The organism is uncultured Cyclobacterium sp., assembly GCF_963977555.1.
Taxonomy (GTDB): Bacteria; Bacteroidota; Bacteroidia; order Cytophagales; family Cyclobacteriaceae; genus Cyclobacterium.
On record NZ_CAXBPD010000011.1, the window covers coordinates 1 to 115,343 of the forward strand.

Consider the following 115,343-nt stretch of genomic DNA (forward strand, 5'->3'; position numbering starts at 1 on the left):
GACTGTCAAAAATTTATGCTTGAAATAAATCCCCCAGATATTCAGCCTGATCCATCTTATGGGAGGTTTTAAATAGGAATCATTTTTTGGCCAAAAAAAAAACCTGATCGATTGATCAGGTTTTTTTATTCACTTTAACCACTAACAACCACAAATAAAATTTGCCTGCCAGGTGGCAAACAAAAAAAATTTGTTGTAGTCCGTACGGGAATCGAACCCGTGTTTCATCCGTGAAAGGGATACGTCCTAACCCCTAGACGAACGGACCAGAAAAGAAAAAGAGCATCATATGAAGTAGTCCGTACGGGAATCGAACCCGTGTTTCATCCGTGAAAGGGATACGTCCTAACCCCTAGACGAACGGACCATTTAATGACTGATGTGCTCTTTTCCTAAATGGTGATGCAAATATAGGGCCTTTCAAGAACAAACCAAAACACACCAAAAAAATAATCCAAAACTAATCACAAACCTTTGAAAATTAGGGGTAAAATTTATAGAAAGAAAATATTTTACTATGTGTAAACTTTATTTTTGCCAATTCTGTTTCTCTAATGAACCCAATGAATAATAAATTAATTTAAAAAAGTAAAATTATGGCATTAAGATTAGGAGATTTTGCACCGGATTTTACGGCTGACTCTTCAGCTGGACAAATAAACCTTTATGAATACCTTGGAGACAGTTGGGGGATTTTGTTTTCTCACCCTGCCGATTACACACCAGTATGTACTACAGAATTAGGAGCGGCTTCCAAGTTAAAGGGAGAATTTGACAAAAGAAATGTCAAAATGCTTGCCTTAAGTGTGGATGGAGCAGAAAGTCACAGGTCTTGGATTAAGGATATCAACGAAACTCAAAATACAAGCGTAGGTTTTCCTATAATTGCGGATGAGGACAAGAAGGTTTCCGAGCTTTATGACATGATTCACCCAAATTCTAGTGAAAGTTTTACTGTTCGTTCCGTTTTTATTATTGGAAATGACAAAAAAGTAAAACTTATCATTACTTATCCCGCGAGTACAGGTAGAAACTTTGTTGAACTTTTGAGGGTAATTGATTCTCTGCAGTTGACTGCTAATTATTCTGTAGCTACTCCAGCGGATTGGAAAAATGGTGAAGATGTAGTGGTTTCTCCTGCCATTAAAACGGAAGACATTCCTTCTAAATTCCCTAAAGGATTTAAGGAAATAAAACCATATTTAAGAATGACACCGCAGCCTGATTTGAAATAAATCAGAAAATGCAATGGGGCTGATTAATTTCAGCCCCTTTTTTTTATGGCCAATTTTAAAACAGATCTTCTAAACAGGACAAAACCATTTTTTTCTATGGTTAATGAGGTTAATGTCTTCAATAAAAAGTAGTCATTTGCACATTTGTGGCGTATTATAGAAGCGAAAGTATTTTTAATGACCTTATTTTAATTGGCAGGCTAGAATTTGTGGGCTTTATGTACTTGATTGGGCATTGTGAAGTTGGCCTGATTGGTACTTTTAAAATACTATTAGTAAAAGAAATCGTTTGATTGTTTATTTGTTGGTTAAATACAGTAAACTAAAAACGGATAAAGATTATTGCAAATTAAATGATTGTTGGGTTTAATAATTCGAGTCATTCTGGAGATTTCGTCACAAATAGTGCTAATAATACGTATTTTGGGATTGTGAAATTTTAGTTAGAAAAATAATTAATGGATAAGAAAATAATAAGTAGCATAATTGTTGGTTCAGGGAAATACTTGCCTAAAGAAGTTATCCCAAATGATTATTTTTTAACCAATGAATTTTATGACGCAAGTGGCAACAGGTTGGTTAAACCAAATGCCGATATTGTGGCCACACTTCAAAAAATCACTGAAATACGAGAGAGAAGGTATCTAGAAGAAAATTTAATGACTTCAGATATGGGCTATTTTGCGGCAAAGGATGCCTTGAGCTCAGCGGATATAGATGGAGAAACGCTGGATTACATTATTGTTGCACATAATTTTGGAGACATATTAAAGGACAATATTCGAATTGATACCTGTCCAACTCTGGCTGCCAGGGTTAAACACAAGCTTGGCATAAAAAATCCCTATACTGTTGCCTATGATTTGCCATTTGGCTGCCCAGGTTGGATTCAAGGGATGATTCAGGCCAATTATTACCTTCAATCAGGAGATGCCAAAAGAGTAATGGTAATTGGTGCAGAAAATTTGTCAAGAATTTCTGATCCTCATGACATCGACAGCATGATTTTTTCTGATGGGGCAGGAGCGGTCATCCTTGAGGCCAAAGAAGGAGATAGGAAAGAGGGTATTCTGGCCCATATTACACGGTCAGACACTTTAGATCACGCTTATTTATTGAGCATGGGTCCTTCATACAATCCCAATCACCCCGACAATACCCGGTTTTTGAAAATGAATGGTAGGAAATTGTATGAATATGCAATTAAAACTGTTGCGCCAACCCTCAAGGATTGTATCGAACGAGCTGCTATTGATATCGAAGATCTCAAACATGTGCTAATCCACCAAGCAAATGCTAAAATGGATCACAATATATTAGAGCGTCTTTTTCTGCTTTATAACAAAACCGATATTCCAAAGGACCTTATGCCGATGAGTATTCAGGAATTGGGTAATAACTCAGTGGCTACTGTACCAATTCTGTACGATTTGGTTGCTAAAGGGGACAAAGAAAACCATCAAATCAACTCAGGTGATTATTCTTTGTTTGCCTCGGTCGGAGCAGGAATGAATATAAATGCATTTGTTTATTTACATCCATAATATTTAATTATTCATTTGTTATGACCAAAAAAATAGATGCTCATCAGCACTTTTGGCGCTATGACCGGATTGAATATTCATGGATTAATGAGGAAATGCGTTGTTTGAAGAGGGACTTCCTCCCGGTTGATTTATTTTCAATACTAGCGGCAAACGGAGTTGAAGGAACAGTTGCTGTCCAAGCATTACAGGATGAGAAGGAAAACCATTTCCTTCTAAAGTTGGCAGAAAATCATCCTTTTATTTTAGGCGTGGTGGGATGGATCGACTTGAAGTCCCCGAACCTAGCTGCCCGATTAAGTATTTATGAGGCTTTTAAAAAGCTTAAAGGTTTTAGGCATGTGCTTCAGGATGAAGCCGACTCTGAATTCATTTTAAATGAAGCTTTTCAACGAGGACTACATGCGATATTTGATATTGGCTACAGCTATGATCTTTTGGTGCTTCCACATCAATTGAAAGGTGCTATTAAGTCGGTGGCCAATTTCGAACGGGGAAACTTCGTTCTGGATCATTTGGCAAAACCGGACATAAAGAATGGTCAGAATAAAAAATGGAAGGAAAATATCAAAGCATTGGCTGAATTCCCTAATGTACATTGTAAGCTATCTGGAATGATTACAGAAGCCGCTTGGCATCATTGGGAAGACAAAGAATTTTATCCTTATATGGATATTGTAATGGAAGCTTTTGGGGAGGACAGGGTCATGTTTGGCTCTGACTGGCCAGTCTGCAAATTGGCAGGTAGTTATGAACAAGTAGTAGGACTGGTAGAAGGGTATTTTCAAGGGCATTCTAAAGCTACGCGGCAAAAAATATGGCATTCGAACGCGGTAAACTTTTATCGACTTTAAAAAATAAATTAATATGAAGAGATATTGTCTTGCATTGGATTTAAAAGATGACCCTATAATTATTGAGAAGTACATTGATCATCATAAAAGGGTTTCTGAAGTCATAATTTCAAGCATAAAGGATGCAGACGTTGAAGTAATGGATATTTACCTTACAGGTAACCGTCTATTCATGATCATGGAAGTTGGTCATACCTTTTCTTTTGATGAAAAAGCCAAGATGGATGAAAGCAATGAAAAGGTGATGGAATGGGAAAAGTTGATGAGTACCTTGCAACAAGCACTTCCTTGGGCCAAACCAGGTGAGAAATGGGTAATCATGGAAAAGATTTTTTCACTTTAAAAAAAATATAATTACAGCTATTTATGATTGAATCCATTTGATTTTTTAAGGCTAATTCTAAATGATTTTGATTGAATATTAAGCGCCTTTGCCGGGGAATAAGTTTTTATAGTTGTTCCAAATCAGACCAGAAATTTTTTAGGTTTATTTACCCCTAAAGGGTAAAGTTAAATTGGTGAATTCACTATCCTCAGTTCAAAAAAAATAGTGTGATCGAGCAATAATTTTTCGCTATTTTATTTTAGATTATCATGAAAATATAAGTAGTTTTAAACTATTATGTGATTAGTTTTATGGAATATGGATTTAAGTATTTCATACTAATATAAATGTTTTTTAATGAATTGGTAAAAAAAGTTTAACCAGTATAGAATTTTTATAATTATGAAAATCAGTAGAACCTTAGTATTATTTTTTGCATGTTTGATGTTTAGTTTATCAGCATTTTCTCAAAAAGATCATTTAAGCTCACAAGCAGGAGAAGCCAATATAGGAGTAGGCTTTGGACTTCCCTATGGAGGAGTAGGATTGCATGTAGGTACCAATGTAGCCAAGGGAGTAAACTTATTTGGTGGTGTTGGCTACCAGATTGCTGATATAGGTTATAACATTGGGATAATTAAGGACTTTGAAAGCAAGAGTATGGCACAATTTTATCTTTCAGGTATGGTTGGTACCAATGCAGCCATTAAAATTGATGGATTACCTCAATCAAGCAAAACTTATTTTGGCCCCTCATTGGGCGCAGGGATTAAATTAAATAGTAATCGTAAAGAAGGGAATTTTTGGGATATGGGAATAATTATTCCTGTAAGATCATCCTCCTATAAAAATGATTTGGAAAATTTAAAACAAGATGCACGTATAACTGGGCTAACCGAACCCTGGCCAGTTTTATTGGTGTTTGCGTATAATTTTAATTTGTAAAAGTTGGTTTCCTTCTCTATTTGTTTGGGAAGGATATTTATAAAATAATACCGGAAAAGAGATTTTCTTACCCGGTATTATTTTAAAACTGTTTTAATATTCTAAAACACCTTGACATTCACCATTTTTCAACTGTTCAATCGTGGGGGTGTACCCATTTTCGCTTATCACTATTACTGGAAATGTTTCTGCATCAAATAACTTGGACAAAGCGCAATAATTTGTGAGATAGGTATTCGATTGAATTTGCATCCTTCCTGCTACAGCTGTCAAGTTATCAAGCCCTTCCAAGGATTTTATGCTCCAATTATCTTGAATTGTAAGATTTTTACTTATTATTTTGAGATTGCTCAATCCACGAAGGTTTTTTAGAGATAAATTGTCTACCAAGTGTACAGCTCGAAGCTCCTCTGCCACGGTAAGGCCTTCCAATGATTTAAATCCTGTATTCATAAAGTCTAAGTCAAAGGTCACCGTACCAGAAAACCCAGTAAAGTCTTCAAGTCTACGCATGTCCCATAAAGTAAGGCTCCCTATGGTTTCCACTCCTTGAAAACCATCAAAGTTGGTAATATCAAAATATTTAAGCTCAATAGAACCGATATGTCGTACATTATTGAGCCCTTGAAAAGAGGTTTGAGCACCATTGGAAGTTACCACTAATTGGGATATTTCATAGACTTGTTCCAAGCCTTGAAAATCTATTAAACTTGAATTGGAATCTATAAATACATAACCCAACTTTTTGATGTTGTCCAATCCTTTGAGGTTTAACAATAACGGGTTGTCATTTATGGTTAAATTTAAATGTCTTGGTTCGGACAGGGATAAACCTTCAAGAGTTTCTAAATTGCTATTTTTCTCAATTGTTACCCATCCTTCTACAAGGGTCAGGTTTTCCAAACCATGTAGGTTTTTTAGATTTGCTGTGTTTTCAATTTTTAAATCGCCGTAAACATGGGTCACTAATTCTAAAGCCGACAGGTCTAGGATAGGATCTTGGTCATCACCTCCCAGAATGAAAAGGTCTCCTTGAATTCCGGTATGACAGCGTAATGCCCAATCATTTAATTCAGTTTGTGTTGTCAATACCAAATCTCCCGAATGTTCCCCTCCTAAACATTTAATTTCTGACGCTACCATTTCTACTACCATAGGCTGTTCAACAAAGGAATTAAGTTGATCTAATGTTAGCGTATCCGTGAAATTGTCAAAGTTGAAGCTTTTAAAAAGAATAGCATAACTATCAGCTATGGGAAGTGATACAGATTCATTAATTCCGGCAATTAATTCTTGGGTAAGGACTTCACCGTCCACAGTGATTTCTATAGATCCCGACAAGAAATCCATTAATCGCTGATCAGTAACCATTGCCATGTAGATTTTATTAAAAGTAGGAGTTACAATATCCAAACCAAACGACTGAAAACCAAAGTCGGAGGGACTATGTCCTTCTGCAGTTACTACTTGCATGGAAAGTTGAACTTCCGCTTCCTCCTCATTTTCCATTGGTATGGCTTTTAATTCAAAAGCCAGTGGCAATGACAAATTTTGGTCCTCACTTAGTGAGGAGTTTTTCTTAGGAGTGGCCTCTACAATGTCATTGTTATCATCCAGCACATAAAATGCAACTACCTGATAAGATCCTTCCGGAAGCATGATTTTTTCTGTCAGGTAGTGATCTCCCATGTCCTGAACCTGAATTCTCTTGTTAATGTAAGCGGTAGAATCACCATCTACTGTTTGAATAGTAATAATTGCCTTACTATAATCGGTCACTCTTAGTTGCCTAGAAGATTTATGTGAAGTTTTGGCAATCTTGATAATTACAGCGGGTAATTTTTCATGTGTTTCGGGATTTTCCTCTTTTTCTTCTCCCGGGTTCGCAATAGGATCAGGAACTATAATTGGTTTTTCGGCCTCTTCGCAAGAAACCAAGACTGATCCAATAGTAATCAAAAGCATGAAGCATACGATTCGAAATTCTTGATAGATTACATTCATAGCTTGCAATTGCCTCCTACAATTTCTAAAATACTTGGATTATACGCATTGCGTTCAATTTGAAGATGGATACCTAGAGATACCCGGGTGTTTTTCAATCCGCAAAAATTATCCAAAGATTTATTATCTGTGATTTTAATCATCTTGGGCAAAGGAATTGTGTTATCCAGTGGGTCCCTTTGAAAATCAAATGTTTTTGCATTTTCAAAACCATCTATATTTTTAAGTTGTGGATTTTCAGATATAATTATTTTGTCAAAAAAGATACTTGCTGAAGAAAAAACATTGAGATCTTCCAATTTTTCATTATTCTCTATGCGTAATTTGCCCGCAGCTTGACTAAGAAAAAGCGGTGATAAGGAGGTCAATTTCGGACTGTTGATTACGGATAATCCCCGAATTCCTTCCCCATCTTTATGTACAAGGCCACCCAAGTCTGATAAGTTTTCATTGTTTTCGAGACTAAGATTTGAAAGATTTTTAAACCTACCATTTCCACCACCGAAAGAAATTAAGGATGGATTGTTACTAACTTTAAGGCTTGAATGATGCGTTTCAGTTTGCGTAGGGAAAGTAAGATGCTTTAGATTGGGATTGGAAAGAATATCTATATAAATCAAATTTATTGCGTTTTCAAACCCTTCTCCTTCTAATCCTATAAAATGCTCCATATTTTCAATATGTAAGGATACCAACTTGGATGCAACATGGTTAAAACCATTGAAGTCTCGGATATTTGGATTGTTTATCAAGTTGAGTCCATGCAAATATTCCAAAGAAGTCAGCCCAGAAAATGAATCTAAAAGAGGGTTATCCCTAATTACCAAGTCCAGGTTAATTTTTCTAAGAAAATCGAGACCTTCTAATGATCGTAGTTCCGGATTATTTATGATGATCAAATAATTTTCTATTTGGTCTATTGTAGCCAATGCTGATAGGTCTAAAATGGGATCGGATGAACCTTCAGGTGTATGGCCTATGGTTAAACTACCCTCAATAATATCATATCCCTTTAAACCAAAAGAATCAAGGGCTGATTGAGAGGACAAATGCACATTCCCTTGGAATGTTCCTCCTATGTACCACTCATCTGCACGCTTTTTTGTCATTTCAACAATTAGTGGTCGCTGCTCAAATATTTGAAGACTATCGTAAGTTATCTTCTTTTCGATGGGTTGAAAAGGTCCATAAGTAAGTGTAAGGTCATACTTTTCGTTGGTCTTTGGCAGTACAATTTTGTTCAATTTGCCATTAAGTTGCTGGGTCAATAGATGGGCTCCCTGGCTAATAGTTAATTCTGCTGGAATAAAATCCATAAAGTCATCAACCTTTTCACGTACTACAGAAATGAAAAAGTAAAAGGTCTCTCTAAAGCCAGCCATTCCGGATTCAAAACCGAAAGACTCTGGATTCTTTCCGGCAGTAGAAATGATCTCAAGGCTTAGGCTTTGTGATTCGCTCGCTGCCACTTTAAAAGGGATTGGAAGTGGGCGCGTCAGAAACTCTCCAAATTCAGAGCCTTCCATTGGAGTGGCATATAAGATGTTCCCACTACTATCAGTCAAATGAAATGCAGAAATTTGATAGTTGCCTTGTGCGAGGTTTATTTCTTCTATCAGGATTTCATCACCAAAGCCCAATATAGGTAAGGATTGACGGTCAAAAATGGTTTGGCCCCCATCTTCGTTATCGATAGTAAGGACCACACTACTCACCCCCTGTACAGGGAGTGCTAAATTTCTATTTCTCTCATTTCCCACGAAGCTTTCATTAACCTGAAAACTTATACTTCCATCGGTGGGTAAATGATGCTCATATTCTGTAGCACATGCCCCCAAAACAATCAAACTAAAAAATTGAAAGTAGTGTATTAATTTCAATCTGTTCATAATTTTTAAAAAGATTAATAAAACTAAAAATAATTGTCAAAGCTATAAAATTATTTTGAATAAAAATAAATGCATTTTAAATATTTTTAAGTGCATTTTAAAAAAAATAACTGGTTTAGGTTCTAAGAACCTTTACGAAGATACCTTGAATTCGCTTCTTTTAAAAATAATAAAATAATTTTAGTTAGGATTGAAAGTATGGAGTTAGAGCCTGGGTTTGATTTATTCAATGAACCTAATAACGAGCGGAATAATATCGAAATAAATAGGAGGATAATTGGTTTAAATTTTATTAAATCCTTAGAATTCCGCTAATTTTAGAATATGTAGGATGTTGGAGAATTTTCATCAAAATAATTAAGGAATCTATATTGTAATGCTTAAACCCTAAGATTTTCACAAACTTAAAGGCTATGCCACTTGAAAGAACGCAATTAAAAACATTAAGGTATTTAAAGAACGAATTGCCACCTGAATTGATAAAAAGAGGAAAATTACTTCTAAATCAAGGGGAAGTTACCTTCGATTTTTATGATGAGGAATTAGAAACCTTTTATTTCTTGGTGAAGGGTAATGTGGAGCCTTATTACCAAGTTTTTATTGATTTAATGGATAATGATTGGGTTAAAGATGAGGAGTTTTTTGACGAGGAACCGTTCGATTGTAATTGCGTGTATTACATGGAAAATTTCGAATGCAAGCACGTAGCTGCAGCTTTATTGTATTTGGATACCAATAAGGATAAGGAGTATGCATCGGAATCTAATAAAGATTTTAATCCTGTCCAGGAGATTAGCAGTGAAGTAGGCCCTCCAATTCTTACAGAGAAAAAATTGAATTTTCCTTTGGTAATTCCTTGTGGTCAACATGAAATTCCCAGCTTGTCTGAAAAAATGACCATGGTGCCTGACATTTCTGTTCAAGCCTGGTTAAATAACATTATTATTTTAAAAAATGGATTCCATTATGAAGTAGAAATTCAGGGTCGGCTTCATGATTTATCGGTGGAATATTCCAGTGGAAATATTACCATAAATGGATTTAATAAACTTGAGCACCAGGTCAGATTAGGTTTACAATGGCTAAAAATGCGTTTTAAAAATCCCCAAATAAAGGAATTGACTTTTTTAAATACTGCGCAGAGGGAGCAGGCCATGAAGGAATATTTAATACGCTTTGGTCTACAAGATCAAATAAAAGATCCACTGAAAGCCTTAAGTTTTGTGTATTCTGAAGGTGAGGTCATTTTGATTCCTAAGGGGCCTATTAGAGGGTTTTATGATGTGGACCGTGTCTCCAAGAGTATGGAGCAAAATTTATTTGCACCTTTCCGTGATGCTGATGAGAAACTTACTGCTACAGGGACCTCCTCTGAGTGGGGTTTGTACAATGCTGCCTTTGCCTTAGTAAAGGATTATCGCGGAAAATTTGAAAAAATACTTCCGTTTATGGCAAAGGGGAGCAAAAATGATCCTAAGGCCTTAAAAGTTAAATTCACCCTACTGGAAGATCCTGATGATATTCGACTGGGAAATAATCCTGATTTGGAAAGTATTTTGATGGTGGCTAACAGATTAAACATGGCGCTCAAAACGAAAGATTTTCAAATCATCCATGCTCTTTTTGGGGAGTTTTTGCGACTTGCATCCGAATATAGCCTATTTGCTTTTCAAGGAAATGGACGAGATACGCTATATCCCAAGAAAAGCAATTTTAAGCAACCTATTCAAGTTTTGAATGCCAAATTGGTCCTTAAAATTCAAAAAGAAGGATTGTTGTATGATGTCCTCGTCATTTTAAAGTCAAATGAACAGGAATTTTTGCTTGAGGAAATAAGTGATCAATTGGAAAGTAATTCGACCTACGTCACCTTATTAAATCAGTCGCTTTTTTATTTACGAACCCCTATGGAAATGAAGGTACTTGAGTTTTTGAGGGATTTCCCAGTATTACAAGTTGTGGAAAGGGAATTAGATGATTTAGTAAATAAGATTTTATGGCCCATGTCTAAAAATGTTGAAATTATTGATGAATCTGGGGTGTTTAATGAATCTAATGGAAATGGAGTCCTAAATCGTGAACTATATATTTCTGAATTGACCGGACTTGTCATTTTCCGGCCTTTGGTCAAATATGGGGAAAATGCATATTCCAATCCTTTGGAAGGGAACTCCATCATGGATCCGGATACCAGAACGCTTTACCTGCGCGATGAAGAGGTAGAGGATGAATACCTCGCATTTTTGAGAGACTTGCACCCTAGCTTCCAACGGGGTGGGGGACAGGGGTTTTTTCATTTAACCCACGATGCCTTCATGAATAATTTATGGTTTATGAAGGCTTTTGAAATACTTAAAAAAAGAGGTATTCGAGTGCTTGGCTTAGATAAAATTAACATCAAAAAGTTCTCTCCATTTCCACCCAAGATCAGCATGGAGTTTGGCTCTTCTCAAGACTGGTTTGAAGTCAATGCCCAGGTGGTTTTTGGAAACAATAAGGTAAAACTAAAGGACATAAAAAAAGCCTTTGAAAAGAATAATAACTTTGTAGAGTTGGCTGATGGCACTTTAGGGATTTTACCTGAGGATTGGGTCAAAAAATTTAACCGGCTTTTTCGAACCGGTGAGACCAATAAAGAAAACATTAAAATATCCAAGGCCCATTTTAACCTCCTTGATGACCTGCCAGAATTGGTGAATTATCCAGGTATTTCGCAGGAAATCGAAGAAAAAAAAGAAAGATTTCGGAAGTTTACTGAAATCCAACAAACGACTGTTCCCAAGCAATTGAACGCTACTTTGAGGAACTATCAATTTGCAGGTTTGAATTGGTTGAATTTCCTGCTGGAATATGGATGGGGAGGCATTTTAGCAGATGATATGGGCTTAGGGAAAACCCTTCAGCTGATCGCCATGATTTGCAAACTGGTGGAAAACAATAAGAACCGTGTACTTGTTGTCGTGCCCACCACGCTGCTTTTTAACTGGAAAAATGAGCTGGAGAAATTTGCTCCTCATATAGATTACTTCATCCATCATGGTAACCGCTATGATTCGGTGAAGGAGCTCAGCAAGCATCAAGTAATACTGACTAGCTATGGGCTGGTCATTAATGACTTGGAATTGCTCAAGCAAATAGAATTCGATGCCATTATTGCGGATGAATCTCAGGCTATAAAAAACACCCATTCCCAACGCTATAAGGCCATCACAAAGTTAAAGGGGAAATTTAAAGTAGCATTGACTGGTACACCTATTGAAAATGACTTGGTTGAACTTTATGCACAGATGAACTTTGTCAATCCAGGGTTTTTTAAAAATTTCAAAGGGTTTAAAGACAATTATCTTCTTCCATTAAAAAAGGGTAATACCGAAATGTTGTCTGAACTGCAAAGAAAAATTCAACCTTTTATACTCCGCAGGACCAAAAAAGAAGTGCTCACTGAGTTACCCGAAAAGACAGAAGAATATTTGTATTGCGAGATGAATACTGAGCAACGAAAAATTTATGATGCTTATCGAAATGAGTATAGGGATTTTCTCCTTAAGAAATTTGAGGAGGAAGGGTCAGAATCTTCCAAAATGTATGTGTTGGAAGGGCTTACTAGATTGAGGCAGGTGTGTGATTCCACCGATCTTGTCCCAAATAATGAAGGGAAGAGTGCTTCTACTAAAATGGAAACACTACTCGAACACATAACGGAAAAAACTGGAAATCACAAAGTGTTGGTATTTAGCCAGTTCGTGAAAATGTTGGACATTGTTCAAGAGAAATTTAAGGAGAATCAAATCGAATATAACTATCTGGATGGAAAGACAAGCCTCAAGGAACGTGAAGCCCGTGTCAATCAATTTCAAAATGATGATACCAAGCGGGTATTTTTGATCAGTCTTAAAGCAGGTGGCACAGGATTAAACCTTACTGCTGCCGATTATGTATATATTTTGGACCCATGGTGGAATCCTGCTGTAGAGAATCAAGCCATAGACCGTTGTTATCGTATGGGGCAGGAAAAACATGTAATGGCCTATCGAATGGTTTGTACTAATACCATTGAAGAGAAAATCATGCTGCTTCAACAGGCTAAAACAAAAATGGCTAAAGAGGTAATCGCAGAAGGAGATAGTTTCCTTGGATCTCTGGACGGAGATGGAATGTTGGCATTATTTGATTAAATTTAATTGATGGAAGACATTTGGATTAAAAAATGGAATGAAAGGTATGGCAAGGAAGCTTATGCCTATGGGGAAGCACCAAACCTATTTTTTGAAGAAAAAATAAAGGAACTAGCAATTGGTACCATTCTTTTGCCTGCTGAGGGAGAAGGTAGAAATGCTGTTTTCGCGGCAAAAATCGGCTGGACTGTTTTTGCCTTTGATCAAAGCGAAGAAGGAAAGAATAAAGCCATAAAGCTGGCAGAAAAGAATAAGGTAAGCCTAGATTATCAAGCAAATGACCTTTTATCAGCGAAGTATCAAGACGAACAGTTTGATGCAATGGCTTTAATTTATGCTCATTTTCCAGCCAAAGTAAAGTCTCAATACCATAAAATATTGGATGGCTTTTTAAAAAAAGGTGGGACAATTATATTTGAAGCTTTTAGCAAGAAGAATTTACAGTACCGGGTGCAAAATGAAAAAATTGGAGGTCCAAAAGATATGGATTCCTTGTTCTCTATAGAAGAGATAAAAGCGGATTTCAGCAATTACACCATCATCCTATTGGAAGAGAAAGAAGTGGAGTTAGGTGAAGGGCTATACCACAATGGGAAAGGGTCAGTTATTAGATTTGTAGGCAAGAAAAATTAAGATACTTACCTTCGTTAACTTATATTTTAAATTGTAAAAAAGGGATAAAGAATCACAGGATTTGATTTTTAAGCATAAAAAAAGGCTGCTTTTGTAAAAGCAGCCTTTTTAGTTTACATGTTTTTAACTTCTCCCACGAGGTCATTGAGTACCTTTTTGGCATCTCCAAATAGCATTCGGGTTTTAGGATCGAAAAAGAGCGCATTCTGAATCCCGGCATAACCTGAACTCATACTTCTTTTGATCACTATCACGTTGGTCGATTTATTGACTTCTAGTATAGGCATGCCATAAATAGGACTTGAAGGATCATCATTTGCAGCAGGGTTAACTACATCATTGGCACCAATCACCATTACTACATCAGTATTAGGGAATTTCTCATTGATGTCATCCATTTCGATAAGCTTGTCATAAGAAACATCAGACTCTGCTAAGAGCACGTTCATATGACCAGGCATCCTACCTGCAACAGGGTGAATTCCATAAAGTACTTCAACACCTTTTTCTTCTAATATTTTCTCTAAATCGTGTACAGCATGTTGTGCTTGTGCAACTGCCAAACCATATCCAGGAACAATTACTACACGCTTGGCATAAGCCAATAAGATGGAGGAATCATAAGAATTGATTTCCTTGGCCACCTGATCACCCTCTTGACCTGACGCAGCTGCTCCAGCAGAAGCACCGAATGAAGTAAATAGAATATTAGATACGGACCTGTTCATGGCTTTAGCCATTAATAAGGTAAGTAGAATCCCTGCGGAACCAACCAAGATACCCCCCATAAGCATTACCTTATTGTCATAAAGTAATCCTGTGGTAGCAGCTGTAACTCCTGTCAGGGAGTTGAGTAAAGAGATAACTACTGGCATGTCTGCACCTCCAATAGGATAGACGAACATCAATCCATAAATGAGTGAAAGAACTACCAATACGTAGATTAGTGTCGGCTGTGGTGCACCAGAAGTAAGTATATAAACAGCCAATGCTACGGCTATTCCCAATACTGCAAATCCAAGCATTTTATTGATACGAATATCTTTTAAAACACCTTGTAGCTTGCCCATTGCTACTAATGAACCTGAAAACGAAACAGATCCAATGACCAAACTGGACATTAGTACTGCACCTTTACCGATGTCACCAATAGGTAGGTCACCGTATTCAACCAAACCGATCAAAGCTGCTGCAGCTCCACCCATCCCATTGAAGAAAGATACCAATTGAGGCATTGCTGTCATCTGAACTGTTTTGGCAGAGTATAAACCACCTACCGTTCCGAGGGCCATAGCAATAAGTATAAGTACTAGGTTATCTAAACCTGGGGTTAGAAAGGAGGCCAATATAGCCAATATCATTCCTGCTAAGGCGATGCTATTCCCTTTTCTAGCAGAATCTGGATGACTCATCATCTTGATACCCACGATAAAGAGTACCACTGCTATCAGGTAGCAAATATCTATTATCTGTAAAATCATAATTCTTATTTTTTACCTGGTTTTTTCTTAAACATCTCTAACATTCTGTTGGTCACAGCAAATCCACCTACCACATTTAGGGTAGCAAGCAAAACTGCCAAAAAGCCTAGGGACAAGGCCAGATAGTTGGAAGGGTCTGTTTTTCCTAATACAATAATAGACCCTACGATAACTACTCCTGAGAGGGCGTTGGACCCCGACATAAGTGGTGTATGCAGCACAGTAGGTACTTTTGAAATAACCTCAACACCTACGAATATCGCCAGAATGAAAATATAAAGTTCTTGTTGGTTAATTGATATATATTCAATAATCGCTTCCATATTATTTTAATAAGGGTTCATAAACTATCGCTCCATCATGAGTGATGCAGGTTCCTTTAATTATTGCGTCCTCAAAATTGAGGTTTAGTTGATCCTCTTTTAACATGAGTTTCAATAAATTTTGTACGTTCTTACTGTACATTTTACTTGCATCCTGTGGCATAGTGGAAGGTAAAGCAGAGTTACCAATTACCGTTATTCCATTTATAGATACCGTTTCGTTGTTTTGCGTACCTTCGCAATTCCCACCATTAGCTGCCGCAAGATCTACTACTACTGCGCCTGATTTCATTTTTTCCAACATGGATTTGGTAATCAAGATAGGCGCTTTTCTGCCTGGGATCAATGCAGTCGTTATAACTACGTCAGATTTAATGATGGATTTCTCCAACATTTCGGATTGCTTTTGCTTGTATTCGGCAGATTGCTCTACTGCATACCCTCCAGCACCTGTATCTTCTACAGCTCCTGGTACTTCTACAAACTTACCACCTAAACTCTCAACTTGTTCCTTTACTGAGGGTCTGGTATCAAATGCTTCTACCACAGCACCTAGTCTTTTAGCAGTAGCGATTGCTTGTAGCCCTGCCACACCTGCACCTATTACCAATACTTTGGCTGGTGCAATAGTGCCTGCAGCTGTCATTAGCATTGGGAAAAATCTCGGTAAGTTTGCCGCTGCCAATAAGACTGCCTTGTAACCCGAAACGGTACTCATAGAGGACAATACATCCATGCTTTGAGCTCGCGAAATCCTTGGGATTGAATCCATACTGAACAAAGAGACTCCTGTGCCAGCAAGTGTTTTCATAAGGTCTTTGGCTACTAAGGGTTGGTATACACCAAACAGATATTTCCCTTTAGTAAGTAAAGCATGCTCTGAGGCATCCATCGGTGTGATTTGAAAAATCATTTCTGCTTCCTTAAAAACAGCAACGCGTTCTTTAACCTCAGCACCAGCTTCCAAATATGTGGTATCAGAAAGGAAAGAGGATTCTCCAGCCCCTTTTTCAATCAGGACTTTATTGCCTGATGCAGTTAGGACCTTTACAGCTTCCGGATGCAAGGAAACCCTGGTTTCCGGAGAAGGTTCTTTTAAAATTCCTAAAATCATAATGGTGGTTTATATAATGTAATCCAAACATTGAATTTCCAAAATCAAATCTATTCATCCCCTCACTCAACGATAAGTATCAAATGATTTTGGCAGTGCAAAAAAAGCACTTTTTTACGGATTTTAGTGTAATGTTTGCCAAAACTTTCTCTTTTTAGATAGATGTAAGATTTTTTCACCTATTGCCTTCAACATAATGAAAATTTTTCAGCTATTTGTTCAGTTTATCTTCAAAATTAGATACTGCTTAAATTTGAATGCTATAAATCATATAAAAGAGGTTTGGTTTTAAAAGGTTACCTTTCATTTTCTGCCGATTGAAATAATGAATTAATATAAGCATTTAAAAGCCAATTTATTTCTTCGAAATAATTTCATAAATTAATTACTGATTTTTTAGCACCTAATTTATGACTTCTTGCTAATAATAAAGTTTAAGCCACTTATCACAACTTATATAGAGAAACCATTCATTTATAACTTAAATTATAACAAATTCTTTTAGATGAACATAGTAATAATAAAAACAACTAGCATTGTCCTCTTTTCCAGCCTATTCATGCTTGTTTCTTCTTGTAGCCAATCAAAGGATGAAACAACACCAAATATTGTAATCATCTATGCGGACGATATGGGTTACGGAGACCTTGCTATCCAAAACCCAGCATCTAAAATTCCCACACCTTACCTGGATCAACTTGCCTCAGAAGGAATGCGATTTACCGATGCCCACAGTTCTTCGGGCATATGCTCTCCAAGCAGGTATGCATTGTTAACAGGAAGTTACCATTGGCGACGGCAGCACGGGATTGTAGGAGCCTTCGGTAAACCTTTTTTTAATGCTTCCGACATCACGCTTCCTCAGGTATTAAAGACTAAAGGTTATGAAACAGCCTGTATAGGAAAATGGCACTTGGGTTGGGACTGGAGGTTCAATAATGAACCCTCTGGAGAAGTTATGCAATGGGGGCAAATGCGAAAAGTTTATTTACCGAAAGACATTGATTGGAGCCAACCAATTTCTGGTGGACCTCTTGATAGAGGCTTCGATTATTACTATGGTGACGGCACTATCAATTTCCCACCATATGCATGGGTGGAAAATGATCGCCTGCCCATTGTACCAAATGCCTCTATGGATATTCAAAACATTGGTTACTCTACCAAGGAAGGGGATTGGGAATTTCGACCTGGCCCAATGGTAGAAGGTTGGAATCCCTATGAGGTTTTACCCAGCCTTACTGATAAAGCGGTAGAATACATAAAAACCAGAGATCCTAAAAAACCATTTTTCCTTTATATGGCTTTGCCTTCGCCACATGCGCCCATTATTCCAAATGATGCGTTTGATGGGAAATCACAGGCTGGGGGCTATGGAGACTTCATGGTGCAAACAGATTGGGTGGCAGGACAGGTAATCCAAGCCATCAAGGACATGGGGTTAGAAGAAAACACCATAGTGATATTTAGTGCTGATAATGGACCTGAAGGCTATGCTTGGGAGAGAGCTGAAAAGTATGGGCATTTTAGCATGGGGAACTTTCGCGGCTTGAAACGTGATGTTTGGGAGGGAGGTCATCATGTACCCTTTATTGTCAAGTGGCCAGGCAAAATAAAAGCCGGGTCAGTTTCTCAGGAAACGATTTCTCAAATTGATTTAATGGCTACATTAGCTGAAATTACTAACGCGGATCTTCCTGATAATGCTGCCCCTGACAGTTACAATCTTTTACCAGTTTTTAAATCTGAACCCTATCCAGCACCATTGAGAGAGGCAACTGTTCACAATACCTATGCAACAAAGTGGGGGATAAGAAAAGGTAAATGGTTGTACATTGATGATTCTACGGGTGGTCACAGGTCTTTGCCTGAATCCTTCAAGGCACTGAAAGGGTATTCCCATTTTGAGACAGCAGGACTCCTTTTTGATTTGGAAGAAGACCCAGAGCAAAGAGTAAATTTATACCTGGAAAACCAGGAGATGGTGAAGGAAATGGAAACGCTACTTCAAAAATATCGGCAATCCGATAGGACTGTTCCTTTAAGAATTGAAAACTAACCATAACTTTACCAGTATAATAGTAGCCCTTAAACTTTTTTAAGTGGTTACACTATTTGAAGTTTAGTTGATTTCCCTTTTCGAGCTCAATAAATTGATGCTTTAACAATGAAGAAACGTTTACCCAATCTATTTACTATAAAAATCATAAAATGAAAAAGTTGCTTGCCTTATTGTGCCTGTTAGGCATTCTTATTCCTGTTTATGGTCAGAAATTTGAACCAAATTATGAAGAAGATAGGGTTCCTGAGTATCAATTACCCAGTCTTTTAACCTTGGAAAGCGGAAAAGCAGTTACCAACAAAAGGCAATGGGCGAAAAGGAGGACAGAATTAGTTAAAATATTTGAAAATGAAATATATGGTAAATCACCAGAATGGGATGGCAAAATCACCAGAGAAATCCTATTGGAAAATAAGGATTATTTGCATGGAAAGGCCACTCGTCAAGTAGTTAGGCTTACCCTTGAAAGGGAAGGAAAATCCCTTTATTTAGATCTTTTAGTGTTCTATCCCAATTCTGAAAAGAAGGTACCTGCTTTTTTGGGACTTAATTTTTACGGCAATCATACCATTTCTTCTGACGATCAAGTGGCTGTTCCTGATACTTGGGTTAGAAACAATGAAATTATGGGAAGTGCAAATAATAAGCCTTCTGAAAAGGGGCGTGGTCTAAGAATTGACAATTGGCCCTATGAGGATATTTTGTCCAGAGGTTATGGTTTGGTAACCCTTTATTATGGTCAAATAGACCCGGACTATGCAGATGGATTTAAGGATGGTGTTCATGCTTTGTATCCAAGTGAAAAAAGAGAATCCAATTCATGGGCGAGTATTGCAGCTTGGGCTTGGGGCCTTTCTCGAGTAATGGATTATCTTGAAGAGGAAGATTGGGTTGATTTCAAGAAGGTGGCCGTATTGGGTCATAGCAGGTTAGGCAAAGCAGCTTTATGGGCAGGGGCAACCGATGAACGATTTGGTATGGTAATCTCAAATAATTCAGGTTGTGGGGGAGCAGCCTTATCTCGCAGGGCCTATGGAGAAACCATCGGTCGGATGATCAATGTGATTCCTTATTGGTTTTCTGATAGTTTTACGGTTTATGATGAGAAAGAAAATGAATTACCTGTAGATCAGCATCAGCTGCTAGCATTGATGGCACCTAGACCCTTGTATGTGGCCAGTGGGGTAGAAGATCAGTGGGCAGACCCAAGAGGTGAGTTTTTATCATGTGTTGCGGCTTCTCCAGCCTATGAACTATTGGGAAAAGAAGGCGTACCAGCAGAAGTGCTACCCCCTTTAAACCAACCTGTAATGGGAACTATAGGTTATCACATTCGTTCGGGAGGCCATGGATTGTTACGCTATGATTGGAAGCAATACCTTGATTTTGCGGACAAGCATTTCTGACCCATCGAATGATTTAAGAGAAACAGACTATTATATTATCCATTTTTCCGAAACAAAAAGGAGGCCATTTAGCCTCCTTTTTGTTTCTTATTAATTTGTAGAAAAAGCCAGACTACTTGGCTTTGAAAATGCCTTCATCTATCATGACTTGAAAAGAGTCTTCCATCGTTTTTTTCAATGGTATGAATTTGATACCCAATTCCCTTTTAATTTTAGAATTATCTGACTGAAAAGGTATATTTACATTGTTCTTAATATACTTTCGTGTAAACAGTTTATTGGCCATTGGCCCAATCAGCATTAATAACCACTTAGGCATTGCTCGTTTGGGCAGAGGATACTTGTCCCCGTACTTCGGCAGAAGAACAGCACTCATTTCAAGAAGGTCTGTGTCATGTGCGGATGTAATGTATCGCCCTTTCGCTTCAGGCGTAAAACCTGCTATAAAATGTGCTTCAGCTACATCACGGACATCAACTACGCCAATTCCCATTTTAGGAGCACCCATTTTGAGTTCTCCGCCACCTATCATCTTAAGAATATTTATACTTTCTGAGGTGTTGTAAGAGGCATTTAATGCAGGTCCTAAAACCAAGGACATATTGATGGTCACTAAATCCCATTGACTTTGGGACTTTTCAATTTCCCAAGCCTTTTTTTCTGCTAATGTTTTTGAATAGGAGTAAGGTTGGTAGTCTATGGAGGCGGTGGTATTCCAAATCTGTTCAGTAATCTTGCCTCCAGGTGCATTTACGGTGTCAACTGCATCGGTATAAATGGCTGCACAACTGCTCGTCACTACTACGCGCAATACTGAGCTTACATCATTTGCTGTATTCAAAACATTTGCAGTACCATTTACTGCAGGATCTATTAATTCCGATTGCGGATCTTTTACATCCATTGTAAACGGAGAAGCGGTATGGTAAACCAAGGCACAACCTTCCATGGCTTCTTTGTAGGATCCAGGCTTTAATAAATCACCTGCAAAAAATTTGATTGTTCCTTTTGAATTGGCTGCAGCAGCTTTCAAGTGGCTTAATTTCTTATCGTCCTTTGGGTTGCGAACAGCAGCGTGAACGGTCATTCCTTCGTCCAAAAGTTTTTTCACCAACCAACTGGCCACATATCCATTGGCTCCTGTAACCAATACTGGTTTAGATTTATCTATTGTTGTCATAATTGATCTGTTATAATTCTGATATTCAAATGTGCCATAAAAGATTTGGCGGAATTAAAATCAAATTCCGAAGGAATAACACTCTTTAAAGATTTTACCTAATTTATATCATTCATAAATCGAATACGCTATAAGGATTTCTATCGGGTCTTTTGGATTTAACTACTAAAGCCCTTGATAGGTTTATTTATTTGATAATTGCTTAATTTGGTAAGGTTCTAATATTTTTTTTCCTTTAGGATTTTTGTTGATTAATAGCATGGCTTTTCCTAAATCGCTACTTCCAATTGTGCTTTTCATTATTTTAAATAACGGAAAAACAGGACGTAGTAACACATACAATGTATTGTACCAACCCGTTTTTGATTTTACTCCTTTCTCTGGTAAAATAATTCCAGGCCTAAAAGCATATGCATTCTTAAAGCCTAGATTCAGGAGGTAATTTTCCGTTTTTCCTTTAATTCGGGCCCACATGGAATTCCCCTTTTCAGAGCTATCCGTACCTACTCCAGAAACATAGATTACTGTCATTGCTGGGGTGCTTTCGAATAGTGTATCAAATAGAATTTTACTGTAGCCGAAAGTCATTTTTTCATAGGTCTTTTCTCTAAGCCCAACTGCGGATACACCCATGCAGTGAAAGCAGGCATCATATCCAGTGAATTCTTTGGCATGGGTTGGGATTAGATCAAAGTCTGCTACCAGCAATTCTTTTATTTTGGGATGTTTTAGCTTTATTGGGCTACGGTTGATGAGTAAGACTTCTTTAACTAATGGATCATCAAGACATTCTATTAATACTGCGTGGCCCACCATTCCTGAAGAACCTGTAAGAATAATTTTCATAGTGAATTAGTTTAACAAGGTCTTGTTTCTGTAATCATAGGGCGTCATTCCTGTTTTAGATTTAAACATCCGACTGAAATAGTGAGGGTAATTGAAACCTAGTTTATAGGCAATACCACTAATAGTATCTGAATCACTTAAAAGTAGCATTTTGGCCTTTTCTACAATAAAAAGATTGATATGCTCTTTGGTGCCAAGGCCTGTTTCTTTTTTTAACAAATCGCTAAGGTAATGTGTCGAAAGGTGAATGGATTCAGCAAAATAATCAGCCGATGGCGTTCCCTTTTCTATAAATAACCCTTTTTTATAATAAGCTTTTAACAATGCCTCAAATTGACTTACCACATCTATATTGTGGGCTGACCTGGTATTGAATTGTCTTTCATAATACCTCAAACTGTAGTTCAACAATAACTCCAAAGTACTTACAATTACCCTTTGGCTGTGATTATCAATTCGCTCTGCTATTTCATTTTGTATCAGGTTCACACATTCGTTAAGGGTGTTTTGTTCCCCATCAGATAAGTGAAGGGCCTCATACACTTCATAGGAGAAAAAGGCATAATTATCCATGCGCTTACCCAAGTCTGTATTTCGAATGAGATCCGGATGAAAAAAGATCATCCATCCATGAATTTCATTTAGTTGCTGCGTTTTTTGAGTGGATGTAACTTGGTTGGGTGCGGTAAAAATTAAAACTCCTTCATTGAAATCAAAGGAATTTCGACCGTAATCCATAGCACAACTGGCATCTTTTAAAGCTATAGAGTATAAGTCTGTGACACATTTTTTACCAATCCATTCATCCCTTATTTCCCATTGGCTTACATCAATGATGCTGATTAGCGGGTGAGAAGGCTTAGGAAAGCCAAAAATTTCATGTAGCTCACCAATTGATTTTATGTGGAATATTTTTTCTTGCATCATCAATTTATTTACCATCAAATTTCATCTAATATTCCTGAAATCAATAACACAAAATGCGGAAAGGCTAACACATAGAAAATTTGCTTTAAGGTTAATGTGTTACCTGATTAATTAAAATAAAAATTTTTTCCTTTTTTGATTTCTATAGTTTTAACCTGGTAGTAGTTGTTCCAATAGTTTTTCTCGTTTCACCAAGTAGGAGAATTGCTTCTCCTCATTCACTACTGCAATAAATTTATGAGCTGAAATCAGCGCCATTTTTACTTGTTTTTCAATATTTTTGGAGGTCTGATTGGTGGGGTTGATGTTTTCCGTTACCAATATTTCGTCAAGTGAGGTTTCTAAGCTTTCGGCATTCAGCCAACTTGTGTGTTCTTTTGTATAGTTTGGGTTCATGGGATCTGAAGGTAAATCTACCCATTCTATTTCTTCTTCAGGGATAGGAGGGTTTTCAGGAGGGGACTGAATTTTTTTAAGAAAATTTTCTAATAAAGTTATGCTGGATCTTGAGCTATTGGGATCGTAGCTAAATCCTAACCTTCCTTTATGATTAACAATTTTGGCACCCTGATCTAATATTATTGAATAAGCGTCCGAATAAGCCTTTTCAAACCATGGGAATTGATTGGCTAATGCCCACCTTACTTTTTGCGGTTCCGCCCAGCCAATGAATTTTTTTCTAGTATCTTTTGTCGATTCTAAAAATACAATCCCTTTTATTCCTTTCCTGTTTTCAAAAATAATGGACATAATGTACAATCGAGAAGACAACCATTCTTTTCCCCTTCCTAGGTTAATGATGACATAGTCTACCTCACCGGTAGTCTCAAGAATGGTACTAAAATTACCGGCCGTACTGTCATTTACATTTGCAGCCTCTGCTTTTTGTCTCAAGTCTAATGCTCCCTGAGCCACCCAATTAGGAGAGAATGCCTCTGCTTTTGCTAACTCTAAAGAAATTCCTGCAAATGATAGTCCGGTCAAGCGGCCTGAGAGGCTTTTGATTAATGCAGGAATTTCTTTACGAAAAAGGATAAAGACAATTAATAAAACCAAAGGGTAAAGTATGGCACTTGCCAATGCGGCAATATCTAAACTAATATTCATGATTTTAAATGTTAATTTTTTTTCCAAATAAAGAAGCTGATTTCCCGCAGCTCATTTGGCCATTGGTAATTATTTGCCAATAAGTCCTGCAATTCTCTTGAACCTATTAAATAGAGGAAAGAGAATGCAATTAAGGCTTAGATATAGTAGTTGGTTTTATTTTGATGTGCTAGGCAAGTTTGGTTTTTGCTACATCAAATTGCTATTAATAAAAATAGGTAAAAAAATCGAAATGTACTTGCTGGCAGGCTTTTATGTTGATTTAGCAGGGAAGAATTCAGGTCAATTTTACCTGAAGTTCAATTTTTTCTTATTAAAAATATTTGTCGACTACCTTTTACTTTGCTATCTCCTCCAAATGTGTATGTTTAAAACTGTCAGTAAACTTTAGCCCATAGCCAAAAATTCTATCCATGGCTGAGTGGGCAAATAAAATGATACCTGCCAAGGTTAGGAGGGAAGTATCAAAACTTATTCCTAAAGCGAAAAATACAATGCCTGTTAATTTATGGTGAAAAAAATTATACAGCCAAGCACCAATTTTTGGATTGGCCACATAACCAAGCATGGATAAATCAGGCAATAATAGTAATGCCGGGAAAATCCACCAAGCATGATCCAATTGATTGAATAAGAGTATGGCAAGTAAAAACTGGCCTATTTCTTCAAGTTTTAAAAGCGTTTTCATTTCCTTAGTATTGTTTTAATGAGTGATTTAAACCACTACAAATTTCAATAATTCTAAGTTAGTGCCACTTGACTTAAATCAAGAATTTTCACTTTTGCGTTTTCGTATCCTACTTAAGGTTTCAGCAGACATGCCCAACACTGAAGCAATGTATTGCAAGGGGACTTGGTTAAATAATTCTTGGTTCTGAATGTAATACAAGTCATAACGCTCTTCAGCAGTCATGGAAATATGCGAGAAAACCCTGTCTTCAAGCATGGCAAAGCACTTGACAATGAAACGTTTTTCTACCGTATTCCATTTAGGTAAGGATTCACATAACTTCAGATAGTTTGCTTTGTTGATGGTCAACAAACTTACATCTGACAATGCTTGGATGTTCCATCGGTTTGGTTGATGATAAAAGAAACCCATAACTTCTGTTATAAGTTGGTTTTCATGAGATATCCATTGGGTGATTTCTTTTCCATCAGCCAAGGTATAAATTCTAAAAACCCCTGATTTAATAATGCTTAAACGGTCACAGACTTTACCCGAAAGGGTGTAAAAGTCATTTCTTTTAAGTTTTTCTTCGTAAAAATAGGATTGAACTATTTCCAATTCTTCATGGGAAAGTTCTCCAAAATAAGCTTGTATGAGTTGATTAAAGGCTTTCACTAGGGGTTGGTGTAAAATTGAGATAAGGAACCATAATTCATAAGAAACCTAGGTTTGATAAATTGATCAATTTTTTTTTATAAATGGCTGAAAATTATCGTATATACTAAACTTTTCAAATTAATAATGGCATCAGGTTCTTTCTTCAATAGAGGATCTTCAATTTGTAAATATCCCAATTAACAAAAACGTAACAAGTATAATAATTCTAAAGGTAGTAAAGTAAAAAAGGTAGAAGGATTTTCCTTCTACCTTTAATCTTACGGTGTATTTTTTTAAGTCTTTAGTTTCCGCCACTTCCTATAGTAGGATTGTTTTTATCCCACCAAATCCTTTGTTCATTGAGCGCAGCTGGAGATATGTCTTGAGGATTTATAAATCCCTGTTCTGAATTTGCCCTTAACCAATTTTCTCTATTTAAATCTCCTGGTTCCGGTGTTGGGATCCTTCTGGGGAATTTAAGTTCATTATTGTCTACAGGAGTTCTGGCAAGAATTGAGGAACCGAATTTGGGATACCCTGTCCTTTTCGATAGTGCCCAGCCTTCCTCTGGTAACCTGTAGAAATTCAAAAATGCTTGTATATATACTTTTTCTAGGTCATTGGTTCCATTAAATTCCACCTTTGACTCGTTCAAATAGCCATCGGTCTCTGAATTACTAACAGGTAGGTAATTGTATGTTTTATTTCCCACGATCAGAGCGAGATTTTGCACTTCTCCTAACATATTATACGTACCAATAGAAGCCTTAATGCCATTTTCATACCATTCCTCCGCATTGCCAGTTGTGTAGCCTTTTAGTATAAATTCAGACATCATAAAACAAACCTCAGCATAAGAAATAAATACGTCAACATATTTGCCATCTAACCGGGGACCTCCATAATTTGCATCCACATTCTGAAGCAATCTTTGGTGGTATTTGGAAATCATATTGGCATTTATTCCCGCTACAAGGGAGTTATCAGCGTAATTGTAATCCATTTGACCTATAGTTGGATCCTGCCTGTACGGGGGAACTCCAATATACCTATAGCCTAAAATCTGTTCCCCTTCGCTCGTGGTATAAAGTACTTTGGTGTCGTTTTCAGTATCTACTGCAGGAGGTATTGGAGTATTTGTAGCTTCATAGATATCCAATGTCTCCTCATGGTAGCCATTCACCTGATAGAAGATTCTTAACCTTGGATCAAGGGTTTCTTTCATGAATTCAATGGTGGGTTTAGGCGCCCACATGGTGCCTTTCCATTCAAAGTCAGCTCCTCCAGTGCCTCTCCATTCCTCAATTTGAGAAATGTCATAAATAAACTGATCGCTTTCGCTAGTAAAGCTTCCTTCACCAGTCACAACTGAAGCAATTATAGATCTGGTTCTACTTTCATCCTGACTTTCGAATCGAGTGGCAATTCTCAATTTGACTGCATTGGCGCATTTTATCCATTTATCCCAATCCGCTCCATAATAGAAATCTAAGCCAGCGAAATCAAATTCTACTTCAAGATTTTCACTTAATACACTTATTGCGTTATCCAGTTCGGACAATAGTGTATTTAAAATTTGCTCCTGAGTATCATAATCAGGATTCGTCAAACCTTCAGCTCTTCCTAAACTTGCCTCTGTATAAGGAATTCTTCCATATTGGTCGGTAATCTTAAGCGCAAAATAAGCTTGCAAAATATCAGAAACTGCCACCATTTTTTTACGGATTTTCTGCTCTTCCTCAGGCATCATGCTCACTTGTCTTCTAAATTCAGAAAGATGGTTTATAATGGATCCGTAAAATGTTCCATACCTAGAGCCATCTAAGAGGTTATCAACACCACCGGCATTTGATTCCCCCTGTACAAGATATTGTGCCCAGGTCATCGTTTGATGGTTTTCATGGTACCACTCAGCACCTTTGTAAGTTCCCATCTCTTTCATTGCATAAGTAAGCAGGTATTCACTAGGTGGCACCGCTACGTTAGGATCTTGATTGATTTCCTGATAATCGTTTGTACAACTCACAAAAATCACAAATGTGAGCAGCGTTATAATTATACTTTTATATCTTTTCATCTTCTTCAAAATTAAAAGTTTGCCTTTATACCGAGTGTCATCGAAGTAATGTATGGAGCCGAATTCATTTGTAAAGGGTTGGCTGCTAAATTATTACTTATGGTAGGGTTGATATTATCGGGCATGGAGTTGTAAATAAATGGGAGATCCCTGGCAGTCAAAATGAGGGATGCATTTTGCATTCTTAATCTGTTAGACAGGTCAGAAGGCAATTGATAGGTCAGTGAGACTTCTCTTAAAGCAACCCATTTTTGTGTATACACACCGGTTATGGGGGTACCTGTACTGGCAGATGTCCATCTATAAATGTACCCAGACCAATGGGTAGGCTCGACTAAACCTTGGGCATAAGCATCTTCGTAAGTCATTCCACCCACATCTACTGATGTCCTGTTATCTGCTTGACCACTCGTGATTGTTGTTTCATCTGGAAACACTCCATGGGGTATGTACCCGTCCTCATATTCCTTACCATAAATATTCTGACCTTGCCCGTCACTGGTCCATACAATCCCACCTTGAGAGGCATCCCTGTTGGGCAATGAACTCTCAATAACGCCCTGGTGTAACCCATAGCGGGCATCAGCTGAATAAATTTCACCTCCCCAACGGACGTCAAATAGCACACCCAAACTAAGTCCCTTGTATCTAAAATTTGAGTTAACTCCTCCAAACCAATCAGATTGCATATTTCCCATGACATGAAGAGAATCAAGGTTTTGGATGCCTATGGGATAAGCTATTGACCATCCGTTTCTGGGACTCAAAATAGGAATGCCATTATTAGGATGGTCAATATTATTCCCACCTGCATCAGTGGCCTGGTAAGGTTTGTATCCTTTACGCGTAACCAAGTCTCCATAAACGCCACCTGCATAAGCATAAGAGGCAGTTGCAGCATTGGCATCCGCAGGATCTCCATACAAATTAAACTCTGTTACTCCAGGAACAAGCTCGAGGATCTTATCTTTGTTTCTGGTCCAGTTAAAACCTAGGTTCCAAGACATATCCTGTCGATCAATGATCGCAACATCTACTAGAATTTCAATACCCTGGTTTTGGATATTCCCTCCATTTAAAAGAATTGAACCGATTCCGCTTTCATTGGGTACGCTTAAAGGTATAATTTGGTCTATTGTATTGTCCTTGTAAAAATTGAAATCAAAATTGACCAGTCCATCAAACAATAAAGCATTGAAACCCAATTCTATAGATTTCTTTTTTTCAGGCCTTATATTGGGTGAAACGGCAGTTGAATTTTCAAATCTATACATGGGGATATTACTAGACCCTATTCCTGCAGGTACAAACCCAGTAGAAATTCTAAATGGATCTGTATCATTTCCTACTTCAGCATAGGATGCTCTCAACCTGAGTGAGGAGATGGCTGATGGTAAAGTTAAATCCTCACTATGTACCCATGACAAACTTTCAGAATGGTAAAAATAGGAGGGGTCACCTGATCCGTCAGGATATACCAAAGCTGAGGACCAGTCGTTTCTTGCAGTTACATTTAAAAAAACACTATTTTTGAATGATGCCGTAGCATATCCATAAAATGAGTTTATCCTTTTTTCATAACTTGTTCCGCCAGATACATTTGGGTTTAGTCTGGAATTTAGAATATTATAAAAATCCCTCACAACAAAACCGCCACTCGTTCCTACACTCGTTCCAATTGACTTTGTATTCCAAGAATTTGCCCCACCTATTATATTCAAGCTGAGGTCTGGATTTAAATCAGTATTGTACATAAGTTTAGCATCAAAAGTTGATTGAAACTTCTCCCCGTTACTTAGAGAATAGCTACCATTGAGCCGGTCAGCACTTGTAGCAATGCCTCTAGATTCTGTGGATAGGGTGAATTGGTTAATATTACCCTCTAAAGAAAAACTCAGGATATCCATTATCTTATAGTCAATATTGGCTTTTGCTACCAGTGAACCTTCCGTTCTACCGGAGTAATTATGGTTCATGCTCATCCATTTGGCACTGTAATGGGTGTAGTAGTAATTGCCATTTCCTGTAGGATAGGGCACTCCACCATCCACATCTTTATAATTATTTCTCCATTTATCTACATTGTAATTTCTAGGGAACCCGGTATGGAACCAATCCGAATTTGCACCAGGATTTACTGGGTTTTCCGCTAGTGAGCGGGTGTAATGAAACAATGCATTAACGTCAAGCGATTTTCAATTAACTCCTGAGTTCCTTTAACGCTCAATGATTTCCTATCAAAGTTGTTTCTTGGTATAACCCCTTTTTCAGTGAAATTAGAAAAGGATACCCTGAAGGAATTGTTTTCTCCAGCGCCATCTAAGGAGATGTTGGTATTGCTAATCATTCCTGTATTAAAAGTTTTTCTGTAATTATCCGGTTGTGCTACCCATTGGGCTCGACTCCCATCATAATCAATGTATTCTTGTCCTTCAAATTTGGGTCCCCAACTTGCAGCATGTTCTTCATACTGATTGTATTGTAAAGAAGGAAGGTCTGTTGTAATATCATAAAAAGGAAATTGCCTCGTATCGTGTTTGTCTTCCCGGGGGTAAGTATTAGGGCCATTTGTATTAAAGGTAAACCATCCTGCGGTTTGCCCCTGACCATATTGATCCTGAAAATCAACTTGATCTGAAATAAAACGAGTGCCTAATGTTTGATTAAAACTTACGCCAATTCCTCTCTTTTTTTTGCCTGATTTTGTTGTTATGATAACAACGCCATTAATTGCCCGTGAACCATACAGTGCAGATGCAGCAGCACCTTTCAGAATAGTGACAGATTCAAAATCATCAGGATTTAGGTTTTTCAATTGATTGCCCCAATCGGCCCCACCTGTTCCACTAACGTCATTGTCCATGATAACATTATCGACGACAAATATCGGTTGTGTATTTTGGCCAAAAGTTGAATTACCTCTTATTGTAATTCTAGATCCACCAAACGTTCCTCCAGAAGTTGTACTTATTTGTACTCCTGCAGTTTTCCCCTGTAAGGTACTGACTGGATTTACCAAGGTGGCCTGCGCCAAGTCTTCCCCTTTTATCGTAGAAACGGCATAACCTATTGTTTTGTCTTCTCTTTCGATTCCCATGGCAGTAACCACCACCCCTTCGAGAGATTTGATATCGGGTTCCATTGAAACATTGATAACGGATTTATTCAATACGGATATTTCTTGTTTTTCATAACCAAGAAATGTAAATATTAAAACACCGGCATTGTTAACAACATTAATTTTATACGACCCATTTAATTCTGTAATGGTCCCATTGGAGGTTCCTTCAATAAGGATACTTACTCCGGGTAGTCCATTTCCATTTTCATCGGTAACTACACCCGATATCATATTTACATCCTGAAAATCCATCTCGGATGCAATTCCATGATTTGATCTTGCTTCTCCCGTCAAAGGCCCCGATGACAAAATGCTTATTAAAATAAGGCATGTTGAGAATCGTGATAAAAAGGTCTTTAATTTTGTATAAAGTGTTTTCATAAAATTAAAGTTTACGTGAATATTTTTTATTAATATATAAAAAACATGCTATATTTAATATTTTAAATCATAAAAATATATACTTATTGTTTTGCTGATTAATGGCTTATAACTTTTGTTCATTAGTTAAAAATTGATTTTTTATATGCAAATGATGTCCATCCTCAAACAATATTGAATATTTGATTTTGGTTTATTTTGGGTCGTTATGGTTTAGTTCTTCTGTTTCAATGGGAAAGTGGTACCCACTTCAGGTTCAAGCTGTTCATCAGATTGGAGTGGTGGATAGATTTTCCTTTGTTCGGATTAAAGGGGGTATGATGTACCTACCAAGCCTTCACATTTAATTGGTGAGAATCTTATGTGTTTAACCCTAAAAATGCAAAAGAAAATCTATTAGGTGCTGATCCGCCCTGGCGGACAAATCAGCCACTTCGTTGCTATGCTAAAATCTCCAGAAATCTTGATTTTCCTGAGAGTAAAGCACTTTCCCTAAACACAGAAATAGGTTTTAAGAATCCTATGACATAATTCTGGTTTAAACAATTAATAGTGCTCAAAAGGAAATAAAAGCGGCCATTCATTTAATAAGAAAAGCCCTTTCTATTGATAGAAAGGGCTTCTGTAATCATTTGCATTTTGAAAAAATACATGCCCAAAGTTATCAAGTGTTTTACTTTATGATACGTTAGGGCTGCTTTTATGTATGTTTTTAATTCAGTTTCTGGTACTTTTTGATCGAGTTGAAAATGAAGGCACGTTTCCCTTCAAAGTCAAATGTGACTTCAATAACGCTCCTAAAGATAGATCCCAATCTGCTGGTACTTATAAAATACATGGCTTATTGGTTTGGAGTTTTTATTTCCAATCCATTCTTAGGGTACTGCCATTATCAGTCCGAAAATTTGATTCTCCCTACTTTGAGATTTCCTCAGATTGGATATCGTTGTCTAAATAACCAATTTCCGAAGTTAAAGCATTTTAGCTTTCACTAAACCTGGATAATTGGCGAAAACCTTATTCACTTTGGGGGCTTTTGTCAGTTTCACATTGTATTTCATTTAGCTGCCCATTGGGCTGTCATCACAATGGAGGTCGCCTACAACATACTGCATGCCATCCAGAAAAAATTGAAGCAACTCCGCGTTCATACTTTGTGGGTTGTGTGAAGGAGAACTGTAAAATACCCTGCCTTTTCCATGACGTTTGATCCAAGATACATAAATGATGTTGTTCTCGACCTCATTTTTTACCCCTTCCAACTTATCTGCTTCAATGTACAAAAGTGGTTTGAAATTATAATCAAAATAAGCGTTTTTGAAGAAATAGGGTTCATCAATATGGGTAAAACCTTCGCCATTAAAAGCCTGTACTAAAGGATGCTCAGGGTTAACCTCTTTTAAATGCATTTCTTGTTGTTTGGGGTGGTAGTCAAAACTTCCACCGACCATTTCGCTGAATTTAATAGAATTGTTTTGTACGGTGATCGCACCGTGCATTATCATTAGCCCCCCACCTTTAGCCACATATTCCATCAGATTATTTTCATACTGCGCGGCAAGTTTAGTAATGGTATTGGTATCAAGGCTAGAGTTTTGCTCCAAGAGATCAGAGAAAAGATCACGTTTTGGTCCTGATGGATTGGAATTATTTAATATTACAGCATCATATTTTTTTAAATTCTTTTTGTCGAAACTGTCGATATCTCGAGCGATGGTAATTTCAAAGGCACCCGACTTTTTTGCCAAAATCTTTAGCATTTCGTCATTGTGTGGTATAGTCCAATGGTAAAATCCTGTGTGTTGTGAAAAAACCATGATTTTTTTCACTGTGGCCTTAACTCTTGCTGAAGAGGGAGCCAAAGATTCAATTTCCTCAAGCCAGTTTTCGCTTACAGGAAATTTTTCGATGCTTTGGGCAAAAATGCTTTTTGCAAAAAGAATGATAATTAAGGTGAAAACAGATTTTTTCATTGTAAATAACTATTTAATGTATTGTTTGTCTTTTTATTAATTTGTGCCTTTAAAGTTAAGGGAATTTGTGGACTAAAACCTATGCTGTCCTTTGTTAAAAAAAGATTGTTCTTTAAATCATGTTTAATTTTTTTTGTTTAAAACATCCCTTAGCTGATCAACAGTCTTTTTCCCAAACCCTGGCAATTTCAGAAAATCTGCATCTTCCGCTGTAAACACTGCGTGAAGATTTCCAAATTTCTTTAACAATCTTTCAGCCCTGTCGGTGCCTATTCCTGGAAAACCTTCAAGTATGTGAATTCTTTGGGCAAGTAAAGGGTTACTTTTCTTTTTAAATACAGAGGTTCTTGGATTAAACATAAAATTTTTTACCCTGTATTTGGTTAGTTGTATGTAGCATTTCAACATTAGCCTAACTGTCTCATGGAAATTTTTTGTCTTAAGTATTGGAAGTCTGAAAGCTAAAGAAATAGAGAGCTGTATGCTCTGAATGGCCTGGGGTGAAAAATCAGTTTTCTTAAATTGCTGATTCTTTCCCTCCAAAATAAGGCAAGCTGGCACCTGACAATTGGTTAAGTTTTTCACCTGCTTAAATAATCGCCCGTCCTTTATGGATTGGCAAAAATCAGGAATGGTTTTCCTTTCCACCAAAAAATCCCGATCAAAAAGGTAATCGCCTGTCATCAGGCGTTGACGACTGATGATCATGTTTCCTATTTTCTGGAACTCACCTTCCAGGGTTGCTGGTTCCCTATCATCAATAGTGACTTGTAAAGGGAAATAGTAGGAAGACTTAATCAATTTTGACATGAGGAATCTAAAAATTCAACCATAATTTACAAATTATATGTGTTGGTTCTGATTAAGAGCGTGTTTTTTCTTGGTTCCTTATGTATTGATTTGGCCTGTATTTAATCATTTTGTATTGATCCATCTTCAGAGAGAGTACCATTAATGTTCAATAGGAACTCGTTTTAAGGAGACAAGCATTATTTTTTTAGTTTTATGTATAAACTAGTTGATAAGCTGAGCCTAAAAATTAAATTCCTGCAGTTGGTAATAAAACTTTTCTTTATTCCTATATTTCTGAACTATGGCAAAAAATAATATTTGAGCTATAACTTGATTAATTTTCACCACTTAAGTACCCTAATTATGAAATGGCAAGGTAGACGTCAAAGTTCAAATGTGGATGACCGTAGAGGCCAGTCTGGTCCCAGCAGAGGATTTGGTGGCTTTAGTTCTTTGCTGATGGGTCCCTTGATCAAAATACTTTTCTCAAAGGTGGGGTTGGTCATTGCAGGTCTATTTATTGTTGTTTCCTTTATTACTGGTAACAATCCCTTGACTTTACTCAGCGGTTTAATTTCTGGAAACAGTGGCCAGCAAGTTACCGCCCCTGCTTATCAAGGTACTGACAAGGAGAATGAACTGGCAGAATTCAGTGCGACAATCCTAGCGAGTACAGAAGATGTATGGAATGGAATTTTGGAAAATTACCGTGAGCCTACTCTTGTATTGTTTACAGGGTCAGTTTCTTCGGCTTGCGGTTCTGCCTCTAGTGCTACAGGTCCATTTTATTGCCCAGGAGACGAAAAACTGTACATTGACCTCAGTTTTTTCGATGACATGGAACGCAAATTAAATGCCCCAGGAGATTTTGCGCAGGCCTATGTCATTGCACATGAAGTTGGTCACCATGTTCAGAAATTAATGGGAACAACGGACAAAGTGCACAAGCTGAGAGGACAAGTTAGCGAGACGGAATACAATAAATACTCTGTAATGTTGGAATTACAGGCTGATTTTTTTGCTGGTGTTTGGGCAAATCGTTCTGAAAGTAGAATGCGTATGATGGAAGCAGGGGACCTTGAAGAAGCTTTAAATGCAGCAAATGCCATTGGGGATGACCGATTGCAAAAGCAATCCTCGGGTAGGGTAGTACCTGATTCTTTTACCCATGGAACATCAGAACAGAGGGTAAGGTGGTTTAAAAAGGGTTTTGAAACGGGAGATGTTTCATTGGGAGACACTTTTAATGCAAATTCACTTTAAGAAAAGCTACCAAGTTTTAATTTGCAGGAATTCCAGTAGATTTCGCACCAGAACCCAAATTTTTAGCTAAGCCTCCCTAAACGAAAAGTTTTTGTAAGTATAGTTGCACTCCTTTTTTGCAACTATACTTACAAAATCTAAACAAAAAAGTGTTTTGAAATAGGGGTTAAAATTTATATTCAATACTACCCTTAATAAAAAAGGGAGTCCCTGGAGTTAAGTGAATTTCTTCTACGGGAATAGGTTCATTTTGCAACCTTGATTCTGTAGCAAATTGGGTCTCATTCCATTCAGTGTTCAGTAGGTTTTGAACTTGTATTCCAAAGTTCAATTTTTTCCACTTATAGCCAATGTTCACATCTACCACTGTATATCCCTCAGCAACAATTGAGTTGTCTTCATTGGCAGGTCTGTCTTTGATATGACGCACATTCGCCCCAGCATAAATACCTGATTTATGAATGGCATTCAAGCCGCTTTCTAAAATGAAATCAGGAGCCAAAGGGATATAATTTTCCCCAGTTTCTTCTTCTATCGCCCTTGCATGTGTGTAGTTGGTGTCGAAATTCCAGAAAAGCCATTTTAATGGTTGATAGCGGAGACTTAAATCAATTCCTTGTCTTCGGGTTTTTCCACTTGGCTCCACAATGCCAGCATCTCCTACATATACAAATTCTTGTTCTAAGAATAAATACCAGTAAGCAGAATTTACAAGTAATTTGGGAACAGGTTTCCAAACAAAGCCTGCATCCAATCCATAGGCTGCAGGAAGGGTTTCCTTACCGTTTTGTGTAAGAATAACTCGGGTGTCATTGGAATGAAAACCTTTTCCCCCCTTTAAATACACTTGAAGATTTTGAGTGTAATCATACAATATATTCAACTTAGGGCTTACTATCGTTTTTGATGAAGCTTGGGTTTGGTAATTAACCTGCATAGCATCATTGTATTGAAAATCAAAATAATCAACCCGAATGGAAGGGTTGAAAGTCCATTTTTTATAATAAAAGTTAGTGTTTAAATAAGTGCCAAAATTGGTCTCATTAATATCTCCCAACTGAATGTTTGAAAGGGTCTGTCTTCTATTTAACGTATGAGACAGTTCATTGCCATTGCTCTGGTCATTTCTAAGCGTAAGACCAGCCTGAACGGTAGTTTCAACTTTATTTATGGAAAATGTGCGAAAATACTCACTATTTAATCCATAAATATCTCGGTTTTCTTTTTGTTTGATCTGATCACCATTTGCCTCGTCTTCAAGGAAAAAAGTAAAATTGGAGTAAAGTTCAAAGTCATAATGACTGTAAAACACAGTGCTTTTTATATAGGATTGTTCGTCTATAAATTTCTCGTAATTGATCAAAACATTGGTTCTGCTTGTATTGCCACCTTCTGTGTCGTCAATGGCGCCGAAGCGACTAATCAATCCCAAGTCAATTGCCCTTTGTGGAACCTGTCCAGAGGCATCCCATTTACTTGATAGTTGCGAAATGGTAATTCCTAATTTATCCATGGGGGTGATATTCCCTGTATACTTTCCAAATAAGTTAATTCTATTGAAGTTTTGAGGGCTTTCAAAAGGGCCATCTGTACTGAGGTATTCAGTGGCGATGTAGGCGTCATGCTTTTCATTGTTTGTTAAATCAAACATACCCAATAAACGGTTGGTGCTAAATTGACCCTTCTCCATTTTTATAGAACTGTTATCCAGGTTGCGTTTGGTTTTGAAATTAACATACCCTGCTGTGGCAAAATTTCCCTTGTCGGCATAGTAGGGTCCTTTGCCGAAATCAATTTTGTCTACAGTCTCTGGAATAACGAAGTGCAAGTCTGCATAGCCTTGGCCATGCGCATGTGAGACCATATTGACTGGCAAGCCATCCACTGTAATGCCAATGTCAGTTCCATGATCAATGTCAAAGCCCCTTAAAAAAATTTGCTCCGCTTTACCCCCGCCAGCATGTTGTCCAATAAAAAGTCCTGGAACCTGTCTTAGAATATCCTGGGAGGAATTTACAGGATTGGTTTGTAAGTCTATGGCCGTGATAAGGTTTAAGGCATTTGTCTTTGGTGATATAACTACCCCTTCCAGAGAGATGGATTTCTCCTCCAAAAGAATCGTTAAAGGAGAAGATAAATTATAAATGATGGTATTGTTTAATTCATATCCCAAGTGAGACAATTTAAGAGTATCCCCAGCAGTGATGTTTTGAAGATTGAATTGGCCTTTTTCATCGCTATGGGTGTGCATTTTGGTAGACAAGTTTAATACCTGAGCATCGGAAATGGGCTCTTTTTTGCTGTTTATGACGGTTCCTTGTATGACTTGTCCAAAAAGATGGGTTTGTATTAAGAGGAAAAAAAAGGCAATAAAAATTCGATTCATTTGATAGAATTTATTTTAGTTTTTGAAACAGAGAATTAAACAATGAATGGGCTTGTATTTCGATTGGTGAACTTGATTAATATAAGTACCTAATACTAAAATAAAGCGGAACGGGCCATGGCTTTTTTTCTTTATCCGTAATGATTATTTGGTGAAACAAAGATAAGCGCATTCCTTTCTTTTTCGTGATTTGTAACTAAAATTACTTTATGTTTTAAGCTGCTCTTTGCAAAATGATTTCGGAATACAGGAAATGGCATTGATTTCGAATGAAATAGGTATTAGATATCTTATTGGCTATTTCGTTGAATAACTGAATACCTCTTCGACCTGGACCTGGATTTTAAGGCTTAATAAAATAGGTGATATGTGGGGGAGTAGTTGGTAATGTAATTTGAAAATTTTGAATCAAGAGTAGGGATTCATGATTTCAGCTACCCCATATCAAATTAATGGATGGTATAAACAAAGTGGCTGGTCTTATACATGGCTATTTAAAATTAAGATTTACCATCTCTTTTTTATCCATGCTTGTTTTTCTTCCTCTGTAAGGAATGTCCATGCTACTATTCGGCTTGATTTATTATTTGTTCCTAATGGGATCATTTTTACCTGATTCGCACCAACCTGTTCTAGTAATTTGTAAATCCTTTTAAGATTTGACTCCTTAGAGACCAATGTCGAAAACCAGAAGCAGTTTTTAGAAAACTTTTTGCTTTCACTAATCATTTTCTGAATAAACCTGGCTTCTCCACCATCAAATATAAGCTCATGGCTTAAACCTGAAAAATTGAGTGTAGGTGTTTTTACATTTTTGCCCGATAGATTCTTAATCTTTCTCCGCGTTCCTTTTTGGGCTTCTTCTATCGATGAATGAAAGGGAGGGTTACTTATTGTTAAATCGATTCTATCGTTGAGATTAATGATGCCTTTAAAAATGAACTTAGGTTCTTTTTGTAAACGGCACTCAATTTTGCCTTTTAATGATGAATTTGCTTGTACAATTTGCTGGGCCGATGCAATTGATTTAGGATCAACATCAGACCCGATAAAGCGCCAACCGTAACTGGTTACCCCAATAATTGGATAAATGCAACTTGCCCCAACGCCGATATCAAGACAAGTGAATTTGTTTCCAGTGGGTATGGTGTTAGCATTGTTTTCAGCCAATATATCGGCAATATAATGGAGGTAATCTGCTCTTCCTGGTATAGGAGGGCATAAATTTTCTGTTGGAAATTCCCAGTGCTTTATACCGTAATAGTGATGGAGTATTGCTCGGTTTAAAAGTCTAACAGCAATAGGATCAGTGAAATCAATAGAAGGTTCTCCAGATTTGCTGGGTCTTATGTGATTTCCCAATGCTGGGATAGCAACTGACAAAGCACTCAAATCATATTTTTCTCGGTTTTTGTTACGTGAATGTAGCCTTTCTTTCTCTCGCTTTGGTTTATCTGAAGCCATGCCTTATTGCGTTTTTATGTTTCTTATACCTTCATATACAACAATAGCTACTGCGTTTGCCAAGTTTAAACTTCGAATATGAGGACTATAAATTGGGATATTGTATACTAAATCAAGGTTTTTTGCTACTATATTCTCAGGCAAACCGGTCGATTCTTTGCCGAATACAAGAAACATATCCTCTTGATAATCAATGGAACAGTAATCTTGGGTTCCATGACTTGAGAAATAAGCAAATTGTTTGCCTTTGTTTTTTGCGTAGAAATCGTCAATACTTTCATAAATAAAAAGTGAGATGTGCTTCCAGTAATCTAGTCCGGCTCTTTTTAATCGTTTATCACTTAGTTCGAATCCAAAGGGTTTTACGAGGTGCAATGTTGACCCCGAACCTAAACTTAGCCGACCAATATTCCCCGTATTCGTAGGGATTTCGGGTTCAATTAATACAATATTCAATCCCATTATTCTTTATACAATTTTAAAATTAGGGTGCCAATGACTTTCAAATTTTTACCTAATTTAGGTAGCAACCACGCTCAATTAACTTTATCCTTCAAAAGTAGGGCTATCGAATCTATAAAACGTTTAAAATGATAAAAAAATAAGGCAGCTATAAAAATGTAAATCAGTATTCACAAGCTTGGTTAAATGTTTAACCGTTCCAGAATTTGCACTATTTCAACTACTTGGTTTACTTCTAAATTCAAAGGGTTATCCCCTTGGTGTTTAAGCACTATGCCATTACCTAACTTACTTCTTTCAATGGTCAATTCCGAGGAATCAATTCCCCAACTGAAGGCATTTTTATTTTCTACGAACAATTGTTTTATATAGGGTATTTTTTTGTAGTTCTTATCCTCCCATAGGTGCTGACAAAGCATTGTCAATAGTTGAATGAGGTCTTGGGTATCGGTAGGAGCCAAAAAGCAATGATCCCCATTTTCATAATTGAATTGCAAGCTTATCCTGTCTTCATTTCTAAAAATAAGGATATTTCCTGTCTTAAGGAGCAGATTAAAAAATTGATTTTCCATTTATTCAATTCCTTGTGGCGTCCACATTTTCAAAAACTTGAATTTTTTGGGATATTCTTCTCTTGGGCAAAAAGCCAGACAAACCTCCTTGTTTCCTAGACTGGATTCTGTTAGCAAGATATTTTCGGTTTCACTTTTAAGGTTGTTAAACGAAGCTTCATTTACCAGACAAACCACTTTTTTAAAAACCCCGCCGATCCATTGCTTCATTTGCTCATTTTCCTCGAATTTTTTATAACATGCCAAGGAGGCATGAGCAGTAATCACTGGGATTAACTTATCTGGAATATTGTCTTTTACGACGATATACATTTTCATAAATCGAGATAGCTAAGGTGTAAATAAGTTGAAACTTATATAAAAGATTTATTAACTAAATATTGTTTTGTGAATTTACTTCAATTTAAGAATTGTTTGAAGCTTGTCAATAATCCATTCATTGTATTTAAAAAATAGAGTTGAATAGTTAACCAGATCCTTTAAGTTTTGATAGATGTTTTAAATAAATTTAAAAGGCGATAAAGAAATGGTCTAAAAGTTTAAACCTCATTAATTATTCTGCTTTAAGCTGCTCTATTGCATAAAACAAACGATTCTGTGCCCCTTCTTGAGATCCGAATATAGTACGGTTTAATTTGCCGTCTCTTGTGATTAAAACCCATTCTGGGGTGCCGGATGAATCAAATTGATCATAAACAGCCCTTCCATTGTCTAAATAAATGGGGAAGGGAAGCTTATCAATTGTAAAAATACTTTTTATATCGCTTTCAGTTACTAGGCTTGCATTGAAGCTAGCATGAATGCCGACAACTTGTAGCTCCTCATTTTCTTTTTGCAACTCGTAGGCCAGTGGTATCGCTCTACCAGTACAACCCAAACATTGGTTGTTATAGATAAGGAGCAAAAGTGGTTTGCCTTTGTATTCTTTCAGGAGATCAATAGATTTGTTACTGAAATCTCTGACGAAAATTGATTCAACTAAGTCATTTTCACTTATCATGGCCTTTAAGTTTCATTTCTTTTACTTTTCAGGTAATTTTTTGTTTTTTCTGGCAAATCTTTAGTACTGTATTCAAAGTCAGTATTCCATTCAAATTCGAAGATCGTAAAACCATCAAAACATTCGGTAGGGATCATGTCAAATGCTTTCAATACCATTAAGAACCGATCGATACCGCCATATGGGAAGTTATCTGCCACATATTCAATGAGCCCACTTTTATTATCTTGATTTTCAAGTTTAGTAAAGAACACTTCAAATCCGAATTCTATATAATTGAATATAGCCAAGGTTTCCTGAATTCCAAGAGTCCCTAATTTATCATTGTCCACTACCAGGTAACATTCTAAAAATTCATTGACATAGTCTGGAATTAATTTTTGGTACCTTTTAACGGCTGGGTCTTCATCAAAAAAATCATCTAGTTTTTTCAGTGCTTCATTTACTTCCTCTTCATTAGTCACTTTTTCCCAATCAATAACAGGAGACTCTTCTTCCTCGAACTTAAAACCGGGTTGCCTTACAGTTTCCATATGGGCATATAGCTTTTGAAAATCTTTAAATTTTGTAGGGTCTTGTATATCGAATTTGATGTATAGCATTGGTTTGATGTTTTAAATTTTAACCTTGATTATGAGGCAGGGTAAGTAGTAGTTTGACTCAATTTTTGATCAATAAGGAAAGCCCAGATTACCCACTTTTATTTTAAGGTTATTGAGAAGTTATCATTTCGAGAGGAATAATAGCCATTTCCGCACTGTTGTTGTTCCATGAAGATCTGCCTTCACTAATGGGTCGGCCAACTTTGCCGCCGCTGTTGGAATAGCCAACGTAAAGCTTTCCTTGGTATTCCACTGCATGAGGATATGCCAATGCAGCTTTTGGGTGTGATTCTCCTGGTCCTTCTGGAAAGACAGCGTGTCGAATTACAAACATTTTAGAAAACACCAATTCTCCTGGTCGACTGAGGGCAATAGTAAGGACATTTCTTGATTTATTGACTCCTTTGTAACTAGCACCGATTAAATAATACTCGCCAGTACTTAATTGACCTGAATACGGTTTCGATGTTGTCATTGGTAAATTACTGGATCTAAGTTCCGACCAAGTACTGCCATAATCCTCGCTTTTAGAAGCTAGAGCGATCGATTCCTTTCCCCAGCGAGCCACATTTATAATATTTGGGCCATCAATCATGATGGTGCTTTCTCCCCAAACGCTTTTTGTTTTCATAGGGATAACAACTACATCCCATTTTGTGAAATTATCCCCTTGACTAATCGCTACCGCTGGCGGATTGTTGCCACTGCCAGTTTCATTTACTTGGAAGCCTGACATTATCCAATTGCCATCCTCCATTTTTTCAGGAGCGGCAAGTGGCCAAAAGTTATTTCTTGCGACTATTCCTTTATCCTCCCAGTTGTCCGTATCTTCATTTAACAGGTAAGCCCGAACACGAAGATTTTCCATGATGCCATCATATTCTCCCATAAATGCCCACAATTTGTCTTTATAGGATAGGAATTCTCCATGACTAACAGCTACTTTTCCGCCTCCCCCTATTTTTTTTACTGGTCCCCAGGTGTTACCTTCATCTTCACTGACACGGTAATTGGCTTCTTCTGTTACGGTGTTTTCACCATTTTTATTGTGTCCAAAGGAAGCGTAGAGTTTGTCCTTGTGCCAGATTAATGCCACTCCGTGTAAAAACCTGTAACCATCTTTTTCAAATTCAAATGGTTTTATTACAGAAAATTCAAGGTTTTCAACTATAGGAATATCCTTTAGTTCAGGTAATTTTTGATTGGAATCCCATAATGGGAAAAGATCCTGGGCAGACAATGGCAAGGCACATAAGACCGCAACCAATAATAGTAAACTTTTCATTTAGATAAATTTCTGATGCTAATGCTAAAAATATTTTAGGCAGGTACAGATTTCGAAACCCCAAAATTGCGTGTGCACGGTCTCGACTTTTGACAAGTCCTAAATTAATGAAAAATTACTAATTGGAGACAATATAAGCGGTTTATTTGATTAAAAAGGGCCTTGCTTATTAAGGTTTAAGCTTGGCATTGGTTTGATTTTGAAAGCTAGAAATTTTTTATGGATTGATAATCAGTTTTTGTTTGTAAACGATCGTTTTCGAATTGCTAACACTTATCATATAGATGCCTTTTGTTAGCCCTACCAATGGAATGTCGAGCATATTTCCATTTGTTTTTATCCAATCGAATTGGCTGACCATTAGACCATTAGTATTGTGTATGAAAACGCTGCCTTTTTCAAATTCAGCCTTAATATCCAAAGTGACAGCTCCCTTGGAGGGGTTTGGAAAAATATGTACACTAACATCGATAATGGGTGGTATTTCCTTTTGCCTATTGTTATAATATTCTTGGAGACTTTTCAAGCTAGTCACTAAATTTTGATTATGCGCCTCGGTCCCTATGATTGCAATTCCTGAAAGACTTGCATTGTTGACAGAGGCAGACAATTCTAAGGTCAATTTACCATCAAATACAATTATATTTTCAAAGGATAACAACATAGGTAAATTATGGTTTTCTACAAAAATGTCAAAATCATTCTTTAAAACTTCTCCTTGAAGAGCAATGTCATAAACCCTTTTACCTGCTTCAGCTTCGCCTCCAGCCTGTCCAAACCAGAGTTCATTGTGCAAAGTAAAGACGGTATAAGTTCCATTTGAAACAGGGAAGGTGTAAACCAGGTTTTTCCCATTTCTTTCTGTCTGAAATAGAGCCTCTTCCTCAATTTCTACATTTTCGTAACGGCCTGAACCAGGATTGAAATAATTTGGGGTGTTGCTTTCAGCAAGGTAAGTCACCCCAGCTAATGTCTCGTCTGTGGTTCCCCCTGCATTTAAAAAATAACTTAAACCTAATTTAGGTTTTTCTTCAATGATTTCCCGAATGATGGAAATACCAGAAATTGTAGCATTGTTAACACTAGCAATTAGCTGAAGATTTAAGACTCCATCGATTACTTGTATCGAATCGAAAGTGAGTGTTGTAGGTTCATTTTTACCCTGTGTATAAATATCAAAATCATCTTGTACCAACTCATCTTCCACTAAGATGTCGAACACGCGGTTTCCAGCTTTTGCTGTAGCCCCACCTTTTCCAAAATACAACTCGTTATGATATGTTTTTACAGTGTAGTTTCCATTTTCAATAGGTATCTGGAAAGTCAATTGGGTAGCGAATCTTTCAGATTGGAAAATTGTCTCATTGCTTGCCTCAGCATTGGTATAAGTATTGGAACCTGATGTGGTGATGTATTCACTATTGATTTTTTTGAAAATAGTGTCTTTGAATTTTATAGTCTCTTGGCTGCCTGTATGAAAATGTAAATCCTTTGATTCTTCTTTGGGGATAGTATTATCCATCAAGCGGATAAGTGCCATGGAACCATAGGGAGGTAGGGTTACCTCGCCAGAAAACTGTTCTAACTTAGCATTCACATAAGTGCCCGTCAAATTTATGGTTTTAATGCTTTTAGTGGGATTTGTCTCAAATACCATTACCTCCTCCGGATTTATCAATTTGGCTTCGGCTTCTACAAATTCCATTTCATCCAGCCAATAAGTTATATTGTCTTCATTAGAGTGGATCATTAGGGATACTTCTGTTGCATCCTGATAGGGTGAAACTACCACCTCAATGTCATTGATTTCTTTATTGATTTTGACAGTACTGATAGGGGACAATCGCTCCCAAGGGCTATCGGTTAACCTTAAATTAAAAGCTAGATTTCCGACTTTTGAAGCATAACCCTTTAGCGACAATACGTAAGTTTTGTCCTTTTTCAATGCCCCTAAATTTAATTTAACTGAACTGGTACCAGAACTATTGACTTTAAGTGCTCCTCCTGTTAATTTATTTTTATTATCCCAGGTTGGTTGGCAATCGTTACAAGATATGCCAGCAATACTTTTATCGAAAAAAGAGTTTTCGAAAAGACTGTTCCCAATTTTCCTACCTATAGTGTAAGTTGAAATAGCCATGGTATTGCTTGTCGAATTTTTATCTTTATTGTATTTCGCACTCCAATGGGCCAGGTCATCTATTGTAATTTTTACTTCACCATTTTCTAGGCGTTCGCTGATGATGCTAAATTCATCTCCTAAAGGCCTGAAAAAGTAGTTTTTATCAAAATTAGCCATCAAGGAGAGGTCATCTTTATAGGTTTTGATAGCATATGAGTATTGGTCAGAGCGCTTTGCGAAAAATTGATTGTTTTCGATATTTATTTTCCGAGTGTCATTGCCTATTAAACTATTTCCTAAGGTAATAGCAGCATGCGTGTTGAAAAACAAATTGTCAGATACTGATATGGTGTTACCATTGGCAATTTTTAGTCCACTGTTGGTGATATTAGCGATGGTATTGCCGGAGATAGTGATGTTATTTGAGTTGTCATCCAAGAAAATTCCTTCTGCCAACAACTTGAATTCGACTCCTCTTTTAGGCGCTCCGTAAATACTTCCAATCCCATTTATTATAATGTTGCCTTCAATTTTTCTACCTCTATAGCTTTGGTATTCCGCCTTTCCAAAAGTGTAAATTCCTCCTCCGTCACTTTTTATAAGACAAAAGGTATCTACATAATTATTCTTGACGACAGTATAGTTGCCGTTAAATTGAATGCCATTAAATCCTGTGTTAATTATCGAATTGTTTTGGACCAATATGTTTTCACCACTTGCGAAAATTCCTATTCCAGCGGCGTCATCATTTCTGGTTCTACCGGAGACCAGTCCGGTGTTGCTGATCTCATTGTCTCGGACTATCGCTGCATCATTGCCATATTTTAAGAACAAGCTGTTATTGTAATTTTCCCGGACAATATTCCGCTCGATTATTAAGTCTACCACCCCCAGGGCATGGATACCGTCTTCACCAGAAAAAGAGATTTCAGAATCACTTACTTTTATGTTAACGCCTCCTTCCAATTGAAGAATATTTTCGTTGGCACCTTTAAACTGTATATTTTGAATGCTGATATTACTTTCAAGATAATCCTTGGTGAGTAAGTTGTCCAGTGTACTTACTTCTATTGACATGGTAGAAGGGTTCTCATTCCCTAAATAAATACTGATTTTTTTATTAGTTGGGTTAAAAAACCACTCGCCAAAAGAATCAAGGGTACTCGGGTGATTGGAGATAAAAAAGCCATAGCCTACTTGTGCTTTGTAGGGACTGATATTTGCATTGTAATGAATTTTTTGGCCTGTTTGTGATTCGATTTTGTACCTGTTTATAATCCAGTCCTTTGCTCTAATGACTATGTCTGCACCTTTCCAGTCGTGGTAACTTTGCAATTGCTCACTGTATATCTCATTGGCTCCAGTCTTATTGATGGTCAAATAGCCATCATTTTCGATGCCAACATTTGGATACCTTCCCATTTCATTGATCTTCCCATCGATTAAAAGCACTTGGACAGTATTTGAATTGACAGGGTCAATGCTTTCATAAATGCCATTACCTTTGGCTTTCCAGCCTTTGATGGTTTTGAAAGAGGTGATAATAGGTTTCGATCCTGAACCGTAGGCTCCAATTTTTATTGGCGAAGGAGCAGAACCTGAGGCTTTAATATGTAAGGTGCCATAAAAGGTTTCCCCTCTTTTAAATAGAATGGCATCTCCAGGTTTTAGTTTGTTGAATAGGGAGTTCACTTTTTCAATCGATTTCCACGGGCTGTCAGGATGCTGTGCTTCTTCCAATGTTCGGGTGTCACTTCCTGTTTTATCAGATACATAGTAGTTGGCCGCATGACCACTTGAAATGGCCATAATAAAAAACAAGCAAACGGCTATGAATTGAAATCTCATGCTATCAAAAATTAAAAATTATATCTTTTGTTTACTACACATACATAAAACATGTTTGGTTTTATGAGTATGTCATACTTAAAAAAATTATTTAATAAATTATTCTTTCCTTTTTAAGGGTTGAACAAAATTAAATATTGCTGTTTTGTTTCAATTATCAAATATATAGATTTAATAATTATTTTTAAAAATTTGCGTTTTAATAAAATAAAAATACTTTTTAAAAGTTGTCAAAAACGCATCTTCTCCATACAATTTTTACAATCTTCGCTAGTAGCAAGCATTGGAAAGGAAGAAACCCATTGTCATTTACCTAATTTTCTAGATGCCATATCTTGTTTGAATACACCTTCTAAAAGCTTGTAAAGTTCTGGGTGTTTTCGTTTTAGTAATTTAGGTCGTTCAAAAAAATACTCGCTAGCTACAGAGAAAAATTCTGCTTGGTTGGTACCTCCATAAGGGTTCATATCTGATTTACCCTCTTGAATTTCCAGTAGCTTTTTATTGATGAAATCCAGCCAGGGTATGGTATATTGCCTTTCCATAAGCGAAGCGGGAACACCATCGACAGTTCCATCTATTTTGTCGATTAAATGCACAAACTCGTGAATAGCTGTGTTTTTCTTGTCCGTCTCGTTTTGAAAACCTAATTTCAAAGCTTTTTGAGATAAAATCATTACGCCCTCCATAGGGCCATTTCCAACCATTCCTGCAACGCTTCTGTTCTCGCCTTCAGTTGCAAAGCCCTCATTAAACAAGGTTGGATAGATCAATACCTCATATAGGTTGATGTATTTCCAATCTTCAAACCCAAATATTGGAATGATGGCACTGGCCGCAACAAGTATTTTATCGGTAAGGTCTATAGCTGTTTTTATGCCCGTTATTTTACAATTCAATAAAAACTCTTGGATTTTGTATTCAAATCTTTTTTGTTCCTCAGAAGACAATGACCTGTAATAGGAGACCGTATTGTTCAGCACATTTTTCCAGTCTTCGGGGAAAGGCTCAGTAGGCAAAATCCATTTTGATTGTTTTTTTCTTTTGAAATAGAAACCAATAAAACCCAATACAATTAAAAAGAATAAAACATATAGAAAGGTCATACGAGATGGTATAGTTTGAGCGGCGTAAAAGTAATAAATGATTAACGATTAAAGCTGTATCAGGTTGCTGTTGGTTTTTGTCTATTGGTATTGAACTGATGCTAAGATCAGATTGTAGCGGCTGTAAGGCGCTAAAATTAATTGATTTATTTCTGGCTTGTACTGTTTATCGTCTTTAGGAAAATAAGCAGGAAGAACAGGCAAAATAAAAGGTCATTAATCCCATATATTGAGTAAAATATACCAGCCATGGTATCTTTTTCATACACTTCTGAAACATTATTATTGAGCATCCAGTTGATCCAAATATAGCCATAAATGGATTTTTCAATCGCAAAAATGCCTATGAGCCATGGCACTTTATCATAATTGTAAGCAATAGCCATATACGCCAATCCCCAAATTACAATCATCAGCAAACCAAAATTTGACATGACCACTGGATCAAATTCAGGAATGGTGGAATTGGTAAAAAACCTTGAAAAAATCAAGACCGTTAAATTCATTAAGCCTGACAGCATAAAGCCTCTTGTAATGGTTTTATCTTGGATTTTCATTTTTCAGGTGTTTAGAGAATGCTGATTAGTTGATAAAAAATGTATCTATGTTGAAGGGGGTAAACATAAACAAATTAAAACGAGTAAGTAATAAGAGGTCGGCTTTTCTGACAATATCACATTTTATGCACATATCAGGAGGGGAGGGTAATTCAAATAGTAGACTAATCGAAAAAGAGAAGTTTTGGGCGGTAAATCCCGAATGATGCAATAGCCAAACAATTTATTGCTGTGTCTCCGCGGCGGATAAATTCAGCCAGTTGAGCAGGAGGGGAGGATGCCGTGAGCACATTTGCCCACGGCTTGATTCTCCAAAAATTATACCTTATCTGATCTGACCACGTAGCAAACCACCACCATGTTGGGTGGAGTGGATGTTTACGTACAAGGCATCATTGTTTATCTTGGTAAGTTCATCGTCACTTAAAGTAAGACTTTTTGTGATGTCAAGTTGCGCATCGTCCGTAAACCCTAGGTTCACAAGTACTCCTCCATTAACATCCTCGGCACCTTCATGTATATGACCTGCCGTGATCGCATCAGTAGCATCCAGGTCATTCACCATGGCTTTATAGATCATAGTATTGCCTATTATTCTTAAATAAGCAACGCCTGTTTCATTTCTTCCTGTAATCGCAGGGATTTCATTGGCAGGTGATAAAGCTACATTATAGGCATTGTCAATGGTTTGGTCTATCTGTCCTCTTACCAAACCTGCTGTTTCTTCTGTTGAATGCACATTGACATATACATCACTGCCTTTCAAAGTAGCTACTTCACCATCAGTGAGTGTAATCGTCCCTGTGGCCATATTGCCGGAAAATGCGATATCGGTCCCATCTACCAGGGTTATGGCTACACTTCCCGCTGTAACCACATCACCTGTATGGACATGGGCTTTGGTCAGCGCATCTGTAGACATAAGATTGTTTACCGTAATTGTAAATTCCAGTGAATTGTCGTCAAACAAATTCATTTGAATGTCACCAGTTTCGTTTCTTCCCATAACCATTGGGATTTCATAAGCATTGTCCAATTCTACATCGAAGGTCTGTACACTTACTTTTGCAGGGATATCGTCGTCATCGTCTTTGCAACTGAATGTGATCAGTGCAATAAAACTTAGCATTAATAATAGGTTTCTAACTTTCATAATGTAAAAATTTTATTGGTAGTGTCTACTTCTTTTTATAGTCCTTTTTCGACAGGTTCGGACTTGACTTAATCATTTGCTAATCTTGTTTAATATACCTAACGAAGCATTCTCCAAATTGTTAAGAATGCAGTCCATTAATCCTAAATATAAGTTGGTATTGCCTAATTATTAATGGTAAATTATTAATAATTAATTAAATAATTAAAAAGGGCTGAGAAAAGCTGATAGGGCTTTGAGGAAGTTTGATGTGGGAATGGGGAATTCAATACGCCACGGTATTTCTTGAATTGGCTTATCAGAAAAATTGTTTGGATTTTTGATTACTCAGGTCTATATATTACTGGTAATCTCCAGTCGTATCTTACCGCTAATAATTGAAATAAAACAACAGTAAGTAGACAAATAATGTCCACTGGCATTCCGGGTATTGCAACCTTTTGCAGAAGGAAAAATATAATTCCGCCAAAAATACATGTAGTTGCATATATTTCTTTCTGAAAAATAAGGGGAATATTATTTAAAGCAATGTCTCTAATAACTCCACCGAAACAAGCTGTAATGGTTCCAAGGGTAATACTCATTACAGGATGCAACTCCAGGGAAATGCCTGCTTGAATACCTAAAATTGTGAAAAAGCCCAACCCGATGGAATCAAAAAGTAAGAGAATTTTATGGTAATTTTTAATTACTGTTGTAAAAAGCATTGCTGCAATAGTCCCGAATAACACAATCAGTCCTGAGCTGATGTCAAGCAACCAATTTACGGGCCCAACTCCGATCAATACATCGCGTAAAGTGCCACCCCCTAATGCAGTTACAAAAGCGATAATGAAAATTCCAAAAATGTCCAATTTTTTTTCCATAGCGGCAAATGCTCCTGCTATACTAAATGCAGCAATGCCTATAATGTCAATTACTTTTAGAAGTTCCATTTATTAATTGGGTTTAATGTTTTTAAGATTTTTGACTTATTTATCATTTAATTTCCAAAGGGCCCCGTTTTTCGTGGTTAATTTATCCAATGTTCCAATATCGGAAAGTTCATTCAAAAAGTTTTCACTTTCGGCTCTTGGAGTTCCAGAAAGTTCAGTAAACTCCTTTGCGGTGAGCGAATGGTATGCTGAGAAAAGTGTTTCCCAGTTTTTACGGTATTCACTTTTCGTAATGGTAGGATTAAGTTTTAGAATAGCGGCCTCTAATAGCGCATAAGGTTTTGTGCTATAAACGATTTCTTTATTGCCCGAATCGTCCAAAAAGAAGAGGGTAGGAAATCCTCGCACGCCCAGTTCTTTACCCAACTTCAAGTCTTCTTCAAACAGCTTTTTAGCCCTGTATTCTATGTCACTTTCAAACTGCTCAATGTTTAACCCCACTTTTTTAGCTGCAATGGTAATGTGTTCCCATTTTGCAATGTTTTTCTTCTGAAGAAAAACCATCTCCCTGATTTCTCGAAGAAACAAAAGGGCTTTTTCATTGTCTTGCATTTGTGCTGCTTTGAAAGCAATAGAGGGCGGAAAAGAGGAGGCTAATGGGTCTTGTAACCATACATCTCCATCAATAGGCATGTCGTAGTGGAGACTCACTTCGTCCCAGTGATGGGCTACGTCGGAAGGTTTACCAATTCCACCACTGTTGTAACTCCAATTAGGCAATAAGCCTCCCATTCTATAGTCAATTAAAATGTCCTTTCCATATTCCAATTTTAGTTTTCTCAATTGGGGTTCTATGCCCCAACAGGAAGAGCAAATAGGATCGGTGAAATAAATTATCTTAATGACTTTCTCTGTTGATTGAATTTGCTTGTGAGAAGTCTTATCCGAGGTTTCTTCTGAGGTTTCGCACCATCCGGATTGAATGTCGCATATAAGCGGGTTATTATTTGACGTTACTTTATTCATAATAAGTTGTTTTCGATGGGATATATTTGAGTCGATATAACCTGTTTCTCCCACCTTATTTTTATATGATTTGAATGCTATAAATATACCGGAGAACAATAATATAACTGGCATGGATTTCCTTTTGGAAAGTGGTTTCCTATAGGGAACTAACTGCCATGAGATAGTTGTTACATTATCTTGTCATTATGGGGATTACATTCTATGAAAAAGAAAGCAGTTGTAAATAATACCGCGGTTTGTCAAGCTAAAATGCAAGCCATTAGCGATACGATGAGCATTTTGTCTGGGAAATGGAAGTTCCATATTTTGGGGACCCTCATAGAAGGAAGTGAATTAGGGTTTATGGATTTGTTGAGAGAAGTGGATGGAATAGGCAATAAAATGTTATCAAAAGAACTTCAGGATTTGGAAACGAACCACTTGGTGAGACGAAAGGTAATGAATACAAAGCCGATAACTGTTCAATATTCTATTACTGAATATGGTGAAACCCTTTCACCCCTTATCGACGAAGTGGCTAAATGGGGTATAGCATACAGGCAATCAATTTATGGTTTAAATCCAGAATAGTTCCTGATTGCTAAAATTGGTCTTTCGTTCAATTGCCTAAGCCATTCGGTAATAGTGTTTAAAATCAGTTTATTAAGACACAAAATATACTATGTGGTGGTGCTAATGAAGCAATGCTATTGAAAATTCTTGATAAGTATTTTAGTCCATACCTTCGAAACACCAATAATTCATTGATTTAATGTAAGCCAATACACAATAATACTTATTGGCAGTGAATAAATAAATTTGCTTTAGCAATAATCCTTCCTTTTATATGAAGCTTTCCTTTTTGAGTACCCTTGGTCTTTTCATTTCCGGAAATCTCGAGGAATTAAAAGAGTTTTTGAAAAGCATCAGTTTTTTGAGGGCCATTCTGATAGGCATTGCAGTGACCTTACCAGTAATAATTGGCTTACAACTGGGATATATTGAAATAGGGCTTTTGCTTGCCTTAGGTGCTTTTTGGAGTTCGCCTAGTGATGTTGTTGGGAGTTTTAGGCACAAAAAGCTAGGGATTCTTGTGTCTGCGATATTGGTGATGATTGTTAGTTTTATTAAGGGCTATCTACAATTTGAACTTTGGTTGCTGCTTCCCATTTTAGGATCAATTACCTTTATTATCGCCTATATTTCGGTTTTTGGTTTTCGCGCTTCGCTAGTTAGTTTTTCAGGACTTTTGACTTTGGCATTGAGCTTTGCGCGTGATTCTGAGAATTTGGAAATCTATCAATATGCCATGTGGCTAGGCATAGGCGGGCTTTGGTATTTGCTCTTGTCCATCATTTGGTATCGATTAAATCCAAAAGTTGAAACCGAGGAATTTTTAATTGAAACCTATACCCTTACCTCAAAATTCATAGGTCTACGGGGAAAATTAGTCGATCCACAAGAAGACCACCATAAAATTCAATCAAAGCTAATCAAACTGCAAAGCAAGCTTACCAAGAATCATGGGACTTTGAGGGAAATTTTAGTGTTCTCAAGGAAAACTTCAGGATTGTCGAATTACCAGAATAAACGCTTGTTGATATTTGTACAATTGGTGGAAATGTTGGAAACAGCCGTTGCAAATCCTGGGAATTACGATCATATGGATGCGCTTTTTAATCGCCACCCTAAATACATTAAGTTATTTCAAGATTTAATTTTTGAAATGTCTTATCAGTTGCGAATGATCTCCATAGCGGGTAGTAATAAAAAAAACCTTCCCAAAAACCATACTATCAGAAAAAGTTTAGAAGATATAAGGATTGAAGTAGACTTGCTACGTGATAGTTTGGATTACAATGAATTTCTTATGCTTCAAAATTTGCTCGAATATCAGGAAAAACAATTCGAGAAACTCAAAAGAATAAAATGGTTGCTAGGTGATCCGGAGGCTTCTGAGATTGAATTTATTGATAGAAAATCTGCCAAGAGGTTTATTGAACTTCAAGATTATAATCCAAAGTTATTGGTAAGAAATTTAAGTTTTAAGTCTCCCATTTTCAGACATTCCATTCGATTAGCAGTTACAGTGATGATCGGCTTTGCACTGGGGTCGATTTTTTCTTTTCAGAATCCTTACTCTATTTTATTGATTATAATTGTAATCATGCGGCCCAGTTACGGACTTACTAAGAGCAGAGCAAAGGACCGTATCATTGGTACACTCATCGGAGGCTCCGTTGCATTTGCGGTGGTTTTTTTGATTCAAGATTATTATGTGAATGCAGTCCTGGGAATTATCTCACTGGTAATTGCTCTTTCATTGGTTCAAAAAAATTATAGGGCTTCATCCACTTTCATTACGCTAAGTGTGGTCTTTATTTATGCTATTCTAAGTCCTGATGTTTTGAGCCTAATTAAATTCCGCATATTGGATACTTTTGTTGGTGCTGGACTATCCTATGTAGCCATGCTTTGGCTTTGGCCTTCTTGGGAATATGTCGAAATCAAAGAGAACTTAGAACATAGCGTGAAGGCAAACACGAATTTTCTCCATAAAATTGCCGATTATTATCAACTAAAGGGAAACATACCGACCAGTTTCAAAATAGCGCGAAACCAAGCGTTTTTGGAAACCTCCAATTTGAGCTCGGCCTTTCAACGCATGGCACAGGAGCCCAAATCAAAGCAAAGGGAAACTGATAAAATTTACGAGCTGGTTGTTTTAAACCACACTTTTTTAGTTTCATTGGCTTCTTTAAGCTCCTACGTTCAGAACTATAAAACTTCAGAAGCATCTGAACGGTTCAAGACGGTAATAGAGAAAATAGAAGCAAACCTGGAAAAAGTGCTCGAGTGCCTAAAAGATAAAGATTGTTACCATGAGAAAAGAACATCATCAAACGATCTTATTGACGAGGAAGAAATCCCTGCCTTTGATCCTGCAGAAATTAGAAATTTAGCGTCAAATGAAAAAGAATCTGTTCGTTATCTTCAGGAAGCCCAATTGGTTTGGGAACAACTAAAATGGCTGCTATCCATGAGTCGAAAAATGCATAAGCTGGTCGCATCTGTGAAGCTGGACTGATGCCAGTTCGCATTTAAAACAGTATTAAAATTTACGCAACTACCAAAATTACAAAATATTGATGATTGATAATAGGGGGGCTGCCATTGCTTTTACAGCTCAAGGTGTAGTCATTTCTTTGTTGCTGCATTTTATTAGGTGGTATTTGCGGTATTGAAACAGTCAAAAAGAAAGCGGGGCTATGCACCAATTCCCTGGTTGTAATTGGTGCGGGATCATATACACTATTCTCTATAGCTAGGTATAGCGTTGCGGGTGGAGATCCAGGTAGGATTATGGCCCAGATAGTTACAGGCATTACTTTTAGTGGAGGAGCCCAAACTGAAAGTCGCCTTGGAAGCTATCAAAAAAGACCTAATTGGTGCTTTTCTTTACCCAATCATTTTTTAAATACTTCAAAGAATCTATAAGGGCTACTTTGGAGGGCTTGGGGTTGAAATCCAATTCCTGTCTGGATTTCTGGATATCATAATCTTGTTTCAACCCATAAAACATGTCCAGATAATGCCGTTGCAACAAGGGTTCTTTGCCAGTGATTTTACTGATAAACTCCATAAGTCCTGCTACTGCATACAAAAGGGATTTGGGTACTTTTTTGGGTGTTTTTAATTTTAATTCTGGGTACAACTCAGCCGCTATTTTGACGCTTTCTTGTAAAGAAGTGTGTTTTTCGTTCGATAATATGTAACGTTCTCCATTTCTGCCCTTCAACATAGCCCTGTAAGCGCCTAGAGCCACATCCTTTACGTCAATCCAATTTAAGGTGACATTGGTGTCTACTGGGATTTGCCCATTCAAAATTTGATGTACTAGTTTGTTCGTATAGCTCAGTTTGAAGGCTTCACTGCCAATCATGGCAGAGGGTAAAATTAATACGGTTCTAATCCCATATTTTTCACCTAATTCTATGGCCAGTTTGTCAGAATCATTTTTGGAATTGTAATACCAGTTTCTGCGGTCCTGATTGTAGCCATTGTTAACGTTGGCTGGAAATTTAGTGAAGTCCAAAGCGGCTACTGAGCTTACATAGACAATGTTCTGTATGCCGCTTTCCTTGGCCAGGTCAAAAACATTCTGCGTACCTTTTACATTGTTGTCATAGATTTCGACCTTAGGGTTTTTGGCCCACATGCTGAAATTGGCTCCCACTGCATAGAGGTTGGTGATTCCTTTGAAGGCCTTTCTAAGTGAAGCACTATCTGTAATGTCAGCGGGTACTACTTCGCAATCCAAGCCCTCAAAAGGTTCTAGGTTGTTTATGTTTCGTACTGTTGCCCTTACTTTATGGTTTTTAGAAAGTAATAACCTGACCAAATTATTGCCTAAATGTCCATTGGCACCTGTTACTAGTGAAATTTCCTTGCTCATGGTGTTGAATTTTGTATGAGCAAACTTCAGCAACAATTAAGAATTCTAAAATAACAATTGTTAGAAAGCGATTTGCTTTCGTATACGGCTCAGTGATTGAGGTGCTATGCCTAAGAAGGAGGCAATATTGTCTACTGATACATTTAAAGCCAGTTTTGGATATTGATTTTGGAACTTTAGGTAGCGCTCCTTGGCGGTTAAAATTTGAAAATCTTTTACCCGCTCTAACTTACAGCTCAAATGCTCATTGGTGACAGTTTTCACAAGCTCAGCCCAAATCGGAGTCGATTCTTGCAACAATATAAAGTCGGGTTTTGAGATTTTTACCAGGGTACAGTCGGTTATCGTTTCATAATAATCCGAGGAGGGTGTTTCGCTCATAAAACTATCCAAAGATGTAAAGAAATCATGTTCAGGTACCAAATGTTGGACTACTAACTTTCCATCAATATTCTGATAGCCTTTGACGATTCCCTTACTCAAAAAATACACATAGCGTTCTATTTTACCTGGCTCCAAAAGTTTGGTTTGTGCAGGCACGTTTACTGTGGTCAAGTATTTCTCAAGTAAAGCAAGGACCTCCTTGCTTACAAAAAAGCGGGTATTAATATAATTGAGCAAATTTTTCATCAGTACGTGTTGAATTGGAAGGGTCAAAACCTAGGGATGGGGGCAAACCCTGAAACGCTCGCATCCTCAGATTAAATGTAATGGTATTTTATTTAAATTTTGAATTCCATCTCGGATTCGAAAGCTATATAATTAAGGATCTGTAACTACTTGGCGTCTGGATTTTGTCAGCATTGTTGCTAAAAACAGGCAACAATACCGCCAAAATCCGGTAGCGTTTGTGTTATCGATCCACGGGTTTTACCCGTGGTTATTGTTGTTGAAGCCCTTTAGGCTTCTTTTGTTTTCGTCTAAAATGAAGGGATATTGCCTATTCACCTGAGGTCAAAAATTTCAAAACACAATCGCCAAGGTGAGGCTTAGCGATGGCCCTGTGTGGCAAATCAGTGGGAACCCTAAAATAATAGGGATTGTGGTAATATACATGCCACGGCAAGTGTCCGATAGGGTTTACTGTTATGAATGAAATTCGGATTCGATAATAATTCAATTAATGTTCAGCATTTAGCTTTTGCGTCTGGATTTTGTCAGCATTGTTGCTAAAAACAGGCAACAATACCGCCAAAATCCGGTAGCATTTGTGTTATCGATCCACGGGTTTTACCCGTGGTTATTGTTGTTGAAGCCCTGTAGGCTTCTTCTGTTTTCGTCTAAAATTAAGGGATATTGCCTACTCACCTGAGTTCAAAAATTTCAAAACACAATCGTCAATCCGAGAATAAACAATTTAGAACGAGAAATTCAGATGTTATCCAATGCAGCACGCTAGCCGGGTGCAATCTTGGTAGCCCTAGGTAAACCGACGAAGGAGGTGCTACCCGGGGTGTGAATGGATGTTATTTGTAAGGCATTAGCCATCAGTAAGCTCAACCGTGAAAAGGGCTTTCCGCTAATGCCATTGGCCGTTTTCCAAGCGTTTTTAAGTCGTCATTCTTAGGCTTAGCAATGGGCCTGCTGGGCAAAGCATTGGGAATCTCAAAGTAGTTGGAACATCTCCACCTAAGAATTAATAATGACCAACATTATTGGGTCGTGCAGGAATGTTTGCAGCCTTCATCCTTTGCAGGAAAGCATCTTTGCTTTCGCCTGGACTTGGCCAAACATCACTGGGGCGATGGGAATCCGACATCATTTTATTTATCGCTTCCACTTTGTCTAAATTGTCAGCACTGATATCATTTTCCTGTTGGGGGTCAGCTATTAAATTGTACAATTCCAATTCAGCCCCACTTGCTTTATGGCCATAATAGTCACCCCATCTTACGGCTTGATTTTGATGGTGTTCCCAGTACAGGTATTCATGTTGTTTTTGCTTACCATTTCCCGTAAGTGTTGGTAAGATAGAGAGACCATCTATATCTGAAGGGGTACTAACCTGGGCTAAATCAGCTGGGTAGGGAGAAAATCCCAGAAAGCCCATATAAGATCGCTTTCGGAACCTGCTGGAATATGGCCTGGCCAACGCGCCATGGCTGGCACATGAAAACCACCGTTATATTCCTTGCTTTTTTGCCCTCTGGTAGGGGACAAATGCTTGAAAAATTCACTTAAAGTAGGGCCTTCTTCGAGATCGAGGTACCTTTTTTCATATCCCTGACTTGAATTGCCATTGTCGGAGGCAAAGAAGATGATGGTGTCATCATCCAAATTTAATTCTTCCAATAAGGCCATCAATCTTCCTACATCTCCGTCCATTCGAGAAATCATGGCAGCCCACTCTTTGTGTTGGATAGGCCAGTCCTGGTCTTTGTATTCGCCAAGTTCTGGGACAATAAGCGGACCATGAGGAGTAGTGTTCGCCAGGTACAGGAAGAAAGGCTGCTCTTTGTTTTGCCTAACAAAGTCAAGTGCCTTTTCATTGATGATATCAAAAGAATAAACAGCCGCTTTCGGGTCTTCTATGCCGTTGGGAATTACTCTTCCATCTTCATCATAAGCACTTGCCTTGGAATAGTTTTCATATTCATAATGGGATTCATTCCTTGGGAAATATACCTTCTCTTTATTGTGATACAGGAATTCAGGATAATAAGTGTGGGCTTGACGTTGGTTGAGGTAACCGTAGAATTCACCGAAACCCATATTGTTTGGAACCCCTGGTTGATTTTCCAATGCCAATCCCCACTTGCCAAACAAACCTGTTTTGTATCCCGCTTCTTGCAAAAGCATGGCCACCGTATAATCATCCTCTCTTAACGATTCGCGAAACGATTGATAGGAATTGCCCCTTACCCTGGCATGGCCTTGATGCAATCCCTGCATCAGGGAGGACCTGGAGGGAGCACATACTGTACTTCCTGCATACGCATTCGTGAATTTTATACCCTCATAGGCAATCCTGTCTATGTTTGGGGTTTTGATTTTCTCCTGACCATAAGCCCCCATATCTCCCCAACTAAGGTCATCACTTAGGATGAAAATGATATTAGGAACACGTTCATTTTTATTCGTTGCCTGATTGCCAGAACATGCCGGAAACAGGGTCAATGCAGTTATCAATGCCAATGCCCCTCGAATGCTGAATTGATTTTTATAAAATGGTAGGAACTTCACGTGATGCTGATTAATATTGGTTTAAAATGCACTTCCAAATTTTACCTGATTTTAAGGGGTTAAAGGAACCCTAATTAACTGTTTTAACTGGATTATACAATATAAATTTTAGTGAATAACCAGGTTTTATTTGCGATTTTTCCTTCGACAAGCTCAGGCGACGGTGCGGTTCCGATGTTTTCGTCTAACGTTTCCAGTGGTTGAGCCGGTCGAAACCACGTTATAGTTTATTGTATTTGTTTTCTTCTATACCGTTGCCTTCGGCAGGCTCAGATTACGAATTAGTTTTTTTTTGAAACCTAAACCCTTAACTCTTCTCCATCTCCTGCATAAAGCTAAGTTCAATAAATTCTGCTGGGTGGCTTATGGCTACTTTTACGGAAACCCGTAAGATGCCATTGAAAATATCTTCTGCCGTCATGGTGCTTCCCAAGCCTACCGCTACTGAATAAGCATTTGCCGGAGTTGATCCCATAAGCCCTCCTCGTTTCCAAATTTCATTTAAAAAGTTGGATACCAGGCTGTTTATTGTTACCCAGGTGTTGGCATCATTGGGAGCAAAAATATAGGCTTGCAGGCCCAATTTAATGGATTGTTCAAGATAGATGGCTGTACGCCGTACACTGATATACCTCCAGTCTTGAGAGTTGCCATCTAATGTGCGGACTCCCCAGACCAAAACTCCTTGTCCTATAAATGTACGAATGGCATTAATAGCTTGGCCGGATAAGGGTACATTCAGGTCTTCTTGCATTTCAGGGGTAATATTGATCGCAGAAGCAATGACACCATTTATGGAGACGTTTGCTGGTGCCTGCCATACTCCTCGGTTATTGTCTCCCAAGGTGTAAATCCCGGCCATGGCAGCAGCAGGAGGCATTAGGTTTATTTTTTTTAATAGTGCACTAATAATTAGTTTATAATCATTACTTATCTGGAGCAGGCTTTGATGTGCATTTTTCTGCCTTTCTCTCTTGTTTCGAAGCTTTTCTTCCTCGCTAAGGTTTGATTTTTCTTTTGGAAGTTCATCTGCTCCTTCAGCAGCGGCTTGGCTTGTCAGGTCTGCTGTCAAGCGCAAAAAGCTCCCTTTTGCATCTTCATATTCCAACTTGGCAGCTTCTATTTTGAGTAAGCTGTCCACCTTTATCAGGGCATTGTCCGATAAGTTGGCTACGGAAAGTGCTGATTCTTGGTAAAGGTTGGTATATAGCCAGGGACAATAGGCCGCTGCATATGAATTGTAAGTGGCTTGGATTGGGTTCACGTTTTCTCTAAAGGCAATAATGCTTTCTAGTGGGTTCGCAATTGGTCCCCAATAGCCTCTCGGAATATCCAATATTGCCATTCGGTTACCCATGGCACCACAGTGGTTGATCATATCGGCTTGTAGTGCATAGGCTGCTGCATATCGGTCTTTTAATTTCGTATGTTTAGGGTCCATTAAATCAATGGCATCGGGAATGAGGAGTAGGGTAGGTTCATTTTCTTTTTCCAGGGCTTTGATTCCTGTCTTTAGCGCATTCAAGCTTAGTGGACTATCGTAATCGCCCACACTAATAATGGTGCATTTCCCACCACCATTTTGATAAAAAAACCATAGGGCGCTGTGCATGCGATAGGTGGGGCCAGTTGGTTTGAAGGCAAAGGTGTCATTGTTGTCGCCAAGAGTAAAATCATGGTTGTCTGTTGGGCTATCGTCAATGTCAAACTTTATTAAAGGAGCTTCTTTACCAAATATCTCTAAGAAATCCGCAAATGAATTGATTTCAATGGCTTTGTTAAGCAATATTTTATCGCCATAGCTGGTGTTTCGGGTATACCCAATAAAGGCCGGGATGGAGGTTGGCACAGGAAAAATTGAATTTGGAAAGGCTTCTTTTTCGACGATGTAGACGCCTGGAGTTTTCATTTGCTTGGACATAGTTGCTATATTATGCGTTATTATTTATCCTCAGGTAATGCATCAAATTGTTTTCGTTTGTCATCGAACCATTTTCTCATGGCCTCAGGGGATTGCAATAATTGCTGCATCTCTTTCATGGCTTGCATATGAGCAGGATCTTTTTTTTGGAACATTTCCTTGCCATGGTTTTTACTGAGTTCAGCCATTTCATCAAAGGTATTGGCATGAAATGTTAGGTCACAAGCACCCCCAAGTTGGTTACAGGTCATTGTTTTCATTATGGATAAGTTTATTGTTTATCAAAAGGATTGATGTTGCATAGGAATATTTTTTAGGCCACTACTGTATCAATTATTTGTCTTTGATTTTGGTATTCTGCTGTAAAAGAATCAATATAAGCAAAATCCTTTGGCTTCGGAAGTCTGGCTTCGACGGGTTGACTTCGACAGGCTCAGCCACCGGTCATAGGTTAAGGATTTGGCTAAAGCCAGTAAGCTAGGTGAATTTCATACAACCCTCCAGCTAAAGCTGAGGGCTATTGATAACCTGACCCTTTGTTGCAAATTCCCCTTCTCTTATGGCAGGGGGATTTTTTCGAGGATTTTCAATATAAAATTGATCGAAGTAATTGATAATTACGTAATAATTCCCCCTGAGCTCCCTTTAAAGGAGGATTTCGGTTTTTTTGAATTTCCGAGTGCGTTATTGACATTTCAAATCGTTAGCCGGTTTACAGGGTACCACCCAATATTCTGGCTTTACCCAACGTCCAGAATTTATTAAATATGCCTTTTACAAGGGTACAGAACTATAGAATTCCATAGGATATTCTTACCTTAGTCCAACTTGCAATTTAGGTTGAACCAAAGTTGCAGGATTTTCCTTGATTCAGTTCTTGTGGTACCAAAACAAGAATAAGTTGTGGAAAAATACTTATATAATCAATTGTCATTTTGCCTGTAAAGGTTGAAAATATAAAAATATGAAGCGTAGAAAGATGATTTCCACTATGGGAGCCATTTCCCTTGGAATTGCCTCTTCGCCACTTGCCAAAGCAGAAGTGGTAAAAAAGCCGTATAAGGTAACGGAGAAAACAATAGAAACGGATATTTTAATTGTTGGTGGTGGCACTGCAGGGGTAGTGGCAGCCATTCAAGCAGGAAGAGCGGGTGCTAAAACAATCCTGGTAGAAAGTGGTAGTCAATTGGGAGGAACCACCACTACCGGAGGCGTTTCATTTCCTGGAATCTTTCATGCCTGGGGAAAACAAGTCATCGGAGGTATAGGATGGGAGCTGGTGATGGATGCGGTGAACCTAAATGATGACATTCTACCCAACTTCTCTATTGTTCCCAATAATACGACCATTCGGCATTGGAGGCATCAGGTAACAGTTAATCCAGCACTCTATGCAATGCTTGCGGAGGAAAAATGTGTGGAAGCTGGAGTGGAAATCCGATATTACGAAACGCCCACAACCATCACATTTAACAAAGGCAAATGGTCTGTAAAAACGGTGGGTAAAGGGATCAGCAATGAAATTATATGTGACCAAATCATTGATTGTACCGGTAATGCTACCGCTGCATCGATAGCCGGATATAAGTTATTGAGGGAAGAAGACACGCAGCCCGGATCCTTTGTCTTCAGAATAGGTGGTTATGATTTGGAATCGCTAGACCTTTCAAAGATTCCAAAGGAATACCATTCCAGGCTTAAGCAAAACATGCTTATCAATAGTGATGTGAAGGTGGAATCATCCGTTAATAATTTCCCTCCTACTTCTCCCTATAATTATGTCTACGTACATGGTGCTGACTCCTCTACGTCGGAACTACATACAAAGGCCAACTTAGAGGGTAGGGCTTCACTATTGCAATTGATTAGAAAATTAAGAACATTCCCAGGTTGTGAAAAGATAAAATTATTGGATGCCAGGCCCGAGACGGCCATTCGGGAAACCTACCGAATTGAAGGGCTCTATAAAATCACCCATAATGATTATGTTACAGGGAAAGTCTTTGAAGACTCCTTGTCCTATTCATTTTACCCTATTGATTTGCACAGAGACGGAAAATCCATTTATCAGGAATTTTTAAAAGAGGACGTCGTTGCCACCATACCGCTCAGGGCATTGATACCCAAAAACAGCCAGAACTTCTTAGTTGCTGGTCGTTGCCTGAGTAGTGACAGGCTTGCCAATTCTGCACTTCGAGTTCAGGCATCGTGTATGGGAATGGCGCAAGCGGCGGCAGCAGCAGCAGTATTGGCCATTAAACATAAGGTTACCCCAGCAGATGTGCCTCTAGCAGAATTGAAAAGTATGCTAAAAGAACATGGAGGGATAGTACCCAATGCATAAGTTGTTCATTCAAATTATAAATAGATGATCAATTGGATCAAGGGCTTATTGGTTGGGGCATTATTGCTCCCTTTTACTTTTGAAAATGGAGCGGACATCCGATACTTTCAACAATCGACCATGCCGCTATCTGATTCCTCTGATGTAATCGTATCCTCTATTTATGATTCGTTAGCCAATCGGGATATTTACCAGGTAAAAACATCAACTGGTACTCCCGTACATTATTATATTGAACTTCAGGAAGGGGTATGTTTTGAAAATGAATGCCGTCCGCTAAATATACTGATCTACTGGAACATAACCGGTAGGTACCTGGGTTTCGAACTGGTGGATGGGGAATTTCTAAGTAAATATGACCACGAGCCTTTTTCTCAAATGGAATACAAGCAACTGCATCAGTTGTTGGCAGATCCATTCCTGCCATTGGGAAATTATACTTTTGAAGAATTGGTCAAAAGACCAGAAACAGACAGCACTTCTCTAGACGGTGTTTCAGGTGCAACAATGAAAGACGTGCTGGAATATATAGTACCCGGAGCAGCTTACACCACGCATAAACTATGGAATGTAATCCATGGACCGATTCAGCAGCAAGTTAGTAAGCTGACAGCGCAGCAACTTGATGCCTTATTGTTTAATAAAATTCTAGAAAGCAGCGATGAGAGTGATTGGACCTGGGCGATAGAGCGGATCGGGTTGCTTCCGGATTTAGATGATTTTGTTATCAAATCAATAGTACAGATCCTAATCGAGGGAGAGCATTTCCAATCCTACCTTCTTTTGAAATCACTTTCTTCAAGGCAACTGGAATCTGAGCATTTGCAGCTTCATCTTTTCAACCTTATTGGAAAGGTCGACTTTAGCATTGAAAACATGATTTTTGATAAATTGGTTGATGCGTCTCTATTACATGGTTCTGTTGTGCATGCTTCGATTTCCATTCTAAAAGAATTGAGCGGTGCACAGTTGGGGAAGTTGCTAAAGCTTTATTCGCATCATAACATTGAAAATGCCGGATTTAATCAGGAACTGAGCCATCTGGTACCCAATGAAAACAGTTTTGTGGAGCGGCAGGTGTTGCAGTTTCTAGAAAATCAAAACCAAAGCGCTGACGCAACAGGGGACCTGTAAGTTTAGTGTTGACCTACATCTGGTTTGGACCTGGTCAAAGTTTATCGTTGCGTAACTTATACCTACCATAACGAAAGTTTTCAACTTTCGATAAAAGGCTCTTCTTCGGTAAGGGATTGGAATCAATGGCTTGGGTTGGCATAGGAACTGGATCCTGTTAAGCTAAAGCTACAAAGTTGTGTAATTTCATTATTTAGTCCTTTAAAGCGTTTACGTCACTTTGATTTTGTCAGCATTGTTGCAGAAAAGGGGCAACAATACCGCCAAAATCAAGGTCGTGTAGCTTTCCTATACCACGGGCTTCACCCGTGGCTATTATAGTTTCAGCCCTTCAGGCTTCTGCGTTTCATTTGGGAATGGCAAGCTTATCATAATTAAAAGGTTTAGCAATCCTAAAATATTTACTATTTGAAAAAACCCATTATCAGCAATCCTTTCCTTATGGTCAAAGTTTAGCGCAACCTAATTTGGGCCTATCCTATAGGTAGTTTTCAACTTTTGTTAAAAAGGATACCTACTCAGTCAGGCATCTGTAGCTATGTCTTTGACAGGTTCAAGTACCGGAATAACGTTAAGGTTTTGGCTAAAGGCCCATAGTCGTGTAAATTCATTCCATCCCCAGCTAAAGCTAGGAGTAATTGATAGCTGACCATTGGTGCAAACCCTATGAAAATCGTATAAATTTTAAATACATCATTTAGTCCTTTCAAGCGTTTACGTCACTTTGATTTTGTCAGCATTGTTGCAGAAAAGGGGCAACAATACCGCCAAAATCAAGGTCGTGTAGCTTTCCTATACCACGGGCTTCACCCGTGGCTATTATAGTTTCAGCCCTTCAGGCTTCTGCGTTTCATTTGGGAATGGCAAGCTTATCATAATTAAAAGGTTTAGCAATCCTAAAATATTTACTATTTGAAAAACCCATTATCAGCAATCCCATAATCGTGTAAATTCATTCCATTCTAGGGCTATTGATCAATGTAGGTATTGAATTATTTTCAGGATTTCCTATGAATTAATTCAATAGGAATGGGCTTTAGCCCATTTAAAAAAGGTGATTATTTTATCATGGCTTTAGCCAAAAATTAGGGTAAAAGAGGGATTAGATCAAAAATCTTTTAATCTTCATATTGGACAACTTCATCTTCCAGCCCTACACAGAGGACGGCTCTTTTGAGACCAAAAATTCTCCCGTTTTTTGCTTCATAATTGGCAAACAAATCCCCATTTTTCCTAAAGGCTTGTTGGAGACCTTCCTCTCTCCCCATGTTTAGGGTAAGGACCTTGAAAATTTCACCTGTAGGGTACCATTTTTTTTGAACCCCATGCAATTTCCCTGAATAATATTGAAGATGGGAAATTAATAGATGGGAGACATCAGTTGTCCATGTTTTCTTTTCTCCATGCAATCTCCCTAAATGGTAATAGGCCAAATGTTTTATTCTACCATCAGGATACCAGTCGGTGGTTTCATTTTGCTTTTTACCATCCAATATCCCAATCTTTTGCTTTAAGGTACTGTCAGGGTAATAGCTTATGGCATAACCTGAAAACTTCTCCCCATCTAGCGTCCAAAGTGAAACCTTGTTGTTGTAGACAAGTTTTGATTTGTCTATAGTATTCGTGGGTACCTCGAACAAAGGGATCGCTTCCTTTGCTTGGGTAATGATTGCTGTTTTTGATTCTTCCTTACAACTTGCAATGGAAAGCAACAGCAGTATAAAAATGAAATTTCTAATCATTGTATACAATTAACAAAATAGGAATTGTCCTTAGTTTCAGGTTTGACATTTCGAACAATTCTTATTCTGGAAAAACAGGAGGTGCCGGATTACATTATTGAATTTGGTGTTCCTTGTAGATCTACACCGAACAATAGAATATAGGAACCTATATAGGTTTCATTGATAATGTGGTAGTGATAAAATTCTTCTTCATCACTGTGCTGGGTTGCGGAAATGTGTCCGCCAGATGCATCCAGATTAGTGGGATGGTCATCGGTGGAATTACATTTTCTTCCATAGAGTAAAAACCCATCTTGTAATATGCCAATTAATTTTTCATCATCGTGAGACAAAGAGGTGTTTACCTCTACATCGGTAGATTCAAGGTGATAATGATAGCCTGTTGGTCCCATATGGGCTCCGGCATAATCAAAACCTGATGCTACATTGGCAGATAAAGCTATGTTTGGACCTTCTTCATCATTGAATATGGGAGCTCCTGTAACTGCAATACCTATAGCACCTAAACCGGTAGCTGAACTTGAAGAAGATTTTTCGGGTGCAGCAGGTACGGTAACTGTGTAACTTCCACTAGAAATGGTTCCAGGAGACATTTCACTAGTACTGGCAACAAACGGTTCAATGTATAGGCTGTTATTCGTTGACCAATAAGGAGAAGTATGGTTTGGAAGCCCATTGGATTCGATGGTGATATCCTCCCCATCAAAAGAAATGGTGACAGCATTTTCATTGAACTCATTAAATGCCGCTATGGGCGTGCTTCCTGTAGAAGCAGCGCTGCTGTCATCTGTATCGCTGTTGTCAGCTACATATCCGCTAGGTTGGACGCAAGCGGTTTGACTCACATCAGCATTTCCTAAACCGTCGCTGTCAGTGTCTTGGTACCATTTGGTTTCAACACAAACCTCTTCTTCGTTGTCACAAGAGCTAATCAATATTGTCACTCCAAAGAGCACAGAGAGAATTGTTTTCGAGTGCTTCATTTTACTTAAATTTTAAAAATTGATGATAAATAGTAATGGATAAAGGTTTAGACTCCTTTAAATGAAAAATCCCTCGCTAAAAGAGAATATTTTTCCATTACTATTTTTAGTTTTTAAAGAAAAAGTAAGGCTCAGCTAACCGCTGGTAGAGCCTATATTGTAGCGATTTCAATTGGACAATTACCTGTCTCAGCTTTAATCATCCAATTTTTGAAAGCAACTATAAATGGAAGTTTTGATTGCCTTTAGGTACAGCTTATCTATAAAATCATAGTTTGCATCCATAGATTTCGCTTCAAAAAAAGCTGTAGAGGTACAGTATTTCATCATTTTTCCCGCGGCATTTAACAATTCTATTTTGGTTTCAAATTCAACATACTCCCTTTCGTTAAAAGTATGGGCCGAAAACTCCTGAAATCCACGCAAAATGGTACATTTAACGCTTATTTCAGTATCTCCATCAGAGAAATAGGACTCAATCTGATCAATGATCAATTGCTCTTGCTCATTATTTAAAATGGGTGAAACTTTATCGGATTGACCAGGAAAGGATATTACGTTCAAGCGTATTTTTTCACTTGTGACATTAGGCCTTTCGTCTAAAATCTCTATATCCATTAACTTACTTGAAATAGCTATTTCTTCTGTCTCGAAATTGCGGTCCAAAATAGCATATTTGGAAGTACAACTTGAAAAAATAATTGTCCCAAAGATTAAAAACGAAAAAAACAATCTTGACATAAAAATACTTTTTAGAAGATAAATAAGTGAGTTAATCATCTGCCTAGATGGTTAATTTTCCCTCTTTCAACAACAAGGCAACAGAAAAAAAATCTCCGAATTGTTTGTCGTACAAACGTAGTCGGTTTTTGATTAATTTAAAAGTACAAGTTGAGAGAAATATATGAATTCTTCAATAGTAAATTACAATTTTGCCTAACCTAATTTGCTCTTTCGGGTACAGTTGAATTTTCACTCATTTTGTGGCAAAATCTAACCTACAGCTCGTAATAAAAAATTAACGGTGAGCATTAATTCTATAATATTTTAAAATAACGAAATATCAGATACTTTAAAAAGCGTATCCCAATCCTATTCCAAAGCCAAGAATTCCAGTTTTTATTTTGAATAAGAAGCCCCCGCTGGGTTTTTGGAAGCGATAACCAAAATCCAAACTTGGCAGAATAAAGGTCCTACCATAATTATTATCATAACCCAAAAAAGCACCTCCATTGACCTCAATATGGTGATTTTTCCTTCCAGATAGCATGGTCATGGCTGCCAATACTCCTGGGCCTCCTTGGTTCAATAGTATACCTCCATACCCTAAACCTCCTCTACCGTACCAGGTGAAGTATCCTCCATCGTTGACTAGGACTTCAATATTCATCAAAGCTTCTAATCCTGGGACGGCACCAACACTAGCATAAGCATTGATCTTGTTAAATTCTCCCTGCGCCATAAGTGGATTGTTCGTTCCTAAATAAATAATTCCAATCAAGACTAGATTTAAAAGTATCCTAGAAGTTTGGTTTGTGTTTGACATTGTGGGTTTTTAGGTAATACCAATTATTTGGAAAGCCTTTACTTATTGGAATACTTTTCTATTTAATTAAAGGCTTTATTTACCTAATATAAACCTAATTCCTAATTATCCCCTTGTTATACCTGATTTAAATTATTAAGTAAAAGAAGCCTTAGCATTTAATGAACAGGTATATGAATTGATGTTTACTAACGAAATTAGCCGGGCATAATGTCGAGTAATTACATGGTTATGCAAATTGCAGGTAGCTCGGTTGGAAACCTACCCGTCAGGTCTTCTACCCCCAAAACATGTTGCATATAATCCTCATCTGCGGTGATTCTTGAACAAAATAAAACCACGTGGGAAGCTTTTAAAACTTTGGCTTCATTGAAAGTAAAAAAGCCTTGCGTTCCTTTTGCAATTCGCTTTTTGCCTTCTTCAGTTGATGCAATGATAAAATGCCAAGGTTGTAAATTCGTGCTGGAAGGACTCATCCTTAAAAGCGCCTTGACCCGGTCAAAATCTTCACTTGAAATTTTGCTATTACGGTCAAAATCTTTGGCCGAATAATACCAATTCAATACATTTTCAATATATATATAATCAAATGCTATATATTTTATAGTTGCAAACTTATAGATAGTTTGATAACTTTGTGATAAAGGTCAAAAAGGATAGTCTTAAATTATTTGCTAATGTATAAGTTCAAGGGAAAGGAATACCCATGTTGTGCAAGTTTAACGATGGGGCTAATAGGAGGGAAGTGGAAAACAGTGATCCTGTTTCACCTAAGGAATGATACTTTGCGCTACAATGAGTTGCGTAAAGAAATGCCTACGGTAACGGAGCGGACCCTGAGTCTGCAGTTAAAAACCCTGGAAGAAGATGGCATCATCAAGAGAAAGGTGTACACCTCCAAGCCACCGTTAAAAGTGGAGTATTCGCTAACCGATTTTGGAAAAACATTGATTCCAGTAGTTCAGTCCATAGCAGATTGGGGCCATGACACTGTTCAAAATAACGCGGAAGTTTCGGAGTAAATAATTCAATTGCCGCTAAATATTGAAAAGGGAGAAGCATAGACTATACCAGGTTTTTTCTGGCTTGTACCATGTGTCGGTCATTGTGATAGATGACTACCCTAAGGGTATCGCCTAGCCTCAACTTGATCCATTTTGAGATGCTAATGGCTGTTTTGGTTTTGTTCAAATCCACTTTGCTGGCTTTCTCCAAGAGGTTCAGAAGCTGTTCCTGTTGGGTGAGGAACCTATGAAGGGTTGATTTGTCTAATTTGCTGCCCATTGGGTTTTTGTCGTTGAAGGTTTTCATTTTATTCAAATTCTCCTTAGGCAACATGCTTTTGGCGAAATAATTACCTAAAATGCCAGATTTGAAGTTCCCCTTGGGGCTAATACTAGAATTTTCGATGGATTTGTTTAATTCAGGGATATAAAAGTCTCCATACAGGTTTAGGTGTTCGATGCATTCCAAAATGCTCCAACTGTCTGGCGCTGGTTTCCAATTTAACTTTGTTATTGGCAAATCACTAAATTTTTGGATTTGGTTGATGTTTATTCGTGTACGCTCGACCAAATCCTGTATTAATTCTTCTGATGCTATTCTCATCCTTTTTTTGCCAAAATTCGGGGTTATTTCCAGTAAAAACATTGATTAAGATCAAGACTTTTTAATTCTGGACAATGTTTCAGGGGTCATTCTCAGATAGGAGGCAATGTATTTGTTTGGGATTTCCTGAAACAATTGAGGGCTTCTTGCCAATACCCGCTTGTACCTTTCCAGCGGAGATGTTGTTAAAATGTCGCGTTCTCTTTCCATTTGTTGGTAGATAAGGTCACCAAGCATTGTTTGCCAGATTTTGGTGTTTTCAGTCGACCTGTCAATAAATGCCATGAAGGTTGCTTTTTTGATTACCTTCAATTCCGTTTTTTTGATTGCTTGAATGTATAGGTCAGATGGTTTTTCGCTGATAAATGAATCCAAAGCAGCAATGAAATTGTTTTGGTAACCAAACCTGATGTTGTTCTCTTCAAACTCTTCCAAAACGTAAATTCTCAAACTTCCACTGGCCACATAATAGAGGTTGGTATCAGTGCTCCCTTTAACCTTCAGGTATTCTTTTCGGTTTAAGACCAGCTTTTTATCCCATAATTGCTGCTGTTCAATTTGCGCTACAAAGTTTGAAATCAAGCTCATTTTCTACCTTTTATTCCTAATGAATCCATGGATTTGATTGCCATCAATTTATCTACTAAGGGGATGTCTGCAGCTGCCCAATCTAATTTGTGTAGCTCCTCCAAATGTAACCATTCATGGTGGATATGTTCATGTAGGGTAAGGGCTTTGGATTCAACCTCGCAAATAAAACCATGCATGGTCAAATCAAAATCAGGGTATTGGTGAAATACAGTAAGGAACAGGTGTTTAATGTTCGTTTTTAGGTTCAACTCTTCCTGCAGTTCCCGATGCAAGGCTTCTTCTATTGTTTCCCCCGCTTCAATTTTCCCTCCCGGAAATTCAAATTTCTCAGAAATATAAGGGCGTAAGTTTTTGGGTCTTTGCACACAAAGGACTTGCTCTTCGTGAAAAATAATGGCTGCAACTACTTCAATTTTTTTCATCAATGTGTTATTTCAGTCTACTTGAAAGTACTCTGTAATTTGCATCGGTCCCTGAGCCTGTCGAAGGGATCTATGGTGCTAATTGGATGGGTGAATTAAATTTAGCTTAAGGAATATTGTGATTTTATGCGGTTAATTCAATCAAATTACCTTCCGGTTTAGCAATGACACTTTCATAATATCCATCTACCTCCCTCTATCGCAGCCCCTTTTCCACTTAAACCAGCTGCATACTTGCTACCGGTGATTCTGTATATCAGCACAATTAGCTATAAGCACCACGTTCGATTCGTCCAAGCAGATCCCTAATTTCTGGATAAATGACTGATTCTTGTGGTTACATTCTTCCTATGGCCATGTTCGGTGATTTCATCCATTTTCAATCTTTTCCTTAATATATTCTTTGCCAAGGATCCGGACTAATTCTTCATAATGCTCCGTAGGTGTTGCCTGATTCGCTATCAATTGATAAAACTATTCTTATGAACGTATATACAAAATAATTGACACTAGGTCAAGTGGTTTTGAATTTGCATTAAATATCGTGTGCTATATACCTGAAATAGGTGATTATTTGGCTATTTCTATATCCTTAGATCTATCAATTTATTTTCTCTTTAACCCTATTATGGAAGTAAATGACTGGAATTAGAGATTTCCGGCCTTAATTTTTGATGCTTTCGGAAGGGTGCTAGGTATAGAAATTGGCACTATTTCTCCCATAATCAAATAGAACGGTATGGTAATGGATGAAATAAATGCCATTTGTTAATTCTTCTTTTTAAAAGTTATATCCAAAATGAAGTCCTGGTTCACCAATTAATAATTTCGACCATTTGTCATCAAGTTCTTTGAATGAATCTGGCATTCTAGTGTGATAGGGCCTGTGGGTAATAGCTAAGGAGGGCTCAATAAAGAATTTGTCATTGAATAACTTAAAGTGGTATCCAAGCCGGTAGGTGTTAAAGATTTGAAAGCCATTTTTTATTTTCTTGTTTTCTTCATCCTTAAAAGTTTGGAAGGCATTCATTACGTGGATTCCTGTGTACAAGCCTTTCCACCAAAAATGTTGATAAGCCAAAGCAATTCCAAACTCCCTTATATAACCGGGAAACTTTTCATCGGGTGCTTCAAAAGAATCTCCATAAGGAATGCCAAGTGACCAAGCATATTTCCAGGTTTTCAACTCTAAGGATAGCGCGTCTTTGGGCCCTATTCGATATCCCAAGTTCAACTGGGCAAAATCTGGTGAGTTGTCGTCGGGAATTAAATTGCTTAGCACGAAGAAAGTGCTTCCAATGAAGAACTTGCTGTGGGTACTGTCATTTTTTGCATACTGTGCTTTGAGTTGCAAAGGGCTTACAAATAGTATAGCCAAAACAATTACTAAGATCCATTTTTGCATAATTTTAATTTTTGAAGTTAAAAGATATTGCAAAGTTGCATGGACTGGAACCTAAAAAACGTTCACTTAAGTTAAGAAATTAAAAGTTTTATTTTTTAGTTTTAATGAGCCTTGCCTTTAGCCGGCTTAATGATTGTGGGGCAATTCCTAAAAAACTTGCCAATTGATGTTGGGGAATTCTTTGAATCAAATCAGGTCTTGTGGCCATTAAATTTTCGTATCTCTTCGAAGGAGACGAGTTCTTAAACTCGTCAAGAGAGGACTGACTTTTTACTAGCAAATCTTCTGAGACGATACGACATAAGGTTTCAAATCTTGGGAATTTAGCAAAAACTTCCTCGTCTAGCTTAGAGGACGAAGCGGAAATTATCGAATCTTCACTGCAGGCAAGATAATAGGCCGAGGGTTTGTTATTGATAGCACATTCAGGCACTTCACCCTGAAATTCTGTGTAAAAATTTGTCGTTTTTTCTTCTCCGTCAATGATGTAAAATTTCCTTATACAACCTTTGATTACAAAGTACCCTAAATTTGATTTTTCTCCTTCACTCAAAAGCACTGTTCCTTTTTTTACCTCCTTGAATAAATTCAAATCAAGGATAACTTTCTTTTCATCTTCAGTCAAAGGCATGTATTTAGAGATATAATCAAAAAGAAATTGGTGCATGCGTTGTTTTTAAGTTGATATAAATATTAATTGGAAAAACGATTAATTTCATTTCTCTGCGTTATTAATTTTACCAATTTAATTGCTTTTAAATTAACTAAAAAATATATTTAATTTTAGAGAATAAAGGTTGTTTTAGCGCAAGCCCATTTTTAGGTATTTGGTTTGTTCTAATTAAAAAGTCATGGCTTCAAAGGCTTGAGCATACAACCAATGGCCAAAGTCATTCGGGTGGTTGATATTGTTACCTAAAAGGGAGGATTGGTCTTTTCTTTCCAATACTTTCATCCAGGTACTGTATACATCCACATATGCACAATTGGCTTCCAATGCTGCCTCTTTAGCTGCCTGAGCAAATTTTTCCATGGAATGGCTTCCATAATGCCATTCATCATTTGGAGGAAATGTAGAATAAATAATCACTTCAGCCTTCTTTTCTTCCCGCACCATTTCCACCAGCTGTATTAGGTTTTGTTTGTACTGTTCAGGGCTGTTGCTGCCTATATTGTGATCGTTCATTCCCCACCCTAACAATACAAGGTCAGGTGTGGTTTTACCTATGTAAGTACTCCACCATTTTATTCCTTGAGAAGAGGTATAACCTGATATTGAAGTGTCTTCAATTTTCAAATTGGCATTAGGGAATTTACTTCTTAAGTAATCTCCATATAAATATTGAAACCTTAATTCATTAGAAGAGGCCTCACCTCCAGCGGTAATGCTATTGCCATAGGAAACGATAGTAACAGGTGTGCCCTCAACTAATTTTTCTCGGAATTTCGATAAGAATTTACTTTGGTCATTTGGTTGAGCAAAGCTTGCGCCGTTTTTGGTTACATAGTCTACCCAAACAAAAAATGGATGGTTAGTGTAATCTGGGAATTTCCTATGATCGAAGTCCTTTAGTCCATAAAGAACATGGGTGGCATAATCAGGGATGTTGGAATTTTCTGTTCTTCTGATTTCACCTGTGTTGTAATCGACCGTATAATCAACCCCTTCTTCATAAACCACGCTTTCTTCATTGAACCGTTGGTATTTACTTCGAACGATTACACTATTTGAAATCAAGGAATCAAAAGACAATTTTCCGGGATTTGTAGCAGCAAGCACAAGGCTTTCCCCTTGAATGTCCATTCTTATTCCATGGGAAACCTCAGAAACTGGGTTTTTATCTGCTGTTTTGTAAAGGGCGTTTATTTCGGTTCCATTCCCACCCGCTGGTCCATAAAGATTGAACGAGAGCGATTCATATCCAATTTTATTTACAAAGTATACCGCAGCTATTAGGAATACGAGATTTAATAAAATTGAAATTGGGAATAAAATTTTATTTTTCATTGTCTTTAAATTAAGGCTGATAAATGTTATTAACTACAGCCATTGCTAATTAATCTAAAACTATAAAAACAGAAGCCTAGTTAATAATTTTTTTCTAAATCAGTTTTGGCATTTTAAGCTATAAAAAAAAACAAATATAAATGGAAAAGATCCCTTAAAAGTTCAGCGCTTTACATTGCCATTCAATTGACTGCCATGAGCGGTATGGAATTCAGGGAAAAGCTTAATAACCGTTAAACTTATTTAAAGTGTACTCTTAGAGAAATAAAAACCATCAGTTCGTGGCGGCGGGGCTAAAAATTGAAGAACTTGCATTTTTTTAAGGAAATGCCCTTTTGGGAGGGTAATAGTAATAGGTAAATTAATTGAGAATATGGTGGATTTCTATCCAGATCAAAGATGGGCAAGTGAAGGTGAGCCTGAGTTGGGTGTAGGTATAATTATTGAAGCAAATAAAAGTCGAGTTAAAGTGCATTTTCCGGTAGCTGGAGAAACGCGCCAATATGCCTTAACCAATACCCCATTGCGAAGAGTTGTGTTTAAACCGGGGGATACGGTTGTGGATACCAATAAGAACTCATTTGTTATTGAGCGGGTACAGGACAATGGAGAACTTATTGTCTATATAGGAAAGCAAGGAACCTTATCAGAAGCAGATTTGGGAGAGGTATCCGTGTCACATGGGGTAAACGATCGACTTTTGATCGGAGATGTAGAGACACCTGATGTATTTGCATTAAGACGCAATACCCTGGCCTATGACCATATGCGTAGAATTTCGCCTATTAATGGGTTTGTTGGTGGCCGGATAGATCTAATTCCACATCAGCTGTACATCGCACATGAGGTAAGTTCTCGATATGCACCACGCGTTTTGCTATCCGATCAGGTAGGACTTGGTAAAACGATAGAAGCATGTTTGATCATGCATCGTTTGTTGTTGAGTGGGCAAGTTTCTCGGATATTAATATTGGTCCCTGATTCATTAATTCATCAGTGGTTCGTTGAAATGCTAAGGCGTTTCAATTTATGGTTTCACATTTTTGATGAGGAGAGATGTGCTTCCTTGGATGAAAGTGCGCCTGAGGGAAACCCTTTCCTGGATGATCAATTGATCATTTGTAGCACCTCATTCCTCTCGGGTTCTAAGAAGAGAGCACAACAAGCGATTTCTGCAGATTGGGACATGCTGGTGGTAGATGAAGCACATCATTTGGCCTGGTCCTTAGAAAAGGTAAGTCCGGAATATGCGATTGTTGAAATGTTAAGTAAAGTAGCAAAAGGCCTGTTGCTATTGACCGCAACACCAGAGCAATTGGGCGTGGAAAGTCATTTTGCTCGATTAAGGTTATTGGACCCAGAACGGTATGCTGACTACCATAAATTCATTAACGAATCACAAGACCATTCAGCCATTGCCAATATTGTTGAAGCTTTGTCTTTAGGGAAAACTTTAAAGGCCAAGGAAAAAAAATTACTGGTCACGTTAATAGGAGAGCAAAGAATAGCCAAGCTTGAGGAAAAAGGAGCTGTAGGTAAAAATCAATTGATTGAAGATTTATTGGACCAGCATGGTCCAGGTCGAGTGGTGTTTAGGAATACACGCGCGGCAATGAGTGGTTTTCCTAAACGAAAAGCACACTTAATTCCATTAACAGGAGAAGAGAAGCATGAAGAATGGATAAAACGCCTTGCCAAAGAATACGCCATTGACAAAGAATCAGAGATCGAAGCGCCTTTAAAGCAACAGTTTTGGTTTACAAAGGACCCACGTGTTAGTTGGTTGGTTGGTTTGTTGGATCAATTAAATCCAGAAAAAATCGTTTTGATCTGTAGAAGTAAAGCAAAAGTATTGGCTTTAGAAAAGGCTTTGCAAAAGCTCAGCAGTGCTAAAGTAGGGGTGTTTCATGAAGACCTTACCATAGTGCAGCGGGATAGAAATGCCGCTTGGTTTGCTGAACCAGATGGAGCACAAATATTATTGTGCGCTGAGATTGGTAGCGAAGGCCGTAATTTTCAATTTGCGCATCATTTGGTGTTATTCGATTTACCTGTGCATCCTGAGCTTTTAGAGCAGCGGATAGGTCGTTTGGATCGGATAGGGCAGACGGAGGCTATTCAAATCCATGTGCCTTACTTGAAAGGTAGCCCGCAAGAGGTTTTGGTGCGTTGGTTTCATGAAGGCTTAAATGCTTTTGAAGAAAACATAGAAGGGGGAAATCAGATTGGCCAATTGTTTAGCGATCGCTTAATTGAAACAACATTGGCCGTTTCATCAGCTACTTCTGCTGCCAATTTAGCGGCTTTAATTACCGATACAGCAACCTATCAAAAGCAGCTAAAGGAGACATTGGCCAAAGGACGTGACAGGTTGCTAGAAATGAATTCGTTCAGACCAAAGGTTGCTGCTTCATTGGTAGAAGCGATAAAGGCTGCTGATCAGGATTTAGGACTCGAAATTTATATGACCAAAGTATTTGAACACTTTGGTATTGAAATGGAAGATTTGGCGCCGCACACCTATTTGCTACACCCATCAAGAGCAAACGTGGCTGCTTTCCCGTCAATTCCGGATCAAGGAATATCTATAACCTTCGATCGGAAACGTGCTTTAAGCAGAGAAGACGTAAGCTTCATTAGTTGGGATCATCCTATGGTGACTGGGGCCATCGATATGGTACTTAGTTTAGGTACTGGAGCTGCTAGCTTTGGTGTACTAAGAGGCACAGAGGACAATGGGATATTGTTAGAGGTGATTTTCGTGCTCGAAACAGCAGGTAGAGAAGGGGTTTTTGTTGATCGATTCTTGCCCAATACCCCCATTCGTGTGGTAGTAGACCATGCGAGTGAAGAGGTAACTGAAGACTATCCGGCAGACTTGTTTTACAAGCAATTGATACCTGGAAAAGTAAACGAACTGATCGAAAATGAGATGTTCGTGGATGAAATTCTTCCAGAAATGATTAAAACGGCTATCGAGATAGCTGAACAATTGAAAAAGAAGGAAATAGAAATTGGCCTAAGTGCTATGAACCAAACGATGGATCATGAAATTGGACGTTTAGCATCACTGTATAAGCGCAACAAGTCAATTCGACCCGATGAGATTCGCACTGCCTTGGAACATAAAAATGAACTAACTATTCTGATAGGAGAGGCCCGTATTCGAATGGATTCCCTTCAATTAATTCGAGAAGGAGACAGGTAGTTGGTTGCATAATTGAAGAAATGAATATTTAATTAAGAAATAATAGTAATAGAATGAATGTTTACCAACAAATAGTAGCTGAGATTAAAGCAGCCTCAAACATAATAATTACCTCACATAAATCTCCAGATGGCGACTCAGTTGGAAGCTCCCTGGGCCTGCTACATTTCATTGAAAAGCTTGGTAAAACAGCTACTATTTGTCATCCAGATCCTGCGCCGGGTTTTTTGAATTGGTTAGATACTTCAGGTTTTCTATTGATGACAGATCAGTCTGCAGCTGTAGCTACTGCTTTCACGGCTGCTGACCTGGTGTTTTGTTTGGACTACAATGGTACAAACCGTGTTGGGTATGATATGCAAGTTTTGCTAGAGGCGGTAACTTGTAAAACCATAATGATTGACCATCATCTAAACCCAGAGGACTTTCCTACAATTACAGTTTCTGAAACGAGTGCTTCATCCACTTCAGAGTTGATTGTAGATTTAATCGAACAATCCGGCAATGGGGATTTACTTGACCCAAAAATTGGTACGCCTTTGTACCTGGGAATATTGACAGATACGGGGAATTTTCGATTCCCTTCCACTAAGCCACATACCCATGAGCTATTGGCTAAGTTGCTAGCTGCCGGTGTAGCACATCACCTGGTTCATGAGATGTTAAGTGATAACAACACTGCAAGTCGTTTACGGTTGCAAGGCTATGCTATGTGTGAGAAGATGGAGATATTAGAAGACTATATGGTGGCCATTATTTCTTTATCAAAAGAAGAATTGGCAAAATACAATTACCAAAAAGGGGACACTGATAGCTTGGCAAATCAGGCCTTGTCAATTAAAGGAATGAAGGCGGCAATAGTGTTCACTGAAAGAGATGGCATTATGAAGATCTCATTCCGTTCAAAAGGGGAGGAGAATCCCGTAAATATAATGGCGGCAGAGAATTTTAATGGCGGTGGACATGCAAATGCTTCAGGAGGTATGAGTGAACTATCCGTGGCTGAAACCTTGACTAAAATAAAGGATTTGGTTCCAAAGTATTTTTCGGTAAAGTAAACCTTTGTTATTTTTAATTAGCAAATGCCTTTACTGACAGTAGATTTCGTCCTTTTACAATTCTTTAGAGATTAAATAGGAGGTATAAATTAAATAAAATACGACCAAAAGTAAGGCTTCCCATCTGTCCAATTTTTTCCTTTTGCCCGTAACCATGGCCATTATAAGAAAAGCAGTGCCTCCGATGAGTAAAGCGAAATCCTGATTGAATATTTGATTATAAGAGATGGGCTTTATTAATGAACTAATACCAAGAATAAGAAGTACGTTAAAAATGTTTGAGCCTATTACATTGCCAATTGCAATGTCACTATTTTTTTTAAGGGCCGCTACTATGGAGGTAATCAATTCTGGCAGGGAAGTGCCTGCAGCAATTATTGTTAATCCAATTATTTTTTGACTTACCCCTAAATCCGTAGCAATACCTATACTATTATCCACTACTAGTTTACCGCCGATAATGAGTCCGATAAAACCCACTATTATCAGACTCCAAATCTTTGAATTGGATCTGTGACTATAGGGAAGGACTTCCCCTTTTTCTGTTTTCATTTGTTTAAATACATAGTACAGAAAAAATACAAAGAATAAGAGTAAAATGATCCCGTCAAGTCTGGATATTTCAGTGTTTTGATGGATGAAAAAATCATTAGCAAGTCCAAAGAAAACGATGGTGACAATTAAGGAAATAGGAATTTCTCTCCAAGCTGTGGAAGATTGGACAGTTATGGGATAAATGAGTCCAGCTATGCCCAAAATGATAAATAAATTAAAAATATTGCTGCCAATTATATTGGCTAAAACAATGTCCGAAAGTCCGTCCATGGAAGCTACAGCATTGACGACTAACTCAGGTGCTGAGGTCCCAAAAGCTACGATTGTTAGACCAATTACTAAATCAGGGATATGGTACTTTTTTGCTAAGGCTGATGCACCATCCACAAGCCAATTGGCTCCAAAAATTAACCCCAAAAACCCAATAACAATTAATAGAAAGGAAATAACCATATCATTTAAAATTTATCCTTATAGCTTTTAGTAAAGTTTTTGTTGGAATGCTGCTTTTTAATTTGCCTTTTTTGAAACAAATATAGTCCAAACAATTGGCCAGTTACTACCAATAATAATCATGCCCAAAGCGGTCATTACCTATCTAAGAAAGGGAATATTTTTCATGTTTTAAAAGCAAAGTTAAAGTGGCCACAAGACGACCAATAAAGATTGTAAAATGAACAATATAATGAATGGAATGACCATATATCCCATTACATCTCTTGCTTGTATATTGACTCCATTTCCCATGATTGGCAGGACAACCAATAAATAGAACGGTTGTAATAAATTGCTTAGACTTTCACCATAAGCCACTGACAAGGATGCCCTGGAAATCATAGCTGTTATTTCATTTTCAGGCAATCCTGCACCAAGCTCTTTGATGGCATTAATAATACTTGGCCCAATGACAGCAAATTCGCCTCCTGCAGATGGAATGGCAAAATTGACTATTGCGCCGGTTAAATAGGCATAAAATGGATAGGACTCCAATGTTGCTACTTCAGCCATCAATTGCCCGAGTTGATCTCCCAAACCTGTATACATCATGATTCCCATAATGCCTGCATAAAAGGGGTATTGAAATAGAATTCCTGAGACATTGCTACTGGAACGCTTCATGGCAATGGCATAACGTGAAGGCGTTTGGTGCAAAGCCATTCCTACAATTAGGAAAATAAAAATCATGATGTTAAAATTCAAATCAAAACCTCGGGTACTGAAATGAAATACAATATAGGTAAGTCCCATAATGAAAATAATCATTTGAAGGAGGATACTATTGTTCAATTTATCTGATAAGGCGGTAAAAGGTAAATGTAATTCTGAAGCCTCTTCTTTAATTGTCTTTTGGTCAGAAATGCCATTAGAAAGTGTCAAATCGCTCAATTCTTTATTCTTAAAATGTTTTGGCCGCAATAGGAACATTAGCAGTGAGCCGCCAATCACTATTAAGCCCATCATTGCAATATTTAGTGAGGATTGTAAAGTATAGGTAGTTGGTATAACAGCGGATAAGAGGCCAGTTTCAATCATGAAATTGTTGTCAGAATTGAGGAGTAAGGGGATGGAGCTGGAAAATCCTAAAACCCAACTGTTAAATGAAAAGTAAGCGCATGCAATTAAAAAAGGGTAATTAATACCTTTCACTCGCAAAGCCAACTCTCTTGCTAAAACGCAGGTGATTACCACCCAACCAAAGCTTATCATGGATAAAAGCATACCTATAAATACCACCACAAAATAGACTTGTGCTGGCGTTTTAATATAAGTAGAGAGGGCGCCTATTCCACGTTTTACCAGAGGAGACAAGGCAATGCTAAAGCCTGTGATGATGATTAACACAATTTGCATTGAAAACCCCAATAAGTCAAAAAATCCCATATACCAAAATTTTATTATTTCCATCGGGCTTACTTCCAACCAGGCAATAGCAACAATTCCTGTGATTAAGGTTAAAATAATAGCGAAGACAAAAGAATTAGGTAAGTATTTAAGAAATATGTGGATGAATTTTTCTCCTAATTTTTCTAACATGTTGTGGTTTGTTAGTAATGCCCAGTATTTTGGTTTAAAGCCATGGCTCGTAGGGCATTGGTTTGGGTTTATTTTAAGTCACATGTTGAATATAGGTTAAAAAGTCGATCGTTACAATGCGTAAAAAGTAGGAGATGACCATTTTATGGTCTTAACTGGGTAGTTGTTAATTAAAAGACCATTGTTCTGAATCAAAGGCGCTATCAATGCAACCCTATTTTATAGCGTATTTTAAAACCTTTGGGATCAATTGTCTTTTTCGAAGGATCAGCAAATAGTAAACTTTTATGGCAATTCGGTAGCCAAATTATTAAGGGGGGTATCCACTACCTGGTGTATAGAAGGCCAAAATGCAGCTCTTGCGTTTGGAAAGGAATGAGGTAATCTTACTGTTTTACCCTTTGTTTTCTTCTGGTCAAGCAAAGGGGCAATTATAAATTTGATTACATTAGAAGAAAGAGACATCAAAATTTTTCATCACAAGATTGTCAAGTTCCTCAATGTCCGATAGTAATTCCTGTTGGCTTTGGGATATTGACAAATCAGCAATTTTATTTCGTAACAACCTATTCAATTCGACCATTTTAAAATAAAAGGATTGCGATTGTAGTTTGATGTTACTTAAAGCCAATTTTTCCTCTATGGCGACCTTTTTTATTTTCACTACCTTGACCATTTCTACAGCAGAATCAAATTCTAATTCTTTTTGGTCGACGGATTTTAAAAGTCCGCATTCAAAACTGGCACATTGACTAGGTCTCTTGGAGTAAACAGTACAAGCATCACAAAATTTCTTACAAGGTTGCAGGAAAAAGCCATTGCCTTTTTCATCCTCTATTTCCATAAATGCTTTCACTCTGGGCACTTCTTCAGGATCTAGTTGCACAAAGCCAATTAAGGTGCCATCGCAACAGATTCCGCAGGACAAACAAATATTTGATGAATCACTCATGTTTTCAGAATTTAACCGCTTTTCAGTTTATGCTTTATTTGGAGCTTTAATAAGTACTTAAGGCCCAATTTAGGTCTTATGACGGCTTTAAAAGCAATATTTTAACCGTCTAAACCCGCTGACTAAAAGCCAAAAACCGTGAATATAGGTTTAATTTTAGCTTTGGTTTAATTCATTGTGCGTGTCCAGAGGGTAAATATAGGTCAAATAATTGATGGTTCCGACAGAGGAAAAGCTTGTGCTGATTATAAAAGCATGTTTTTGCAGGGTACTTATGGATAGAAAAAGTACTTTTTAAAGGATGAACTATTAAAGGTTGCAATAAGGAATGAATGTACTTGTTTCTGTTTCTAAGGACGCAAAAAGGTGCTCATGGTAAGTATAAGGTTTTTGCCTAATGCTAAAGGTTTGGAGTACAAAGTTATTGGGCTTTTTAAGAATTATTAAATTTTGCCTTCATAACAGCTGCATTTAGCCGCTGGTAGATTATCAGCTTTGTGACCATTGTTACTGTAAGGAGTCTTTGAATACGGTACTTTTGATTTCAAATTATAACCATGTTAAAAGATTATTTACCCATACTTCATTGGCTTCCGAGCTATAAAAAAACCTATCTCTCAGGAGATGTAGGAGCTGGATTAACTGTAGGGATTATGCTGATTCCCCAAGGGATGGCCTATGCAATGATTGCAGGGCTGCCTCCTGTTTTTGGGCTTTACGCCTCCTTGATTCCACAGGTAATCTATGCGATTATGGGTACCTCCAGACAGCTAGCCGTAGGACCTGTTGCCATGGATTCATTATTGGTAGCTTCTGGGTTGGGAGCTCTGGCCCTTACAGGTATGGATGAATACATTGCAATGGCGATCTTTCTGGCTTTATTTATGGGCGTTATCCAATTGGGATTGGGGCTGCTTCGCATGGGGTTTTTAGTTAATTTCTTATCTAAGCCGGTTATAAGTGGGTTCACTTCCGCCGCCGCTATTATTATAGCCCTGAGCCAGCTAAAGCATCTTTTGGGTACTACTATTGAAAGCAGTAGTCAAATACATATTTTGTTGGGAAATGCATTTTCAACCGTTTCTGACACCAATTTGATCACTTTTGGAATTGGTATATTTGCAATCCTTCTCATTAAAGCGATTAAGAGGTTCAACAGTCGAATTCCTGCTGCCTTGGTGGTGGTGGTTCTTGGTGTCTTGGGTATCTATATTTTTGGCTTAAACGATCAGGGAGTAAAAATAGTAGGTGAGGTGCCTAGTGGGTTACCGTCCTTTCAAGTGCCTACCATTGCTTATTCCAGAATTTCTGAGTTACTACCAATAGGGCTGACTTTAGCCCTAATCGCGTTTATGGAAGCGATCTCCGTAGCCAAAGCCATAGAGGAAAAGCACTCTTATTACAAAGTGGATTCCAACCAGGAGCTAATCGCTCTAGGTACATCTAATATTTTAGGATCGCTATTTCAATCCTACCCAACTACCGGAGGTTTTTCAAGAACAGCAGTCAATGACCAGGCTGGCGCAAAAACAGGTGTTGCACCTATGATAAGTGCTCTTGTAGTGGGCCTTACATTATTGTTTTTAACCCCTTTGTTCTATTATCTTCCTAATGCGGTTTTAGCTGCCATTATTATGGTAGCTGTCTTTGGCCTGATAGATTATAAATACCCTATTGAACTTTTCAGAAATCGAAGAGATGAGTTTTTTCTATTAATTGCCACTTTTATGATCACCTTAACCGTCGGTATCAAGGAAGGAATTTTACTTGGTGTTTTGATTTCGTTGCTGTTACTTGTATACAGAACTTCAAGGCCACATATTGCTGTGTTAGGGCGAATACGAAATACCGACTACTTCAAAAATGTTGGTCGTTTTCCTGAAGACACAGAAACCTTTAAAGATTTTTTGATCATTCGCTTTGATGCGCAGCTCTTTTTTGGGAACAAAGATTATTTCAAAAATCAATTGCAAATTCAACTTGACAATAAGGGAGAAGCAGTAAAATTCATTATTTTAAATGCGGAAGCCATCAATTATATTGACAGTAGTGCTGTACACATGCTACGACAAACTATTGCCGAATTGAAGCGAAAAGGAATTAAATTGGTTATTGCAGGAGCGATCGGTCCTACACGTGATATCTTCTATAGCAGTGGGCTTATTGAGGATATAGGTAAAAATAATTTTTTCGTAAAGACAAATGAGGCCTTTGAACATTGTATGCCCTTCAGTAGCAAAAGCGCCATTGAAGAAAAAATTTCTCTACAATCAAAAAAACACCACCACATAACCTAATTCGAGGTAGGTATAACACTTGATCGACCAGAAAATTGGGTTTCTTTAAACCCAGATTATGCAATTGAATTCCTAAAGCTTGTCCTGTATTTATGAAAGGTGAATTCAGTACCTAATAGTTTGTCTATTGCCTATTCTGGGATAAAGAGAAAGATCGCCTTAAAGGTTCGTATGAGGGAAATACCTTGAACTAAATTGAAAAAAACAAATGGCTTTAGTTAATCCTGTTTGGGTTTCGCTGAAGGTAACATCACTAGATCCTGATTATAGAAAGAATATTTATTAAATATTTTTCTAATAATTTACAACAACGTATTCTTCAACAATATCCTCAATCATTTTAGCAGTCAATGGCTTATTTCGATATCCACTGATTGAGGTAAAACTTTTGGCTCTATTTACATCATCAGGGTTTAAAGAAGTCGTTAGCATAATAAAAATAATATCTTCACGATTGTCATGTTTCAATTTTTCGTATTCCTCCAAAAATTCCCATCCGTTCATAATAGGCATGTTAATATCCAAAAAAATAACATTGGGTTGGGTGGAGGATTCTCCTTGTTTAGATCGGAGATATTCTAAAGCCTCAAGACCATTTTCGGCAATGACTACATTATCCGAACAAGCTGATCTTTTAATTGTAAAATTATTGACAAAATTAGTGGCCTTATCGTCGTCAACAAGAAGGATGGAATTTAGTTTTAATGTCATGTTCAAAAGTTTTTAGGTGAAAAAACCATTAAGTATTGTTCATTTAAAATCTATCAAATATAAGATAAAAAAAAATGACCTAGTCGATGAATATATCAAAAAATTTGAAATTTCTAAATAAAAAAAATATCATGTGATTTTTTACGGAATAAAATATTGAAATGAGGGTCTTTTATATAGGTTTGAAATCAGGTCATAAGCAATTATTAGCACTTAGAATACTGAAAATTGGTCTTTCAAACACAAATGCTATTTTTTATTTTAGTAGGTGATCTTAGTAAAGTGACGAGAATTTTATGTCATTTTTTTTTGCGTCATTAAAACACTTATTAGGCATAATTGGACGAAACATGTTTTTTAATTCTTGTGGAGTTTTAGGCTTCCCTATAATTTGCTTAAATTAATAGGGGGCTATAATTCTCCCAGAATCAAAACGGCATTTTTTAATAGTTTGTGATGTTGTGGTACTGTAGATGGTATTTCTTTATGGTCTATGATACCTGGCTTTCAGAGCTTTTATTTGGCACTTTAACAATAAAGGTAGATCCTTTGCCTAATTCAGAATGTATTTTTATTGATCCTTCAAGATTGTTGACAAATCTTTGGACCATATGCAAGCCTAAACCTACTCCTTCACTAGATTTTTTGTTTACCTGATAATTGCGCCTCATAATTTTTGCAATATCCTCTTTCTTAATCCCTATCCCATTGTCTTCAACCTTCAAAACAGCCTCGTAAGCATTCGAAGCAAAGCTAAATAATATAATTTTTTCAAGTTTTTGGTTATCTGAGTATTTTATAGCGTTGCTTATTAAATTTGATAAGATGGAGCGAAACTCAATTTCATTGGTATGGAATTCCCCATTTTGCTGAATGTCTACCTTAAAATCAATGGAATTTGATTGTAACAGTTGTTCAATCGTATCCTGATAACTTGAAACTACCTGCGCTACATTTACAGATTGTAATTCCTCCATCGTAGTTATATGCTTCAAGGTTTCTTTAACAAAAGACCTTAAATTGGAACTACCCTTTTCTATTAATCCCAAATATTCCTTTAGACTTTCTATATCCTTTTCTGATTTTGTTAGATTAATTAAGCCCATGATAGAAGCCAAAGGATTCTGGATATCATGAACGATATTGTATAAGGTAGTATTGAGACGTTCATTTATAATATGTGACCTATTGTAATTTTTTTCAACTTCTAATTCTGAATTTTTTCGGTTGGTAATATTGATATGCGCCAATAAGGTTAATTGAGGATTTTCTAAAACCTGGGTAACTCTTAAAATAAACCATCTATTTTCATTAGGAGAATGGCAGGGGTATTCTAATTCAAATTTTTCAAGTTTCCTATCCATTACTTGTTGAATACCCTGTCTGGCATCTTTGGCCATTTTTTTTTCTTCGCCTTTAACCGCCTCGCAAGTAGATAAATAATTACTGCTGACCCCTGTGCAAGCATCATCGCCCATATTTTCCACAGAAAAATTACGCCAGGCCTTATTAGTGAAAATAATTTCGCCAGAAACGTTTATAATAGCCATTGAATCTACTATCGAATCTAATATTTCAAAGTTGTCTAACATACTTTTCTGTCATATGATTAAAAAACCATGCCACCCATTCATTGTTGGAGTAGCAGAAAGGTTTAAAGGAGTAGTAATCGACGTTTAGAAGTTTTCTTTTAGCACCTTTTTTTTCACTCCTTCATTCGTCATTTTAACGGGATTGATAAAACCATTCTCATCAAAAGTCATTTCATCAATACAAGTTTCACGGTGATTACCATTAGTAGTACCCAAGGGGCGACGGTGGTAAACAATATAGTATTCATCCGTGTCTGGTATGTTTATTACAGAGTGATGACCTGCACCGGTGGCAATTTTTGGGTCTTGCTGTAGGACTTTACCAATTCGCTCAAATGGACCAAAAGGGGAATCCCCTATAGCATAGGCAACACTGTAATCTGGGCCTCCCCAACTCCCTTCTGACCACATAAAGTAATATTTATCATTTCGTTTGAACACAAAAGGCCCTTCCACATATTTGTCAGGAGTTACTTCTTTATATGTTTCTCCATCCTCAAAAGGTACTAAATCCAGTAAATCATCACCTAGTTGGACAATATTACAATGTCTCCAACCCCCGTAATACATATAATGCTTTCCATCATCGTCTTTAAAAACAAATTGGTCTATGGGTTGTGCTCCATTGTGAAATGAATTGATCAAGGGTTTTCCCAGGGCATCTACAAAAGGCCCTTCCGGGCTATCTGCTATTGCTACTCCAATTCCTCCCATCTCTTCGTTGCTCTGAATATCGTTGGCACCAAAAAATAAATAGTACTTATCATTGGCCTTAATGATTGAAGGAGCCCAAATGGAATAGGCTGCCCATGAAACGTCCTTAATGTCAAGCACGCGGGAATGTTTTTCCCAATTCACTAGGTCTTTTGAAGAAAAAGCATCTAGAAAAGTTTGCTTCAGGTATTGTGGATTAATTGTGTTCTTCTGCAGTTCCAGTTGCTGTTTAGTTAGATCTGTAGAATTATCAATAGCTCCATAATCATCTGAAAATGTAGGGTAAATCCAAAATTCATCATCAAATATTATTCCTTCAGGGTCAGCATACCAACCAGGAAAAACAGGGTTTCCAGAATAGATTGCTTCTTTTTCTTTTAATTCCTCTTTCTTTTGTGGCTTACAAGAGGAAAGGCTGGATGCTATTACTAATAATGATAAAATAGGGTATTTCATTGGGTTCATTCTTTTATGCTCGATTTGCCAGACTTTTTTGTGGGGTAGGTTGCCAACTAGGTGTTGGTTGAAAAGGTATTTATGTTTGGGCGGTTAATATAAGTTAAAAATTTGATCGTTCCAATGGGGCAAATACCTCTATTAACTACCTATTGTACGCCTATACCGAAAGGTTAATTGTTAAAATAATAGCTTTATTGATATAGGAAGCATCTGCTTTATAGCTGTTGAGTATTCTTTAATCCATCAAAATGGAAAGTTTGAGAATAGCAATCCGTCTCATGCTTTATTAACTTTTTCAATGATTTGTTTAGGGCTTTTTGTGATGGTATACGAAGCCAAAGCGACTGGGTTAAGGCACTATTTAGTTCCTTAACCCAGTTGGATAGATTGCTTCAGGTCACCTGAAACAGGACACTAATTGATAATTTTATTGTCAAAAATTTAGATACGTTTGAATAGGGTTGTTGCATTATGGCCACCAAAACCAAAGGTGTTGCTCATGGCAATTTTCACATCTCCTTCAACCGCATCTTTTAACACGATAGGCATCGACTGGGGAATCTCTGGATCGATTTCTTCGGTGTTTATGGTTGGAGGAATGATGTTGTTTTGGATTGCTTTAATGGATAAAATAGCTTCAATAGCTCCAGCTGCTCCCATTAAATGACCAGTCATTGATTTTGTAGCACTGATTTTAAGGTTTTTGAAATTGCTTTTAAATATTTTGTCTACCGCTTTCATTTCACTTATGTCCCCCACGGGCGTTGAAGTAGCGTGCGCATTCAAATAATTAATTTCTTCCGGGTTAAGCTCGGCTTCATCCATTGCCAATTCCATCGCCTTTATAGCACCTATTCCTTCCGGGTGTGTTGCGGAGATATGGTAAGCATCATCAGTCATTCCAGCGCCAACTATCTCTGCATAAATCTTTGCACCTCGCTTTTTGGCATGTTCATATTCTTCCAGAATCAGTGCTCCAGCCCCTTCTCCCATTACAAAACCATCCCGTTGCACATCAAAAGGGCGGGATGCCTGTTGGGGGTTTTCATTTTGAGTAGACAATGCTTTCATGGCACTGAATCCTCCTACAGAAGATTCCGTAATCGGCGCTTCTGAACCACCGGTAACCATTATTTTGGCCTTGTTCAAGCGAATATAATTGAAAGCATCCATAATCGCTGAGTTTGAAGAGGCACAGGCAGAAACAGCTGTATAGTTGATCCCCATCAATCCAAATTTCATGGCGATCATTCCAGAAGCCATATTCACTAGTAATTTTGGTATGAAAAATGGGTTGAAACGAGGGTTTTTACCATTCTCAGCATAATTGATGACCTCATCTTCGAAAGTTTGCATACCGCCCTGTCCTGAGCCCCAAATTACCCCTACGTCAAAAGGAGAGAGCTTTTGTATATCAAATCCGCTATCTTCTATGGCCTCGGCAGCCGAATAAAGTGCGTACTGTGTAAATCGATCGCCTCTTTTTATCTCGTTGCGGTTAAGGTGCAATTCAGGGCTAAATCCCTTTAATTCACTGGCAAAGGTTGTTTTGAATAGCGAAGAGTCAAACTTGGTGATTCTTGAGACGCCACTTTTACCATTGATGGCATTTTGCCAAAATTCGTCTACTGAGTTTCCAATAGGAGTCAAAGCTCCTAGTCCTGTTATTACGACTCTTTTCATAGGTTATATTTCTTATTGAATAGGATTTAAGTAGGTCTTGAAGCTTAGGTCATAGAAAGATGTAGCGTTGTAAACACGCATGATTTAAGCTTTGCTAATAGCCTTAATTTATGATGATTGACTTAAGATTATTGATGATTCTAAAAATTATTGTTTTCAATACCACATTTAATCCTATGCTTGAGTTTTTTTAAGAGGGTAAAACTAACCAGTCGTTTTGAGACAAAAAATTTTTCCAACAGTAATTTATCTTTGTTACGGACTTAAACATCTGCGAGATTTTCTGCTATTTTATTTGCCTCTGTTGGATTAATAGGTGGGTATAGATATAAAACCTTTATGCCTCCAGTAATTGTCCTGTTTTACAATTGTTTTTTACTCTTACTAACGTATTATTAAAAGCTACTCCTTTAAAAGGGTACATTGGATAGGTGGGGTATGCTAACGATTATAAACCTTTCAAAAATAAATAGCCTCAGCCACTGGCTTATTCATGACTTATTCGTACAATTTCAATAGCCTCTCAAGATCATCCAAAGTATTGGCTTCATTGGCAGGTTTATCTTTTCGCCACCTAAACATCCTTGGAAATCGCAGCGCTACTCCTGATTTATGGCGTGAGGACCTGGCAATCCCCTCAAAAGCAATTTCAAAAACCAATTCTGGTTTTACACTTCTTACTGGCCCAAAACGATCGATTGTATTCCGCTTGACAAAAGCATCCACCTGATTGATTTCCTTATCTGTTAATCCTGAATATGCCTTGGTAAAGGGAACCAATTCATCACCTTTCCATACGGCAAAAGTATAATCGGTATACAGGTTGGCTCTTCTGCCATGCCCTCTCATGGCGTACAATAAGACTGCATCGATCGTAAGGGGATCTACTTTCCATTTCCACCAATCTCCCTTTTTACGGCCTACTTTGTAGGTACCATTTTTGTGTTTTAGCATTAAACCTTCAGCATGGTGCTCTCGGGAATTGGCTCTTTCTTTTATCAATTCTTCCCAATTGCTAAATGCTACCAATGCAGAAATAAGCAATTTATCATCAGCTGACTCTTTTACCAACTTCTCTAATTTCCCTCTTCTATAGTGCATGGGTTTTTCTCGGATATCTATCCCATTATTTTCCAATAGATCGTAGGCAATCATAGTAACTGGGGCCTTTTTCAAAATGGCTTTACTCACATTTTTTCTTCCTATGCGACTTTGTAAAACATTAAACCCCAATGGTTGTCCATTTTCATAGGCGATGATCTCTCCGTCGATTACTGTCCCGTTGGGAAGTGCTTTGGTAAGCACTTCAAATTCAGGGAATTTATCGGTTACCAATTCTTCACCTCTAGACCATACAAACAATTGGTTTTCTCGAACGATAAGTTGCCCTCTTATGCCGTCCCATTTTCTTTCTGCCATCCACGCATCTGTATCACCTAATTCCTGCGGGGCTACTTCTATGGCATAGGCAAGATAAAAAGGGTAGGGTTGTGAAATTTTATCTGCGGGATCGGATGCGACGATTAATTGATGGTAGGTAGTGGTCACCGCTCTCCAATTGCCCATTAAGCGATGAGAAAGCGTGTTCTCCTCAATGCCACTGTGCTGGGCCAGGGCTCGCGTCATTAACTTTTGAGAAACCCCAACTCGCCAGCCACCGGTCATTAACTTGTTGAAAACAAAGCGTTCAGTTTCATCCATCTGATTCCATGCCCAAAGTACTTGTTCCTTTTTGGTAGGAAATGAATCATTGGATGATGGAGAAACTTGCTCTTCAAGGTTTTTTAAATCAATGATAAATTCAATCCATTCGCTTAGGCTTTTATCATGCCTGCTTTCCAGGTTTGGGTGCATTAATGCCAAGGTTTCAGCCAAGTCACCTACAATGTGATAAGATTCTTCAAATAGCCATAAAGGAACATTGGCAGCTGATGCCGACCATTCTCTTAATAAGGCTGTTCTTACACTTCTCTTTGGTTTGCGATGACTTAAAATGGCAATGGTCCACAACTTATCCGAATCACTGGCCTCATTAAAATAATTCACCAAAGCAGCTACCTTTTTCAAAGTTTTGGTGGTTTGGTCCAGCTGTGTAAAAAGATGAACAAAGTTTTTCATTCTACATCTGTTTTTTCTGTGGATTCTAAAAGTTCTCCTTCAAATTCGGTAGCCTCAATTTGTGTATCTATACCCTGGTCATTTAACCATTTACTGAAAATATTGGTGTATCCATGCGTTACAATTACTTTTTCGCATCCTGTGGCTTTGATGGCTATATTTAAGCCGTCCCAATCTGCATGGTCGGACAATACAAACCCTCTATCTACGGACCGCCTTCTTCTGGGGCCTCTCATTTTCATCCAGCCGGAAGCAATTCCTACCTCAAATGGTTGAAACTTTTTTTGCCAAGATGTTCCTAAGGCGGAAGGAGGTGCAATTACCAAAGCGCCTTTAAAGTCCTTTTTATTCATTTCGGGCGTTACATAGGTCGTTTCATTTAAGCTAACACCCATATTTCGGATAATCTCGTTTGTTTTTTCTATGGCCCCATGCGTAAATATTCTACCAATGGAAGGATCAACTCCCTGAATTAAACGCTGGGCTTTCCCCAATGAATAGCCCGTCAGAATGGTTACCTTGTCTTCATCTTTGTTTTTTCTCCACCAATTGTTAATGTCTTCAAAAACTTCTTTCTGATCCTGCCATTTGAATACAGGCAAGCCGAAGGTGCATTCTGTAATAAATGTATGACATTCTATGGGCTCAAAAGGAGTTGAAAACCCATCATTTTCCAACTTGTAATCACCTGAAGCCACCCAAACCTCCCCTTTATAGGCGACACGCACTTGAGCAGAACCGATAATATGTCCGGCAGGATAGAAGCTGAATTCCACACCATTTATGGTTTTTTTGCTTAGGTATTCCATCGACTCTATATGAATGTCTGCACCCAGGCGGTGTTGGATTATGGGTTTAGACAGGTGATGGCACAGGTAAAATTTATTGCCCCAACGAGAGTGGTCTGCGTGAGCATGGGTAATGATGGCATAGTCTACCGGTTTCCATGGGTCGATATATACATTTGCTCTTTGGCAAAAAATACCTTTTTCAGTGAATTGCAATAGAGACATAATTCAATAACAGGTGTTGGAGAAATAAGATAGATTATGGCTATAAGTATGCGTTGGATTTCCCGCTGCTTTTATTTGGCTAATATCGATAATTGCAACCAAAATTGCTCTATTTTTAGAATGGCATCTAAAAACTCATCCACATTTAGAGGTTTTTTTACATAGCTGTTGCAGTGATTTTGGTAGGCTTTATTTATGTCTTTTTGATTGGTAGAAGTAGTTAACATAATTACAGGTGTTTTTTTGAGAATTGGATCCTCTTTAATTTGCTTCAATACCTCATGACCGTTATAAATGGGGATATTAATATCCAAGAGGATCAAGTCAGGTTTTTTCGATTTGTTTTTTGTTCCCCGCTCAAAAAGGTAATCAAGGGCTTCTTGCCCATTCTTTGCAATATTGATCTCTGCTTTTATTTTGAGTTCTTCAAAAGCTTCCAGAATGAGTACAATATCTCCTTCATTGTCTTCTACCAAAAGAATGTTGGCTAATTTTATTTCTTTATTATCCATTTCAAATGGTTTTTAAAATTGTAAAATAAAATATTGTTCCTTCCTCAGGAACAGACTCTAACCAAATTCGCCCTCCTAAAAGTTCTACGTGTCTTTTAGCAATAGAAAGTCCTATTCCTGTGCCCGAATCTTTTTCTTTGTTTTGGAGTCTTTGAAAGATGATAAATATTTTGTCATAGAATTGAGAATCGATTCCTACCCCATTGTCTTTGATAGAAAATCGCCATTCTTTTTCATTTTCTTCAGCACCAATCTCAATTATAGGAGGGGTGTTTTTTCTGGAATAAATAAGGGCATTGTCTATTAGGCAATGGATTATTTGTACTATTGCCGCCTTATGCGTAACTAGGGTTGGGAGGTTATTGTTAATGATTTTGGCAGATTTTTCTGAAATAAGTTTTCTTCTAAGTTTTTGAAATTCTAAAAGTAATTCATTTAAATTAACTTTTTCTTTTCCTTCAGTTAGCCTTTTTGCTCTCGAGTACTGTAAAAGGTCAAGAATAATTTGTTTCATTCTCTTGGCACCATCTGTAGCATAATGGATGTATTGGTTTCCCTTTTCATCCAATTGACCTCCATATTTTCGCTTTAACAAATCCATGAAGCTCGCAATCATTCTCAAGGGTTCCTGTAGATCATGAGAAGCAATAAAAGCAAATTGTTCAAGCTCCTCGTTTGAGCGTTCAAGTTCATGTGTATATTGTTTTATCAACTCCTCGTTTTTGACTTCATTCGTAATGTCTGATGAAATACCAATGATTCCAGATAAATTATTATTTTCATCAAAAATTGGATCATTTGTAATTTTTGCAGTAAAAATAACTCCCTCCTTATTTCGCACTTTAAATTTTCCAGACCACCTTTGTCCGTTCCTTAGCTTATCCATTATCTGATGGGCTTGGGCTTCATTAGTTTGGGGAGTAGTTAGGTGCATAATATTATTGCCTATTGCTTCTTCTAGGGTCCATCCATAAATACTTTCAGCGGCTTTGTTCCAATATTTAACAACTCCATCTAGGTTGGTTGCTATAGCTGCCTGGCCGATAGTACTTAATAATTTAGCTTTGAACCTATTGTCTTCTTCTGATTTTTTATGCGCTGTAACATCTAATATTATTGCCAAATATCTATTGGTGTTGCCATCTGACACCAATTGTAAATGTACTTCCACGGGATATAGGGATCCATTTTTCCGTTTGTGGTAGGTGAAAAATTCAATTTTTTCTTTTTCTTTGTTCACTAAAGGAGAAACTAGTAGTTTAAATGTAGGTGCCGTATAGGAGGGCTTGAGATCTAGTGGTGTTAAAGTTTTTATTTCGCTACTGGAATAGCCCAAGTTAAGAAGTGCTCCTTTATTGACATAAGTGAATTTAAATGTTTCTTCATCAAATATATAAATTTCATTTAGGCTGTTTTCTATAGTAATCAATAAACTATTTCTTTCTTCTTCTACTTTTTTTCTTTCATCAATATTCTGAAAACTGCCATAAACTCTTGTACAGACATCATCGACAAATTCAGCTTTTGCAGTGGTTCGAACCCAAATTTCTTTATTTCTAGCAGTTACAATAATCGCTTCGATGTCATAGGGTTCTCTCGTAGAAATACACTTCTCAAAATATGACTGTGCCATTTGACGAAAATCGTCTCTGTAAAAATTGATGGCGGATTCCACATTTGGCACAAATGTATTGGGGTCTGTTCCGTACAACTGGTGAACCTCCTCTGACCAGAAGACAGTTTGATTTATTACATCCACTTCCCAACTGCCAATTTTGGCAAGTCTACCGACTTGAAGGTTTAATTCTCTCAGTTTCTTTTCTTCTGTAATGTCTTTGGCAACAGCGTACACTACTCCATGCTCTGGGGCTGAGGTAGCTGTCCAGCTCAACCATACTAGTTTACCCTGCTTTGTAACATATCGGTTTTCAAAATTTTGGGGATTTCCTGAACTGTACAATTCCCTTTGTTTTTCAATTGTTAATAGCTGATCTTCCTCATGTACAAAGGATTTAAGCGGCCGGGAATACATTTCTTCCAATGTATATCCCAGCAATTTTAGGCCAGCAGGGTTGATGCGTTTTATATAGCCATCAAAATCAGCCACACAAATAACATCGGGACTAAAATCAAAAATCTGAGCCAATTCGACTGCTATTTTTTTTCGGTTTAGTTCAGATCCTATAGTTGACTCTAATTTTTCAAATACTTTTAAAAGTAGGGTCAGGTTAGATTTGTATTTTTCTGTTCCCATCAATAGTACCCCAACAACCTCTTCTCTATGTTTTAAAGGTACTCCCATCATGGCTTTTATTCCTGCTTTTTTTGCAGCCGCTTTTCTTTTGAAGAAACGCCATTCTTTATCTCCTTCTTCCCATATTTCTGTTATACTGTTTTCCCAAACATAGCCAGATATCGCTTCACCTAAAACGAAGGCATCTAAGTTCTTGGCTGCAAGATAAAAGGCACCTCCGGCCTTGCTTTCTACATAATTTGTTACAAGATTAATTGTTTTTGAACCAATAGCAGGGAGCCACACTTCTACGAAGGTAAAATCACCAAACTTAGCAATTAGTTTGCACAACATGTCCAGGCATGTTTTTAAGTCACTGTCAATTGATTGATTGAAAATATCACCTATCTTACTAATAAGCTCATTTTCCAGCTCTTTGGTTTTTTGCTCAGTCACGTCCCGCTGAATGGTAATCCAGTGGGTAAAAAGTCCTTTTTCATTTGCAACAGGAGTGACGGTAAAGTCTATCCAGAATTCTTCTCCATTTTTTTTGTAGTTAATGGTAGTTATTTCACAGGATTCCCAATTTTTTAACGCATTTCTTAATTTTTCTATATCTTCTTTGCTGGTATTAGCTCCATGCAGGAATCCGGTTGTTTTTCCAATTACTTCTGCTACTTCATAACCCGTCATCTTAGTAAAAGCCTCATTGGCATAAATAATTCTAGGTCCTGAATCATCTTGTGCTTGTGCTTCTGTAATTAAAATGGCATCATTCGTATGGGTGACGACACTTTCAAGCAGTTTTAGTTTTTCTTCTTCCTCTTTTTGACTGGTGATGTCTCTGAAATTATCTACAATACCCTTTACGGAAGGATCATGAAGCAAATTGGTGATGACTGGTTCAACCCATCTCCACGAACCATTTTTATGTTTTACCCTAGCAGTGTGGCCCTTCATAGAAATTCCTGGGTGGTTTATGCAGCGTTCCAAAGCTTTTTCTGAATCCTCTAAATCTTCAGGGTGTATTAATTCTTTGAAGTCTATATTCATTGCTTCAGAGGGAGAATAACCTAGAATATTAATAATTGATCCTGATACATAGCTTGTCTTGCCTTCAGGAGAGATGATAATGACACAATCCAAGCTGTTTTTAAATAGAGACTCATACCTTTTTTGGCTTAGTTCAAGTTTTTCTTCCTGCTCAATTTTCTCTTTTGCATCTCTAGTAACACAATACATGAGCTTTGTATTGGCATCCCACCTGATAGACCAATGATTGTAAGCAACACCACCATTTTTTTTCTTGTATCGATTGACGAAAGATTTTGTGTCTTGACCAGATAAAATAGCAGCTGCTTCTATGGTACTTTTTGTTACATCTTCTTCTATAATTAAATCATGGTAGGCTTTACCTATTAATTCTTCTGGTAAATATCCCCACAATTTTGTGGCAGCAGCACTAACATACACAAAATCTCCCTTCTCATTAATTGTACAAAAAACATCTAAGGAGGCATCTATCAATTGGTTGGCTTCAGATTTTCGCTTCACTAAACGAGTAATGTTTTTTGATTGGCAGGCAACTGCAAAAATTTGATTATCGTCTCCCCTTATAGGTTCGAAAGTAGTTTGACCATATTGCGTTTCAGCCGTCTTTGGATTGAAAAAATGCTCTTCTATTTCCAAATATTCTCCTTTTAGCGCCCTAATGTAGTAGGCTTTCCATTTTGAGTAATAATCCTCACTAAATCCTTCGATAAATATAGAACTATTCAATTTAACCTCAACACCGCTGATTTCTTTCAACAGACCGATATAAGCCTTATTGGCAAAAATTAAATTGAAGTCCTGGTTAACCATCCAATACAGCTCTTTACTTTGATCCAGAAAAACATTCGATAATTGTTCTTTCTTCATAATAAGAAAAAATTGTTTGAGTAATAATTGAAACTTTTTATAATAAAGTGATTTTAAGATTCGAACAACTTAAATTCCATTTCCCCAAGTTCTTTTTCGAAAATAGATTATTGTTTTTGAAAAATGAATTTTATGAGAATAAGGTTTGATGTTTATTAATTCCTTATTAAAACTATCAATTTTTTAAGCTTTGAGCACGTTTAAAAAATAGGTTTATAAACTTTCTTTTTCGTCTTTAAATTGAAACTTAATGAGAAACGCTGACAAGAATATTTGATAAACCGATTTAAAATTCAAATTATAATCTTTTTCACACTCATAATTTTTTCACCATTGATCGTAATTACATCATATTTGATCAATTTTTTTTAATATTTTAAAAACAATGGATTGAAAATAATACTTTTTTACCTTCCTCTTGTTATTTACTACTAGAAATTCATGCTGATTTACCTGTCAATCTCATAAAGAATTTAAATCCTTGTAGTTTTATAGCTATTATTAAAATTTCAATGGTTCTAATAAAGTTTTGATCTGATAGTAATTAAAGGAAAATTAAGCCGTACTTTTGTGGCCGAAAATAAAAAGTCCGATGAAGCGCATAAATGAATACAAAAAACTCTTTGGGGTTGAAAAGGAAATCGAATTGACGACCTTGAAAAAGAAATACCGCGATTTAGTGAAAGAGTGGCATCCTGATAAATTTTTAGAAGGCGATGCCTTACAAGCTGAAGCAGAAATACAAAGTCGTAGGGTCATTGATGGTTACCATTTTTTGGTGAGCATAGCGCCTGAGACCATTGCCAGTAATCTAGAAAACTACACTGAAACGATTAATGTAGCTGGTATTGCTGATTATAAACACAAAGGTTTATTATTGGAAATCACCTTTCATGATGGATCTACTTACGAATACTTTGGTGTGACAAAGCAAGTCTATCAAAAGATGATTAATAGCGATAAACTAAATCGTTTTGCCAAACGAAATATTTATCCAAAGTATGTCTATAGAAAAACCAAGAAGAGTTTGGAAACAGCATAAAGCCCTCGATTAAAAGAAGCTTTATTTTTTAATGAAGTTTGACTGTTAAGTAATCCTTTAGTCACATTTTGAGCGCAGTAAATCTGAATCATCTTGATCAGATTTACTGCGCTTTTTTTTAAAATGCTTTTTCATAAGACTTGCCATTAATCATAATGGGCAAATGGTAATACCATGCAATGCTACTAAACAGTTTTATTTTTTTAATCCTAAACTTTTATCAATGCAATTGAATAACCCTGCCTTCTTCTGCTGATTGGTAGGCTGCATAAATAACGTTCACCACATCGACTGCCAAATCAATACCTGAACGGGGCGCTTTGTTTTCATGAATGGAATGAACAAAATCCTCTATCTCTAGAGAGAATCCCCTAAACCAGTCTTCATCACAACTTGGACGGTTCCAGCCTGCTTTGGTCTCTAATTTCTCTGTGAAGTTTTCGCTCTCAAATGTTCTCGGATCTACGGCATAGGTTTCAATAACGTCATTGGAAGTCATATTGGCTTTGATCACACCATCCGTCATATAGGCGGTTACCTTTGTATTAAGTCCTCCAAGTCCTACATCACTTACAATGACCGTTGCCCTGGATCCATCATCAAATCTAATCACAACATTGGCCCAGTCCTCTACATCAACAGGGTCAGAGCTAATCCATTGATGGGCATTGGCTTTCCGTGCGTTTTCGGAGGCATCGGTATGAATGAGGTCGGCAGTATCAGCCATTACAGCAACTGGAAGAATACTTTTCCCTCTACGTTGTTGTCCTTCCCATTGTTTTAAGTAAAGACAAGCACCTACAGCGTGTGCTCCCATTCTTAGCAAAGCTCCTCCGCCCATGTATTTCCACTCTTTGGAAAACACGGAATTAGAACCGGAATGATTTTCCTCTGCCCTTAATTCAAGCACAGATCCCTTAGATGCGGCAATCAGATTGCGCATTTTTACAATAGGAGGGGCGTAAACCCAATTTTCCGCATAGCAAAACAGCACCTTGTTGGCTCTAACAGCCTCTCTTACTGCCTCCGCATTTTTTCTTGCCCCCTCTCTCATTTTTGATCGCGCTACGTGGAGACCAATAGGCTCAGGATCTCCAGGCGCTCCAAAATATCCCGTAAGCGGTTTCTCCATTATAATGTGTTTGCCTGCCTTAGCTGCTTTAATTGCAATCTCATGATGTGATGCTGGAGGAGTGCAGATATCAATGACATCAATGTCCTCCCGTGCTAGCAGTTCGTCCAGATTGGTCGTCACAAAGGAAACGCCAATGTCATTGGCATAAGCTTCAGCACTTTTTTGGGTCAAGGAACAGACAGCTCTAATTTCGACCAGAACGGGAGTTAAACTCATGTAATTTGCATGATGCATGCGCGCACCATATCGTGCACCTACCATCCCTATACCTAGTGTTTTTTTAGTCATTTGATGCAAATATTTTTTATTGTTTTCTAATTTATTGGTAAGTAATAGTATTCCTTTTACTAGGAAAAGTATCACTGTGATTGCAATACTAAACTAAGGGATTTTTACTGTTTATAAAAGGGCCTGAATTATTAATAGGTTGTCTTACCGGCAATAGGATTGAGCTTATCAGAATGTAAAATTTCATAAATTTTGGCCTAAGTGCTTTGGATAAGCAATTATTTTATTACCCCTTAGTTCTAAGGTCTTATTATTAATCTGAGTTCGATTTAGAATTGTCCTAAAAAACGGCTATTTCGGCACAGCGAACCCTTTTGATGTGGTTTCTGAGTTGGGAAAGGGTGTGGCAGTGCAGCCTTGCTGGGAATTTCCACGGCTTTCTCCACTAAAAACCTTCCTTAAGCCTACCAATGACGATTTTTTCATGATAATGGGTTGAATTCAGTTTATTAGAATTTATCGAGCTGCTTGCCCAAGGAGATGTACTCAGAAAGTGTGGCAATATTTTCATTGAAAACGGCGCTGCTTATTCGATCCATTGTTAAATATTGGCCATTCCAACGTTCTCCTCTAGGCATTGTTTTCTTGAATTTATCATTTTTTGTGACCCATGCGCCAGATTTTTCCTGCTCCTTGATTATTTTTTTTACCTTAGAAGTAATTTCATTTAAACGCATTGAAATTTCTTCTTTTGATACCAATAGATTCTCTGCTTTCCACAATTCTTCATTTCCCACTTTTAATGCCTTTTCATATCGTAGCGTACTCTTTTTAAGTAGGGATTGCAAATTAGATTGGTAACCATATCCTGTTCGTCGTTCAGGATGTAGGTCTTCAATATTGTCTACGCGAATTCTAGGGCGATCATAATAAAGTGGCTTATTTGTTCCCAGTTCTACAAACCGTGCCCACTTTCCATTTTCCATTCTTATCTCTCGAAGCCACCTCAAAGCATCTGGTATTGGTTCCAGTATTGTTGCGTTACCAAATACCAGGTATAAATCAATCAGGGTATTGATATTGTTAAGCGTTACGGAAGGACAAACTGCTGCTGGTTCAAAGGTACGGGCCCAGGCAGGTTGTAGAAACTCGTTGTATTGTTGTGCCCAACCTGGTTGTGGGGGAGGAAGTTGGGAAATATTCATGAATCTGGCCGCCTTACGTAAGCTTTTTTCAATGGCTTCATCATTGGGGTAATATTGATAAGCTTCCATCATGACACGGATACAATCATTAATTCCTCCATCGTTAAAAGTTGCGTAATCATGGTAGTTTCCTTGTTCGGGATACTTATGGGGCCAGCCACCATTGCTTAGTTGCGTGTGCATCATCATTTTCAATGCCCTTTGGGTGGCAGCATTGATAAGACTGTCTTCAAGTTCTTGATCCAAGGCCATTAAGAAACTGACGGCAGATTGGGTTTGATTGTCATCGAAACTTACTTTGTCATTGTCTAGTTTCTGAAAGTTGATTGTGTGGTCCCAACCACCATTTATGTTTTGACCGCGAATCAAAGCATAGGCCGCTTCTTTGGCAAATTCCAGCGCTTTTTTATCACCCGTTGCCCGATAGGCACGTAAAAAGGATTGACCTACTGCGGGAGTTCCTGGAGGCTGAACTTCGATAGTTTGATCGTCTAAGGGCACTTCTCCCCATTTCAACGATAAATCGGGGGTTACAAAATAAACATAACCGCCTTGGGTGTTAATGGTCTGAAAAAAGGCCACTCCTTTTCTCAATGAAGCAGCTACTTTATTGTTCAAATCAACCCTTTCTGCTTGGCTCAAGCTATTGTTTTGCGCAAAGGCTGCTGAAATGCCAACCAGGGCCATTAGCCCAAAAATGGTACAATAGCCAAGCAATTCTCTTCCTTTGAAAGTCATATAAGGGTTTATTTAAGGTTAATTCTATGGCTAATAAACGAAAATTGCTGTATTTTATCAAATGGAAATTAAGGAAACAAAGAATTTTATTCGGTAATGTTAAATTCATGAATTGACCTGATGTTTTGGGTAAACCCAAGCCATAGCTATTTCGCTCTTCTAATTTAGAAGTTATAAATAAATAGAAATTAATCTATCTGGCTAGTTTACAGTATTGTGTATCTAATACTTATCTTCCCTTTGCAAGGTCTTGCTTAGTTCTAAATACTGGGAAAATTTTTAATGGGATTTGACCAATTGTTTATTTAAAGAAATAGTTAGAAATTATTAGCCTATTTCCGTTAGGAGAAATTAACGGATTGATGATTTGGTTAAAACCCTCGATGGGTAAATCTTTTATGAGGCTTCCAGCTAAGCAGGAGGCTATTTATAAATAAAATTCTTTACCAAATTTCAATGTTTTAATCAATTAACCTTAAGTCAAAACCTCAATAGGAATGGGTTTTAGTCGATTTAAAATTAAAATGACCGGATTCCGGCTTTAGCCAAAATTGGATTTTTTCATTTAAAAAATAACTGTCTTTTGTTTAAATTAATTTTTCTCAATCTTAATGAAAGCAGTCTTCAATACCTCCAAGTGGCGTTACTTGGTGGGCATGGCAGAATGGTTTGCATAAACTTCTTCTTTCGAAGGTCTGTGAAGTAGATCGATACCTCATGAGAAACGTGTGCAGGGTTGCTAAATCTATTGAGCATATAATCATAACTGTAGGCCATGGTAATGCCACTCAATAGACTAAAACCCAAAACAGCATTGATGGAGTTCTGGTCTGGCAATTCATTGAATCTGGTAACGTTTCTGAAGCCAAGTCCTCCAATGAAATTCTCTACTTGAATTTGAGGGATGACTTCTATTTGTTGGAAGGTTCCCTGTCTTTTATAATTGAAGGAAACTGAAAACACCTTACGGATATTACCAGTTTTAAACATCCTTCGGTCGAGGTTTTTAACATATCCTCCATGGACCCCCCATTTTATGGGCAGGTTATTTCCTATGCCATCATCCAGAAAGCCAATATTGGGACGGGAGAGGTGGCTACTGCTAACCCCAAGCCAAAAGTCAGGCACTTGTAGCAGCGCTCCAAAAGCAATGTCTGGATACCATTTGCTGTCTTCTCCCGGTAAAAGATCCATGCTGCCTGGATTAACAGTCCGGTTTAGCAAGTCTATTTGATCTCCAAACACCATTTCCTGTAGGGTAATACTTCTATTTACAAGTCCCAACTGGCCCCCAAAGCGAAGGAAACTTTGGTTGTTCAGCATAAGTTTATAGGACAGAAATCCTGCTATATCCGTTGACCTAATGTTCAATAAGGATTCTGAAAATTGAGAAGCAGAAAAGCCAAACCCTACTTTGGTCTCATCTATATAGCTGTCAAAATACAGCCCATAAGCATTAAAATCATAGCCTAGCCCAGGCCATTGCTTTCTATAGTTGATGCCAACTCTGGTGACTTCCATAGCACCGGCAAAGGCGGGGCTTAGGTTAAGCGGTGCCGCATAGAATTGTGTAAACTGAAAATCCTGTGCCATTAAGCCTAATGGACCGGATAACATAAAAGTAATGTACAGCAAAATAATTTTCATCTCTCTCATTCCAAAAGCATAAATGCACCGGTTTCACTAAAATTTCTTCCGTCTGTTGTGGTATAATTCAATTTGTAAATGTAGTTGCCCGGACTTGCCTTCTGCCCACGATAGCTGCCATCCCATCCTGTATCGTTAAGGTCTTCAGAATGAAATAAAATCTCACCCCATTTGTCCATAATGGTGAATGCAAGGCTTTCTACATGTACAAACTTGGGGAAATAGGTATCGTTGATACCATCATTATTAGGCGTAAATACATTTGGTGTTTTAAGGAAATAATCAGTGATTACAATCTCGAAAGTATCGTAAGTTTCACAACCCCATGTGTCAGTGACCATCAAAGTAACTGTATAGGTGCCAGGAACTTGGTAGCTAAAGGTTGGGTTTTCTTCCAAGGAGTTGTTTCCATCTCCAAAATCCCAATAATAGAAGCTTATATTTCCGCTACTTTTATTAATAAATTGCACCTCAAAATTTACCAGGTTTTCACCATATGTCGGGTAGGAAGCGGATAGATAGTCTCCTTCTGCCAACACTATATTGTTTTCGACCACAAAGCTTTTGGTCTGAACGCAACCAAAACCATCCGTAACGGTCACCTGGTAATTACCAGGTGTATTGGTTTCCATGCGGTAGCCATTATTAGAGACTTCTCCGCTGCTCCAATCGATGGAGTAAGGGGCTACACCGCCATCGATATTTAAATCAATGGTTTCAAGAATCTCCCTTGGTTCACATTGTGTAGAGGTGGTGGTGGCAACATTTATGACAATTGGATCAGGCCTTTTAACCTCAAAAGTTTGTCTTACATAGCAGCCAGATTGATCGGAAACTTCTACAGAATAAGTACCGTTGGTCAGGTTGAAAATAGAGGGACTTGTTTCTCCAGTACTCCAATTATAGTTATAGGGTGGCCTTCCTCCAGAAACGGTAAGGTTAATCGCACCACTATTGCCGTCTTGGCAAACCAAAGCATCTTCCACCTGTCCTGAAGCAATCAGTAATTCAGGTTCCAATAGGTTGAAAGTCCTCTCGATGGTGCAACCTTTGGCATCTTCTAAGTAGACGGAGTAAATACCCGGAGCTAAATTATACAAGGAAGACTGCTCTGGTCCATGTGCCCATGTGGCCTTCACTGGGGCAGCGCCTCCGTTAAGATTTAGTAGGATGCTGCCATCCATAGCACCAAAACAGGAAATGGGGTTGACAACAGGGGCTATTTCGAATACCGGTACTTCAGCAATGGTTGTTTCTTTAATCACTGAGCAACCATTGGCATCTGTCACTGTAACCTGATAAAATCCAGGACCAATTCCAATAAAGGAACTTTGAGTTGAGCCTATGTTCCAACTTATATTGTAGGGTGCTACACCGCCTTGTATGTCTATAGAAAGATCAGCATCATTGGCATTGTAACAAGAAACCTCCGTATTTTTCATAGTCACTTCTAGTGGAGCAACTGGTTGTGAAACTTCAATATTTGAACGCTCAATTTGACAGCCATTCGCATCTGTGACAACCACACTGTAAAGGCCTGACAAAAGGCCATTGATATTGGCTGTGTTGAGCGCTATAGGTAAACCATCTCTAGTCCAATTGTAAGAATAAGAATCCAGAATGCCCCCTTCAACAGAAATTGAAATACTACCTGTTGCTTCGCCATAACACAGCACAGCTACTTTCTCAACAAGCCTCAAGGTTAAAGGTTCTGGTTCTTCAATGGAAAACTCTTCTATAACTTCGCAATTGTTTTCATCTATTATAGTTACTTCATAATTACCTGGTGCAAGATTGCTCACTGTCAATGCATCAGAAGTGAAGCCATTGGGCCCTGTCCAGGACAATGTGTAATTCCCTGTGCCACCAGAAGGGTTCAATTCAATGCTACCATCATCAGCACCATTGCAACTGATTTCATAACCATTATTCGAGCTTACTATTGAATTAGCGAGCAATGGATCAGGTTCAATAATATTGATTACATCTGTGGTGACTTCACATCCGTTTTGGTCGGTAATGGTGAGTTGGTAGTCACCAGGCTTTAAATTTTCAATAGAGGGTTTATTGCCAATGAAATTATCAGGGCCTGACCATTCATAGTGATAGTTTCCAGATCCTCCGGAAGTGGTGACTTTTATCCATGCGTTATCGGCACCAAAACAAGAGCTATTGAAGCCAGTGAAATTAGAAACGCTTACCTCTTCAATCTGTAAACCTGAAGCTGGCTGTGTGATTTCCAGGTTTTCAATTTCCTGTAAGCAATCATTAACATCACTAACAGTAAATGAATACCTCCCAGCAATTAAGCCTGTGAAATTCCAGGTCGTTTCAGAAGTGGGAGGAGAGGTACTTACCACATCACCCCCTTCATTCATCAAGGTATAGATATAAGGCCCAGCAGAAGTTCTGTTGATGACTGCAGCCAAAACCCCAGTTGCCTGGCCAAAGCAAAAGACATTCACCTTTTCACCTGCCAATTCTGCTATTTCTAACCCCTGAGGCTCCGTAAGGGTATAGGTTTTGTTTATTTGGCAACCGTTTAGGTCGGTGATGACAACATTGTAAGTTCCTGGGAATAGATTGTCCAAATTTTCACTTTGAGAAACAAAACCATCAGGACCTGTCCATTCTATGGTAGTGCCCCCTGAACCTCCGGAAATATCCAGGTAGATGTATCCTTCATTCCCGCCATTGCATTGTACCCCAAATCCATTATAATCGGATACTTCATCGATCAGGGTTAAAGGATCAGGTTCCTCAATGACAAATTGCCGGCTTAATGTACATCCAGATTCATCAGCTACTACAAGCTCATATATTCCTGCTTCTAACCCTACCAGGTTTGCTTCTTCAGAAATAAATCCATTTGGACCAGTCCAATTGTATGATAAGACACCTTGGTTTCCAGTTATATTAAATGAAATGGATCCATCACTTTCTCCCGCACAGGAAATTTCATAGTCATTAAAATCAGACAACTGAAGAGCTGTCAATTGAAGCCCGGAGGCGGGTTGATCCACCAATATGTTATCCAAAATGGTAACACAACCATTGGCATCTTCGACGGTTACTTTGTAAAGGTTTCCAGGAAGGTTTACAAAAGAATAAGATTCTCCTGTAAAATTGGATATGCTCAGAATAGTGGTTGATTCATCCATAGGCTCCAAAGTAATGGCATATGGAGGCAAAGAGGATTGGTCAATGTTGATTGTAAAAGCCCCATTGCTCTCACCAAAACAAGCTACTGGAACCTTAGAAGGGAGGTCTTCAGAGACGATTAGTTCATTTGGTTCGGTGATCTCATAGGTCCGTTCGATAAGACACCCATTTTCATCAGTAAGCTCAAGCGAGTAGGTTCCGGCCGAAAGGTTTTGGATACTGCTTTCAAAAGCACTGAAGCTGTCAGGACCTGACCATGAATAAGTATAATTGCCTGTGCCACCTGATGGATTGAGGTCAATGCTCGCATCAGAAGCACCAAAACAGCTTATCTGAAAACCGTTGCTTTCAGGAATATTTTCATTTAATAATAAAGGATCCGGTTCCTCTAAAACAATACTAGCAATACTCGCTGTACAAATGTTTTCATCCGTTACTATGAATTGGTATTCCCCTGGTTCAAGATTATTTATGTCCTTGCTGGTGGATTCGAAGCCATTCGGTCCTGTCCAGAAATAGTCCAAAGCGCCAAGGCCCCCTGAAATGTCCAAGGAAATACTTCCATCCGCAATTCCTGAACAGGATATTTGAAAGCCATTGAAATCGGAGACAACAATGTCCTCTATAAGTAGTCCCGTAGGCGGCTCATCTACTAATATTCCTTCCAAAAGATAATTACAGCCGTTTTTGTCTTCAATCCTAAAATCGTATGTACCACCCTCCAATTCTGTAAAAAGCAAAGGCCCTGAAGGAATGGTATTAATTGGTCCTAGCACTTCGACTAAATCACCGTCGAGAAAAACTTCAATTGAAAATGGGGTAGGAGTATTTTCATGCAGCTCAATGGCAATGGTCCCTGTTTCTTCGCCAAAGCACCTGACATCTTCTCTCAAATCACTTCGTTCAGTTAGCGTTAATGGGGTTGGTTCAGAAATGGTAAAATTTTCTGCCACAATACAGCCATTCTCATCTGTAAGTAATACAGCGTAGTCCCCAGGCTTTAATTGCTGACGTGTAAATACATCATCCTCAGAACTTGGTGGCAATACATCCAAGTCATTGGAATTGGGAGTACTTAAATTGTCAAAATTTCCTGTGTACCAAGCAATGGTATATCCTGGTACTCCTCCAGATGGATTGATCGCTATTGATCCATCGTCGGCACCATTACATGTAATGTCTTGTATGGTTTCAGAAAGAAGGAGAGCATCTGGTCCTTCCACCGTTATCCAAGAAGTAGTTAATTCACAAACAAGAGGATCTGCCCCTGCAATATCAAACAACCTACCTCTATCTGTTATTTTAGCATAATATGCTCCGGCTGGCAAGTTTTCGAGTTTGCTTTCCATCCCTATGATTTCTCCTCCCTCTGAGACAAATGTATTGATATCACCTTCTACCTCTTCTCCACCTTCATCAAACCAGGTAACCCCATATTTAATCCAGTTTTCTCGAGGATTTCCGGCAAATGGTTGGGACCAACCCCCGCTTATGAATAGGCTAATTTCTCCGTCCATGTCTCCATAGCATGCGAGGTGTTCAACCGTCTCTGTTATTTCTATTGGTTCTGGTATTATTATTTCGAAACTTTCCCTTCCATTGCATTGAAATCTGTCTTCGATTTCTAGGGTATAGGCACCCACTTCTAAGTTCTGTACCTGAATTACGGCGAAGCCGTCATCATCGGAAACCACATGAAAATTTGTAGGTGTTTCATTTCCATTACTGTCAATGATTACAAAATTGCTTACAGGGAGTGCTGCATTGAAGATAATAAATTCTACTACTCCTGTATCGTCATCTGGGCAAAGGTATCCTGCAAAATTTAATTCAAAATCCAGAGAATAAGCTTGACCTAGTGGCCCTGCATTTCTGAAATATTCTCTTCCAATATTATCGACAGCAATAATTTTATATTGGGCTTCTCTATCCAGATCGTTATCTAAGCCAAAGACCACCGAAGCAGAGCTTTGGAAGGGGGCTGTGTTGTCTACTGTTATCTCTGATATTATATTGTCTGTTTCATCTACCAATTGAAAGGTAAAAGGAAAGGATTCTTCATGCCTTTGATCCGGTTTGTAGGCACTCACAGTTAAAGTAATAGTACCTAAACAGCTATTTTCAAAATAATTGAGTGGTAAAATAGGAGGGATGACAAGAACTGTCATTGGAAAAATTGGGCTGACATCTACTCCATCAGATACCTGAACATTGACTGTTATCTCCTGGCCTTTAGCTTCCCAGGTGTCATCGTAAACGATAGATGTACTAATTGTTTGGCCTGTAAAAGTATAACCTTCACCTGCCAAGATTTCCAGATTAAGGTTGGATTTATCTCCTGAATAATCTATGGTTAGCATATCCAAAGAGAGTACCAGGTCTCCCTTATAATGAACTTGCTGATCGGTCTGGCCTGTAATTGTGACTGGGGCAAAAATGGTGAATATTTCACCTTTTGTTTCGAAAACCTGGTAGCTAATTAGTAAAGCAACAACTATTCCTGGAAATATAATTTTTCCAAATTCTTTAATACGCTTTAATATACTTTTTGTAAAAACAATCAATATCTAAATGGTCATTAAAAATTAGACTTACTTAAAGCTGAACCTAGATCAACGATTAAAATTAGACAATACATATTAAATAATTACTTATATTTTTATATAAATATTGAAATTTTAAAAACCAGGTTAAATTTTGACTTTAACTCGCAAAAAAGGTGCTTTAGGTAGCTATACAAAATGGTGTTTAAGCCAGATAATTGTGATATAAAAGCATAACCTTAACTTACATAGGTAGATATGAACTTCCTGAAAAGTGTTTACCAATTATAATAAAACGTCTATTATCCTTCTATTGAAGTCCTATCAACTGAAAATAATACCCCTATTGAATATCTTAGTATCCCCTTCCATTGCTAGTAGGGCAGGGAAGAATAGTTTGCATAAACTTTTTTCTTCTAAGGTCTGTGAAATAGATCGATACTTCATGCGATACATGGGCAGGACTACTAAATTTATTTAGCATATAATCATAACTGTAGGCCATCGTAATCCCACTCATTAAACTAAATCCCAATACAGCATTAATGGAGTTTTGATCCGGCAGCTCATTGAAACGGCTAATATTTCTAAACCCAAGTCCTCCGATAAAATTTTCAATTTGTACTTGAGGAATTACTTCAATTTGCTGGAAGGCTCCCTGTTTTTTATAATTGAAGGAAACAGAAAACACTTTACGGATTTCACCAGATTTAAACATTCTCCTATCCAGGTTTTTAACATAGCCTCCGTGAATGGCCCACTTGATTGGAAGGTTATTACCAATGCCCTGATCCAGGAAACCGATATTGGGACGGGAGACGTGGCTACTGCTTATCCCAAACCAAAAATCCGGAACCTGCAATAATGCTCCAAAGGCTAGGTCGGGATACCATTTGCTGTCTTCTCCAGGCAATACATCAAAAGTGCTCGGATTTATTGTTTGGTTCAATAAATCTATTTGATCACCAAAAACCAACTCCTGTAAAGTTAAACTTCTGTTTACCAATCCCAACTGACCACCAAAACGGAGAAAACTGTAGTTATTAAGCAATAATTTATAGGAAATATATCCTGCAATATCTGTAGACCTTATATTAAGCAATGATTCTGAAAATTGGGAAGCGGATATGCCAAATCCAACGTTGGTCTCCTCAATGAAATTGTCATAATAGACGCCTGAGGCAGTAAAATCGTAACCTAACCCTGGCCATTGTTTTCTGTAGTTGATTCCAACCCTGGTGGTTTCCATCGCTCCAGCAAAAGCTGGACTTAAATTAAGTGGCGCAGCATAAAACTGAGTGAATTGGAAATCTTGTGCTTTTAATCCCACTGGGTAGGATAAAAAGCAGCTTATAAAAAGCATTAAAAATTTTATATTTTTCATTCCAATAGCATGAATGCACCGGTTTCGCTAAAGTTTCTTCCGTCTGCAGAGGTGTAATTTAATTTATAAATGTAATTGCCAGGACTTGCTTTCTGGCCACGAAAACTTCCATCCCAACCAAGGTCTTTCAGGTCTTCAGATTGGTACACAATTTCTCCCCAAGAGTTCATTATGATAATTACTAGACTATTTATATTTAAGAATTTTGGGAAAAAATAATCATTGAGACCATCCCCATTCGGACTGAACACATTTGGAGTTTTCAAGAAAAAGTCTGTGATTTTTATCGAAAATGAGGTACTGGTTTCACAACCCCAAATATCTGTGGCTGTTAAAGTTACTTTGTAGGTTCCTGGTGATTTGTATCGATAAGTTGGAGAGGCTTCCAAGGAATTGCTTCCATCACCGAAATCCCAATAGTACAAGCCAATGTTGCCATTGCTTTTATTAATAAATTGAACATCAAAGTTAACCAGGTTTTCGCCATATATAGGAAATGCATCAGATAAGTAATCTCCTTTTACTAGCAGGATATTGTTTTTGACAGCAAAACTTTTGGTCTGGACACACCCGTTGCCATCGGTAACCGTAACCTGATAATTTCCAGGTGCATTGGCCTCCATACGGTATCCTTCATCAAATACTTCCCCGCTGCTCCAGTCGATAGAATAGGGCGCTACTCCACCGTCAATATTTATGGAGTAGTTTTCTATAATCTTCCTGGGGTTGCATTGCGCTGTTGTTGTGTTGGACAGATTTATAGCGATAGGATCAGGTCTGTTGACTTCAAAGGTGTGACTTACCTTACATCCTGATTGATCCGTAACGACTACCGAATAGGAGCCATTGGTAAGGTTGGATATGAATGGGCTTTCTTCACCATTACTCCAACGATAGCTATAAGGTGCTCTTCCACCAGATACCGTAAGGGAAATTTCTCCACTTTGGCCATTGTCACAAGAAAAAGCATCCTTTACATGACCTTCTGCTACAAGCAATTCTGGTTCATGTAAATTAAAAGATCTTTCAATGATACATCCACTGGCATCTTCAAGATATACCGTGTAAATCCCAGGTTCTAGGTTATAAATGGAAGATTGTTCGGGGCCATGGGCCCAGGTAGCCTTCACAGGAGCTTTTCCTCCTTCAAGATTAAGCATTATACTTCCATCTGTAGCGCCAAAACATGAAATCGGGTTGATTACAGGATCTATTTTAAAAACCGGCACTTCTTCGATGGTGGTTTCCTTTATGATTTTACAACCGTTCGCATCGGTAACGGTCACCTGATAAAATCCCGGGCCAATCCCTTCAAAAGAACTTTGAGTAGCTCCTATATTCCAACTGATTTGGTAGGGCTTGACACCTCCTTGTATGGCTATGGAAAGGTTGGCATCATTGGCATCGTAACAGGATACTTCCGTTTGTTCCATCACTACTTCCAAAGGTGCTGAAGGTTGTGAAATAACAATAGGTGCACTTTTGACTTGACAGCCATTGGCATCAGTTACTGTCACCGCGTAGGTGCCGGAAGAAAGTCCTTCAGGATTAGGGGAATTCAGTGTTACTGGTAAACCATTCTTCGTCCACTTGTAGTTATAGGTATCAACTATTCCTCCTTCAGTAAGCAAGGAAATACTACCAGAGGCTTCGCCATAACATGAAACGGCTACACTTTCAACAAGGGTTAGGGAAAGTGGGTCTGGCGCTGTAATATCAAATTGCTCACTTACTTCGCAGCCATTTTCATCCTTAACATCCACTGTATAAATTCCAGGGGAAAGATTGGTTAAGCTCAAAGCATTAGAGGTGAAGCCATCAGGACCTGTCCAAAGAATGGAATGCATGCCAGTTCCTCCAGAAGGATCCAATTTGATATGGCCGTCATTCGCACCATTGCAACTGATACCATGTCCATTATTGATACCTACTTCTGAATTGATCAGCAATGGTTTTGGTTCAATCAGATTTATAATTTCAGTAAGTGCCTCGCAGCCGTTTTGATCCACTATTGTAAGGTGATAATCACCTGGGACTAAATTTGTAATTGAAGGAGTGTCTGCTGAGAAATTTTCTGGACCAGTCCATTTGTAGATGTTGTTTCCGGACCCACCAGAAGTAATAACCTCTATCCAGCCATCTGCTGCTTCTGAGCAACTGATATTAAATCCATTGAAAGAAGAAATGCTCACTTCATCAATTTGCAAACCTGTAAGCGGTTGCGTAATTTCAAGGTTATCAATTTCCTTAAAGCAATCGTTTGCATCGCTTATCGTAATGACATATTTTTCTGCAGGAAGGTTGGTAAAAAACCATTTGGTTTCTGTGGTAAAAGGGGAGGCGTCGATCAAATCACCGGCTTCATTTTTCAACTCATATTTATACGGTCCAGCTGAGGTCCGGTTGATAGCCGCTGCAAATACCCCTGTTTCCTGGCCATAGCAAGAAACATTCACTTTTTCTTCTGTTAATTCTGCCACTTCCAGACCCTGCGGCTCTGTCAAAGTGTAGGTTTTATTGATTTCACAACCATTACTATCAGTAATGCTCACATGGTATGTTCCCGGGAATATATTTTCCAAACGAGAATCCTCAGAAATAAATCCGTCTGGTCCGCTCCATTGAATTTTGGTTTTACCTGATCCTCCCGAAATATTCAGATAAATAAACCCTTCATTACCACCATTGCAATGGACGCCAAATCCATTATAATTAGAAACTTCATCTACCAAAGACAAAGGTTCAGGTGCATTGATTAGGAAATTTTCACTGAGGGTACATCCATTTTCATCCAGAACAAGGACTTCATAATTCCCTGCTGCCAATCCTTCGATATTTGATTTATTGGAAGTAAAACCATTAGGCCCTGTCCAGCTGTAAGATATAGGCCCCTGATTTCCCGAAACATTGAATTTAATCGAGCCATCCATTGCGCCAGCACATGAAACTTCAAAACCATTAAACCCAGAGAGTTCTATATCAGTTAGCTGAAGACCAGTTTCAGGTTGGTCAACCAAAATGTTGTCCAACCTTTTAATACAGCCATTAGCATCTTCCACTGTAACCCAATACTGGTTTCCAGAAAGGTTATCAAAAGTGAAAGTTTCACTGCTGAAATCTGGAATAGTGCGTATAGCTTGGTTTTCACCCATTGTCCCTAAAGAAATGGTGAAGGGAGCCAATGAAGCTTGATCTATTTTAATGCTGAAGGAGCCATTGCTATCTCCATAACAGGCCACCGGTACCTGAAGATCGGTGGCTTCAGATAGGATTAATTCTTTTGGTTCAGTGATTTTATAAGTAGCCTCGACTATAGCGCCATTTTCGTCAGCTACTTTAAGTGAATAAAAGCCTGCAGAAAGGTTTTGAAGGTTGCTTTCTGTAGAAGAAAAGCCCTCTGGTCCAGTCCACATATAGCTGTAATTTCCGGTACCTCCGGAAGGGTTTGGTTTAATTTCCCCTCCTGCATCACCAAAACAACTTATCTGAAAACCATTGACTTCAGGAATGTTGGGGGTCAAGGTCAAAGGCTCTGGCGCATTTAATAATACGGATGCCAAACTGGCAGTACAATTGTTTTCATCAGTTACTATAAATTGGTATTCTCCAGGGCCAAGGTTGTCGATGTCTTTTGTAGTCGCTTCAAAGCCATTAGGGCCTGTCCAGTAATAATCATAGGTGCCTTTCCCACCGTTAATGTCAAGCGAAATGCTGCCATCATTTGCCCCTGGAAATGATATTTGATAACCATTATAATCGGAGATGAAAGTATCCTGTATAAGCAATCCTGTTTTAGGTTGATCTACAAGTATTCCTTCTAGTAGGAAATCACAACCTTTGTCATCGGCGATTCTAAAATCATAAAGGCCACCTTTCAAATTATTAAAGTAAATAGGGTTTGAATCGATACGATTTACAGGGCCCATTTCATTTAATAGTTCTCCATCTTTAAATACTTCTATTGAAAATGGCGTGGGAGTGTCCTTGTGCAATTCGATAGCGATTGATCCTGTCGCTTCCCCAAAGCACCTGACATTTTTTCTGAGATCACTCAGTTCTACTAAGGTTAAGGGAGTGGGTTCGGTAATGGTAAAGTTCTTTGCCAGAACACATCCGTTTTGATCTGTAATCATTACCGCATATTTACCTGGGCTCAATTGTTGTTTTGAAAATTCATTCTCACCAGAATTGGCAGGTAAAGCTAGCAATCCTTCATCTACAGGTAAATTAGGGTTATCAAAATTACCTGCAAACCATTCTATGTTATATTCAGGAGTACCTCCCGCTGGATTTATCGTTATACTTCCGTCTGCTATACCGTTGCAGGAGATGTTTTGTGTGGTTTCAGATAGGGATAAAGGTTCCGGTCCTTCAATGGTTATCATGGGGGTTGATTTTTCGCAAGCAAGAGGTGCAGCACCTGAAATTTC

83 protein-coding genes and 2 tRNA genes (1 of these 85 running past the window's edge) are annotated in these 115,343 nt (G+C 37.9%); 19 read left to right on the plus strand and 66 right to left on the minus strand.

The features are described 5' to 3' along the window. Positions 1-196: 196 nt before the first annotated feature. Together AAC073_RS14505 and AAC073_RS14510 are read right to left on the minus strand one after the other, a co-directional pair. Positions 197-268 (minus strand) — tRNA-Glu (locus AAC073_RS14505). A gap of 27 nt (positions 269-295) precedes the next feature. After that, a tRNA-Glu gene (locus AAC073_RS14510) sits at positions 296-367 on the minus strand. A gap of 229 nt (positions 368-596) precedes the next feature. Here AAC073_RS14510 and AAC073_RS14515 point away from each other — a divergent pair. From AAC073_RS14515 to AAC073_RS14535, 5 genes are all read left to right on the plus strand, one after another. Continuing rightward, positions 597-1,235, plus strand: coding sequence for a peroxiredoxin (locus tag AAC073_RS14515; protein ID WP_339924505.1), 639 nt, complete (start codon positions 597-599; stop codon positions 1,233-1,235). Between the two features lie 458 nt (positions 1,236-1,693). Continuing rightward, entirely contained in the window at positions 1,694-2,779 is a 1,086-nt protein-coding gene (locus AAC073_RS14520) for a ketoacyl-ACP synthase III (protein ID WP_339924506.1), read from the plus strand. Between the two features lie 20 nt (positions 2,780-2,799). After that, the gene (locus AAC073_RS14525; protein WP_339924507.1) at positions 2,800-3,633 is read left to right on the plus strand and encodes an amidohydrolase family protein; all 834 of its coding nucleotides are present in this window, start codon (positions 2,800-2,802) and stop codon (positions 3,631-3,633) included. Positions 3,634-3,646: 13 nt separating this feature from the next. Then, complete coding sequence (locus AAC073_RS14530; protein ID WP_339924508.1) at positions 3,647-3,976, plus strand: L-rhamnose mutarotase; 330 nt, start codon at positions 3,647-3,649, stop codon at positions 3,974-3,976. A 384-nt stretch (positions 3,977-4,360) separates the two neighbouring features. Then, positions 4,361-4,903, plus strand: a complete 543-nt coding sequence (locus AAC073_RS14535; RefSeq protein WP_339924509.1) for a hypothetical protein — start codon at positions 4,361-4,363, stop codon at positions 4,901-4,903. Between the two features lie 93 nt (positions 4,904-4,996). Here AAC073_RS14535 and AAC073_RS14540 read toward each other — a convergent pair whose 3' ends face one another. Next, a complete protein-coding gene (locus AAC073_RS14540; protein WP_339924510.1) occupies positions 4,997-6,868 on the minus strand; it encodes a hypothetical protein in 1,872 nt (623 codons plus the stop codon). A gap of 35 nt (positions 6,869-6,903) precedes the next feature. Next, the gene (locus AAC073_RS14545) at positions 6,904-8,796 is read right to left on the minus strand and encodes a hypothetical protein (RefSeq protein ID WP_339924511.1); all 1,893 of its coding nucleotides are present in this window, start codon (positions 8,794-8,796) and stop codon (positions 6,904-6,906) included. Between the two features lie 413 nt (positions 8,797-9,209). Between AAC073_RS14545 and AAC073_RS14550 the strand changes: the two genes are divergently transcribed. Both AAC073_RS14550 and AAC073_RS14555 read left to right on the plus strand, forming a co-directional pair. Next, positions 9,210-12,971: an SNF2-related protein gene (locus AAC073_RS14550; RefSeq protein ID WP_339924512.1), complete on the plus strand. Its 3,762-nt coding sequence runs from the start codon at positions 9,210-9,212 to the stop codon at positions 12,969-12,971. Between the two features lie 9 nt (positions 12,972-12,980). Continuing rightward, positions 12,981-13,604: a class I SAM-dependent methyltransferase gene (locus tag AAC073_RS14555; protein WP_339924513.1), complete on the plus strand. Its 624-nt coding sequence runs from the start codon at positions 12,981-12,983 to the stop codon at positions 13,602-13,604. 113 nt (positions 13,605-13,717) lie between these two features. Here AAC073_RS14555 and AAC073_RS14560 read toward each other — a convergent pair whose 3' ends face one another. From AAC073_RS14560 to AAC073_RS14570, 3 genes are read right to left on the minus strand one after another with little or no spacing between them, the layout of a single operon-like run. Further along, positions 13,718-15,085: an NAD(P)(+) transhydrogenase (Re/Si-specific) subunit beta gene (locus AAC073_RS14560; RefSeq protein ID WP_339924514.1), complete on the minus strand. Its 1,368-nt coding sequence runs from the start codon at positions 15,083-15,085 to the stop codon at positions 13,718-13,720. 5 nt (positions 15,086-15,090) lie between these two features. Then, on the minus strand, positions 15,091-15,408 hold the full coding sequence (locus tag AAC073_RS14565) for an NAD(P) transhydrogenase subunit alpha (protein ID WP_014021957.1): 318 nt from the start codon (positions 15,406-15,408) through the stop codon (positions 15,091-15,093). 1 nt (position 15,409) lies between these two features. Then, the gene (locus AAC073_RS14570; RefSeq protein ID WP_339924515.1) at positions 15,410-16,522 is read right to left on the minus strand and encodes a Re/Si-specific NAD(P)(+) transhydrogenase subunit alpha; all 1,113 of its coding nucleotides are present in this window, start codon (positions 16,520-16,522) and stop codon (positions 15,410-15,412) included. Between the two features lie 505 nt (positions 16,523-17,027). Here AAC073_RS14570 and AAC073_RS14575 point away from each other — a divergent pair. Together AAC073_RS14575 and AAC073_RS14580 are read left to right on the plus strand one after the other, a co-directional pair. Then, complete coding sequence (locus AAC073_RS14575; protein ID WP_339924516.1) at positions 17,028-18,581, plus strand: arylsulfatase; 1,554 nt, start codon at positions 17,028-17,030, stop codon at positions 18,579-18,581. 152 nt (positions 18,582-18,733) lie between these two features. After that, on the plus strand, positions 18,734-19,990 hold the full coding sequence (locus AAC073_RS14580) for an acetylxylan esterase (protein WP_339924517.1): 1,257 nt from the start codon (positions 18,734-18,736) through the stop codon (positions 19,988-19,990). Positions 19,991-20,102: 112 nt separating this feature from the next. On the opposite strand, the gene AAC073_RS14585 is transcribed toward AAC073_RS14580, so the two are convergent. From AAC073_RS14585 to AAC073_RS14635, 11 genes are all read right to left on the minus strand, one after another. Then, positions 20,103-21,170: an NAD-dependent epimerase/dehydratase family protein gene (locus AAC073_RS14585; protein ID WP_339924518.1), complete on the minus strand. Its 1,068-nt coding sequence runs from the start codon at positions 21,168-21,170 to the stop codon at positions 20,103-20,105. A 183-nt stretch (positions 21,171-21,353) separates the two neighbouring features. Continuing rightward, positions 21,354-22,016 (minus strand): epimerase, encoded by a 663-nt coding sequence (locus tag AAC073_RS14590; protein ID WP_339924519.1) that lies wholly within the window; start codon positions 22,014-22,016, stop codon positions 21,354-21,356. Positions 22,017-22,022: 6 nt separating this feature from the next. Next, positions 22,023-22,958 (minus strand): helix-turn-helix domain-containing protein, encoded by a 936-nt coding sequence (locus AAC073_RS14595; protein WP_339924520.1) that lies wholly within the window; start codon positions 22,956-22,958, stop codon positions 22,023-22,025. Between the two features lie 135 nt (positions 22,959-23,093). Beyond that, positions 23,094-24,050 (minus strand): hypothetical protein, encoded by a 957-nt coding sequence (locus tag AAC073_RS14600; RefSeq protein ID WP_339924521.1) that lies wholly within the window; start codon positions 24,048-24,050, stop codon positions 23,094-23,096. 337 nt (positions 24,051-24,387) lie between these two features. Further along, on the minus strand, positions 24,388-24,738 hold the full coding sequence (locus AAC073_RS14605) for a DUF4260 domain-containing protein (RefSeq protein ID WP_339924522.1): 351 nt from the start codon (positions 24,736-24,738) through the stop codon (positions 24,388-24,390). Between the two features lie 78 nt (positions 24,739-24,816). Beyond that, positions 24,817-25,395, minus strand: coding sequence for a Crp/Fnr family transcriptional regulator (locus AAC073_RS14610; protein WP_339924523.1), 579 nt, complete (start codon positions 25,393-25,395; stop codon positions 24,817-24,819). A 283-nt stretch (positions 25,396-25,678) separates the two neighbouring features. Further along, positions 25,679-27,454 carry a SusD/RagB family nutrient-binding outer membrane lipoprotein gene (locus AAC073_RS14615; RefSeq protein WP_339924524.1) on the minus strand — a complete coding sequence of 592 codons (1,776 nt, stop codon included), beginning with the start codon at positions 27,452-27,454 and terminating at the stop codon, positions 25,679-25,681. Between the two features lie 11 nt (positions 27,455-27,465). Further along, entirely contained in the window at positions 27,466-29,628 is a 2,163-nt protein-coding gene (locus AAC073_RS14620; protein WP_339924525.1) for a hypothetical protein, read from the minus strand. Continuing rightward, positions 29,604-30,956, minus strand: coding sequence for a TonB-dependent receptor plug domain-containing protein (locus AAC073_RS14625; protein WP_339924526.1), 1,353 nt, complete (start codon positions 30,954-30,956; stop codon positions 29,604-29,606). The genes AAC073_RS14620 and AAC073_RS14625 overlap by 25 nt, the downstream gene beginning before the upstream one ends. A gap of 1,061 nt (positions 30,957-32,017) precedes the next feature. Then, positions 32,018-32,929 carry a ThuA domain-containing protein gene (locus AAC073_RS14630; protein ID WP_339924527.1) on the minus strand — a complete coding sequence of 304 codons (912 nt, stop codon included), beginning with the start codon at positions 32,927-32,929 and terminating at the stop codon, positions 32,018-32,020. 123 nt (positions 32,930-33,052) lie between these two features. Then, positions 33,053-33,739, minus strand: a complete 687-nt coding sequence (locus AAC073_RS14635) for an ERCC4 domain-containing protein (RefSeq protein ID WP_339924528.1) — start codon at positions 33,737-33,739, stop codon at positions 33,053-33,055. Between the two features lie 345 nt (positions 33,740-34,084). Here AAC073_RS14635 and AAC073_RS14640 point away from each other — a divergent pair, with 345 nt between their 5' ends. Further along, positions 34,085-34,984, plus strand: coding sequence for a neutral zinc metallopeptidase (locus tag AAC073_RS14640; RefSeq protein ID WP_339924529.1), 900 nt, complete (start codon positions 34,085-34,087; stop codon positions 34,982-34,984). Between the two features lie 166 nt (positions 34,985-35,150). Here AAC073_RS14640 and AAC073_RS14645 read toward each other — a convergent pair whose 3' ends face one another. From AAC073_RS14645 to AAC073_RS14710, 14 genes are all read right to left on the minus strand, one after another. Further along, positions 35,151-37,370 carry a TonB-dependent receptor gene (locus tag AAC073_RS14645; RefSeq protein ID WP_339924530.1) on the minus strand — a complete coding sequence of 740 codons (2,220 nt, stop codon included), beginning with the start codon at positions 37,368-37,370 and terminating at the stop codon, positions 35,151-35,153. Positions 37,371-37,877: 507 nt separating this feature from the next. After that, positions 37,878-38,834 carry a 23S rRNA (adenine(1618)-N(6))-methyltransferase RlmF gene (gene rlmF, locus AAC073_RS14650; RefSeq protein ID WP_339924531.1) on the minus strand — a complete coding sequence of 319 codons (957 nt, stop codon included), beginning with the start codon at positions 38,832-38,834 and terminating at the stop codon, positions 37,878-37,880. Positions 38,835-38,837: 3 nt separating this feature from the next. Further along, entirely contained in the window at positions 38,838-39,296 is a 459-nt protein-coding gene (locus tag AAC073_RS14655; protein ID WP_339924532.1) for a tRNA (cytidine(34)-2'-O)-methyltransferase, read from the minus strand. A 182-nt stretch (positions 39,297-39,478) separates the two neighbouring features. Beyond that, complete coding sequence (locus tag AAC073_RS14660) at positions 39,479-39,868, minus strand: hypothetical protein (RefSeq protein ID WP_339924533.1); 390 nt, start codon at positions 39,866-39,868, stop codon at positions 39,479-39,481. Next, positions 39,869-40,186 carry a peptidyl-tRNA hydrolase gene (locus AAC073_RS14665; RefSeq protein ID WP_339924534.1) on the minus strand — a complete coding sequence of 106 codons (318 nt, stop codon included), beginning with the start codon at positions 40,184-40,186 and terminating at the stop codon, positions 39,869-39,871. 235 nt (positions 40,187-40,421) lie between these two features. After that, the gene (locus AAC073_RS14670) at positions 40,422-40,868 is read right to left on the minus strand and encodes a redoxin domain-containing protein (RefSeq protein ID WP_339924535.1); all 447 of its coding nucleotides are present in this window, start codon (positions 40,866-40,868) and stop codon (positions 40,422-40,424) included. A 5-nt stretch (positions 40,869-40,873) separates the two neighbouring features. Then, on the minus strand, positions 40,874-41,470 hold the full coding sequence (locus tag AAC073_RS14675) for a hypothetical protein (protein WP_339924536.1): 597 nt from the start codon (positions 41,468-41,470) through the stop codon (positions 40,874-40,876). Between the two features lie 109 nt (positions 41,471-41,579). Next, positions 41,580-42,755 carry a sialidase family protein gene (locus AAC073_RS14680; protein ID WP_339924537.1) on the minus strand — a complete coding sequence of 392 codons (1,176 nt, stop codon included), beginning with the start codon at positions 42,753-42,755 and terminating at the stop codon, positions 41,580-41,582. 217 nt (positions 42,756-42,972) lie between these two features. Continuing rightward, positions 42,973-46,725, minus strand: a complete 3,753-nt coding sequence (locus tag AAC073_RS14685; RefSeq protein WP_339924538.1) for a malectin domain-containing carbohydrate-binding protein — start codon at positions 46,723-46,725, stop codon at positions 42,973-42,975. 305 nt (positions 46,726-47,030) lie between these two features. Next, on the minus strand, positions 47,031-47,831 hold the full coding sequence (locus AAC073_RS14690; RefSeq protein WP_339924539.1) for a M90 family metallopeptidase: 801 nt from the start codon (positions 47,829-47,831) through the stop codon (positions 47,031-47,033). A gap of 146 nt (positions 47,832-47,977) precedes the next feature. Continuing rightward, on the minus strand, positions 47,978-48,388 hold the full coding sequence (locus AAC073_RS14695; protein WP_339924540.1) for a hypothetical protein: 411 nt from the start codon (positions 48,386-48,388) through the stop codon (positions 47,978-47,980). 325 nt (positions 48,389-48,713) lie between these two features. Next, positions 48,714-49,541, minus strand: a complete 828-nt coding sequence (locus tag AAC073_RS14700; protein WP_339924541.1) for a CHRD domain-containing protein — start codon at positions 49,539-49,541, stop codon at positions 48,714-48,716. A gap of 323 nt (positions 49,542-49,864) precedes the next feature. Then, positions 49,865-50,476, minus strand: coding sequence for a trimeric intracellular cation channel family protein (locus AAC073_RS14705; RefSeq protein ID WP_339924542.1), 612 nt, complete (start codon positions 50,474-50,476; stop codon positions 49,865-49,867). A gap of 36 nt (positions 50,477-50,512) precedes the next feature. Beyond that, positions 50,513-51,442, minus strand: a complete 930-nt coding sequence (locus tag AAC073_RS14710) for a ClpXP adapter SpxH family protein (RefSeq protein WP_339924543.1) — start codon at positions 51,440-51,442, stop codon at positions 50,513-50,515. Between the two features lie 204 nt (positions 51,443-51,646). Between AAC073_RS14710 and AAC073_RS14715 the strand changes: the two genes are divergently transcribed. Next, entirely contained in the window at positions 51,647-52,015 is a 369-nt protein-coding gene (locus tag AAC073_RS14715; protein WP_339924544.1) for a helix-turn-helix domain-containing protein, read from the plus strand. 256 nt (positions 52,016-52,271) lie between these two features. Next, positions 52,272-54,512 carry an FUSC family membrane protein gene (locus AAC073_RS14720; protein ID WP_339924545.1) on the plus strand — a complete coding sequence of 747 codons (2,241 nt, stop codon included), beginning with the start codon at positions 52,272-52,274 and terminating at the stop codon, positions 54,510-54,512. 354 nt (positions 54,513-54,866) lie between these two features. Here the strand turns inward: AAC073_RS14720 and AAC073_RS14725 are convergent, their stop codons facing one another. The 6 genes from AAC073_RS14725 to AAC073_RS14750 all read right to left on the minus strand — a co-directional run bounded on the left by AAC073_RS14725 (position 54,867) and on the right by AAC073_RS14750 (position 61,244). Further along, on the minus strand, positions 54,867-55,880 hold the full coding sequence (locus AAC073_RS14725; protein ID WP_339924546.1) for an NAD-dependent epimerase/dehydratase family protein: 1,014 nt from the start codon (positions 55,878-55,880) through the stop codon (positions 54,867-54,869). Positions 55,881-55,940: 60 nt separating this feature from the next. Next, positions 55,941-56,510, minus strand: coding sequence for a Crp/Fnr family transcriptional regulator (locus tag AAC073_RS14730; RefSeq protein ID WP_339924547.1), 570 nt, complete (start codon positions 56,508-56,510; stop codon positions 55,941-55,943). 1,006 nt (positions 56,511-57,516) lie between these two features. Further along, positions 57,517-57,930, minus strand: a complete 414-nt coding sequence (locus AAC073_RS14735; protein WP_339924548.1) for a hypothetical protein — start codon at positions 57,928-57,930, stop codon at positions 57,517-57,519. Further along, positions 57,891-59,063 (minus strand): sulfatase-like hydrolase/transferase, encoded by a 1,173-nt coding sequence (locus tag AAC073_RS14740; RefSeq protein WP_339924549.1) that lies wholly within the window; start codon positions 59,061-59,063, stop codon positions 57,891-57,893. The genes AAC073_RS14735 and AAC073_RS14740 overlap by 40 nt, the downstream gene beginning before the upstream one ends. Positions 59,064-59,370: 307 nt before the next feature. Then, entirely contained in the window at positions 59,371-60,984 is a 1,614-nt protein-coding gene (locus tag AAC073_RS14745) for a phage tail sheath C-terminal domain-containing protein (protein WP_339924550.1), read from the minus strand. Positions 60,985-61,004: 20 nt separating this feature from the next. Beyond that, positions 61,005-61,244, minus strand: coding sequence for a DUF1059 domain-containing protein (locus tag AAC073_RS14750; RefSeq protein WP_339924551.1), 240 nt, complete (start codon positions 61,242-61,244; stop codon positions 61,005-61,007). Positions 61,245-61,948: 704 nt separating this feature from the next. On the opposite strand from AAC073_RS14750, the gene AAC073_RS14755 reads away from it, so the two are divergent. Together AAC073_RS14755 and AAC073_RS14760 are read left to right on the plus strand one after the other, a co-directional pair. Continuing rightward, positions 61,949-63,328 carry an FAD-dependent oxidoreductase gene (locus AAC073_RS14755; protein ID WP_339924552.1) on the plus strand — a complete coding sequence of 460 codons (1,380 nt, stop codon included), beginning with the start codon at positions 61,949-61,951 and terminating at the stop codon, positions 63,326-63,328. 24 nt (positions 63,329-63,352) lie between these two features. Then, positions 63,353-64,462: a hypothetical protein gene (locus AAC073_RS14760; RefSeq protein WP_339924553.1), complete on the plus strand. Its 1,110-nt coding sequence runs from the start codon at positions 63,353-63,355 to the stop codon at positions 64,460-64,462. Positions 64,463-65,580: 1,118 nt separating this feature from the next. On the opposite strand, the gene AAC073_RS14765 is transcribed toward AAC073_RS14760, so the two are convergent. From AAC073_RS14765 to AAC073_RS14785, 5 genes are all read right to left on the minus strand, one after another. Then, on the minus strand, positions 65,581-66,204 hold the full coding sequence (locus AAC073_RS14765; RefSeq protein ID WP_339924554.1) for a membrane-binding protein: 624 nt from the start codon (positions 66,202-66,204) through the stop codon (positions 65,581-65,583). Positions 66,205-66,293: 89 nt separating this feature from the next. After that, on the minus strand, positions 66,294-67,190 hold the full coding sequence (locus tag AAC073_RS14770) for a YHYH protein (RefSeq protein WP_339924555.1): 897 nt from the start codon (positions 67,188-67,190) through the stop codon (positions 66,294-66,296). A gap of 195 nt (positions 67,191-67,385) precedes the next feature. Further along, positions 67,386-67,931: a hypothetical protein gene (locus AAC073_RS14775; protein ID WP_339924556.1), complete on the minus strand. Its 546-nt coding sequence runs from the start codon at positions 67,929-67,931 to the stop codon at positions 67,386-67,388. Positions 67,932-68,262: 331 nt separating this feature from the next. Further along, on the minus strand, positions 68,263-68,736 hold the full coding sequence (locus AAC073_RS14780; protein WP_339924557.1) for a hypothetical protein: 474 nt from the start codon (positions 68,734-68,736) through the stop codon (positions 68,263-68,265). Positions 68,737-68,957: 221 nt separating this feature from the next. After that, entirely contained in the window at positions 68,958-69,299 is a 342-nt protein-coding gene (locus AAC073_RS14785) for a nitroreductase family protein (protein ID WP_339924558.1), read from the minus strand. Positions 69,300-69,413: 114 nt separating this feature from the next. Here AAC073_RS14785 and AAC073_RS14790 point away from each other — a divergent pair, with 114 nt between their 5' ends. Beyond that, entirely contained in the window at positions 69,414-69,758 is a 345-nt protein-coding gene (locus AAC073_RS14790) for a helix-turn-helix domain-containing protein (RefSeq protein WP_339924559.1), read from the plus strand. A gap of 43 nt (positions 69,759-69,801) precedes the next feature. On the opposite strand, the gene AAC073_RS14795 is transcribed toward AAC073_RS14790, so the two are convergent. The 6 genes from AAC073_RS14795 to AAC073_RS14820 form a co-directional block, all read right to left on the minus strand. Continuing rightward, positions 69,802-70,344 carry a DinB family protein gene (locus tag AAC073_RS14795; RefSeq protein WP_339924560.1) on the minus strand — a complete coding sequence of 181 codons (543 nt, stop codon included), beginning with the start codon at positions 70,342-70,344 and terminating at the stop codon, positions 69,802-69,804. A gap of 51 nt (positions 70,345-70,395) precedes the next feature. Continuing rightward, complete coding sequence (locus AAC073_RS14800) at positions 70,396-70,932, minus strand: cyclic nucleotide-binding domain-containing protein (protein ID WP_339924561.1); 537 nt, start codon at positions 70,930-70,932, stop codon at positions 70,396-70,398. Then, on the minus strand, positions 70,929-71,357 hold the full coding sequence (locus AAC073_RS14805; protein WP_339924562.1) for a (deoxy)nucleoside triphosphate pyrophosphohydrolase: 429 nt from the start codon (positions 71,355-71,357) through the stop codon (positions 70,929-70,931). The genes AAC073_RS14800 and AAC073_RS14805 overlap by 4 nt, the downstream gene beginning before the upstream one ends. 781 nt (positions 71,358-72,138) lie before the next feature. After that, positions 72,139-72,762: a hypothetical protein gene (locus AAC073_RS14810; protein ID WP_339924563.1), complete on the minus strand. Its 624-nt coding sequence runs from the start codon at positions 72,760-72,762 to the stop codon at positions 72,139-72,141. Between the two features lie 88 nt (positions 72,763-72,850). Beyond that, positions 72,851-73,429 carry a Crp/Fnr family transcriptional regulator gene (locus AAC073_RS14815; protein ID WP_339924564.1) on the minus strand — a complete coding sequence of 193 codons (579 nt, stop codon included), beginning with the start codon at positions 73,427-73,429 and terminating at the stop codon, positions 72,851-72,853. Between the two features lie 174 nt (positions 73,430-73,603). Further along, positions 73,604-74,770 (minus strand): GDSL-type esterase/lipase family protein, encoded by a 1,167-nt coding sequence (locus tag AAC073_RS14820; protein ID WP_339924565.1) that lies wholly within the window; start codon positions 74,768-74,770, stop codon positions 73,604-73,606. Positions 74,771-75,143: 373 nt separating this feature from the next. Between AAC073_RS14820 and rapA the strand changes: the two genes are divergently transcribed. Together rapA and AAC073_RS14830 are read left to right on the plus strand one after the other, a co-directional pair. Further along, on the plus strand, positions 75,144-77,978 hold the full coding sequence (rapA, locus tag AAC073_RS14825) for an RNA polymerase-associated protein RapA (RefSeq protein WP_339924566.1): 2,835 nt from the start codon (positions 75,144-75,146) through the stop codon (positions 77,976-77,978). A gap of 53 nt (positions 77,979-78,031) precedes the next feature. Continuing rightward, complete coding sequence (locus AAC073_RS14830; RefSeq protein WP_339924567.1) at positions 78,032-79,036, plus strand: DHH family phosphoesterase; 1,005 nt, start codon at positions 78,032-78,034, stop codon at positions 79,034-79,036. Positions 79,037-79,090: 54 nt separating this feature from the next. Here the strand turns inward: AAC073_RS14830 and AAC073_RS14835 are convergent, their stop codons facing one another. The 3 genes from AAC073_RS14835 to AAC073_RS14845 form a co-directional block, all read right to left on the minus strand. After that, positions 79,091-80,044, minus strand: a complete 954-nt coding sequence (locus AAC073_RS14835) for a calcium/sodium antiporter (RefSeq protein ID WP_339924568.1) — start codon at positions 80,042-80,044, stop codon at positions 79,091-79,093. 183 nt (positions 80,045-80,227) lie between these two features. Then, the gene (locus tag AAC073_RS14840) at positions 80,228-81,625 is read right to left on the minus strand and encodes a TIGR00366 family protein (protein WP_339924569.1); all 1,398 of its coding nucleotides are present in this window, start codon (positions 81,623-81,625) and stop codon (positions 80,228-80,230) included. A gap of 448 nt (positions 81,626-82,073) precedes the next feature. Further along, positions 82,074-82,577 carry a hypothetical protein gene (locus tag AAC073_RS14845; protein ID WP_339924570.1) on the minus strand — a complete coding sequence of 168 codons (504 nt, stop codon included), beginning with the start codon at positions 82,575-82,577 and terminating at the stop codon, positions 82,074-82,076. Positions 82,578-83,134: 557 nt separating this feature from the next. Here AAC073_RS14845 and sulP point away from each other — a divergent pair. Next, positions 83,135-84,874 carry a sulfate permease gene (gene sulP / locus AAC073_RS14850; protein WP_339924571.1) on the plus strand — a complete coding sequence of 580 codons (1,740 nt, stop codon included), beginning with the start codon at positions 83,135-83,137 and terminating at the stop codon, positions 84,872-84,874. Positions 84,875-85,168: 294 nt separating this feature from the next. Here sulP and AAC073_RS14855 read toward each other — a convergent pair whose 3' ends face one another. The 8 genes from AAC073_RS14855 to AAC073_RS14890 all read right to left on the minus strand — a co-directional run bounded on the left by AAC073_RS14855 (position 85,169) and on the right by AAC073_RS14890 (position 97,829). Continuing rightward, positions 85,169-85,585 carry a response regulator gene (locus tag AAC073_RS14855; RefSeq protein ID WP_339924572.1) on the minus strand — a complete coding sequence of 139 codons (417 nt, stop codon included), beginning with the start codon at positions 85,583-85,585 and terminating at the stop codon, positions 85,169-85,171. Between the two features lie 491 nt (positions 85,586-86,076). Beyond that, on the minus strand, positions 86,077-87,177 hold the full coding sequence (locus tag AAC073_RS14860; RefSeq protein ID WP_339924573.1) for a HAMP domain-containing sensor histidine kinase: 1,101 nt from the start codon (positions 87,175-87,177) through the stop codon (positions 86,077-86,079). 84 nt (positions 87,178-87,261) lie between these two features. Next, a complete protein-coding gene (locus AAC073_RS14865) occupies positions 87,262-88,347 on the minus strand; it encodes a glycoside hydrolase family 43 protein (RefSeq protein WP_339924574.1) in 1,086 nt (361 codons plus the stop codon). Positions 88,348-88,791: 444 nt separating this feature from the next. Continuing rightward, entirely contained in the window at positions 88,792-90,033 is a 1,242-nt protein-coding gene (fabF, locus tag AAC073_RS14870; protein ID WP_339924575.1) for a beta-ketoacyl-ACP synthase II, read from the minus strand. Between the two features lie 498 nt (positions 90,034-90,531). Continuing rightward, the gene (locus tag AAC073_RS14875) at positions 90,532-92,151 is read right to left on the minus strand and encodes an ATP-dependent DNA ligase (protein ID WP_339924576.1); all 1,620 of its coding nucleotides are present in this window, start codon (positions 92,149-92,151) and stop codon (positions 90,532-90,534) included. Next, the gene (locus AAC073_RS14880; protein ID WP_339924577.1) at positions 92,148-93,164 is read right to left on the minus strand and encodes a ligase-associated DNA damage response exonuclease; all 1,017 of its coding nucleotides are present in this window, start codon (positions 93,162-93,164) and stop codon (positions 92,148-92,150) included. Before AAC073_RS14880 ends, AAC073_RS14875 begins: the two co-directional genes overlap by 4 nt. Positions 93,165-93,235: 71 nt before the next feature. Beyond that, positions 93,236-93,676 carry a response regulator gene (locus tag AAC073_RS14885; protein WP_339924578.1) on the minus strand — a complete coding sequence of 147 codons (441 nt, stop codon included), beginning with the start codon at positions 93,674-93,676 and terminating at the stop codon, positions 93,236-93,238. 1 nt (position 93,677) lies between these two features. Continuing rightward, on the minus strand, positions 93,678-97,829 hold the full coding sequence (locus tag AAC073_RS14890) for a PAS domain S-box protein (RefSeq protein ID WP_339924579.1): 4,152 nt from the start codon (positions 97,827-97,829) through the stop codon (positions 93,678-93,680). Between the two features lie 592 nt (positions 97,830-98,421). Between AAC073_RS14890 and AAC073_RS14895 the strand changes: the two genes are divergently transcribed. Continuing rightward, entirely contained in the window at positions 98,422-98,871 is a 450-nt protein-coding gene (locus AAC073_RS14895; protein WP_339924580.1) for a KTSC domain-containing protein, read from the plus strand. A gap of 220 nt (positions 98,872-99,091) precedes the next feature. On the opposite strand, the gene AAC073_RS14900 is transcribed toward AAC073_RS14895, so the two are convergent. The 6 genes from AAC073_RS14900 to AAC073_RS14925 all read right to left on the minus strand — a co-directional run. After that, positions 99,092-100,294 carry a Gfo/Idh/MocA family oxidoreductase gene (locus tag AAC073_RS14900; RefSeq protein ID WP_339924581.1) on the minus strand — a complete coding sequence of 401 codons (1,203 nt, stop codon included), beginning with the start codon at positions 100,292-100,294 and terminating at the stop codon, positions 99,092-99,094. A gap of 449 nt (positions 100,295-100,743) precedes the next feature. After that, positions 100,744-102,177, minus strand: coding sequence for a pectate lyase (locus AAC073_RS14905; RefSeq protein ID WP_339924582.1), 1,434 nt, complete (start codon positions 102,175-102,177; stop codon positions 100,744-100,746). A gap of 624 nt (positions 102,178-102,801) precedes the next feature. Further along, positions 102,802-103,833, minus strand: a complete 1,032-nt coding sequence (locus AAC073_RS14910; RefSeq protein WP_339924583.1) for a PorP/SprF family type IX secretion system membrane protein — start codon at positions 103,831-103,833, stop codon at positions 102,802-102,804. After that, positions 103,830-109,550, minus strand: a complete 5,721-nt coding sequence (locus tag AAC073_RS14915; RefSeq protein ID WP_339924584.1) for a PKD domain-containing protein — start codon at positions 109,548-109,550, stop codon at positions 103,830-103,832. Before AAC073_RS14915 ends, AAC073_RS14910 begins: the two co-directional genes overlap by 4 nt. A gap of 334 nt (positions 109,551-109,884) precedes the next feature. Further along, positions 109,885-110,913, minus strand: coding sequence for a PorP/SprF family type IX secretion system membrane protein (locus tag AAC073_RS14920; RefSeq protein ID WP_339924585.1), 1,029 nt, complete (start codon positions 110,911-110,913; stop codon positions 109,885-109,887). Beyond that, positions 110,910-115,343, minus strand: the 3' portion of a protein-coding gene (locus tag AAC073_RS14925) for a PKD domain-containing protein (protein WP_339924586.1). Its footprint extends 1,263 nt past the window's final position; the window shows 4,434 of its 5,697 coding nt (coding positions 1,264-5,697); its start codon lies beyond the right edge, outside the window — the gene reads right to left on this strand; it ends in the stop codon at positions 110,910-110,912. The genes AAC073_RS14920 and AAC073_RS14925 overlap by 4 nt, the downstream gene beginning before the upstream one ends.

Excerpts from the sequence above, each read along its gene's own strand:
- AAC073_RS14880 (WP_339924577.1), bottom strand. The coding sequence starts at position 93,164 with ATGTCTCTATTGCAATTCACTGAAAAAGGTATTTTTTGCCAAAGAGCA.
- AAC073_RS14855 (WP_339924572.1), bottom strand. The coding sequence starts at position 85,585 with ATGACATTAAAACTAAATTCCATCCTTCTTGTTGACGACGATAAGGCC.
- AAC073_RS14545 (WP_339924511.1), bottom strand. The coding sequence starts at position 8,796 with ATGAACAGATTGAAATTAATACACTACTTTCAATTTTTTAGTTTGATT.
- AAC073_RS14910 (WP_339924583.1), bottom strand. The coding sequence starts at position 103,833 with ATGAGAGAGATGAAAATTATTTTGCTGTACATTACTTTTATGTTATCC.
- sulP (WP_339924571.1), top strand. The coding sequence starts at position 83,135 with ATGTTAAAAGATTATTTACCCATACTTCATTGGCTTCCGAGCTATAAA.
- AAC073_RS14730 (WP_339924547.1), bottom strand. The coding sequence starts at position 56,510 with ATGAAAAATTTGCTCAATTATATTAATACCCGCTTTTTTGTAAGCAAG.
- AAC073_RS14615 (WP_339924524.1), bottom strand. The coding sequence starts at position 27,454 with ATGAAAAGATATAAAAGTATAATTATAACGCTGCTCACATTTGTGATT.
- AAC073_RS14635 (WP_339924528.1), bottom strand. The coding sequence starts at position 33,739 with ATGTCAAAATTGATTAAGTCTTCCTACTATTTCCCTTTACAAGTCACT.
- AAC073_RS14885 (WP_339924578.1), bottom strand. The coding sequence starts at position 93,676 with ATGGATAATAAAGAAATAAAATTAGCCAACATTCTTTTGGTAGAAGAC.
- AAC073_RS14605 (WP_339924522.1), bottom strand. The coding sequence starts at position 24,738 with ATGAAAACGCTTTTAAAACTTGAAGAAATAGGCCAGTTTTTACTTGCC.
- AAC073_RS14520 (WP_339924506.1), top strand. The coding sequence starts at position 1,694 with ATGGATAAGAAAATAATAAGTAGCATAATTGTTGGTTCAGGGAAATAC.
- AAC073_RS14790 (WP_339924559.1), top strand. The coding sequence starts at position 69,414 with ATGTATAAGTTCAAGGGAAAGGAATACCCATGTTGTGCAAGTTTAACG.
- AAC073_RS14890 (WP_339924579.1), bottom strand. The coding sequence starts at position 97,829 with ATGAAGAAAGAACAATTATCGAATGTTTTTCTGGATCAAAGTAAAGAG.
- AAC073_RS14695 (WP_339924540.1), bottom strand. The coding sequence starts at position 48,388 with ATGAAAATCCAAGATAAAACCATTACAAGAGGCTTTATGCTGTCAGGC.
- AAC073_RS14645 (WP_339924530.1), bottom strand. The coding sequence starts at position 37,370 with ATGAATCGAATTTTTATTGCCTTTTTTTTCCTCTTAATACAAACCCAT.
- AAC073_RS14735 (WP_339924548.1), bottom strand. The coding sequence starts at position 57,930 with ATGGGCTTTCTGGGATTTTCTCCCTACCCAGCTGATTTAGCCCAGGTT.
- AAC073_RS14755 (WP_339924552.1), top strand. The coding sequence starts at position 61,949 with ATGAAGCGTAGAAAGATGATTTCCACTATGGGAGCCATTTCCCTTGGA.
- AAC073_RS14600 (WP_339924521.1), bottom strand. The coding sequence starts at position 24,050 with ATGAATATTAGTTTAGATATTGCCGCATTGGCAAGTGCCATACTTTAC.
- AAC073_RS14625 (WP_339924526.1), bottom strand. The coding sequence starts at position 30,956 with ATGAAAACACTTTATACAAAATTAAAGACCTTTTTATCACGATTCTCA.
- AAC073_RS14570 (WP_339924515.1), bottom strand. The coding sequence starts at position 16,522 with ATGATTTTAGGAATTTTAAAAGAACCTTCTCCGGAAACCAGGGTTTCC.
- AAC073_RS14745 (WP_339924550.1), bottom strand. The coding sequence starts at position 60,984 with ATGTCCAAGCAAATGAAAACTCCAGGCGTCTACATCGTCGAAAAAGAA.
- AAC073_RS14905 (WP_339924582.1), bottom strand. The coding sequence starts at position 102,177 with ATGACTTTCAAAGGAAGAGAATTGCTTGGCTATTGTACCATTTTTGGG.
- AAC073_RS14800 (WP_339924561.1), bottom strand. The coding sequence starts at position 70,932 with ATGAGCTTGATTTCAAACTTTGTAGCGCAAATTGAACAGCAGCAATTA.
- AAC073_RS14815 (WP_339924564.1), bottom strand. The coding sequence starts at position 73,429 with ATGCACCAATTTCTTTTTGATTATATCTCTAAATACATGCCTTTGACT.
- AAC073_RS14860 (WP_339924573.1), bottom strand. The coding sequence starts at position 87,177 with ATGTTAGACAACTTTGAAATATTAGATTCGATAGTAGATTCAATGGCT.
- AAC073_RS14525 (WP_339924507.1), top strand. The coding sequence starts at position 2,800 with ATGACCAAAAAAATAGATGCTCATCAGCACTTTTGGCGCTATGACCGG.
- AAC073_RS14820 (WP_339924565.1), bottom strand. The coding sequence starts at position 74,770 with ATGAAAAATAAAATTTTATTCCCAATTTCAATTTTATTAAATCTCGTA.
- AAC073_RS14660 (WP_339924533.1), bottom strand. The coding sequence starts at position 39,868 with ATGGAAAATCAATTTTTTAATCTGCTCCTTAAGACAGGAAATATCCTT.
- AAC073_RS14845 (WP_339924570.1), bottom strand. The coding sequence starts at position 82,577 with ATGAGTGATTCATCAAATATTTGTTTGTCCTGCGGAATCTGTTGCGAT.
- AAC073_RS14715 (WP_339924544.1), top strand. The coding sequence starts at position 51,647 with ATGAAAAAGAAAGCAGTTGTAAATAATACCGCGGTTTGTCAAGCTAAA.
- AAC073_RS14805 (WP_339924562.1), bottom strand. The coding sequence starts at position 71,357 with ATGAAAAAAATTGAAGTAGTTGCAGCCATTATTTTTCACGAAGAGCAA.
- AAC073_RS14585 (WP_339924518.1), bottom strand. The coding sequence starts at position 21,170 with ATGACAACAATAGATAAATCTAAACCAGTATTGGTTACAGGAGCCAAT.
- AAC073_RS14770 (WP_339924555.1), bottom strand. The coding sequence starts at position 67,190 with ATGAAGCACTCGAAAACAATTCTCTCTGTGCTCTTTGGAGTGACAATA.
- AAC073_RS14690 (WP_339924539.1), bottom strand. The coding sequence starts at position 47,831 with ATGACCTTTCTATATGTTTTATTCTTTTTAATTGTATTGGGTTTTATT.
- AAC073_RS14555 (WP_339924513.1), top strand. The coding sequence starts at position 12,981 with ATGGAAGACATTTGGATTAAAAAATGGAATGAAAGGTATGGCAAGGAA.
- AAC073_RS14565 (WP_014021957.1), bottom strand. The coding sequence starts at position 15,408 with ATGGAAGCGATTATTGAATATATATCAATTAACCAACAAGAACTTTAT.
- AAC073_RS14580 (WP_339924517.1), top strand. The coding sequence starts at position 18,734 with ATGAAAAAGTTGCTTGCCTTATTGTGCCTGTTAGGCATTCTTATTCCT.
- fabF (WP_339924575.1), bottom strand. The coding sequence starts at position 90,033 with ATGAAAAGAGTCGTAATAACAGGACTAGGAGCTTTGACTCCTATTGGA.
- AAC073_RS14590 (WP_339924519.1), bottom strand. The coding sequence starts at position 22,016 with ATGAAAATTATTCTTACAGGTTCTTCAGGAATGGTGGGCCACGCAGTA.
- AAC073_RS14655 (WP_339924532.1), bottom strand. The coding sequence starts at position 39,296 with ATGGGATTGAATATTGTATTAATTGAACCCGAAATCCCTACGAATACG.
- AAC073_RS14895 (WP_339924580.1), top strand. The coding sequence starts at position 98,422 with ATGAAGCGCATAAATGAATACAAAAAACTCTTTGGGGTTGAAAAGGAA.
- AAC073_RS14725 (WP_339924546.1), bottom strand. The coding sequence starts at position 55,880 with ATGAGCAAGGAAATTTCACTAGTAACAGGTGCCAATGGACATTTAGGC.
- AAC073_RS14830 (WP_339924567.1), top strand. The coding sequence starts at position 78,032 with ATGAATGTTTACCAACAAATAGTAGCTGAGATTAAAGCAGCCTCAAAC.
- AAC073_RS14595 (WP_339924520.1), bottom strand. The coding sequence starts at position 22,958 with ATGGTAAATAAATTGATGATGCAAGAAAAAATATTCCACATAAAATCA.
- AAC073_RS14550 (WP_339924512.1), top strand. The coding sequence starts at position 9,210 with ATGCCACTTGAAAGAACGCAATTAAAAACATTAAGGTATTTAAAGAAC.
- AAC073_RS14680 (WP_339924537.1), bottom strand. The coding sequence starts at position 42,755 with ATGAAAAGTTTACTATTATTGGTTGCGGTCTTATGTGCCTTGCCATTG.
- AAC073_RS14835 (WP_339924568.1), bottom strand. The coding sequence starts at position 80,044 with ATGGTTATTTCCTTTCTATTAATTGTTATTGGGTTTTTGGGGTTAATT.
- AAC073_RS14675 (WP_339924536.1), bottom strand. The coding sequence starts at position 41,470 with ATGCTATACATCAAATTCGATATACAAGACCCTACAAAATTTAAAGAT.
- AAC073_RS14920 (WP_339924585.1), bottom strand. The coding sequence starts at position 110,913 with ATGAAAAATATAAAATTTTTAATGCTTTTTATAAGCTGCTTTTTATCC.
- AAC073_RS14710 (WP_339924543.1), bottom strand. The coding sequence starts at position 51,442 with ATGAATAAAGTAACGTCAAATAATAACCCGCTTATATGCGACATTCAA.
- AAC073_RS14760 (WP_339924553.1), top strand. The coding sequence starts at position 63,353 with ATGATCAATTGGATCAAGGGCTTATTGGTTGGGGCATTATTGCTCCCT.
- AAC073_RS14705 (WP_339924542.1), bottom strand. The coding sequence starts at position 50,476 with ATGGAACTTCTAAAAGTAATTGACATTATAGGCATTGCTGCATTTAGT.
- AAC073_RS14840 (WP_339924569.1), bottom strand. The coding sequence starts at position 81,625 with ATGTTAGAAAAATTAGGAGAAAAATTCATCCACATATTTCTTAAATAC.
- rapA (WP_339924566.1), top strand. The coding sequence starts at position 75,144 with ATGGTGGATTTCTATCCAGATCAAAGATGGGCAAGTGAAGGTGAGCCT.
- AAC073_RS14535 (WP_339924509.1), top strand. The coding sequence starts at position 4,361 with ATGAAAATCAGTAGAACCTTAGTATTATTTTTTGCATGTTTGATGTTT.
- AAC073_RS14865 (WP_339924574.1), bottom strand. The coding sequence starts at position 88,347 with ATGAAATACCCTATTTTATCATTATTAGTAATAGCATCCAGCCTTTCC.
- AAC073_RS14665 (WP_339924534.1), bottom strand. The coding sequence starts at position 40,186 with ATGAAAATGTATATCGTCGTAAAAGACAATATTCCAGATAAGTTAATC.
- AAC073_RS14530 (WP_339924508.1), top strand. The coding sequence starts at position 3,647 with ATGAAGAGATATTGTCTTGCATTGGATTTAAAAGATGACCCTATAATT.
- AAC073_RS14640 (WP_339924529.1), top strand. The coding sequence starts at position 34,085 with ATGAAATGGCAAGGTAGACGTCAAAGTTCAAATGTGGATGACCGTAGA.
- AAC073_RS14765 (WP_339924554.1), bottom strand. The coding sequence starts at position 66,204 with ATGATTAGAAATTTCATTTTTATACTGCTGTTGCTTTCCATTGCAAGT.
- AAC073_RS14780 (WP_339924557.1), bottom strand. The coding sequence starts at position 68,736 with ATGTCAAACACAAACCAAACTTCTAGGATACTTTTAAATCTAGTCTTG.
- AAC073_RS14875 (WP_339924576.1), bottom strand. The coding sequence starts at position 92,151 with ATGAAAAACTTTGTTCATCTTTTTACACAGCTGGACCAAACCACCAAA.
- AAC073_RS14685 (WP_339924538.1), bottom strand. The coding sequence starts at position 46,725 with ATGAGATTTCAATTCATAGCCGTTTGCTTGTTTTTTATTATGGCCATT.
- AAC073_RS14630 (WP_339924527.1), bottom strand. The coding sequence starts at position 32,929 with ATGAAAAAATCTGTTTTCACCTTAATTATCATTCTTTTTGCAAAAAGC.
- AAC073_RS14720 (WP_339924545.1), top strand. The coding sequence starts at position 52,272 with ATGAAGCTTTCCTTTTTGAGTACCCTTGGTCTTTTCATTTCCGGAAAT.
- AAC073_RS14670 (WP_339924535.1), bottom strand. The coding sequence starts at position 40,868 with ATGATAAGTGAAAATGACTTAGTTGAATCAATTTTCGTCAGAGATTTC.
- rlmF (WP_339924531.1), bottom strand. The coding sequence starts at position 38,834 with ATGGCTTCAGATAAACCAAAGCGAGAGAAAGAAAGGCTACATTCACGT.
- AAC073_RS14750 (WP_339924551.1), bottom strand. The coding sequence starts at position 61,244 with ATGAAAACAATGACCTGTAACCAACTTGGGGGTGCTTGTGACCTAACA.
- AAC073_RS14700 (WP_339924541.1), bottom strand. The coding sequence starts at position 49,541 with ATGAAAGTTAGAAACCTATTATTAATGCTAAGTTTTATTGCACTGATC.
- AAC073_RS14575 (WP_339924516.1), top strand. The coding sequence starts at position 17,028 with ATGAACATAGTAATAATAAAAACAACTAGCATTGTCCTCTTTTCCAGC.
- AAC073_RS14560 (WP_339924514.1), bottom strand. The coding sequence starts at position 15,085 with ATGATTTTACAGATAATAGATATTTGCTACCTGATAGCAGTGGTACTC.
- AAC073_RS14775 (WP_339924556.1), bottom strand. The coding sequence starts at position 67,931 with ATGTCAAGATTGTTTTTTTCGTTTTTAATCTTTGGGACAATTATTTTT.
- AAC073_RS14810 (WP_339924563.1), bottom strand. The coding sequence starts at position 72,762 with ATGCAAAAATGGATCTTAGTAATTGTTTTGGCTATACTATTTGTAAGC.
- AAC073_RS14540 (WP_339924510.1), bottom strand. The coding sequence starts at position 6,868 with ATGCTTTTGATTACTATTGGATCAGTCTTGGTTTCTTGCGAAGAGGCC.
- AAC073_RS14515 (WP_339924505.1), top strand. The coding sequence starts at position 597 with ATGGCATTAAGATTAGGAGATTTTGCACCGGATTTTACGGCTGACTCT.
- AAC073_RS14900 (WP_339924581.1), bottom strand. The coding sequence starts at position 100,294 with ATGACTAAAAAAACACTAGGTATAGGGATGGTAGGTGCACGATATGGT.
- AAC073_RS14795 (WP_339924560.1), bottom strand. The coding sequence starts at position 70,344 with ATGAGAATAGCATCAGAAGAATTAATACAGGATTTGGTCGAGCGTACA.